This window comes from Flavisericum labens (assembly GCF_045446075.1).
GTDB classification, from domain to species: Bacteria; Bacteroidota; Bacteroidia; order Flavobacteriales; family Flavobacteriaceae; genus Flavisericum; species Flavisericum labens.
This window is the reverse complement of record NZ_JBJJBQ010000002.1, coordinates 173,015-288,357: the sequence shown is the minus strand read 5'-3', so window position 1 is coordinate 288,357 and position 115,343 is coordinate 173,015. Positions and strand designations below refer to the sequence as shown.

The following is a 115,343-nucleotide window of genomic DNA, read 5'->3' as shown; positions in this document are numbered from 1 at the left end:
ATGATCAATGTAGGGATATTTATGTGCGGGAGAAACTGTAAACTGCTGCAGGTTTCATAGTAATGCTTAGCACTTTTAAAACCATGAGCTTTTGCAGTATAAACTGTATCAAAATCCGTTAAGGTCTTGATGGATTTTAGATCTTTGGCAGATAGTAATTCTGAATATTTTTCTTGCTTTAATTTAAGTTTTTTAACCAAATGCTTTAAAAACCTATCATGATACAATCTGTTTTTAAAAGTGTGCAGTGCTTTGGCCGATCCTGCCAAATAACAAGGCACCGATACGACAACAGAAGCTTTAACTTGCTTGGGCACATCTTGCCGTTCACCTAAATATTTTAAAATAATATTGGCTCCTAGACTGATGCCTTTTAAATATATTTCGGAATAGTTTTTCGTATTTATGGCATGCTTTATAACGGCATCCAAATCTTCTGTGGCACCCGAATGGTAACTACTAAACTTTAGATTATCTTCACCGCTACAACCTCTGAAGTTAACACAAACGGCATCCACGCCATTTTCATTAAAAAGTTTTGCCGCCCCGGTCATATAAGGGCGTTGACCATTACCTTCTAAACCATGAAGAAGAATGATAAGTTTTGATGTCTTTTGGTCTGCAAAACTCCAGTCTAAATCCAGAAAATCGCCATCTTTCAAAGTGATACGCTCACGCTGTTGTTCAATAGAAATACGTCTAACCAATCCGGAATACACCGTTGAAATAAATCCATTTTTAAATAAGAAGAGTGGTTTATAGGCACTTTCAATTACAGGCATAATCAATCAACTTTTAAGGAGGTGAATTGAAACGTTTTTCCGCAGAACAATCCTTTATCACTCAATTTCAACGAAGGAATAACCAGCAATGCCATAAACGACAAAGTCATGTATGGCGCGTTCAAAGTACTGCCCAACTGCTTGGCCATTTTATCCAATTCAGCATAGGCTTTTGCTACTGTTTTTCCATCTTTATCACTCATAATTCCAGCAACGGGAAGCGCAAGAATCTTTTCTTCTGAACTGGACACGGCACAAATACCGCCTTTATTTTTAATGATTAAATTGACCGCTTTGCATATGGCTTCATCAGAAACGCCAACAGCAATAATATTATGTGAATCGTGAGCCACCGATGAGGCGATTGCGCCTTCTTTTAATCCGAAATTCTTAATAAACGCCAAAGCGGGATTTTTTTCTTGATACCGGTTTACCACGGTCATTTTCAAAATATCGGTATCGGTATTCGATACCCAATTACCATTTTCCTTCTTGGGCTTAGCCATAATTTCATTGGTAACTAATTGCCCTTCCAAAGCTTCAATGACACGTATATTTTCGTTTGAAGCTTCCACTATAAAATCTGAAGCCTCTTTCTTTTTACAGTTGAATTGGTTGGGCGTTTTTATGCCTACAGAATCAATCAAAACTTTACCATTATCAAAAATCAATTCACCATTAATAAAAGTTTGAAGCGTTTTAAATTGCGTTAAATCTTCAACAACAATACAATCAGCAGAATCACCAACCCGCAACAAACCGACATCTAAACCATAATGTTTTACAGGATTTATGCATGCCATTTGAAGCGCCTTAAAAACATCAAGACCTTTTGCCACAGCTCGAAAACAAAGTTGGTTGATATGACCAATCATCAAATCATCGGGGTGTTTGTCATCACTACAGAACATCATATTTTCAAAATGCTTGGACGCTAAACCAATCAGTGCCTCAAAGTTTTTAGCAGCACTTCCTTCGCGAATTAGAATTTTCATGCCTTTCTGAAGTTTCTCTAAAGCTTCTGCTTCTGTAAAACACTCATGATCGGTTGAAATTCCTGCTGCAATGTATTTGGTAATATCATCACCGGTAATTCCTGGCACATGGCCATCAATAGGTTTATTGAAATTCTTGGCCCAAGTTATCTTTTGCACCACTTCGTTATCATCGAACAGAACGCCCGGATAATTCATCATTTCCGCCAAATATTTAATATCGGGGTTTTGCAACAATGCCTTTATGTCATCTGAATTTATGTTAGCTCCAGCCGACTCAAAAGTGGTCGCAGGAACACACGAAGGCGCACCAAAATTAAACTTAAAAGGTACTTGTTTACCGTTTTCAATCATAAACTTAACACCCTCAACTCCCAAAACATTGGCTATTTCATGTGGATCAGAAACGGTTGCCACTGTACCATGTTTTACCGCTTCTCGGGCAAATTCGCTTGGTACCAACATCGAACTTTCTATATGGATGTGGGCATCAACAAAACCAGGTAAAATATAGTGCGCGAAGTCGTGTTCTTTCTCAATTATCGAGCTTATTTTTCCTTCTTTAAAGGTTACTTCGCCTTTAAAAATTCTTTGGTTATGTATATCGACTATGTTGCCTTTTAGTTTCAAATTTAAATGGATTAAAAGTGGATTCCTGCCTAAGCAGTAATAATCAATTATTTCAATTCAATTTTCAGAATGCTTTTTGTGTTTTTTGAGACTTTAAATCGGTCGTCTACCCTGTGGCTTACCACCCAAACAATATCATCTTCAGAACAAAGGAGCCAAGCATTTTCCTTATCGAGCAGTGAAAATTTCTCATCCTTAAAATATTTACTGAGTTTTTTCTTTTTACCGTTCATACCTATTGGATAAAACACATCGCCATCTTGTCTTTTCCGCATTATTAAAGGAAACTTAAGCTTGTCTCTATCTACAAAAACAACATGAGTTTCTTTATTGTAAATGGCATCGGCTTCCTTAAAAAACAATTTCCCCATTGGAGTTGAAACTTGTTCATCTCCTTCGGAAATTAAAATATCATTTTCAATTATCTTTTGGTTCCTGCTCAACAACAAGTATTCACGGTCTTTGATTAACCTATAATTGCTTGACAATAATTGCTTACCAGGTTGCGCATTTAAAAGGTTCGCAACGTCATCCCACTCGGTAAAACCGTAATTTTTGAAAATCTCGAAAAGATAGGCTTTCGGGTGTTCGAGCTTCTTAAATTCTGAAATTTTAAAACGTGTTTCATTTTCATTAATCTTTTCAGCAGATTTACATAGAAACGCCTCAATACTCTCATTAATAATAACCGAAGAATCCTTTAGGTTATTTAAAGTGGTTTGAAAACTTTGCAACAAACTCGGATTAATTTCTTTTAAAACAGGTACTACTTCATGCCGCAATTTATTCCGCAAATACTTAACTGATTTGTTACTGCTATCATCTCGCCATGTAATCTTATGTGTTTTAGCATAGTTTTCAATGTCATCACTAGAAAACGGTAACAACGGACGCGCAAATTTCCCATTCACTTCTGGAATCCCTGTTAAACCTTCAAGCCCAGTACCTCGTGTAAAATTGATTAAAAAAGTTTCCAAATTATCATCAGCGTGATGGGCCGTTAAAATATAATTGAATTTCAACTGTTGGGCCAATTCTTCAAACCAATCGTAACGCAAGTCGCGAGCCGCCATTTGTATGGAACGTTTATGGGTTTGGGCATAAGCTTTCGTATCAAAACGCTGCACAAAAACTTCCAAGTTTAAATCTTCGGCCAGTTCTTCAACAAAATTTTCATCGGTATCACTTTCCTTTCCACGCAAGCTAAAATTGCAATGTGCCACTGCTATATTTAAATTCAATTTATAGCATAAATGGGTTAAAACAACGCTGTCTATTCCGCCGGAAACAGCAATAAGCAACCGCGATTCTTTTAAAAAAGGCATACGGTTATTAATATGCGATTGAAGTTGATTTAACATGATTTCAAAGATACAACTTTGGACATTTAAAAGTACCGATACTTAACATTTCGATTGACAAAAGTCAATTTATGCATTATTAAATTTTGTAACTTTAGGATATTAACTTTAATACATGTGGTTATGAGCTCAATGAAAGAATTAAACAATAAGGCAACCCAAGAAGCCTTCAACAATAAAGTAGTGTCTATCACCCAACATTTGCAGGCTTATGTAAAACATAGGCTTTATATTGCGCAATCCACTGGCATTATTCCAAAAAACATGTATTCCTCAAACGACTTCATTGACGAAGCTATTGCCAAATATTATGAAAGCGGATACAATATTGAAGCCGATACAGCCGAAATAAAATTGAAACTTTTTAAGCTGGTTGACACCGATTTGGATGAGTTGTTTAAAAAAGAAGCTTTCCACAAAAACACCATGAGCACCCATGCTATTTTAACTGACGAATTAAATGCATTAGAAGAAAAATATACGGTTGATGAGGATTTTGATTTTATAATGAACGATGAACTCAACGATATTTCATATAAACAAGAAAGCAAGCAAAAACATTTGTTCTTATACGATGACGATAACGCCTCGGTTGTTGATGCCTTTGAAATAAAAAACCTGGCTTCAACGCACAACAAAAAACTTTTAGGAAAGTTTTACACATGGCTGCCACTGGGCGTTTCTGACATTGTCGATTTATCGGTTTTTGGCCGATTAACTCATGACGAGATTGCTAAAATTAAAAACATTGAAGCCAAACGTGTTGAACGTGTTTTGAGTATTGCTGTAAAATCTTTTAAGAATTATCTAACCTAATTTAACAAGACTCTTGACTGACTTGACCTGATACTAGCTTTCAGTTCTCCAAAACGGTACGCATGGCTTTAGCCTTTACTAAACATTCTTCATATTCTTTTAGCGGATTGCTCTTAGAGGTTATAGCACCGCCAACGGAGTACGAGACATATTTTTTGGTTTGATTGTAAAGAATAGAGCGAATAACAACATTAAAATCAAAATCACCTTTGGGAGAAAAATAGCCAATAGCTCCTGAATACAGTCCGCGTTTAGATTCCTCAAGACTTTCCGCTATGTTCATGGCCGAAATTTTGGGAGCTCCCGTCATACTTCCCATTGGAAACGTATTTTTTATAATATCAACTGGGTTTGTACTGCTTTCAACTTGTGAAACCACGGTTGATATCATTTGATGCACCTGCTCAAAGGTGTAAATTGCACATAATTCTTCAACCTCAACACTACCCTTAACAGCCGTTTTTGATAAATCATTCCGAACCAAATCGACAATCATAATATTTTCGCTACGCTCTTTTTCATCTTTTGAAAGGTCTAGCTTTAATTTTTGGTCTTCCGCGTCATTATCAGATCGTTTTGCGGTACCTTTTATGGGTTGCGAAATAACCGTACTACCTTCTTTTTTTAAATATCGCTCGGGTGAAGCACACAGGACATATTTATCTTTAAGCTTTAAAAATGCCGCAAAAGGCGGCTTTGAAATATCATTTAGTTTTTGATAGGTTTCAAAAGGATTTATCTGAGTGTTTTCTGCATAAAACTCTTGGCAAAAATTAGTTTCATAAATATCGCCGCGTTGAATATGACCTAATATGGTATTGACTTTATCAAAATAATCATCTTTGTGGATTCGTAATTTAATTTTAATTGGGTTGCCCACTTTACCGCGAACTCGTCCACTATGACCTATAGCTATTAAATCTTCCTGCAATTCATCATCTACAAAACTTAAATATTGAATTTCAACAGTATCTCCTTTAAACAAAAAAAGTTTTTTGGGCTGAAAGAAAAACAAATCAGGAAACTTTAGTCCATCAAAGTTATCAGATTTTAAATCTTCAATATCATTTTTTAAATCGTAGGTGAGGTAACCAAAAACCCAATCGTTAACATAGCCTTGAAACTCTTTTAACTTTTCGAAAGCACTGTGGTAATCGGTCTGAATACTTGTAAATGCATCAACTGCTAAAATAGCATCGTAACTGGAGTGATCGTGCTTATAATTATTTGAATCCAGCCAAACCACGTCATCAAACTGCTGACTCCAAATCAATGCTTTTTTCTTAAAAAGTTCCGTGTTTTTCGGTTTATGGGTGTGTTTTTGTCTCAATAGCCAAATTTATGGCGTAAAGTTAGAAAGAATACCCTAAAAATTGCAAGTTTTGTATCTTTAGATTAAATAAAGCACGTATGTTCATTTTAAAAAACGACTTACTGAAAATTGGCGTTAAAAAAACGGGAGCCGAATTATGCCAAATCACTTCTATAAAACATGGCACCGAGTTTATGTGGGATGCCAACCCAGACGTATGGGGCAGTTATGCACCCAACCTTTTTCCTATTATTGGAGCCCTAAAGGACAATACCTATATTTTTGAAGGTGAGGAATACAGCTTACCTAAGCATGGTTTGATTAGAAACAACACGGATATTGTTATACATAAACTAACTGACAATAATTTGACGTTTAAGTTGAATTACAACGAAAAATCACTTAAAATTTATCCGTTTAAATTTACTTTTTACATTTCGTACACGCTAAAGGGTAACTCTATTGAAGTAAGTCTTACGGTAAAAAATAAAGATTCAAAAGACCTATATTTTTCAGTTGGTGGCCACCCTGCCTTTAAATGCCCCGTTTATGAAAATGAAGAATACAACGATTATTGGCTGGAATTCGAGCAGACGGAAAATTCAAAAACGCATTGTATCAATATGAAAAACGGGCTAATTTCTTCAAAAACAAAGCCTATTTTCAATAACAGGAGTATTTTACCTTTAACACACGATTTATTTAACGAAGACGCCCTTATTTTCAAAGATTTAAAATCGGAAAAAACAACATTAAAAAGTAAAAACCATGGTGAAATTTTATCGGTTTTGTATAGCGACTTCCCTTATTTGGGTATTTGGGCCAAACCAAATGGCGATTATGTTTGTATAGAACCTTGGCTGGGCATTGCTGATAGCGAAGATACCAACCAAGACTTTAAAAACAAGGAAGGTATCCTCCATATTAATTCGAAAAAATACTTTACGGTGAGCTACACTATTGAAATACATAACAGCCATTTAGTATAAGCCCATTTTTAAGTGTAACTTTGCCAGCTAAAATAGTACTGCCGTGACTTTTAACGACCTCAACTTAAACACACCTTTATACAACGCCTTAGACGATTTAGGCTTTACAACGCCAACCCCGGTGCAAGCCGAGGCTTTTAATGTTGTCGCCTCTGGAAGGGATGTTGTGGGTATTGCGCAAACAGGTACGGGGAAAACCTATGCCTATATGCTCCCCATTCTGAGGAATTTAAAATTTTCTAAACAAGACAACCCGCGTATTTTGGTTTTGGTACCAACGCGCGAATTAGTCGTTCAAGTGGTCGAGGAAATTGAAAAACTCTCAAAATACATAAACAATCGGGTTTTAGGGGTTTATGGCGGTACCAACATCAATACACAAAAACAAGCAGTTGCGCAAGGTTTGGACATTATTGTAGCAACACCGGGCCGATTGTACGATTTGGCCGTTAGCCGTGCCTTGCTGTTAAAATCCATTCAAAAATTAGTGATTGATGAAGTAGATGTGATGCTCGATTTGGGTTTTCGACACCAGCTTATCAATATTTTTGATATTCTTCCGCCTAGGCGTCAAAACATAATGTTTTCGGCAACCATGACCCAAGATGTGGATTTACTGATCAATGATTTTTTTAGAAACCCAGAACGCGTGTCTATAGCCGTTTCAGGGACGCCCTTGGAAAACATAGAACAATCACGCTATAATGTTCCTAATTTTTATACTAAAGTAAATTTACTGGTTGATTTGCTCAACGATACCGAAAGCTTTAATAAAGTATTGATTTTTGTGGCTTATAAGCGTATGGCCGATCGCCTATTCGAAAAGTTGGATGAACATTTTAAAGAAGAACTCTGCGTTATCCACTCCAATAAAACACAAAACTATCGTTTACGAAGCATCGAGCAATTTAGAAATGGTGAAAATCGCATTTTGGTCGCCACTGATGTCATGGCTCGTGGTTTAGACATTGATAATGTTTCACATGTTATAAATTTTGACACCCCCGAATACCCTGAAAACTACATGCATCGAATAGGAAGAACAGGGCGTGCTGAGCGAAAAGGAATTGCCATAACGTTTTCAACCGAGAAAGAACAGGAGCACCTCGAAAATATTGAAGCTTTGATGAATATGAAGATTCCTGTTTTGGATATGCGTGAAAGTGTCGAAGTATCAACAGAACTTATCCCCGAGGAACGCCCACAAATAAGAGAACGCAACAACCCCACCAAACAACGAGACGAAGATGTCCCTGGACCAGCATTTCACGAAAAGAAAGTCAAAAACCAAAAGGAAAATTTGGGCGGTTCTTACCGAAGGGAAATAGCGAAAAAGTACAAAAAGCCTAAAACTCGCGGTGATAAAAATTATAATAAGCGGAATAAGAAGAAATAGTTAATAATTTTCATTTAAAGTTTTGAGTTGTTCTTTTTACTATTTCGTTTCCCATCTCATTAAATTTTAAGGTGGATTCCTACCTGCGCAGGAATGACAGCATTTCTCAAAAAAGGTTCGTAAAAAAGGTATAAATAAAGAGCTATTTACAATCGAAAAGCGAATTTAGTTAATATTATTTTCAGGGGGTTTGTCATTCCTGCGCAGGCAGGAATCCAATACTCAACTATCTAAATACCTCCAATCTGAAGATAAGTCTTCCCAATTACTATTTTCTTTTTCTATTAAATTTATTTTCCATTGCCGCTTCCATTTCTTCATATTCTTCTCCCGTTTAATGGCATCATTAACATATTGGAAAGTTTCAAAATAAACCAACCTGTTTAAACCATACGGTTTTGTAAATCCATCAACAAGCTTATTCTTATGCTCGAACACTCTGCGCTCTAAATCATTTGTAACACAAATGTATAATGTACAGTTTCTTATGTTGGTTATTATGTAGAGATAATATTGATGGATGGTTTTGTACATGCACTTTTTGCAGAATTTGTGGATTTCTGCATGCGCAGAGATGACAGGCTACTCCTCATCCATTTCCATTATCAAATTGGCAATTAAGGCTGTCCACCCCGTTTGATGTGAGGCTCCTAACCCTTTTCCATTATCGCCATCAAAAAATTCGTAGAAAAGATGTAAATCTTTAAAATTTTCATCTTTCGTAAATTTATAATCTGGGTCATCAGAATGATACTGAAATTTTCCATCGGAATTTGCTTCAAAAAGCTTTATTAATCTTTTGGTCAACTCGTTTGCAATTTGATTAAGGTTCAGTTTATTGCCAGACCCTGTTGGAAATTCGTATTGATACGTTGGTCCATAAAATTTATAGTACTTTCTCAAGGATTGAATAATCATGTAATTCAAAGGCATCCAAATAGGACCTCGCCAATTGGAATTCCCACCAAACATATTGGAGCGGCTTTCACCTGCTTCATATTGAATTTGATGATGCCCGTGGTGCTGAAATACAAACGGGTGCTTTTCGTGGTATTTTGAAAGTGACCTAATACCATAATCAGAAAGAAACTCATCCTCATCTAACAAACGTTTCAACAAGTGCTCCAACCTAAACCCGCGCATAATTGAAAAAAGGTAATTTCCTTCTTCGTTGGTATCATCCAAATTTGAAATCAAAGACGCTAAATCGGGGCGGGTTCTTATGATTTCGTTGGCTCTAATTCTAAATTCTTTGAGTTCCTCAAAAAGATCTTTATGCATAATTTCCACAGCAAACATGGGAATAACACCAACCAAGGAACGTACTTTTAAACGGTCGGTTGCGCCAGTTGCCATTTCAACCACATCATAATAAAAGTTATCTTCATCATCCCAAAGCGAAAGGTCTTTTTTACCAATATGGTGCATGGCCCATGCAATATTTAAAAAGTGCCTAAAGAACTTAGCTGCCGCCTCTTCATAAATTTTATTGGTTTTTGAGAGCTCTAAGGACATACGTAACATATTCAATGTAAACATGGCCATCCAACTTGTAGCGTCAGACTGTTGCATCCTAGTTATACCTGGTGGCATGTGGTTACGGTCGAAAACACCAATATTATCCAAGCCTAAAAAGCCTCCTTCGAAAAGGTCGGTGCCACTTTTATCTTTTTGATTGACCCACCATGTGAAATTTAGCAACAATTTCTGAAAGGCCGTTTCTAAAAATTTGATATCGCCTTTTCCTCTGTACGCTTTATCCTTATCGTAAACATGCCATACCGCCCACGAATGCACGGGCGGGTTTACATCGCTAAAATTCCATTCGTATGCCGGAATTTGCCCATTAGGATGCATATAATTTTCCTTAAGCACGAGCAACAATTGTTCTTTGGCAAAATAGGGATCTACCTCTACAAACGAAGCCATATGGAAAGCTAAATCCCAAGCCGCATACCAAGGATACTCCCATTTGTCGGGCATAGATATGATATGTCTATTTGTAAGGTGCTGCCAATTGTAATTCCGCATATTAGAGCGATTTGGTTTCGCCTCTCCTGGACCTCCAAACAGCCATTTAAATATATCGTTATAATAAAACTGTTTGGTCCACAACAAACCAGCAAATGCGCTTTTTGCTATTGCACGGTGGTTAGCTGGCAAATCATGTTTTAAGGTTTCATTGTAAAACTCGTTACATTCCTGTATTCTTTGATTGAATACAGCCTCAAACTGGCCCCAAGGGTCTTTCTGTTTACTTTTACTTAGCCTTACTCTTATACTTTTTTCTTCGCCAGCTGCTAAGCTTAATTTATGCCAAATTGCCACTTTCGAACCATTCTTTTCTGGGTTTACGGTAGGCTTACCATTAACTACGTGCTCATTAATGCCATCCTTTACATAAGGAACATCATTTGGTATATTATAAATTCGCTTATTATTGGTTTCGTTCTCACAGAACAACTGTTTCCCGCCGTCATGATAAAAATAGTACCTACCGTTTCTCGTGCTTCTTGAAAATACCGTAGAATCAGACAACGATTTTATTCTAGGACGTGTATGGCGTTTATTGTGTTTCCAGAAATTACGAAACCAAAGATGGGGAAGCACATGAATATCGGCCGCTTTTGAGCCCCTGTTCACAACCGTTACTTTCATTAAAATATCATCAACACCAGCCTTGGCATATTCTATAAAACAATCAAAATAGGCATTGTTTTTAAAACATCCGGTATCTAAAAGTTCGTATTCTGGTTCTAATCTGCTTCGTTGATTGCCCCCAACTAAATCCCCATAAGGGAATTCACTTTGTGGATATTTATATAGAAATTTACAATAGGAGTGGGTTGGTGAAGATACTTGATGAAAATACAACTCTTTCACATCTTCGCCATGATTCCCTTGGTTATTGGTCAAACCAAAGAGCCTTTCTTTTAAAATAGCATCCTTACCATTCCAAAATGCTGGAGCCAAACACAAAATTTCGCGCGTATCACAAAACCCCGCAATACCTTCTTCTCCCCATCGATAGGCATTACTTCTAGCTTTTTCATGATCTATAAACTCCCATGATTCGCCATGTTCACTATAATCTTCACGCACAGTTCCCCATTGTCTGTCTGCCAAATAGGGCCCCCACTTTTTCCAATGTTTGTATGCGTCAGATATTGCTAAGCGTTCAACTTCAGGTCCCTTTTGAATCATTCTATATCAATTAAATGTTTTTAAATTAAGTCTTGGAAAGCTAATCCATCAAAACAAAATTGTTAATAGTTCCAAACTAATTGGCCGATTTGATTTGCTGTTCTGAATAAAAATAATACTTTTTTTTACACCTATATAATCGCGAAAAAAGTATTATACAATTGTGGCTATAATAAATGTTATTTTAAAATTTCACAACAAAAGTATAATAAAAATGAGGATGTGATACTTGAATAACCATTATGAACAATATTGATTACAAATACTCTTTTCGCAGAATTCCTTAGAATTAAATATACTTGCGCAATTTAATCCGCAATAGCCTGGTTCACCAAAACCCTAAACTTTCCAGCGGTATCATCTGATCGAGTTCTTTGGGTTTGTTTCATTAAAATACCTACTAAATTTTCCTTAGGGTCTGCAAAATATTGTGTATTAAAATAGCCTCCCCATTCAAAAGTACCTTTGCTCCCGCTACCCCCTAAATCATGTCTTTTTTTGTCCACCAAACCAAAAGCCAACCCGTGAACTGCTTCAATTTTTTCTGAAATATACGGAATTTGATTAGTCAAAATAGTTTCAACGGTTATTCTGCTTAAAAGCCTGGTTCCATTGAATTCTCCTTTGTTTAAATACATATTTAAAAATTTGGCATAATCGGCAGCCGTGCTTGTTAGACCAGCACCACCTGAAAAGAATCGCTTTGCTCCTTTTTTTGGATAATCGGTATCATAAAAGGTTACTGGAAACTTTACCCATTGACCATTTTCTAAGGTTTGGACAGTTACCAATCTATTATATTTAGATTCTGGTAAATAAAACTGTGTATCTTTCATTCCCAAAGGTTCAAATATTCTAGTTTTAAAGAATTCATCCAAAGTCATTCCTGAGATAATTTCAACAAAATAGCCCAAAACATCAATACTCTCACTATAGGTAAATCCTTCTCCCGGGTTATGATGGAGTGGTAATTTTGCTAAAATCTTAACGCTTTCTTCAATCGTAATATCTTTTGTTGTGAATAAATCAGTTACACCTGCTTTTGCATATATTTTTATGAACCGTGAATCGCTATCTATTTGCCCGTAACCTAAACCTGAAGTATGCGTAAGTAGATTTCTAATGGTAATTGGTTTATTAGCTGGTTTTGCTGTAAACGACGAGTCTCCTTCGTTAAATGATTCTAAAACTTGGGGATTTTTAAAATCTGGAATGTATTTTGAAATAGGGTCGTCCAAATCAAATTTACCTTCTTCCCATAGCATCATAACGGCTGTAGATGTAATGGCCTTGGTTTGGGAGGCGATACGGAAAATGGCACCTTCTTCCAAGGCCTTTTCCGAGGCATTATCGGCCATACCAAAAGCTTTATGGTACACTATTTTTCCATGTCTAGATATTAATGCCAAAGCACCTGGGATTTTATTGGCCTTGATGGACTGTGACAACATTGAATCTAAAAGAGTCAGACGTTCTGAAGACATGCCCACACTGCCTGGAGATACTTCAGCTAATATTCCGGTTTGAATTGTCGTGGTATGTTTTAAGCAAGACGTTATGGTAAAAGAAATTAGAACAATAAAAAGAAGTTTTTTCATGGGTTTAGCTGGTTTGGTGAATTAAATTCTTGCTAATTTAAGTTTTTAACCTCAATTAAGATCTGTAGTTAAAAAAAACCCTTTCCAAATGAATGGAAAGGGGTGATAACATGTAGAGAGCGTTGTTCGGCATACAGAAAAATAACCAACCAAATTTTAACCCTAACTTAAAGTTAATCCTGCAAGCTTACTTGACTCTCTACAATATCTTTTATTGGAACTATTAATTTTCCTTGTTTTGTTTTTAAAGTTACAGAGACATGGTTAATAGAACTAACCTCTCCTTTTATGCCACCAAACTCGATTTTTTGCCCTATCTCGTAGGTTTTCCTCGCGTAAAATGTTTTAAGCAAATCGGTCACTACTTTTTGGGCACCTAAACCAAACGCCAACGCAAAGGCCAACAAAAGAGATCCTAAAACCAACGTAATATTACTGGTAATTATTGCAGTATCGACTCCAGCCTGGTTTAACGCGGTTATAGAAATAAAAAGCAATAATAAAAAGAAAACTATTTGACTTATTAGTTTTGAACCTGACAAATCCATCGATTCAAAAAACGACTTAATTGCTTTTTTGATGAAATTAGCCAATAATAAACCAATGGTAAAAACGATAAGTGCCGAAAACAATTTAGGTAAATAGCCAAGGAAGTTTTTGATTTCTTCTGAAACCATAGTTAGGTGCAAAATATCTGTAACCATAACAAGTATGAGGATATACATAACCCACTTAACAAACGTGGTTATAATTTTTATGATATCGAAATTAAGTTTTTTACCATCAAGAATTTCAATTTCGTTTATCTTATCATCTAGTTTATCGGCTTTTGCAAATTTTAAAGCTTTTCTAACAATACCCACAATTAGCTTGGTAATTAACCAACCTATGACTACAACAGCTAGGGCTCCCAATAAATTTGGAATTACTTTGGCGACTTCTTCGGTCATAGCTGACAACGAAGCCATAATGCCTTCATTCCAATCAGATATTTTATCCATAATAGATTATTTTGTTAGGGTTATTATTTTCTTTTCTTAATAGTTTGCTCAACGATTTTCGCAGGGTCAACAGAGAATAGTTTAGTCAAATCCATAAGCAATTTTGCCGTAGCAATATCGCTCATAACCTTTGATTTCAGTTCTTCTGGAACCTCCTTCAGGGGCTGATTTATTTGTTTAAACGGATTTTCCATTAGTTAAACTTCTCGTTATATACATTTACCAACTTATCTTTAGCGCGCTTTATTCTCATTTTAACGGCGCTTTCTCCAATATCTAAAACACTTTCAATTTCCTTTATGGTAAGAAAATCTTGATATTTTAGCAATAGTATCATTTTCTCCTCAGGAGAAATTAGCTCCAATGCCTCTTTTAGCCTATCTACTCTCATATCTAAAAACTCTTCGTCATTGTCGTCGTCTTCCGATAGGTTCTCGATATCTTTATAATCGACCGATTGTTTTTCAAATCTTTTAGCCGTATTTCTAGTTACGTAATTTACGCAATGGTTATATGTAAAAGCATACAACCAAGTTGAAAACTTTGATTTACCCTTAAAACTAGCCAATTTAACAAAGAGTTTTAAAAATACATCTTGTGTTAAATCTTTAGCTTCATCTGCATCTTTTGCAAAACCATAACATTTATTATACACCAAATTGGCGTATCTATCATACAAAATTTCGAATAGCAATGTGTTATTGGTTTTAACAATTGCTTCTACCAATTCTTCGTCTGATAAATCATTAATGTTGCTTAGGGTATTCAAGTTTAGCTAATTGCTATTTAGTTGCTATTAGATATTAAGACACATATTTTTTAATGGGTCACAAAAAATTGGCATAAAAATAGAATTATTAAATATTGTAGGGTCTTTAGCTATTACGCATTTACTACTCAGAAAAGGCTGTAATTTAGACTGGGAATAACCTATACACCTATTCATCTGAAAGCAAAGTGATTAAAAAAATAACCTAAAAACCTCTTCTATGAAATTAAGAGATATAGACTGCTATACTGCCTTCAAAAAAAATTGAAAAAGAAGCAAAAAAAAAAGCGAACTTCTTGTCGTTCGCTTTTTCTGAAATACTATGTAATTTGAAGGAATACCATTCTAGATATGCAAAGCCCTATCATCAGTAGCGGCCAATGCAGCTTCTTTTATCGCTTCCGTAAATGTAGGATGTGCATGAGACATACGTGATATATCTTCTGCAGAGGCACGATACTCCATCGCCACTACAGCTTCAGCAATCATATCGGCAGCTCGGGCACCAACCATGTGAACACCTAAAATTTCATCGGTGTTTTTATCGGCTAAAACTTTCACAAATCCATCAATATCCATACTGGCTCTTGCTCTTCCTAAGGCACGCATAGGAAATTGACCCAATTTATAATCTACTCCAGCTTCTTTTAATTGCTCTTCCGTTTTACCAACTGCAGCCACTTCTGGCCAAGTGTAAACCACTCCAGGTATTAAATTATAATCGATGTGTGGTTTTTGCCCAGCTAAAGTTTCGGCTACAAAAACGCCTTCTTCTTCAGCTTTATGTGCCAACATCGCTCCTTTAACTACATCACCAATCGCGTAAATATTTGAAGCAGTGGTTTGCAGGTGGTCATTCACTTCTATTTGTCCCCTGTCGTTAATTTTAACGCCAGCTGCGTCTGCGTTCAATCCGTCGGTGTATGGACGACGCCCAACAGAAACCAAACAGTAATCTCCTTTAAACTCAACCTCTTCGCCTTTTTTATTGTCTGCTTTTACAATAACGGCATCGCCTTTTCTCTCAACAGACTTCACTTTATGCGACGTATTGATTTTAAACTTCTGTTTCTTTAAAACTTTATTCAACTCTTTTGACAGACCACTGTCCATGGTAGGAATAATGCGATCCATGTACTCAACCACAGAAACTTCTGCTCCTAAACGTTTATAAACTTGCCCAAGCTCTAAACCTATAACGCCTCCTCCAATAATAATTAAGTGCTCGGGGATTTCCTTAAGTTTTAAAGCTTCGGTTGATGTGATGATGCGCTCTTTATCAATCTCAATAAAAGGCAAACTTGAAGGTTTACTACCTGTAGCAATAATTGAATTCTTAGCCTCAATTTCGGTGTTTTCATCACATTCAATTTTAATATGCGTGGCATCTTTAAAGCTTCCCAAGCCTTGGTAAACATCAATTTTATTTTTTTTCATTAAAAAATCGATACCTCCTGTTGTTTGGTCTACAACGGCCTGCTTACGGGCAATCATTTTCTCTAAATTCACTTTAACATCACCCGGAATTTCAATGCCGTGCTCTTCAAAATGCTTTACCGCATCTTCATAATGGTGAGAAGAATCTAGAAGCGCTTTACTCGGAATACACCCTACATTTAAGCAAGTACCTCCCAAAGTTGAATATTTTTCTATTATGGCAGTTTTCATGCCTAACTGCGCGCAACGAATGGCCGCAACGTATCCTCCAGGACCAGAGCCGATTACGGCTACATCATATGAGTTCATATTTTTAATTTGAAATTCATTAATTTTTAAGACAGAATCAAAAATACGAATGTTTTATTGTAAGGCAATAAAAAAGCCATGTTAATAGATTGAAATATCAATTTTCAAGAAAAAGCATAATAATTTTCCCTAAATCGTAAATATAGATTAAAATTTTAACAGGTTTTCTATATTAAACCCATTTATAATGTAATCGATTATCCTTCTGTATTTATAAGGTTTTTTTTAAGTTAAAAAACTTAATTTTCAACACCCCTATTTTTTTCGTATCTTAATAATTCACTAATAAAACCTTAAATTATGGATGAACATATTTATAAAAAAATCGAAATTGTAGGCACTTCAGCTAAATCTAGCGATGATGCGATTGAGAACGCTGTTAAAAAAGCTTCAACATCAATACAAAACTTAAGATGGTTTGAAGTTATGGACACACGTGGCAACATAAAAGATGGCCGTGTTGATATGTGGCAAGTTACGGTAAAATTAGGCTTTACAATGAAAAATTAATGGCTCGCTCTATAAATTTCTCTAATGAAATTATGTAGTTTTGTGCGTCATGCAGAAAAACATCAACATACAGAACAAAAAAGCGCGGTTTCAATATGAAATATTGGATAAATATACTGCTGGTATTGTTCTATCAGGAACTGAAATCAAATCGATAAGAAGCAGTAAGGCTTCTATTGCTGAAAGTTTTTGTGAGTTTAACGATAATGGCGAACTTTTTGTTGTAAACATGACCATTGAAGAATATAAATATGGTACGCATTACAACCACATGCCTAAAGCTGTACGCAAACTACTGTTAAACAAAAAAGAATTAAAAAAACTGTATAAGGAAGTTCAAAATACTGGGCTTACCATTATTCCTTTGCGCTTGTTCATTAACGAAAATGGCTTGGCCAAATTAGTGATAGCCTTAGCAAAAGGTAAAAAACTTTACGATAAGCGCGATACCATTAAAGATAGAGACAACAAGCGTAATCTAGACCGAATCAAAAAGGCCTACCGTTAAACCTATTTCAGTATACAAGACCTTCTTAAAAAATACCAAATAAAAATGAAAAAATTATTAGCCCTACTCTTAATAGGATTTATTTCTTTATCATTTCATGCCCAAGACAAAGATAAAACAGAACAAAAAGAAGAAAAAGAAATTGACACCACGGCAGTACTTACACTAGACAAAACCATTAATACGCTTTATTCAACCATTTCTGGGGAAAAGGAAGAAAAAAGAAATTGGAAACTGTTTCATTATCTATTTAAACCCGATGCCAAGTTAATAGTGGCCTACCTTGACGAAGACTTTTTCTATCAAACAAGATACATGTCACCTAAAGAATATGTAAAAACTTCGGGGAAATGGTTGGTTGAGCACGGATTTATAGAAAAAGAAATTCACCGTAAAGTAGAGCATTTTGGAAACATGGTGCAAGTTTTCAGCACTTACGAATCTTATCATTCCAAGGAAGACGAAAAGCCATTTATGCGTGGCATCAACAGTATCCAATTGTTTTATGATGGTACGCGATGGTGGATTGTTAATGTATTCTGGTCGCAAGAAAATGACGAAAACCCAATTCCCAAAAAATACCTGCCCTAATAATTAAATTATGGGCAAACAACTTCCAGAAATAACGCCTGAGCTTGAGGAATTCATAAGCAAACAGCACCTCTTTTTTGTTGCTACAGCTGTAGCAGATGGCCGCGTGAATGTTTCTCCAAAGGGATACGACACACTTCGAGTACTAAGTCCGAACAAACTGGTTTGGTTAAATCTTACCGGAAGCGGCAATGAAACGGCAGCCCATCTTTTAAAAAACGATAGAATGACGATTATGTTCTGCGCTTTTGAAGGGAAACCACTTATTTTAAGGTTATACGGCCATGCTAAAATTTATCATGAAAACGATCTCCAATTCCAAAAACACATTGGCTTATTTGAAGAAAACACAGGCTTTCGGCAAATCATTGAAATGGAAATAAACCTGGTACAAACCTCCTGCGGGTATTCCGTACCGTTTATGGATTACAAAAAGGAACGCGACCAATTAAACGCTTGGAGCCGAAAACAAGGTAAGGAGAAAATAAAAACCTATCAGCAAGAAAAAAAACACAAAGAGTATTGACGGTTTTGAAACTAACATATTAAAACGATGAAAAAATATTCTTTTGTATTCATATCCTATATTTTCATTTATCAGTCCTGCGGAAAAAGTGTTGATAAGAACATGATTGAAGAATGGAAAAAAGAGGTTATCCAAACCGAACTCGAGTTTTGTAACATGTCTAAAGAAAAAGGAATGCGTATTGCGTTTTTAAATTTTGTAGCGAACGAAGGTGTTTTACTTAGAAACAACGAACTCATCAAAGGAAAAGACAGTATTAAAGTTTTTATGAAAAACAGTACCTCAAAAGGTTTATCATGGAAACCAGATTTTGTAGACGTTTCAGCTTCTGGAGATTTAGCTTACACCTATGGCAAATACACTTTTGAATACCAAGACTCTTTGGGAAACACAAAAACCAGTGACGGCATTTTCCATACCGTTTGGAAAAGGCAACCGGACAATTCATGGAAATTCGTTTGGGATTAACAACTAATTCTTATCCTCCAAAAGCGGTACAAACCGAAAAGCACCAAACTCTTCTTTATCAAATTCTTTAGGGCCTTTTCGGGTAAACATGGTCATTTCCTGCACATCATTACCAACGGGTATGACTAAACGCCCTCCTATTTTCAACTGCCCTAACAAAGGTTTGGGTACAAAAGGTGCTCCAGCAGTTACCAAAATACCATCAAAAGGAGCCTCTTCCTCCAAACCTGCATAACCATCTCCAAAAACCAGTTTTTTAGCACGATAACCCAACTTAGGGAGAAATTTACTTGTTTTCTTAAATAATTCGTTTTGGCGCTCAATACTGTAAACTTTGGCTCCCATTTCACATAAAACTGCCGTTTGATAGCCACTACCTGTACCTATTTCAAGAATTTTGTCCCCTTTTTTAATTTGCAAAAGTTCCGTCTGAAAAGCCACGGTATAGGGTTGAGATATCGTTTGGTCTGCAGCAATAGGAAACGCTTTATCTACATAAGCATAATGCAAAAAGCCAGAATCCATAAACAAATGTCTAGGGATATTGTTAATGGCATTTAAAACGGCCTCATCCCTAATACCTTTGTTTCTTAAACCATTAACAAGTTGTTGTCTTAATCCTTTATGCTTAAATGTGTCTTTCAATTTTGATTTAGTTTAGTTGGCTAAAATTACTCAAACATTTTAAAGCCTAAAAACAATTTATTCAGATTTTATTTTTAAGCTTATCTGGATTAAAAATTAGGGCGAATTCCTTAAATTGACGTTTTAATTATCTTATTTTTGTTGAAAACGTAAAAATTATGCTAAAAGCAGGTGTTCTTGGTGCAGGCCACTTAGGAAAAATTCATTTAAGACTTCTTAAACAATCTGAAAAATATGAGCTGATTGGCTTTTATGACGCCGATGAAACCCACGGAAAAAAAATTGAAGAAGAATTTGGGTATAAGTTTTTCAACTCTGTTGATACGCTTATTGATGCCGTTGATATGGTAGATATTGTAACACCAACTTTATCGCATTACGATTGTGCCAAACAAGCTATTGCGAAAGGGAAACATATTTTTATTGAAAAACCTATTACCAATACTGTTGAAGAAGCCGAACACATCAGACAATTACTAGCGCAGAACAACCTTCGTGGGCAAGTTGGACATGTAGAACGATTTAACCCCGCTTATCTTGCTGTAAAAGAAGACATCAAGTCACCCATGTTTATCGAAACCCACCGACTGGCAGAATTTAATCCGAGAGGTACTGATGTACCCGTGGTTTTAGATTTGATGATTCATGATATTGATATTATTTTAAGTATTGTGAAATCGAAGGTGAAGCACATTTCTGCAAGCGGTGTGGCGGTTATTAGTGACACGCCAGATATAGCTAATGCCCGTTTAGAATTCGAAAATGGTTGTGTGGCCAACTTAACGGCGAGTCGTATTTCATTGAAAAAAATGCGTAAAGCACGGTTTTTTCAAAAAGACGCTTACATATCGGTTGATTTTCTAACTAAAAAATGTGAGGTGGTTAAAATGAAGGACGCCCCGGAAACCCCTGGAGATTTTGATATGATTCTTCAAAACGCTGAAGGTGTGAAAAAACAGATTTATTTTGATAATCCGTCTATTCCGGAAAACAACTCTATTTTAGATGAATTAGAGTCGTTTGCTGAAGCGATAAACAACAATAGGGCTCCAGAGGTTACCCTGCACGATGGTACCGAAGCATTGCGTGTAGCCAACCAAATTATTGATTGCTTTTAAGTGATTTTTGTCATCGACATGGCATAACCGTCTTTTAAAATTAATATTGAATTTCAACTTAGCAAAACTATGTTTCGTTGCTATTTCAAAATATAAAACACATGAAAAACATTGCAGTTATTGGCGCAGGCACCATGGGCAATGGTATTGCACATACTTTTGCTCAAAGTGGTTTTAAAGTTAACCTTATTGATATTAATGAAGCTTCCCTGGAACGTAGCATAAAAACCATTTCTAAAAATTTGGATAGAATGGTGGCCAAAGAAAAAATATCAGAAGCTGACAAAACAGAAACTTTAGCCAATATTTCCACATTTACTGAGATTGGAAACGGGGTAAAAAACGCCGATTTAGTTGTTGAAGCGGCAACCGAAAACTTAGATTTAAAGCTGAAGATTTTCACAGAGCTAGACGAAATTTGTTCAGGCGAAACCATTTTAGCCACCAACACGTCTTCCATTTCCATAACTCAAATTGCGGCGGTAACCTCAAAACCCGAGCGTGTTATAGGTATGCATTTTATGAACCCTGTGCCCATTATGCAATTGGTTGAAATTATTCGCGGTTACAACACAACTGATGAGATTACAAAAAGCATCATGGAGCTTTCCAAAACCCTTAACAAAACACCTGTTGAAGTTAACGACTACCCCGGTTTTGTAGCCAACAGAATTTTAATGCCCATGCTCAACGAATCGATAGAAACACTGTATAATGGCGTTGCCGGAGTTGATGAAATAGACACCGTAATGAAATTGGGCATGGCCCACCCCATGGGACCACTGCAGTTGGCCGATTTCATTGGTCTGGACGTATGCCTTTCTATTTTAAATGTGATGTACAATGGTTTTAAAAACCCAAAATACGCACCATGTCCCTTATTAGTTAACATGGTTAACGCCGGTAAATTAGGCGTAAAATCTGGTGAAGGTTTTTATGATTATTCCAATAGTAAAAAAGCTGAAAAAGTAGCAAAGCAATTTTTAAAGTAATGGTTAGCACTAAAAATTACAGCTTAACAAAAAAAACATACACCAAAATCATAATTGGTAAAAGGTTTAAAAAATCTTGGTGGCTTTATGCTTTAATGATTTTAATGAGCATGTTTTATATCCCTAATTTTGGCAAAGATAGTTTTAGCACTTTTTTTACTCTATTTGCATTTATATATCCTATTATAGTCATTGTTTTTTTATGGTTTTGGGCAAATTCTAAAGGACATAACCCTATTTTTTCAGAAATCAAATTATCCTTTGATGATAGTTTTATATATTTTGAAGATAATGATAATGAAACAAAATTAAACCCAAAGACAATTCAAAATATCGTTTCAAACCCTAAGTATTGGCTCCTTTATATTTCAAAAGGTAGATTCATATATATCCCAAAAAAACATTTTTTACTCAGAAGAAGACTACAACATGTTTTCCAAATTGCTAAATTAAAACATTTTTGATGGCAAAAATTCTTCCATTCAAAGCAGTAAGACCTACTCGCGACAAAGTCAGTTTAGTTGCATCGCGCTCTTACCAGAGCTATAATCAATCTGAATTGGAAGCTCGTTTAGACCACAATCCTTTCTCATTTTTACACATTATAAACCCAGGCTACAAATACAGTAAAGATATCCAAGGTAAGGACCGATATAATTTGGTTAAAAACAGATATTTAGAGTTTAAGGAAGACGGCATATTCATTCAAGACCAAAACCCTAGTTACTACATTTATAAAATAGTTAACCGCGATAAAGTATCGTTCTCGGGAATAATTGCCGCCGCCAGTACCACGGACTATAAAAATGATATTATAAAAAAACACGAAGCGACCATTGAATATCGCGAAAACCTGTTTAAAGGTTATTTAAAAACAGTTGGTTTTAACGCAGAGCCCGTGTTACTAACCTATGCTGACAATCAGGCCATTTCAAATATTATTTCCGAAGCACAGAAACAGCGGGCCGAATACGAGTTCACTACCACCTACAGAGACACCCATTACCTTTGGAAACTGGACAACAAAGACCAGATTAAAGTTATTGAACAAGAATTCAATAACATGAAAACCATCTATATTGCAGATGGGCACCATCGTTCGGCATCGTCAGTTTTACTTGCCGAAGAATTAAAATCTGAGAATAGCAATCACACGAGAAACGAACCATATAACTTTTTCATGAGTTTTTTAATTCCGGAGTCCGAATTAAGAATACATGAATTCAATCGACTGGTAAAAGACCTAAACAGTCTCTCAAAAGAATCGTTTTTAATAAAACTTGATACGGTTTTCCGGATTGAAAACAGGGGGACAGATTTATATAAGCCAAATAACAAACATCACTTTAGTATGTATTTAGATGGTGAATTTTACTCGTTATATCTCAGGAAAGACCTTTGTAAATTTAAAACCGCCTTAGATGTACTAGACACCCAAATACTTTACAAAACAATTTTAGAACCCATTTTAGGCATTAAAGATTTACGAAGCGACACCAGAATAGGATATTCACACGGGCAAAACGATTTAGTTACCATAAAAACCAAAATCGATAGTGGAGAATATGCGGTCGGTTTTGGTCTGGTTCCTATCACTGTAGACGAACTAAAGGCCATTGCCAACTCAGGGCTAACCATGCCGCCAAAAAGCACCTTTATCGAACCTAAATTAAGAAGCGGAGTAACTATTTATGAATTTTGACACGCCATGTCATCCTGAACTTGATTTAGGATCTCATCATGCAACATGTAAAAATAATGACTATACAAGAAAACCTCAAAAAAATAAAGTCAGAATTACCAAAACACGTCACGCTAGTTGCAGTTTCTAAAACCAAACCGGTAACAGATATTATGGAAGCCTACGATTCAGGGCATCGTGTTTTTGGAGAAAATAAAATCCAAGAAATGGTTGAAAAGTATGAGGTCATGCCCAAAGATATTGAGTGGCACATGATTGGACACGTTCAACGTAACAAAGTCAAATATATGGCACCATTCGTTTCATTGATTCACGGTGTCGATAATTTTAAATTACTCAAAGAAATAAACAAACAAGCGAAAAAAAGCGAACGCATTATTGATTGCTTACTTCAGATAAAAATTGCCGAAGAAGATTCTAAATTTGGTATGAGCGTAAGCGAAGCTTTGAAGATTTTAAAATCGGATGCCTTTTCGGAATTAAAAAACATTAGAGTAACTGGTGTCATGGGGATGGCAACCTTTACAGACGACAAAGTCCAAATTGAACAGGAATTCAGGTTTTTAGACTCTAAATTCAAACAATTAAAAACAATTGAAGCCAAAAACTGCAACCTAAAAACCATCTCAATGGGTATGAGCAATGACTACAGACTGGCCATTGATTGCGGTAGTACCATGGTTAGGATTGGAAGTAGTATATTTGGCCGTAGGAATTAATAGTTAAAAGTGAACAGTAAACAGTAAACAGATAAAGGTGATTAGTTAATAATTTATGAAGGAATCTATATTGAAAAATAAAAGTTATGATATTGCACTTTTAATTGTAAACACCTATAAAATAATGGCATCCGAAAAAAGAGAGTTCACTTTATCTAGGCAACTTCTTAAAAGCGGTACATCTATCGGTGCCAACATTAGAGAGTCTGAATTTGTGCAATCCGAAAAAGATTTTACTAGCAAAATGAGTATAGCCCTAAAGGAAGCGAATGAAACCGAATATTGACTTTCATTACTTAAAGACACCAATTACATTGAAATAAACTCTTTTACCAAATTAATAAATTATAACAAAGAACTTATTAAAATGTTAGTGGCAACGATAAACACAATGAAATCTAAAATCAATAACTATTAACTTTTAGTTTTTAATTTTAAACTTAATATTTGTACGCAATACTCGACATAGAAACCACTGGCGGAAAGTATAATGAAGAAGGCATTACAGAAATAGCCATTTATAAATTTGATGGTCATGAAGTTGTCGATCAATTTATCAGCCTTATAAACCCCGAACGTGATATACAGCCATTTGTAGTTAATCTTACAGGTATAAACAGTAACATGCTGCGGCATGCCCCAAAATTTTACGAAGTGGCCAAACGCATTGTAGAAATTACCCAAGACTGTATTTTAGTGGCTCATAATGCACAATTTGATTATCGAATTTTACGAACAGAGTTCCGGCGGCTTGGTTTTGAATATGAGAGAAAATCACTTTGTACGGTTGAATTATCTAAAAATTTAATTCCAGAACAACCCTCATACAGTTTGGGCAAGTTGGTCCGCTCATTAGGTATTCCAGTTACCGACCGCCACCGCGCTTCCGGCGATGCCATTGCTACAGTAAAACTATTTAAAATTTTACTTGACAAAGATACCTGTAAAGACATTGTAAAGCAATCCGTTAAATCAAAACAAAAACATCAATTAGAGCCCAAGCATTTAGATATTATTGATGAGCTTCCATCAACCACGGGAGTATATTACATTCATAAATCTGATGGAGAAATCATTTACATTGGAAAAAGTAAAAACATTAAAAAACGAATCAACCAACACTTTACTGGCACCAATGCTAAGTCAAAAAAAATTCAAGCACAAGTCAGCGCCGTAACCTACGAATCTACTGGCAGCGAATTGGTTGCACTATTAAAAGAAAGTGAAGAAATAAAAAAGAATAAGCCCATATATAACAGAGCCCTAAGGCGGTCAATTTTCACGCATGCTTTATATAGCTTCGTGGACGAAAACAATTATATAAACTTGAAGATAGATATTGCCGACGGACGCAAAAAACCCATTACCACATTCAGTAACAGACAGAGCGGAAAGAGTTTTATCACCAAAGCGGCAGAAGATTATAAGCTCTGCCAAAAATTAACCGGTTTATATAAAACCCAGACCAGTTGCTTTAACTACGACATTAAAGCATGCGAGGGCGCCTGCATTCAAGAAGAACCTGCAGAATCTTATAATAACAGAGTAAAACAGCTCATCGAAAAAAATAGTTATTCCAATAAAAACATGGTGATTATTGACCGCGGAAGGGCCATTGAGGAGCGCAGTGCCATGCTCATAAAAAACGGTGTTTTTCAAGGCATTGGTTACTTTAACCTAAACTACCAAATAAACAATATAGATGTATTGGAATCCATCATTACCCCGATGCAGAACAATAGAGATGTACAACACATCATTCAAAGTTATTTAAGAAAAAACAAACGCTTAAAAATCATATTACTAGACTAAACATGAACAAAGTTATTTTCACCGCCCTGCTTACCATCTTCTCGTTATTTTCATTTTCGCAATCTTCTGAAACAAATCCTGTTTTTAGGGTTTCCCTCAAGGACTTAAAAATGAACGCTTACCCAAAAGACTCCACGGCCAATGCATTGGTTTTATATGAATTTGGGAGTAGCCATGTCGATAGAAGTGATTACGATTTAAGAACAGAAGAAAAACACAAAATAAAAATTTTCAATAAAGATGGATTTGACCATGCAACAGTGACCATTTATTTATACAAAACTGACGGCAATCATTACGAAGAAGTAAAAAACATTGTAGGTACAACATACAACTTGGAAGGCGACAAAGTCACGAAAACCAAGCTCGATGAAAACAACGTATACAGGGAAAAGTACGACGAAAACATTACTATGGTAAAATTCACTATGCCCAATATAAAAGAAGGTTCGGTTTTTACATATAGCTATAAAATAAGATCGCCCTACATGCGCAAATACCATGGTTGGGAATTTCAAGCCGACATTCCAAAACTATACAGCGAATATAGAACCAGCACGCCTGCGAATTGGGTTTACAATGTAAAGCTTGTTGGAGGTAAAAAGTTAACAACCCATAAATCTAGTATTAAAAAAAATTGCCTTGAAGCCGGCGGTGGAAGTGCCGACTGTGCCGAGTTTGTTTATGCTATGAAAGATATTCCAGCTTTTATAGATGAAGATTACATGACCACGAGATTAAACTATTTGGCCAGAATTGAATACGAGCTTGAAACTTTTCAATCTATGGATGGCAGGGTGCATCACTACACGAAAACCTGGAAAGATGTTGATAAAGAAATAAGAAAAGAAAAAGATATAGGAAAACAACTAAAAAAGTCCGTCGATATAGAACAGTTACTTCCTGAAGAAATAATAATTCAAAATAACCAACTAACAAAAGCCAAAGCCATTTACAAACATGTACAAGAGCATTATACATGGAACGGCGATTTTAAAATCTTCAAGGATGTTTCGGTAAAAGACTTAATAAAAAACAAAACGGGCAATGTATCGTCTGTTAACATTTTGCTCAACAATTTATTGAGGGAAAGCGGGGTTAAATGTAATCCTGTATTACTTTCAACCAGAGGAAACGGTTTTGCAACAAAACTATACCCAGTAATAACCGATTTTAATTACCTTGTTGTGCAAGCTTCAATTAACGGCAAATTATACTTACTTGATGCCACCAACAGTTATTTAAGTTTTGGAGAACTGCCCTTTAGATGTTTAAACCAATATGGACGTTTATTAGACTTGGATAATGGGAGTAAATGGATTGATATTGCGCCCAAAAAACCATCAAGCGTTTTATACAAAGCCGATGTTAGCATCGATGCAGAACAAAATGTTTCTGGAAACATTAGTGCTAAATATTCTGGATATCATGCCTTAAGCACAAAAAAGAAGTATTTTTCAAATAAACAAACCTATATCAAGAACTTAGAAAACAATGCACCATTCATTGAAATTTCAGATTACGAAGCATTATCAAAAGAAAAGGATAGTCCTACTTTTTTAGAAAAGTATGATGTAAAATACAATCTAGACCCCACTGGTGAAACCATTTACATAAACCCCATTATAACCAAGTTTTTTGATTCCAATCCGTTTAAACTTCAGGAAAGAACATACCCCATAGATTTTGGTTATCCAGATACCTATATTTACATGTTCAATTTAAAATTTGATGACAATTATTCCGTTGCTGAAATACCCAAAGACTTTATTTTAGGACTACCAAACAATACTGGCCATCTTAGTTTGTCGTCAAAGCAATTTGGCAATTCGGTCAATTTGATGCTGAAGTTTAGTTTTAAAGAGGCCACTTACCCCCCCGAATATTATCCGTATTTAAAAGAATTTATGGCTAAAATTATCGATGCCCAAAACAACTCGCTCATTTTATTGAAAACAAATAGCTAATCTTTTACTATTTTTGGTGTTATGAACAAACATCAAAGAAACAACTGGAGAGATAAACTTCATGAAGTGATTTATGAGGCAGATACTCCCTCAGGGAAACTTTTTGACGTTGTATTGTTTGTTGTTATTATTGCCAGTATTCTATTGGTTATGCTGGAAAGCGTGAATAGTATTGATGCAAAATACCACCGTTTTTTAAACATTTCAGAATGGGTCATCACTATTTTGTTCAGCATAGAATATATTGCCCGAATTATTACCGTAAAAAAACCGTTTAAATATATTTTTAGTTTTTATGGTATCATCGATTTTTTATCAACCATTCCAAAATACATATCGCTTATTTTTGGCGGAATACATGCTCTGGCTGCCTTACGTGCCCTGCGTTTATTAAGGGTGTTCAGGATTTTAAAACTTGCACGATACTTGGGAGCATCACAACTTTTAATGAATGCCATAAAAGCCAGTAAGGCTAAAATATCGGTGTTTTTATTTGCGGTATTAATTGTTGCCATCATTCTAGGAACCATTATGTATTTGGTAGAGGGTGAAGAAAATGGTTTTACCAATATACCCAAAAGCGTATATTGGTGTATTGTAACACTAACCACGGTAGGCTTTGGAGATATCGCACCACAAACCCCCTTGGGACAATTTATTGCCTCAATGGTTATGATACTAGGTTATGGCATTATTGCCGTACCAACTGGAATTGTTTCTGCCGAATATACCAGCCAAAGCAAACAAAAACAACCAGAACCAACTCCTAATATACACTTAAACTCACAATCCTGTTCCCATTGTTTGGCCGAAGAACACCGCGATGATGCCACATACTGCCGTAAATGTGGAAAGGAACTTTAAAGAACAGTTATTACTTAAAAACGACTTTTACTATTAACTACGACGAAAAATACCTTATTTCCATTATTGGCCCAACAGCCATAGGTAAAACGGCTTTGAGTATAAAATTGGCGCAACATTTCAATACAGAAATTATCTCGGCCGATTCGCGCCAGTTCTATAAAGAAATGCATATTGGCACAGCTGCCCCAACATCAGATGAACTTAATGCGGCCAAACACCACTTTATTCATCATAAATCCATTCACGACAACTATAATGTTGGTACTTTTGAAAAGGACGCTCTAAATTGCTTAAAAACACTATTTAAAGAACATAATATAGTTATTATGGTTGGCGGCTCTGGATTGTACGTCGATGCGGTAACAAAAGGCCTAGACCATTTCCCTGAAGTAGATGACAGTATCCGCGAAGCATTAAATGCAGATTTAAAAAACAAAGGCCTCCCCTATTTACAGGAAAAACTAAAAACATTAGACCATATAGCAAACAATACGATTGCTATTGACAACCCTCACCGTGTTATCCGGGCATTAGAAGTTTGTATAGGCTCTGGGCAGCCCTATTCCTCTTTTTTGAATAAAGGCAAAGAACATCGAGATTTTAAAACCCTTAGTATTGGGCTTTCCGCCGAAAGGCCAATAATTTATAACCGCATTGAAAAACGGGTAGATATCATGATGGAACAGGGCTTGCTGGAAGAAGCCAAAGCACTTTTTGAATACAAGGATATGAACGCATTGAACACGGTGGGCTACAAAGAACTGTTTAAATATTTTGAAGGTGAATGGACTTTAGATTTTGCCATATCGGAAATCAAGAAAAACACGCGACGGTTTGCAAAACGACAACTCACCTGGTTTAGAAAGCAAGAAGGTACTCTATGGTTTGATTATTTGAATGATGCGACTGATATTATTGAGACTATAAACGAAAAAATTTCAGCTGACTAAAAAAGACAATAGGTAATTTTATTGCATAACCACATTACTGTATTTAGCATTTACAACAATACTTTTTCCGCTAGACAAACTGCCCGAAGAAAAGTTTGAAGTATGGTCCTTAGTTTTCTTTTTGGGGTGTGAAAACTGCGAGTGCGTCCCTTTATATTGCACATTACAATCTACTTTTGGCAACATTATTATGGCGTTGCTGTTTTGAAGAATCACATTTAAATTGGTAAAACTGTCTCCAATCTCAGTAATAGACAAATCGCCAATATTGCCATCTATTACGGCACTTCCGGAAAGATTTTCCAAATCAACATCAGATGATATAGCGTTTAAAACTAAATGTTTCACATTTTTCAAGTTGGCCTCTTTTACATAGTTCAAATTAAGTTCTCCTAAATTCCAATTAGTAATGTAAACAGGCGAATATGAAGCATTGATGGAAGTTAAACTCCCATCGATGCTTTGTGCTCTAAACTTTGTATGAGATAAGGTGGCATCTAGGTTATCAACATTGGATGCAAATTCTATTTCGCCATGCCTCGCGTTAACCTTTAGCTTTGCCTTTTTAGGGATTTTTATTTTAATGGTCTTTTTAACTTCTACACCTGGTTTACTATCCATAATCTCAATTATTCTTTTCTCACGTTCCTTGGCAAGTTTAGCCCGTTCCTTTGTACGTTCTTTATGGGATTCAATCCGCTCCTTATGGGCTTCAATCCTTTCCTTTTGAGCTTCAGCCATTCGCTCGGCATGTTCGGTATGTCTTTCGACTTGAGCTTCCATGCGCTCTGCATGCCGTTCCATTTGTTTGGCATAACGTTCGCCCCATTCAGCCATTTTTTCAGCAAACCCTTCGTGATCCCATTGTTTTTCAAACTGCTCCGCCCAGGCTTCCATTTGTTTACCGTATTTCTCGCCCCATTCTTTTCCGAACTTTTCACCCCAAGCCTCCATCTTTTCTTCAAAATCCTTTCCGAATTTAGATTCAAACTTTTCGGTATATTCTTTTAAATACTTTTCGCCATCTTTTTTATAGGCTTCATAATCAAAGTTAAAACTATGAATTCCTTCCGGCAACTCTGGTAACTCCGGAAGTTCGGGTATTTCAGGAATCTCAGGGACTTCGACATTTACTTCAAAATCCATTTCGGGCATTTCTGCCAACTCATACTTTAATTCCTTTAAAATCACTCTCACATCGTCATCTCCACTAGTTCGAACCACCCAATTTCGTGAACCAGTTCCAGATGCGTTTATTGAAACCTCACTTTGTGTAGCATCTACATCTACCTTCCATAATTTTAGAGCATTTTGAAGTTCTTCATCGCTCAATTTTTCACCTTGAATATAGGCTTCAATTTCCACCGTATCTTTGTTCCAAGTATCGAAGACAATGTTGCAATTGCTTGTATTTAAATCTATAACCACATCTTTATCCACTTTTATGGATTGTAAGACTTTAGTCAATTTATTTTGCGCCATGATGCTTCCTACAACGAAAAAGCATATGGCAAAAACGTTTATATTTATAATCTTACTGTTCATTTTTTGATTTTTTAGATTGATTGTACTACTTCATCACTATTTGAAGTCTTTAATGTTTTTATTTGTTCTCGAAGGCGATACAATAGATTTAAACGAAATTTCAAATTATCAATTAACGCATTAACGGTTAACTCACTCGGTCCAGACTCGGTTAATTCTAGCGAAAGACGTTTGTACTCTTTATCCAACTCATCTAATTGGGCCAAATAACCATCAAAGAGTTCTTTGGTTTCTGGTGTGTATTCGATTTTAGATAACTCCAAATTGATACTGGCCAAATAGTAATCTTCTACTTTTTTTAGCCCAGGTGAAATATCGCCCAAAGATTTTGTTTCCAATGTTTTCGTTTTTACTATTTCCTCTACCCCATTTGAAACCGGTTCAAAAAATTTAAAAGCCCCAAAACTCAGTCCTAAAAGCACCACAACACTAGCCGCTATTTGCAACCAACCAAACCGCTTCTTTTTGTTAACGGGTAATGCCTTGTCCAACTTTTTCAAAAAGCGCTCTTGATGGTTTTTGGGCATTTTTTCACCTGATAGGGTATCATTTTCAAACAATTCTCTAATATTTTGTGCCATCTTTTTTAAGTGTTAAAAGGGTTTGTAATTTTGTTTTACCTCTTGATAATTGGGTTCGCGATGTCACTTGCGAAATCCCCAAAATACTGGAAATCTCTTGATGGTCGTAGCCTTCAATTAAATACAGCATTACTACATAGCGATATTTATCGGGTAGCTCTTCTATGGCTCGTTTCACATCGTTTAAAGTCATTGTATCTTCTACCAACCATTTGTCGTTTTTAGGTGTATCGACCACTTTTAAGTGCACCTCTTCCAGTTCAACCAATTGGTGTTTCCTGGATTTTAAAACATCTATACACCTATTAACCACAATACGTTTTAACCAAGCCCCAAAAGTAACCTCTGCCTTGTACTGGTGCAATTTCGTAAAAGCCTTAATAAATGCTTCTTGCACCACATCTTCGGCATCGGCAGCATCTTTGAAAAACCTTTTAGCAACAATATACATCCCATCGCAGTACTGGTTGTATAACTGCAATTGTGCTTTTCGGTTGTTCTGTTTACATTGTTCTATAATGTCAACTTGAAACATGCTTGTTTTACTTCTGGTTTCGGTTAGTTCACTTTAAAGACGATAAAAAAAATAAGGTGTTGCAAAAAATTCAATTTTTTTTTTTTTTGAGGCGATATAACAAAGCTAAATAAATGTACGTTTGCATTTTATAGTTATACCTTTTAAATTATATTTGCTTGCATAAATTGCTCTATATGAACTCCTTTTTAAAACGCCTATTAATACTACTTTCTATTATAGCCTCGGGTCTGTTTTTGTATTCTATCTTTGTTGAAAACATTTTCGAAAAACGACTGAGCCCTAAGGACACCGTAGAATTTAAATTAAACGATTTAAAAATGAAGGTGTTTTATAACCGTCCATATAAAAAAGACAGGGATATTTTTGGTGGTTTGGTACCCTACAATCAAGTTTGGCGGACAGGAGCTAATGAGGCGACCACGTTCGAGACCAACCAGCCTTTAAAAATTAATGGTTTACTGTTAGATGCTGGGAAATACACGCTATGGACAGTGCCAAAAGATTCTACATGGACAGTTATGTTTAACTCCAAAGAATATTCATGGGGTGTAAATGCCGAGATGAAACCGATGTGGGACCCGAACTACGATGTATTGAATATTGAAGTGCCCGTTCAGCAGTTAGAAAATACCGTAGAGCAGTTCACTATTGCTTTTGACAATTCCACCGATAATCTGTCGTTGACCATGGCTTGGGACGATGTTAAAATTGCGGTACCTCTTAAATAAAAAGTTGGTAGTATTTAGCTAACAGTCGCAGTTTACATTTTTCAATAAAAATAAATTTGTAATTTAGAAGAACATTCGTGAATTCGTGGCAAAACAAAAAAAATTGGCTTTAGAAGAAAAAAAAGGTGTTTCTAGTTCAGAAAGCGCAAATTCACCTTCAATAAAATCCATTAAAGACAAACGCAAAATTGAGTTAAATGCCGCTACGCTAGTTGAAAACATTTTAAAACAAGACATCACCGCATTAAGCAGAGCCATTACCCTTATTGAAAGTAAAAATCCAAAACATGCTCAACAGGCAAAAAGCATTATACAGGATTGTTTACCTCATGCGAACAAATCTATCCGTATTGGCATTACTGGGGTGCCCGGCGTAGGGAAAAGCACATTTATTGAAGCTTTAGGACAACACCTAACCGATTATGGTAAACGCGTTGCCGTTTTAGCCATTGACCCTAGCAGCACCATTACCAAAGGAAGTATTTTAGGCGATAAAACCAGAATGGAGAACTTAGCCAAAAGCGAAAACGCTTTTATACGCCCTTCAGCATCTGGTGAATCTTTGGGCGGTGTAGCTCGAAAAACGCGAGAAACTATTGTTTTATGTGAAGCCGCAGGTTTTGATGTGATAATAGTGGAAACCGTTGGCGTGGGGCAAAGCGAAACCACCGTTCACAGCATGGTAGACTTCTTTTTGCTTTTAAAACTGGCTGGTGCGGGTGATGAGTTGCAGGGCATTAAACGCGGAATTATAGAAATGGCCGATGCCATAATCATCAATAAAGCCGATGGCGACAACCTTAAACCCGCTAAGCTAGCGGAAACTGAATTTAAACGCGCTCTACACCTATACCCCGAAAAGGCTTCAAAATGGCCACCCAAGGTTTCTCGATGTAGCGCAATTAACAACGAAGGCATTGACCAAATTTGGAAAATGATCTTAGATTATGCTGAAACCACAACTTCAAATGGTTATTTCGAAGAAAAAAGAAATAAACAAAATGAATATTGGCTCGTTCAAACTATTGAAGAAGAGTTGAAATCCCAGTTTTTCGAAAATCCAAAAATCAAAAAGGAATTAAAAACCCAATTGGAACTTTTAGCTGCAAACAAAACTACACCTTTTGCTGCTGCCGATTATCTCTTAAATTTAAGCCTCAACCAACCTTCTTAAAAGGTATTTTGTCAATTTATAAAACATAAAGCCTGAAATAGCCCCAAAAGCCATTCCGCAAATAATATCCAACGGATAATGCACTCCAACATAAATTCTGCTATAGGCAACCGTTGCACTCCAAAAGAGTAAAATAAAAATCAGACTTTTGAAATACGGCCGCAACAATAAACCTGCAAAAACGGCCACAGCCATAGAGTTTGAAGAATGCCCCGAAAAGAACCCAAATTTACCGCACCGAACGGCAATGAACCGAAGTTGTTCAAAAATATCGGTATTTCCGCAAGGTCTAGGCCGAGAAAATCCGCGTTTAAAAACATTGGTGATTTGGTCGGTAAACGTAATCATTAAAGCGACGACCACAACAAAAACGAGCAAAGATTTCAAACCGTATTTTTTATAAAGAAAAAACAACAATACAGCATAAAGAGGAATGAACGTTAGCTTGTTGGTTACGGTTAACCAAAAACCATCCCAACTAGGTGTTCCTAAGTTGTTTAAAAATAAAAAAAGTTCTGTATCATATTGTATTAGCGTGTCAATCATTTTTGAAGTTATTTTGGCTTTTTTTGAAACAAATTTAGAAATCAAATGACCTCTAATTATTCATCATATTTAGCTACCTCAGCATCATAAAATTCTGTAGCCTGCTTAATGGCATTTTCTGTTTCAGTCTCTAATTCCTTTTGGTCTTCGGCATCAAAGTCTTCAAACCACTCCACTTCATCATTTTCAAGATTAATTATAAACCTAGGGAATTCTGTGTGGATTACAAAAATAGCGTTTGGATAATCGGTATTATCACCTAAAATAAACTTTGGAAGTGTCATGTTTTGAAATTATTTATTCGACAAAATTAGCCTTTTAGTTAGAAAATGGAACCGAATATATAACAAAATTGCTGCCACGGTCAAACCAGCTAAAAGTCCGAGCCAAATACCAAAACTGCCATAAGCATTCGCTTTTCCTAAAAACCAAGATATGGGAAACCCCACCACCCAATAGGAAACAAAAACCAAGACCATCGGTATTTTAACATCCTGAAGTCCACGCAACGCACCCAAAACCAACACTTGAATACTATCGCTTATTTGAAATACGGCCGAAATAAGCAAAAGTTTACCTGCTATTTGCATCACCTCTCTATTATCTGTAGCATTTTCAACATCGTTATAATCTAAATACAATTTGGGCAATTGGGCATGAAATACAAAAAAGAAAATAGCGAAAACTAAAGCAAAAATAATTCCAAGGAAAAATATGGAATGTGCTATTCTCCGTAATTCTAAATACTTTTTTAATCCCTTTTGGTTTCCTACACGGACCATAGCCGCAACACTTAAACCAGTGGCTACCATAAACGTCATAGAACTTAAGTTTAACGCAATTTGATTGGCCGCTTGCGGATTTTTACCCAACAAACCGCTAAGCCAAATGGCCGCAGTAAAAATAGCGACTTCAAAAAACATTTGCATAGCACTGGGTGTACCCAGATTAATGATTTTTTTAAGCATCAATTTATCTAAAACCCAAAATTTAACTTGGGTTACATAGTTTTTTGATTTTTCTTTTTTTGCCAACAAAAACCAAAGATGCCCAACCATGACCAAGCGAGATATAAGTGTTCCGTATGCAGCGCCCACAATACCCAATTCTGGCATACCCAACTTTCCAAAAATGAAAATATAATTTAAAACCACATTGATAATATTGGCTAAAATAGTGGCATACATAGGGTATTTTGTCATAGACAAACCATCACTAAACTGCTTAAAAGCTTGAAAAATAATTAATGGAATTAACGAAATGGCCACAAGATCAAGATATGGGATAGCTAACTCAACTACCTCCAAGGGTTGTTGCATTAAGTACATTAGAGGTTTAGCGAAATAAACCAACAAAAACATCATGATACCCAAAATGGTACATAAAAATAGTCCATGTTTAAAAGAGGACTTTCCGGAAGCAAAATTTTGCCCAGCATCGGCTTCAGCAATTAGCGGTGTAATAGCGGTGGAAAATCCAATGCCCAATGACATAGCAACGAACATAAAACTGTTTCCTAAAGATACGGCAGCCAGTTCTGCAGTACCCAGTTGCCCTACCATAATATTATCAACAAAACTAACAAAAGTATGCCCCAACATACCGAGCATAACTGGTGCAGCCAATCGCCAATTGTAACTAAATTCTTTCGTGTATTTCGCTAATTGCATTTGGCAAAAGTAAATGATAAGCTTGGCTTTTTACACCATTTGCGCAACTCTTTTCGAAGATAGAATTATTAACAAATGTTAATAATTCTACAAATTAACTTAAAAACCCCATGGTTTTTTCGTATCTTTAACATATTCTCCCAAAGAACTAGTGAGCATATTTCGAGACAGTTAAGTTTAGTTATTAGGGATTCAAAAACTTAAGGTTTCAAGATTTTAGGGAGGAAAGCAATTTTCTCCCTTTTTTATATAAATCCATTTAAAAATTAGAAACGATAGTTTTGGCCTTTTCAAATTCTTGAATAATATTTTTTACAATTTCTGCCGCTGGTTTAATATCGTGAATGGCTCCAGAAATTTGTCCTATTTCGAGCTCCCCTTCTTTTAGGTCCCCTTCAAACATACCTTTTTTTGCTCTACCTCTGCCCAACAAATCTTTTAACTGCTCAACCGATGGCGATCTTCTATAGAGTTCCTGAACGTCTTGGTAGAATTTATTCTTAATCAACCTTACCGGAGCCAATTCCTTTAAAGTTAATTGGGTGTCGCCTTCTTTGGCATCAACAACCGCTTGTTTAAAATTAATGTGGGCCGAACTTTCTTCACTGGCCGCAAAGCGACTACCGATTTGCACACCATCTGCCCCCAGCACCATCGTAGCTAACATAGCTGCACCCGTTGCAATGCCACCTGCTGCTATTAACGGAATACTTATTTTTTCTTTTACCATAGGCATTAAGGTTAATGTTGTTGTTTCATCCCTTCCGTTATGCCCACCAGCCTCAAACCCTTCTGCAACAATGGCATCTACACCAGCTTCCTGGGCCTTGAGAGCGAACTTTACACTACTGACCACATGAACAACAATAATACCTCGTTCTTGCAACCATGCCGTCCAAGTTTTAGGGTTTCCCGCAGAGGTAAAAACAATTTTAACACCCTCTTCAACAATGATATCCATGATTTTTTCAATATTTGGATATAACATAGGCACGTTTACACCAAAAGGTTTATCAGTAGCTTTTTTACATTTTTGAATATGCTCGCGAAGAACTTCAGGATACATACTTCCGGCTCCTATAAGACCTAAAATTCCTGAATTACTTGATGCTGATGCCAAACGCCAGCCACTGTTCCATACCATACCAGCTTGAACAATGGGATATTTAATATTAAAAAGTTTTGTAATTCTATTTGCCATTATTGTTTTACCAATTTAAACGTTTTTGAAACTGCGTTATAAGTTAATTTGGCGATATAAATACCTGTGGGTAAAAATTCCATATTGATAGATTTTGATTGACTAAAGACTGAATCATAACCATTGATAGCCTTACCTAAAACATCATACAATTGAAATCTTACAAGACTTTGATTTGATTCTATTTTAAGATTTAACCTCTCTTCTACGGGGTTAGGATACCAAATAATTTTAGATTGGTTTGAAATATTTGTATTGATCGACAAACCTAGGTTTAAAGCCTCTTGAAAGTTGGGAATACCAAAACCCAAAAAATAATCGGGAGTATCGTATTGTGAAGCAGATTCTCTGATTAATTGCATAATTTCAGCATTTGTTTTTTCAGGTAACGCTTGCCAAAGACAAACAACCCCTCCAGCCAAAATTGGAGAACTAAACGATGTTCCGTTGGCTGTTGCCACGGTGTTATTATTAGTGATTATATAACTTGCTTGGCCTTGAGCTACAACATCGGGTTTTTGTGTAGGTTGAATGGTACTTCCTACCGAACTAAATGTCACATACTCTCCATTAGCATTAACCGCTCCCACAGAAAGCACATTGGGTGAATCAGCAGGGACATTAACACCGCTGAGCCCTTCATTTCCAGCAGAGTTTACCAGCAGTAATCCTTTTTCAAAAGCTATATTGGCTCCTTTAGTTATAAATGTTGTATAACCGTCGTATTCTGAAACTGAATAATTATAGTTTGGGTTGTCGTAAAAAGCGCCATACCCCAGAGAGGTGTTTATCACATCTATACCTAGGCTATCAGCCCGCTCGGCAGCTTCTACCCAATAACTTTCCTCTACCGGGTTTTCGTTTAACCCATCTTCTGTTGTAAAGAGATAATACTTTGCATCCGGAGCAGTTCCAACATATTCATCTTGAATATACCCGGCCATACAGCTCAAAACATTTGTACCATGCGATCCAATGGCATTGATGAAAACATCCTCGCTTCTGTTTACAAAATCATATGTTCCTAAAAGGTTTCCTGCTTCCCTTAGTCTTTGAAACGCACCCATAATGTTTACGTTTGAAAAACCACCGTCTAATACAGCAACCGTCATTCCTTCACCTGTATAATTCAAGACATGTAAAGCATTAACATTAATCATCTCTATCTGGTTTGCTGTATTTCCATAATTGAAGTCAGTTAACTGTTCCTTAAATTTAGACTCATGCTTTTTTGTCTTGTTGATATTTCCCCTATTGTTTAAACTTTTATCGGCAAAATCAATAGAACTAACAAAATTCAAAACTATAAGCGCTTCTATATCTGATTGGCTGCCTCGAACATGAGTAGCGTTAAACCATTTTGATTTTGCCAAAACGGTAATACCCGTTTGAGTTTTTAATTGAGTAATGTAAGATTCATTTACAGGAACATCTCGTTCGTCAATATTGATGCCGTGTGCATTTTTCCTATCGATGGCTTTTTGTGTAAGTATAGAAATGGGGGTTGAAATTGAAGCCGCTACATTTTCTTTGTCTGTAAAATAGACCCACGCATCTTGTTGTGCAAAGAGATGACCACCAATTAAAGCCAAACTCAGAACAAAAAAAAACATTTTCATATAGCAATGATTTTAGCCAAGTTACGAAATTACTCCAGAACCTATTAGCTCATCATCATTATACCAAGCAACAAATTGCCCTTCCGTTATTGCCGATTGAAAATTTTGAAACTCCACATATAAACCACTATCAACGCAGTGTAAGATTGCTTTTTCTAATGGCTGACGATAACGTATTCTAGCCATGACCTGCATTGTTTCGCCTGCCTTTAAAGCTAAATCTTCACGAACCCAATGCAATTCATCATCATCAATAAATAGGGCTCTTTTTAATAAACCTGGGTGTTCTTTGCCTTGCCCCGTGTAAATAACATTTTCTTTAACGTCGGTTTCAATCACAAATAAGGGTTCAACAGTACCTCCTACTGCTAGACCCTTTCGTTGGCCTTTAGTAAAATAATGCGCACCTTGGTGTTTGCCAACCACTTTTCCGTCATCTAAAGTGTAATCAATTTTTCGAGATAAGTATTTTAATTTTTCTTCTTCTGAAGTGAACTGCGTTTCAATATTATTGAAAATTTCTTGTTCTCTTGGGACTTCAACAATAACACCTTCTTTGGGCTTTAGTTGCTGCTGAAGAAAATCGGGTAACCTCACCTTACCTATAAAACAAAGCCCTTGCGAATCTTTCTTTTCCGCAGTAACCAAATCTAGTTTTGAAGCAATTTCGCGCACTTCGGGTTTGGTAAGCTCTCCAATAGGAAACAACGATTTAGCCAATTGCTCCTGAAATAGTTGGCATAAAAAATAGGATTGGTCCTTATTTCCATCAATACCTGCCAACAACTGGTAAATTTCCTTTCCATCTTTTTCTATTGTTCCTTTTCTACAATAATGGCCGGTTGCCACATAATCGGCGCCCAGTTCTAAAGCAATCTTCATAAAAACGTCGAACTTAATTTCCCGGTTACATAGCACATCAGGATTTGGAGTCCTTCCCTTTTCATATTCATCAAACATGTAATCCACAATACGCTCTTTATATTGCTCACTTAAGTCGACTGTTTGAAAAGGAATTCCCAATTTTTCAGAAACCAGCATAGCATCATTACTGTCATCTAACCACGGACATTCATTAGATATGGTTACCGAATCGTCATGCCAATTTTTCATAAACAGACCAATAACTTCATACCCTTGCTCCTTTAAGAGATAAGCAGCTACGCTAGAATCAACACCTCCGGAAAGTCCAATTACAACCCTTTTCATTTTAAAATTTTAATGCGCAAAGATACACATAAATCCCTTATTTCACAGATGATGAAATCAAATGACTTATAGCATAAATTAAATTTTGTTTAACTATATTGAAATTTAATTGAACAATTTTTAGTTTTTTGTTTAATTATTTTATACTTTTGTTTAACAAAACAATAAAATTATATGTTATGAACACCCTAAAAACATTTCAAAAATTTACGATTTTCCTTTTTATCACAAGCCTTTTGGTTTCCTGTAGTAATGACGATGACAATAATGGTCCTAAAGGACCAACTTTAAATATTGTTGAAACCGCCCAAGCAACAGGCGATTTGAGTATCCTTGTTGATGCAGTAATTCAAGCTGGTTTGGCAGATGCACTTTCGGCCTCTGGAGACAAGACCGTATTAGCTCCAACGAATAAAGCATTTACCGATTTTTTAGCCAACAAAGGCTTTAATGACCTGTCTGAAGTACCTAATGATGTTTTAACCCAAATCTTGCTTAATCATGTAATTGCAGATGCAAACATTAGTTCTTCTGCGCTAATTGGTAATACCGGATACGCAAATACTTTAGCTAACGGCCCCACTGGAACAAATTTGAGTCTTTATTATGACGGAACATCAGGAGTTATATTTAATGGATACGCTTCTGTTGAATTGCCGGATATTGAGACCACCAATGGAATTGTACATGTGGTAGACAAGGTAATTGATTTACCTACTATTGCGACATTTGCAACATCAAATCCAGCCTTGTCAACTTTGGTAGATGCTTTGGCCTATGCTGACACAGGTTCGCCAACAGTTCCTTATATCAATACCGTTTCAGATGGTACAGCTGGCCCCTTTACAGTATTTGCTCCAACCAATGATGCTTTTGTATCTGTGCTGCCAGAATTGGGTGTAAGCGCATTAACAGAGGTAGAAACTGCGGCTGTTGATGCCGTTCTATTATATCATATTGTTAATGCCAATGTTCAATCAACTCAACTAACGAGTGGTTCAGTTACTACCCTAGGTGGAGATATCACTGCTGACGCAACAGAATTCACATTGACGGATGCCAATGGAAGAACAAGTAAGATAGTAACATCTTTAGTGGACATACAAGCAGTAAATGGCGTAGTTCACGTTATTGATAAAGTCATTTTACTTCCTCTTGAATAAGATAATAAATTTTAGTTTGGTTTGTTGAATTTAGGCAGTTTACTCTCAAAAATTGCCTATGAAAAAGAAAGACTCCTTAAGCAATTAGGGAGTCTTTTGATTTGTACTGGGTCTAAAAGTTTTCTTGTTTTACTAATTTACCGTTTTCATAATATTTCCAGACACCGTGTTTTTTATCCCTTTTATAGCTGCCTTCACACACCAATTCTCCCTTTCCATTAAAAAATTCGGCTTTGCCATGCAATTCATCATTTTCGTAAACATAGGATTTTACGATAATATTATTTTCCGAATACCAAACAGACTCACCATGCAGTTCGCCATCAACGTAAGTTTGTTTTTCGGCGATTTGCTCATTTGGATAATAAACAAAACGCTCTTCATTCAATTGGCCTTGATTGTTATAATTTTCTAAAGCCAAAAGGTTATCGTTGTGTTTTTGATAATATTTCCAAGTACCTATATATGTTTTTCCATCCATTTGCCCTTCGCTTACCAATTTACCTTTTGATGTAAAAAACTTGACCTCGGCTATATTATTATTAGCATTAAATTGTTTAGTTGCAGATAAGACCGCTTTGTTCCTATAATTTTTATAGAATTTGAAAAGTCCTATTTCTTTTCCGTGCAAAAATTCACCTTCGTACCTTAAAACATCGGTATTCTCATGTTTTTTTTGCCATTTGCCATGTCGTTTTCCGTTGGTGTCAAATTGATTGAATTTTTGTGCAAAAACAGCACTAGTAAAAGCAAAAAAAAGAAAGAAGCATTTTATTATTTTCATATTAATACCTTTTGATTACTAACGTTCATTTTTTTAATTTCTTATAATAAAAAAGCTGCCAAACAATTGTTGCGGCAGCTTTCATAAATTTATATGATGTTAACCTAAAAACTAGTTTAGGTTAACAAATTATTTACGCTTGTTTTGTATTTGTTTTTGCTTTTCGGCCTGTTCCATCATATCGGCCATTTTTTTCTGAAAACGACTCTGCTTTTTGGGCTTTTTCTTTTTCTCTTGAATTTGTGCGTGAATTTTATCCTCGTCAAGAATATAGTTTTTAATGACCAAGATAATTCCAATACTAATCAAGTTAGAAATAAAGTAATACAAACTCAAACCAGAAGCATAGTTGTTAAAGAAAAACAACATCATAATTGGTGAAAAGTACATCATGTACTTCATCATTTTAGCCATATCAGGCATACCTTCCTGCTGCGGTTGCGCTTGCATATTTTGCCCTGTTGTTAAGCGCATGTAAAAGAATATAGCTATCGATGCCAATATGGGGAACAAACTAACGTGATTGCCATAAAATGGAATACTGAACGGCAAATTGGCTATTACATCGTAAGACGATAAATCGTCTGCCCAAAGGAAGCTTTTTTGTCTTAAATCGAACGCCGATGGGAAAAACTGAAAGAGCGCATAGAACACCGGCAACTGAATTAAAGCCGGCAAACATCCCGCCATGGGGCTAGCTCCTGCTTTAGTTTGCAAGGCCATGGTTTCTTGTTGCGCTTTCATTTTATTGTCTTTGTATTTATTACGAATTTCGTCTAATTCGGGCTTTAAAATTTTCATTTTAGCCTGAGACAAAAACTGCTTGTATTGAACAAAAGACAACATGATTTTCACTAAAATGGTCATCACCACAATAGCAATACCGTAAGGCATATAAGCACCTAAAAAGGCAAACAACGGCATGAATACATAACGGTTTATCCAACCGAAAATACCCCATCCAAAGGGTACGATTTCATCTAAGTTTCTGTCGTATGCGTTTAAAACCTTAAAATCACTTGGCCCATAGTACCAATCCATACTTTGACTTATCTCACCGCCTTGTAATTCTAATGGGATTTTTGATGCAAACATCTTGGTGTAAACCGTATCAATCGCTTCATCTTCTACCAAATTATTAGCCGTTAATTCAGCCTTTTTAAATGGTGTGTCGGTTAAAAGTACCGATGTAAAGAAATGTTGTTTATAGCCAATCCAAGATACTTGTTCAATATTTTCTTCCGCATCACGGGCACCCGTGTAATCATCCTTACCACCTTCGTAATCGTAATGGATATCGGTATACCTGTTTTCATATGAAATACTTTTCGCGTGACGATAACCTTTTAATTTCCAATCTAGGTTGATATCTTGCGAACTGTTTATAACATCGTTCAAACCTTGAGAACGAACCGTAAAGCCCATCATATAATCACCATCTTTAACTTCGTAGCGATACTCAAGAAACTTGGTTTCAGAAACTTTTAGTTTCATGGAGACCACTGTTACGTCTCCGTTTTTGGCTACCGATGGGACAAACGGCAAATCTCTGGTATTTAAAATTCTGCTGTCGGTTGTTCCAAAATTGATGTTCAAAGACGCATTATCATCTTTAACTAAATAAATGGGAAGTGAATCGTAATCAACAAATTGTTTCAGTTTTACTTCAGAAAGATATCCGCCTTTATTATTGAATTTTAAGGCCAATAAATCACTTTCAACTACGGTTTCGCCTTCAGACGATTGCATGGCCGAATAAGCAAATGCACCTAACTTGTTCTTCAATTTTACTTGCTGAAGCGAGTCTACCTCTTCCCCTACCACAAAATCATCTGCTGTAGTTATTAAAGTTTCCTCCTGTTTCTTAGTCTCTTGTTCAGCCTCAACTTGTTCTTGCTTAGCTTTTTCTTGAGCTTCCAACTCTTCTGGAGTGGGTTGGTTTTGCCAAAGCATATAGGCTAAAATTCCAAAAATCAGGATAAAACCTATAATCGAATTAATGTCTAACTTTTTTTCTTCCATATTTTAAATTTAGACCTGATAGGTTACAGTAACCTATCAGGTCTTTTAATCGTTAAGTTAAATCAAAAAACTAACCACTTATTTGTTTTGTGCCATAGTGGCACTCTTTTTTTTCTTATGGCTAAGGGCAGCCTTTACAAATGCTACGAATAACGGATGCGGATTGGCCACTGTACTTTTATATTCCGGGTGGTATTGCACGCCCACAAACCATGGGTGATCTAGCAACTCAACAATCTCTACAAGTCCAGTATCTGGATTTAAACCTGTTGCTTTCATTCCAGCAGCTTCAAACTGTTCTTTGTAGTCTCCGTTAAACTCGTAACGGTGTCTGTGTCTTTCGGCAATACTTTCAGCTTTGTAAATATCACGTACTTTACTGCCCATTTTTAAATCGCAAGCCCAAGCACCCAAGCGCATAGTACCGCCTTTATCTATAACCGTTTTTTGATCTTCCATTAAGGCTATTACTGGGTTTTCGGTTTGCGTATTCATTTCTGTTGAATCGGCATTCTTAAGTTCCAAAACGTTTCTGGCAAACTCAATAACTGCCATTTGCATTCCCAAACATATACCTAAAAATGGCACGTTATTTTCGCGAACGTACCTTACGGCATCAATTTTACCTTCAATACCTCGCTCACCAAAGCCTGGCGCTACCAAAACTCCATCTAAATGGCCAAGCATAAGTCCTGCATTATCGTTGTTTATATATTCAGAATGAACAGATTCTACGTTAACTTTTACTTCGTTTTCTGCACCTGCATGAATAAAAGCCTCCAATATGGACTTATAGGAATCTTGCAGCTCTACATATTTTCCAATTAGGCCGATTGTAATTTCGGTTTTCGGATTTTTATGACGTTCTAAAAACTGGTTCCACTGATCTATATCTGGTTTTGAACTATCTAAATTTAGTTGCCTTAACACCACTTTGTCGAGTCCCTGTTCAAGCATTAAATTAGGCACATCGTAAATGGTTGAAGCATCTATGGATTGTATTACGGCGTCTTCCTTAACGTTACAGAACAATGCTAGCTTCCTACGCAAATCTGACGGCAAATCATGCTCTGTTCTACAAACCAAAATATCGGCCTGAACACCGCTTTCCATAAGGGTTTTCACACTATGCTGAGTTGGTTTTGTTTTTAATTCGCCTGCAGCAGCAAGGTATGGCACCAATGTTAAATGAATTACAATACCGTTATTTTCACCCAAATCCCAACGCAATTGCCTAACGGCTTCTATGTATGGTAAAGACTCTATATCCCCAACAGTCCCACCAATTTCAGTGATAACAATATCATAATTACCTGATTTCCCAAGTATCTGGATACGCTCTTTTATTTCATCGGTAATATGCGGAACAACTTGAACCGTTTTACCTAAAAACTCACCGCGGCGTTCCTTTTGTATAACGCTTTGGTAAATTCGTCCAGTAGTTACATTATTGGCTTGGCTGGTAGGTCTGTTTAAAAAACGCTCGTAATGACCCAAATCTAAATCGGTTTCTGCTCCGTCTTCTGTTACGTAACACTCCCCATGTTCGTAAGGATTTAGTGTTCCTGGATCAACATTAATATAAGGATCTAATTTTTGAATAGTAACCCGATAACCTTGAGCCTGTAACAATTTAGCCAGAGATGCTGCTATAATACCTTTACCGAGTGATGAAGTAACCCCGCCGGTTACAAATATGTATTTTGTAGTAGTTGTCATGTTGCGCTTATAAACGCAGGCAAATTTACAAAATTAAAATAGTTAATGGGGAATAGTTTTTTAGATATTTAAAGAGGAGTTGTTAACAACTGTCAAATTGTTTTTCCACTAACTTTTAAGCATATCAAACTATTTATTTTATGAATATTAAATGAATAAAAAAGCAAGCTAAAAATTAGCTTGCTTTTTTGTGGGGAGAGCAGGATTCGAACCTGCGAAGTTAAAAAACAACAGATTTACAGTCTGTCCTCGTTGGCCGCTTGAGTATCTCCCCAAAACCGAGGGCAAATATATTATTGTTTATTTATACTGCAAACAAAAAAGATACTATTTTTATAAAAATTTCATCCATTTTAATGTGGTTTGATTTTTGTATTTTTCAATTCTAAATGAAATATTTATTTTTTCTTTTTTTTGTTATATCCACTTCAGCTTTTTCTCAAGAAACCGTTGAAGCAACCTTGATACAATCAACCAAAATAGAAGTTGACACCTTAGTTTCAGTTGATAATTTTGGAACCGTTTATTTTACGAAGAACGATGTGTTTTACAAAAAAGACACATCCAAAAGCATATCTTACAATAATTTGCAGTTAGGCAGCTTATATTCTGCCAACACATTCAACCCTTTAAAAATAAATCTGTTTTACAAAGATTTTAATACCCTTGTAATTCTCGATAATAGGCTGGCCGAAATTTTTAAGATAGATTTTAACCTGCTAACACCTTACAAAAATGTAACGCACGTCTCTACCGGTTTTGACAATACCATTTGGATTTTTAACCAGGACCAACAAAAATTAGAACTGTTTGATTACAAAACACGAACTACTCGTGCACAAACAGCACCCGTGAAAAATATGGTCTTAGACCTTAAAAGTAATTACAATTATTGCTGGTTACTTACAAAAAACCACCTATATATTTACAATTACTTTGGTGCTTTGGTAAGTAAAATTGAAAATTTAGGTTATACCGCTATTCAAATATTTAATAAAAACTGTTTCTTAAAAAAAGGCAACTCTCTTTATTACTTAAAAGAAAACACCAAAATACCGAAGGAAATAAAAATACCAAATTTATTGATACATGGGTTTTCAGTAACCAATGAAACCTTGTATATTTACGACAACAAAAACCTTCATGAATTGCAATTAAAAATCAATTGAAACTATGCATATTGCTGTTGCCGGAAATATAGGCGCCGGAAAAACCACTCTAACCAAATTGCTTGCAAAACATTATAAATGGGAAGCACAGCTTGAAGATGTTGTAGACAACCCTTACTTGGATGACTTTTATAACCAAATGGCACGTTGGAGTTTTAATTTACAGGTTTACTTTTTAAACAGCAGATTTAGACAAGTTTTACAAATTAGACAAAGTGGTAAAGATATTATTCAAGATCGTACTATCTATGAAGATGCACATATTTTTGCACCTAATTTACATGCCATGGGTCTGATGACTAATCGTGATTTTGAAAATTACAAAACACTTTTCGATTTAATGCAATCATTGGTACAGGGGCCAGACGTTTTAATTTATTTACGAAGCTCTATTCCTAATTTAGTATCACAAATACACAAACGTGGACGCGATTACGAAAATTCGATTAGCATTGATTATTTAAGTCGTTTAAATGAACGGTACGAAGCTTGGATTCACGGCTACGATAAAGGTAAACTACTTATTATTGATGTTGATAAATTAAATTTTGTTGACAATCCAGAACATTTAGGAAGTGTCATCAACACGATTGATGCCGAAATTAACGGTCTGTTTTAAGTTTGAATAAAGCCATTTTTTTTGGCATGCTCTATAGCTTGGTTGGTACTTTCAACCAAAAGCATAGGAGCTATTTTAAAGTTTTTGAAAAGTTCTTTAACCTGTTTCATTTTGGTTTTATGATTCACCTCTCTAAGATAAATAGCTAAAATATTTTGAGGATAATCTTCTGCAATTTCCAAATAAATATAGGGGTCATGCTCTCCGCTATCTCCAATTAAAATAAAACGTAAATCTGGATAGGTTTTTAAAATATTAAGGATTTCCTTTTGTTTTTGCGGTTTCTCTCCTCTTGCTTTATTTGAAAATGGCTTCGGAAAACTTCTCAGTATAATTGGACCTTTCGGAAATTGGTTCTTTTTTAAAAAATATTCCAGATACAGATAAAGATTCCATGGGCTATGGCTAACATAAAATATAGGGTTGGCTTCCTTACCGGTTTTTCCACGGTGAAGCAATTTATAAAACTCTGGCGTGCCCTCTAAGGCCAAGCGCCTGCCCGCTGATGTTAAAAAGGTATTGATAATAACTCGCCATTTCAAAATTGAAACCAAACCAGTGTGCAAAATGGTGTCGTCAATATCGCTAATGACTCCAAAAGATGCATTTTTCGAAGGAATGAGCATTTCGCCAGGAAAACGGTTATCTGATTGAATAGTTCGGTTTAGTTTTTCAGATTTATACGAAAACTCAAGGTTCACCCAGCCTTCCTCATTTACAAAGCCTAATAAATCCTCAATTTTTTTATCAAACAAAAAATACCCCCTTCGGTCTGTTTCGATTAAAAATTGTTCATTATTACTGAGCTTTACAATAAGTTTAGTGTTTTTTATTTCGTCTGTTTCAAAGCGTTTCCAAACATTAAACAACAACTTAAATGCTCCTTTTTGTTCTAAATCTATACTTTCGTCTTCGAGTGCTCTTCCTCTTAAATAGAGTCTATTTATAGTCCCGTATGTTTGGAATGCAATAATTTGCAATGAATCTCTCTTGAACATGTTTTATTTTTAGAAATGCTATAGCACAACTTTCTTACGGCTATCAATTTAAGCAATAATACCAGAAGAATCAATTATCAATAGCCTACTTCATAGTAAAGATGACAACCATAAACACACCATAACCTAAAACCAAAAAGAATCCTTTAAGCCTACTTATCTGAAATCTTTTAGGTAATAACATAAGCGGAATGAGTACTGCTGCAAACCCGAGCATCCATATTAAATCGTTGGTTAGTATTTGTGGTTCGGTTACTGGTATAGATTTCACCAACGAAGTCAGTCCTAAAACAGAACCAATATTAAAAATATTAGAGCCTATTAAATTCCCCAAAGAGATAGCTTTTTCTTGCTTTGCCGCAGCAATTACTGAAGCGGCCAATTCGGGAACGCTAGTGCCTATTGCAATTAACGATACTCCAATTACGGCCTCACTTACACCAATAGAGCGTGCTATTTCTTTAGCCCCTTCAACGAGCCACTCACTACCAAAATAAAGCGCAAGTGCCCCAATTAACAACCAAAGAATAATTTTAAAATTTGAGACAATGGCCAGGGTATCATCAACTTCTTCTGGAACGGCATCCTTTTTAGAGATTTTAATGAGAACAAACAAAAAGACTAATAAACCAATAAATAAAACAGCTCCTTCAATAGCAGAAAGCACCTTATCATTCCAGAGAAAATAGTACAATAAAATTGAAAACACCATCATTACCGGCCAATTGAGCCTGTAAAAAGACCTATCAACAGAAATAGTTCCAACCATGGCGGTAACACCTAGAACCAAACCTATATTGGCGATATTAGACCCCACAACATTGTTAATAGCTATTGCAGGTGAACCCAATAATGCCGCTTGAAGACTAACCAGCAACTCGGGAGCTGAGGTAGCAAAAGAGACCACGGTCATTCCAATGACCATCTTAGATATATTAAACTTAAATGACAAGGCAACGGAAGAACGCACCAAGAACTCGCCCCCTATAACCAACAAGATAAATCCAAGAATAACCAAAAGTATACTCATACCGAACATTTTTTGCGAATATAATTGAAAGTTGAAAGCTAATATGGTTTGGGTTATGATTTTTTTAATTTACCACATAACAAATCAAAAGCTGCACTTTTGATTTTTTCTTAATGAAAAAGATAAAACCATCAAAAATTAACGATTTTGAAATAAAATCGCCCTTGGTTTTAAAAAACCGAATCAAAATCACTCTACAATTATTACAATTTATAACATATAATTGATTTATATGTTTCATATTAAAACTTAGATAAAGGAAGTCACAATCTTATTGAAATAAATTTCATTTTTACACTTACAAATTAGCATTCAAATTCATCGATTTTAATAAAAACGCTTGGTACTCATATTGGTAAAAATATATATTGAAAAACACGGGCAAAAGCGCCCTTTTTTACTAACCTTTTAAAACCTAAAATTATGATTACTCTTGCAAAAATTCTTATTGGAATATTACTCTTCATCATTTCAATGATTTAACCGAAACACTGTAAAACTTAGTCTAGAATAAGTTTTACTATTTTTGCAACAGTTAGCATCATTTAAATTAGTCCTACAAACAATTTACAATGACAACTTAAATGCCGTATTATATTTAAACTTGAAATGAAAAAAGCATTTTTTAAAATTTTAGCCAAAGCCAACAAAGCGATTTTACCAAGCTATTCTAAGCGACAATTAGATTTGTCTGAAGCGAGTAAACTACAGATGGCCATAATTGGATGGCGGTGGCATGTAACAAAAAATGCTCTAGATTAGTTATATCTAGCAACTAGCAATTCAAAAATAGAATATTTCTCATGTTCTGTTTCCCTTTCCCATTTTTGGTTGAAAAGGAAACGCTGAGGATTTTATACCTATAGTACCCAACTGAGATATCGGTACTCTTTTATTTAGAACTTTCTCCCATCTGGTTACCATAACGGTGGTAGTTTATTGAAATACTTTGTTCATTTAAATAATTAAGAAGTTCAAACCTACCATTTGGCATTGGTGTTCTATCAAAAATATTAATGTGCTTTTTATGAAGTGATACTCTGAACGTATCGTCAATTTCGTTTGTTAAACATCTTACAGTGGTTTCAAAATTAATATCTGGCACCAATTCGTCCCATGAACTAATCTTATGGACATCTTCAAATTCCAAACTAACCCCTGAGATAGAATACACCTCAACATCCAGTTTAAGCACCTTGCAAGCCGTGAGCACCATATCAAAGTGTTCCTGGGTAGTGTCTTGTCCAACTAACAAAAATACTTTATCCGACTTCAGGTATCGGCATGTGTTGTGCTGGCCTCTAATATGTGCATAATCAATTTCTTTATTAAAATGCGATAAAAAATGGAGCAAATAATTATTTTCTAACTCATCCATATTCACCGGTTTTGATGATAACAAATTCATGAACTGACGCACATAGTTAACACCTCCGGCCTTCATGCCAAAACCATAGCATGAGGCTTTCATGCCTCCAAATGGCTGACGCATTACAATAGCCCCTGTTGTACCTCTATTAGCATACAAATTACCGGCTATCACTTTGTTTTTCCAATAACGTACCTCCTCTCTAGCCAACGATTCAATACCACTTGTTAATCCATATTCCACGCCATTCACTTTATCTATTGCATCTTGCAGTCCATTGGCTTTCATCACAAAAAGTATAGGCCCAAAAAGCTCATTTTTATAACCATAATCTTCGGTTGTAATACCCCACTTTATTCCTGGTTTTAAGAGGTATTCCCCTTCTAACTCTGGTTTTAGAAGCCAATCTTTATCATCAGTATTTTCAATAACGTGTTTGATTCGTTCGTTAACCGGGACAGCCAACGGGCCAACCACTGTATGAAAATCCCATGGATCACCATAGATTCTACTTTCTGCAGCATCTTTCAATAACTCCTTAAAATGATTATCATTAAACACTTCCTCTTCTAATATAAGTAACGAAGTTGCTGAACATTTTTGCCCTGTATTACCAAAAGCCGATTGTACCACATTTTTGATGGCTTGATCACGGTCTGATAATGCCGTAACAATCGTTGAATTTTTACCTCCTGTTTCTGCATAGAGATTTAATTGCGGATTACGATTCAATAAAAATTGAGCCGTTGCTGTACCTCCAGTTAAAATAACTGCATCAAAGACATTGCCTTCGGCTAAAAAGGCATCGAGATTTGATTCTTCAGTAGGCAAAAAAGCAAAAGCACTTTTAGGCACTCCGGCATCCCACAAACATTTACTAATAAGGTAAGCACATGCTGCCGCATTTTGTGAAGGTTTTAAAATCACCCTTTTACCTGCACATAAAGAAGCCAAAACCCCACCTATTGGAATGGCTATTGGAAAATTCCAAGGCGATAAAACCAGGTTCACACCCGAGCATTCATAATCTACGTCTTCAGCTTCAATATCTAACAAGTTTTGGGTATAAAAATTGGCAAAATCAATGGCTTCAGATACCTCTACATCAACTTCTGCAGCCGTTTTACCTAACTCTTCAATAGCTACCGCAATAAGGTCGCCACGACGCTCTTCCATAATAACTGCAGCTTTCCTTAATAGTTTGACTTTTTTCGGTGTAGGAAGTTCGTGCCATTCCGAATTGCCTTCAACAAATTCTTTATAGTCACTTTCTGTGGCTAGTTCATACTGCCATGGTAATTCGCCTTTCCAGTTTTCTTGCTTTACAACATCTCTTTTCCCCTCAGGTTTATTGCTCACTACTGGTATCACATCGCCAACAACATCCGTTGGGTTCTCCCAACGCTTCTTGACTTCTGCTATCCAAATTCGGTTATCTTCACGAGTCCAATCTGTATCTGGAACATTTTTAAATTTCTTTTGAATCTTAACTTTTTGAGCAGAACGATTCTGGTTACGATTTGGTGTAATTTTCACAACATCCATTTTACCCAAAGAATCGAGAAAATGTTGCTGTAACTCTTCCCACTTATCGGAATCCACATCTAGATTAAACCCTTCACGTAAGAAGTTTCCTTTTTGCGTTCCTTCATCTAATCGGCGCACCAAATAAGCAATGGCATTATTATAGTCACTTTCCTTTACAATAGGTGTATAAAGCAGCACATTCATACCTTTTCTAACAATTTCCATTACGGTACCTTGTGCTACACCTTCCAACATTTCAAAATCAACATAATTTGAAATATCTTGAGCTTCAACAAGTTTTAGGGCGAATGCTAAATCAAAAATATTATGGGAGGCCACCCCTACGTTAAGGCTTTTAACCTTCTCAGAATCTAAAAGCTGAAGAAGCACCCTCTTATAATTGGCATCTGTTTCTAATTTAGTATTGTAAGTAGCTAATGGCCAATCTTTCATCGAAGCTTCTGTCATCTCCATTTCCAGATTAGCTCCTTTTACTATGCGAACTTTAACTGGCGCACCTCCATTTTTAACTCGTTTTATAGCCCATTCCTGAAGCTCGAAAACTTCATTAAACGCATCGGGCAAATAGGCTTGGATAACAATTCCGGCTCGTAAGGATTTAAATTCTTCCTGTTCTAATGCTTTTTTAAACGTTGCCAATGTAATGGACAGGTCGCGGTATTCTTCCATATCCATATTTACGAACTTCTGGATACCCGTTTCCTTTTCTATACGAAGCACCTCACGGTAAATTATAGAAAGTTTTTCTACCAAAATATCCACCACTTTATCGTGAGCAATCGATTCGATTTGAGAATAAATGGTTGATGCTTTAATAGAGATGTAGTCCACCTCCTTTTGATTTAACAACCTGCAATACTCCTCTATTCTTTTTTCCGCCTCTTTTTCACCAATTAATGCCTCACCAATAAGGTTTACATTTAATTGAATATTTTGTTTTTTACGCTTTTGGTAGTGTTCTTTATATTTCTTATCGCCAACAAAATAAACTACTGGGCTGGTAACATCTTGTATTTCTTTTAGCATTAATGGCACACTAACAGAGGGTAATTTATAACCTATTATATTGAACAATCTTACTAGCGCTTTTTCTTGGGTATTAAATAATTTTTTATGCGCATCGGTACTTTTAAAAAGGCGGTGTACGTAGGTTGATATTCTAGAATAATTTTTACTTCTGAATGCCACATCCATTAAACGAATTAAAAATATCTTTCCTTTAGGCGATTTTATAATGGGGCCAATACGTTTTCCGAATGGATTTGGCGGAGACTTCCTTCTTGGTTTTTGGAGTCCCACGGCTATATTTAGCACTTTATCTATTTGCTTAGTAGATAATTTAAATGACATATATTGTTGTGTTTTTTTCGATTAATTTCAGATTCTAAAAACTACTTCAACCTTCATTACAAACCATATTTTTCAGGTTAAAATATTTTCGCCAAATGTAGCGATAGCTATTCGGAATTCATAGTATTTTTAAATTATATTAACAATTATTGAACAGATTAACCAAATTCCCTAATTTCTTTCAAAACACAGTCAGTATTTAGCTTGATTTTTTTGTTATTTAGAGTGTTTGATACTGCCTTCGGTAAGCCATTTTAACGGTCGTAATTTATGTTTCCCATAAATCATGTTAATGTCGGTCACAGATGAAAACAAAAAAAACCCTAACACGAAATGTGCTAGGGTTTTATTGTGACCACGCCAGGATTCAAACCTGGAACCTCTTGAGCCGTAATCAAGTGCGCTATTCAGTTGCGCCACGTGGCCTTTTTAAGTGGGTGCAAATATACATTTTTTCTTAGAATAGAAACAAATCTTATTTAATTTAATTTTATAAAAAAATATGATAATTTTAGGCTTCTATTAAAATGCAGTTTATCAGTAGATATGTAACTATTGTTACGGGCTTTATATCAGTAAAGGTTAATTTTAAGCCCTGTTTTTCGTCATAAAACAAGAACCGATAAATACCGTTAATTATGACCAAGTTTTCAGAAATAATAAATCAAGACCAACCTGTTTTAGTCGATTTTTTTGCAGAATGGTGCGGCCCATGCAAAATGATGTCCCCTATTCTAAAAGAAGTTAAAGATGATTTGGGCAACCGAATAGCTATTATTAAAATTGATGTGGACAAAAACCAAACATTAGCTTCGAAATACAAAGTTCGGGGAGTGCCGACTTTAATGTTATTCAAGCAAGGGAAAATGGTTTGGAGGCAATCTGGTGTTGTTCAAAAGGATGAAATCATCGGCTTATTAAACAATTCGCGTTAATGGACTTATCTGAATCGTTTTGGGATAACCGCTATAAAAATGGTAATATAGGCTGGGATTTGGGTGGGGTATCCCCCCACTAAAATCCTATTTTGACCAATTGGATAATAAGAATCTGCAAATATTAATTCCAGGCGGCGGAAATTCATATGAAGCAGAATATCTTCACTCTAAAGGCTTTAAAAATACTTATGTGGTCGACATATCTCAAATGGCCTTGTCTAACTTAAAAAATCGAGCCAACAACTTTCCTGAAGAACACCTCATTCACAAAGATTTTTTCACATTAGACATACGTTTTGATATAATTATTGAACAAACATTCTTTTGCGCCATACATCCACAACTAAGACCTGAATACGCTAAAAAGGCGCAAGAGCTACTCTTTCCTAACGGCAAAATGATTGGCTTACTTTTTAATGTACCCCTTAACCAAGACCAACCACCCTTTGGAGGAAACAAGGCTGAATACAAAACCTACTTTGGACCTTATTTTAACATTCAAATTATGGAAGAGGCTTATAACTCTCATAACTCCAGAACTGGAATAGAACTATTTTTTAAAATGTCTAGAAAGTCTTAATTTTCTCTAACTACGCTTCTTCCTTAGCTTTAGTAAATCATTTTCTTAGATAAAGTATTCCGAAAAGGTTCCTGATTAGGGTAACCTTTGTTACAGACACATCAAGAGTTCGAACTTACTTTTGCATCAACAAAAAGAACTATTGATGCGAAAAATAATTCCAATCCTGCCCATAATACTTTTGTTCTGGAGCATGCTTTTGCCCGCACAGCAATCCATTTCAATATCCAAAACAGAGGTTCTGTCAAGAGTTTCAGAAAAGAATACCTCAATTAAAATTTCTGAAGAAGAATTTAACCAAGCTAAGGCAGATTACAGACAGACCAATGCCATCTTCTTGCCTAATATTACGGCTAGTCACACCGGTATTTCTACAACTAATCCATTAATGGCGTTTGGATCAAAATTAAATCAGGAAATTTTAACGCAAGCCGATTTTAATCCAGCTTTGTTAAACGACCCAGATCAAATTAAAAACTTTGCTACCAAATTTGAAATACAGCAACCTTTAATTAATGTAGACGGTATTTTTCAGCGTAAAGCAGCTAAATCGAAAATGGAAGCCATGTCTTTAAAAACACAGCGTACCGAAGATTATTTAACATTTGAAGTCGATAAAGCCTATATGCAATTACAATTAGCTTACAAAGCGGTTGATGTGCTGGAAAAGGCATTAGAAGCGGCTAACGCAAATAAAAAACTTGCCGACAACAGTTTTGAGCAAGGCTACTTACAACGAGCCGATGTGTTAAATGTTGAAGTACGTGTAACCGAAGTTAAAAACCAGTTACAACAAGCTAAAAGTAATGTACAAAACGCATCTAATTACTTGTCATTTTTAATGAATGACAAAGTATTTGTAGTCTATAAACCAAGTGATAACTTATCCGTTTTAGTTCGTACTATGGAAGTTAAAACCTTATCGGAAAATCGTAGCGATATTAAAGCTATGCAATTGGCAAGTAATGCTTATGAGGCAATGAGTAAAGCCGATAAAATGGCATTTTTACCACGTTTAAATGCATTTGGAAGCTATGAAATGTACGACGATAAAATCTTTCAAGCTGACGCTAATGGATACATTGTTGGAGCGCAATTAAGTTGGGATATTTTTAAAGGCTCTAAACGTTTCGGACAAGCACAAAAAAGTAAAGCTGAATTTGAAAAATCTAAACTAGAATACAACCAATATGTATCAAAAAGTAAGCTTGAACTCAACAAAGCAAAACGCATGTTAATCGATGCCGAAAACAAACTGAATCTTTCAAAATTAGCTTTAGACCAATCGGAAGAATCCTTAAGAATTCGTACCAATCGTTTTAAAGAAGGTTTAGAAAAAACATCCGATTTATTAATGGCAGAAACGCAATTCGCACAAAAACAATTAGAACATTACCAAACCATTTTTGAATACAATTACGCTTTAGCATACGTCAATTTTTTAACTCATGAATAGAATGCAGTTAGCAGCATGCAGTCGGAGTACTCATTAAATGAAACAAAAACATAAAATCAATACAATGAAAAGACTATATACCACATTAACACTTGCAGTCGCTTTTTTAATAGCTAGTTGCGGTAGTGAAGATAAAAAAGCAGTTACCGATAATTCGCCTGTTATCCCTGTAAAGGTTTCAAAAGTTACCGATAATAACCACAATCCATTTTTATCGGTAAGCGGAAAAATACAAGCCAAAAACAGTGCTAATCTTAGTACCAGAACAATGGGTTACGTAAACAGCGTCCCTGTTAATGTTGGAGACAAAGTCAACAAAGGACAATTGCTTGTGGCTATTAATAATGTCGATTTACAAGCCAAACGCGCACAAGTCAATGCCAATATCACCAAAGCTGCAGCAGCATATAATAATGCGAAAAAAGATTACGAGCGCTTCCAAGCCTTATTTGCCCAAAACAGTGCTTCCCAAAAAGAGGTGGATGATATGACGGCAAACTATGAGATGGCTAAAGCTGGTCTTGAAGCTGCAAAACAAATGAAAACCGAAATTAATGCACAGTTTGCATATACCAATATCACAGCACCCTTTAGCGGTGTAATTACAAGTAAAACAGTAAAAAATGGCGATATGGCAAATCCTGGTCAACCTTTAATTTCTATAGAAGCACCAGGTGATTTTGAAGTGACGGCCATGGTACCAGAAACCGAGATTTCAGGAATAAAAAAAGACGCAAAAGTCAGTGTAAACGTAAAATCTATTAACCAAACTATTTCTGGAAAAATTACAGAAGTGAGTACATCAGCAGCACAAACTGGTGGGCAATATTTAGTAAAAATAGCACTAGATAAAACCGATGCTAATATTTTATCAGGAATGTTCACAACAGTACAATTCCCTATAGAAAGAAAAGCTGAAACATCTTTGATTATAGTGCCAAAAGATGCTATTGTAACTAACGGACAATTAAGCGGAATCTTCACTGTAAGCCAAAGCAACACAGCCATTTTACGTTGGTTGCGATTAGGAAGAACTTTTGGAAATCAAGTAGAGGTATTATCCGGTTTAAATGCTAATGAAAGCTATATCGTTTCAGCGAAAGGAAAATTATTTAATGGAGTGAAGATAAGCCTTTAGTGATGGTATTCAGCAGGTTGAATACATCTATAGGTTTTAGTGCCAATCCTGTTAGGTTTAAAAAAACCTAACAGGTAAAAGTAAAAAAATATTAACTAAAAAATAACCCGTATTAATTCTCCCCTTTGGGGAGTTTGAGGGGCCGATTATGAAAGAAGGTTTAGCAGGAAAAATAGCCAAAGTCTTTATGACATCGAAGCTTACAGTGCTTTTAATGATAGTCTTTATGGTTATTGGTGTATACAGTTCATTTTTGATTCCGCGTGAAGAAGAGCCACAAATTGATGTGCCTATGGCAGATATTTTTGTAGGTTATCCTGGCGCAAGTCCAACCGAAGTCGAATCTAGAGTCATCAAACCTTTAGAGCAATTAATTTCGAATATTAAAGGTGTAGAATATGTGTATTCTACCTCTATGAAAGAGCAAGGCATGGTCATCGTTCAGTTTTATGTTGGCGAAGATATCGAGCGTTCTTTTGTAAAATTATACAACGAGATCAATAAGCACATGGACCAAATGCCGGAAGGCGTGACGTTTCCGTTGGTAAAAACACGGGCTATTGATGATGTACCCATGTTAGGTTTAACCTTGTGGAGTGAGAATTATGACGACTTCCAATTAGGGCAAATGGCTCTAGAATTAGAAGCCGAAATTAAAAAGATAAACGACGTAGCTATTACCCATAAAATTGGTGGCAGGGAACGTCAAGTGCGGATTGTTCTAGATAAAGATAAATTAGCCGCTTCAGGATTAGACTTTTTATCGGTTTCTGAAATGATAAAAGCAAACAACGCGCAGTTAAATTCAGGAACGTTCGATAAAAATGACACCGAATTCGTTGTAAACACTGGTAAGTTTTTAGAATCGGCAACCGATGTTGAAAATCTAGTCGTTGGTGTGCAACAAAACCAACCTATTTATTTAAAACAAGTTTCAAAAATTATTGATGGACCAGAAGTACCACAAAACTATGTGAGCTTAGGATTTGGTCAAGCTAGCGAAAAAGCAAGCAATTTCAAATCAGAATATCCAGCAGTTACCATTTCGGTGGCAAAACGAAAAGGTGCCGATGCTATGAAAATAGCCGATGTGATTATCGATAAAGTAGAACATTTACGTCAAAACCTAATTCCAGACGATGTACATGTAGAAATCACAAGAAACTATGGTGAAACGGCATCACACAAGGTTTCAGAATTATTATTACACCTTATTGGCTCTATCATTGCAGTAACATTTGTCGTGATGCTAGCCATGGGTTGGCGTGGTGGATTGGTGGTGTTTTTATCGGTTCCCATCACCTTTGCCTTAACCCTGTTAAGCTACTACATGTTAGACTATACACTTAATCGTATTACACTTTTTGCTTTAGTATTTGTAACAGGTATTGTGGTAGACGATTCCATTATTATTGCCGAAAATATGCATAGGCATTTTAAAATGAAACGTTTGCCTTTTAAACAAGCCGCTTTATATGCCATTAACGAAGTAGGTAACCCAACTATTTTAGCCACTTTTACGGTAATCGCCTCGGTATTGCCTATGGCATTTGTATCTGGTTTAATGGGGCCATATATGGCACCAATGCCGATAGGAGCTTCTATTGCCATGATTTTATCATTGTTCGTCGCATTGACTATTACACCCTATTTAGGTTATATTTTCTTAAGAGAAAAAGATAAAAAAGGGACCGAAGAAAAACCCGAAAAACCATTAGAAGAAACTTCTATATACAAGTTTTACGAAAAATTTGAACGCCCATTAATTGAAAGCTCAGCAAAACGTTGGTTGTTTTTAGGAGGAACATTCATCTTACTAATGGGAACGATGGTCATGTTTTTCACCAATTCTGTTGTCGTTAAAATGCTACCTTTTGATAACAAAAACGAGTTTCAAGTGGTTATTGATATGCCAGAGGGCACAACTTTAGAGCGTACAGCATTGGTGGCTAAAGAGGTTTCGCAATACTTATCAACGCGACCTGAAGTGGTTAATTATCAAAATTATATTGGTACGTCGGCGCCAATTACCTTTAATGGTTTAGTGCGTCATTACGATTTACGTGGCGGAAGCAATATGGCAGACATACAGGTCAATTTGGTGGATAAGGGAGAGCGCAGTGCTCAAAGTCATAACATAGCTAAATTATTGCGTCCAGACATTCAGAAAATTGCTTCAAAATATAATGCCAATGTGAAGTTAGTTGAAGTCCCACCAGGACCACCGGTATTATCGACATTAGTGGCAGAAGTTTACGGCCCAGATTACGACAAGCAAATGGAAATTGCCAACAAAGTACAAAACATCCTAAAAAACACTGACGATGTTGTAGATGTCGACTGGATGGTAGAAGCCAATCAAACGGAATTTCAATTCACCATAGATAAAGAAAAAGCTATGTTGTATGGTGTAGCTCCAAAACAAATTGTCTATACCATGAATATGGCCTTATCCAACAGACCATTAACTGTGTTGTATGATGAAGACGCCGTAAACCAAATAGGCTTGGTATTGGCTTTAGATGAAAAGGAAAAATCAACCATTCAAGATATTTCACAACTAAAAGTGAAATCGCAACAAGGTAATTTGGTTCCCATCGCAGATTTAGTATCAATTTCTGAAACCACAATCGCAAAAAACATTTACAGAAAGAATCAAAAACGTGTGGTTTACGTGATGGCAGATATGGCTGGCGAATTAGAAAGTCCAGCATACGCCATATTAGGTATGGAAGAGAAATTAAAAGAAATTTCGTTACCACAAGGCTATCAAATAAACGAAATATATTTAGGGCAACCAGAATTTGAAGATGATTATACCGTAAAATGGGATGGCGAATGGCAAATTACGCTGGAGGTATTTAGAGATTTAGGAATTGCCTTTTTAGGAGCCATTATCTTAATTTACATCTTAATTGTAGGTTGGTTTCAAAACTTTAAAGCACCAGTGGTGATGATGGTGGCCATACCATTATCAATGATAGGTATCATTTTAGGCCACTGGTTAATGGGTGCTTTTTTTACGGCAACCTCGTTTATTGGCATGATTGCGTTGGCAGGGATTATGGTGCGTAATTCGGTATTGTTAATCGACTTTATCAACCTGCGGTTAAACGAAGGCGTGCCGCTAAAGCAAGCAGCAATAGAAGCTGGCGCAGTAAGAACAACACCCATTTTACTCACTGCAGGGACCGTAGTAATAGGTGCGTTCGTAATCTTATTTGACCCCATTTTTCAAGGATTAGCCATATCGTTAATGGGCGGAACCATTGTGTCTACCTTCTTGACCTTATTGGTTGTACCACTAGTGTACTACATGATTGAGAAAAAGAATTATAAATAATGAGATTCTGAAACAAGTTCAGAATGACAAATAAAAAAATAATATGAAATTAGTATTAGTCACCGCAGTAGAGGAGTTTCATAAAGATATCATTAAGCTTTTCAAAAAAGCTGGGATAGAAAATTTTAGTGAATCTGAAATTGACGGCTATAAAAACAACCAAGCCCTAATTATGTCATCGAATTGGTTTGGAGCAGAAAATGCAGGAAACGAATCTGTTATGTTCTTTTCATTTACCGAGGAAAAATATATCGATGAGCTTTTCAAGCATATCATAGCGTTCAATGCCAACCTTGAAACCAACAACCCCATCAAGGCAGTGGTTGTTCCTGTTGAAAAATCAATATAATCAAAAAATTTAGGCAACATGTTAAACACTTATTTCAGAGTTATCGTAGGCTCCATGGTACTATTAAGTATCATTCTCACGATTTATGTAAACCAAAATTGGATGTGGTTTACCGTTTTTATTGGCATCAATTTAATTCAGTCTGCATTTACAAAATGGTGCTTATTAGAAACCATCTTGTTAAAACTGGGGGTTAAAAAATAAAATTCCCAGTTTTAAGCCCAACCAAGTTGCCCAAGCCCATACAAATTCCATTTTAAATTGCTATTTTTGGGCATGACCACAGACTTACTACAGGAAAAATTCGACCATATTTTTGATGCGGATCTTATTTCGGAAATTTCCGAAAAAGGCGTATTTAAAACATTCAAGCAAAACGAAATTATTATAGACATTAATCAACCTCTAAAATTTATTCCCCTACTCTTATCGGGTGATATTAAAATTTTAAGGGAAGACGATAATGGCAATGAACTCCTAATTTATTTCCTTGAGGCGGGCGAAACCTGTGCCATGTCCTTAACATGTTGTTTAGGCACTACAAAAAGTAAAATTAGGGCGGTGGCAGAAAAAGATTCTAGCCTAGTTCTAATTCCTGTTGAAAACATGCAAATATGGTTTCATAATAATGCCAGTTGGCGCGAATTCATTTTACAAAGTTACCAAATACGTTTTGATGAAATGCTTGATGCGATAGACAACCTTGCTTTTATGAAAATGGATGAGCGTTTGTACAAATACCTAAAAAACAAGGCCATGCTGCACAGCTCCAAAACTATTAACATCAAGCACCAAGACATCGCCGAAGACCTACACACATCGCGTGTGGTCATTTCCAGGCTCTTAAAACAGTTGGAAAACGAGAAGAAAATAAAACTAAGTCGCAATAAAATTGAAATAATCTAGGTAGCAACAATTTGGGCGCTACAACAGGGGTCGGGCTTTCACTACTCGCTGCGTCCTGCGTTGGCGAGCTTAAACAAACCGCTCAATCCCTAGCGCAACTAGCCCAGTGGCAACTGCAATTGTCTATCTTAAGTAACAATTGTTACATAGCTCAAAAAGCAACAAAATAACTTTACACATAACAATAATTCTATGGAATCTATTTTAAACCCTTGGCCGTGGTATTTTTCAGGCCCTTTAATAACATCGGTCATGGCCATTTTGCTCTATTTAGGAAAAACATTTGGCATGTCGTCAAATTTAAAAACCATGTGCACGATTGCAGGTGCAGGAAAATTTAATGATTTTTTCAAATTTAACTGGAAAGAACAATCTTGGAACCTGGTCGTTGTCCTTGGTGCCATTATTGGTGGCTTCATAGCTGTTAATTATTTATCTAATGATAGTGTAACCGACTTAAATCCAAAAACCATTGCAGAACTTCAACAAATGGGGTTTCAAAATTCAGGAGCTAGTTTGGTGCCTGATGAAATTTTCAGCTTTAAAAATCTAAAAGGGTTTTCCATTTTAATCATTGGAGGCCTATTGGTAGGTTTTGGTACCCGTTACGCCGATGGTTGTACATCTGGTCATGCCATTACTGGTTTAAGCAGTTTTCAAAAACCTTCGTTAATAGCAGTCATTGGCTTTTTTGTTGGCGGTTTAGTTATGGCCAATTTTCTTTTACCCTTAATATTTTAGTCTTATGAAATTTATAAAATTCTTATTGATTGGTATTTTTTTCGGAATTGTCTTGGTTAAATCTGAGGCCGTTTCATGGTATCGTATTTACGAAATGTTCAGGTTTCAGTCGTTCCATATGTACGGTATTATAGGCACCGCCATTGCCACGGGTATTCTATTTTTACAAATTTCTAAAAAAGGCTATATAAAGAGTATTACGGGTTCAGAAATTTTAGTTCCCAAAAAAGGAAAGGGCTTTACACGCTACATTCTTGGAGGTACTATTTTTGGTTTAGGTTGGGCACTTATTGGCACTTGCCCCGGCCCCATGTACATTCTATTGGGCACGGGTGTTTATGCCATGCTTATCGTAATTGGCGCAGCCATTTTAGGAACTTTTCTTTACGGTATATTAAAAAACAAACTGCCGCACTAAATGGATATTATCCAAATTTCAGGATATATTGGTGCATTATTAATTGGCCTAGTTTTAGGCCTCATTGGAGGTGGCGGTTCCATATTAACCGTTCCTGTCATGGTTTATATTTTAGGCCTAAACCCCATAGTTGCAACCGCCTATTCCCTATTTGTTGTAGGAACCTCATCGGTGGTTGGAACGCTTCAAAAATACCGAAAAGGTCTAGTCGACTTTAAAACAGGGCTTGCCTTTTCGTTCCCCTCATTCCTTGCAGTGTATTTAACTAGACGCTATTTGGTTCCTGCCATTCCAGATATTCTATTTTCTATCGGCAAAAATACGCTTACCAAAGATGTAGCCATCATGACTTTCTTCGCCATTATCATGTTGCTGGCGTCCGTTTCAATGATAAAAAAAGGAAATGATAAAGCATTACTCTCAGCAAAACAGCCATATTACAAAACTTTCATTCAAGGTCTTATAATTGGCACCATAACTGGTTTAATAGGAGCTGGTGGTGGCTTTCTTTATGTTCCTGCCTTGGTCCTTTGGGCTAAAATCCCCATGAAGAAAGCTGTAGGCACGTCACTAATCATCATTAGCATCAATTCGCTAATTGGATTCATGGGCGATGTTCAAACCTTGGATATAGATTGGTTATTTTTATTATCGTTTTCCTCAATAGCCATTTTTGGAATTCTTATTGGAGTATTCCTATCAAAATACTTTAGCGGTGAAAAACTAAAAAAAGGCTTTGGGATTTTTATATCAATCATGGCCATATACATCATTTACAAAGAGTTAAACTGAATCAAAAATGTAATAATAGTTACAAACTATTTTTCATGAATTGAATAAATTTGGTTAAATTATACCTATTCAAAAAAAGTTAAAACACAATATGAAAATTGAACAAATATACACGGGTTGTTTAGCGCAAGGGGCTTACTACATAGAATCTAATGGTGAAGTGGCCATTATAGACCCTTTAAGAGAGACCCAGCAGTATGTTGACAAAGCCAAAAAAGAAAACGGAAAAATTAAATATATTTTTGAAACCCATTTCCACGCCGATTTTGTTTCAGGTCATATCGATTTAGCGGAAAAAACAGGTGCGACCATAGTTTACGGCCCTGGTGCTGAAACCAATTATGACATCTATACCGCCAAAGACAACGAAGAGTTTAAGCTAGGAAACATAACTATAAAAGTATTACATACACCGGGCCACACTCTAGAATCGGTTACCTATCTACTATTGGACGAAAATGGTAAGGAGCACGCTATATTCTCTGGAGACACCCTATTTCTAGGTGATGTTGGCCGTCCTGATTTGGCCATAAAATCTGATTTAACAAAAGAAGATTTGGCTGAAATGCTGTATGATTCGTTGCGTAAAAAAATAATGACATTGCCTGACGACGTTATTGTTTATCCAGCGCACGGTGCGGGCTCAGCCTGTGGCAAAAACCTGAGCAAAGAAACAGTAGGTGTTTTGGGTGAACAGAAAAAAACAAACTACGCCTTGAGGGCCGATATGACGAAAGAAGAGTTTGTCAAGGAAGTTTTAACGGGCATAACGCCCCCACCCCAATATTTTGCAAAAAATGCGATGATGAACAAGATGGGATATGATGATTTTGAAGCTGTATTAAAAAAAGGAGATACCCCGTTATCACCCAAAGAATTTGAAATCATCGCCAATCAACAAGGAGCCTTGCTGCTTGATGTTCGGAAAGAAGAAGAATTTGCAAAAGCACACATTCCGAATTCAATATTTATAGGATTACATGGCTCATTTGCCCCTTGGGTTGGAGCGCTAATTACCAATTTAAAACAACCTATTTTGTTAGTCGTACCTAAAGGCAAAGAAAAAGAAGCCGTTACTCGTCTATCTCGTGTGGGCTATGACAACACACTTGGGTATTTAAAAGGAGGAATTGAAGCTTGGAAAGCGGCTGGAAAAGATATCGAAACCATCACTTCTATTTCCATCGACCAGTTTTCCAGTGATTTTAAGAATAAAGCCATTAAAGTTTTAGATGTTAGAAAAGACGGCGAATATAAATCAGAACATTTAAAAGGCGACCAAGTACAACATTTTGCTCTCGATTATATTAATGAGAACATGAGTTCCATTGATAAAAATAACACCTATTACCTGCATTGTGCCGGTGGATATCGCTCGTTAATTGCAGCGTCAATTTTAAAGGCACGAGGATTTGATAAGCTAGTTGATATTGCCGGTGGTTTTGGAGCCATAAAAAACAGTGACTTACCAACTACAGATTATGTTTGCCCAACAACATTATAAAACCAATTAAAATCAATAAGACATGAAAAAAAACATGGGAAGTTTAGACAAAGGAATTCGTGTAATAGCAGCTATTGCTATTGCCTTACTGTATTATTTTAACGTTATTTCTGGCACAATGGCTTACATATTAATGGCATTGGCTATTATCTTTTTAATCACAAGCTTTGTTAGTTTTTGTCCGCTATATGCTCCTTTAGGAATAAATACGTGTAAAACTAAAAAATGAAAACAACACTAGAAATACAAAACCTAAAATGTGGTGGTTGCGCAAAAACTATAGCGGAAGGACTGACTCACCTAAAAGGAGTTAACGATATTGTTGTAAACGTTGAAAATAGTAGTGTGACGTTTTCTTCTAAGGATGGAATGTCAAAATTACCTGAAGTAAAAACATTATTATTAAAACTGGGATATCCTGTTAAAGTTGATAAAAATGTGCTCACTACAAAAGCGAAATCTTTTGTAAGCTGTGCTGTTGGAAAAATAAGCACTTAAACAATTTCCGCACTCAGTCCAGCTTCGAGAAGAATTGAGCAACGGGGCTTTAAGTCATCGAAAAGTCCTGTTTTTACTGTACACTTTCCTTTGTAGTGTACAATTAAAGAACACTGTTCTGCTTGTTCTGGCGTGTGGTCGCATGCATATATCAGTGTTTCAATAACGTGTTCAAAAGTATTTACATCATCATTAAACAACACGATTTCGTTCTGTGTTAGAACATCTTCTTCCAATAATAATTCCTCTGATATTTTTTCTTTGGAACTCATAATACTCGTTTTTTTGGTAATTTTCTACTACTAATTTAAAAATTTTAAAGAAACCCAATTATTTCTTTCCAGCTTTTCCTCAAATTTTAACATATTTTTTTCACATTCTTCTTGAATAATAGGGATATCATCCTCATAGAAACCACTTAAAAACAACTGTCCCCCTTTATTTAAGCAAGATGCGTAAACCGTCATATCCTGTAACAAAATATTGCGATTTATATTGGCAATAATTATATCGTAGTTCTTGTTTTTTAAAACGGAAGCATCGCCCTCAATAACCGTAATATGGTCACAATTATTACGTTCAACGTTTTCTAAACTATTTAAATAGCACCAATTATCATAATCTACAGCATCAATGGGTTTTGCACCTTTCATCTCCGCAAGGATGGCCAATACACCAGTACCACAGCCCATATCCAACACCGATTTATCTTTAAAATCGTATTTTAAAATATGCTGAATCATCATATGTGTAGTTTCATGGTGCCCAGTACCAAAACTCATTTTTGGTTCTATGATGATGTCGAATTCGGTAGTTGTCTTATTATGAAACGGCGCACGAACGGTAACCAAACCATCTACTTCAATGGGGTTAAAATTTTTCTCCCATTCTTCGTTCCAGTTGGTTTGTTCTATTTCTTCATGGGAATAGCTTATTTCAAATTCATCCGAATTCAATATTTGTATATCATCTAAAATATTAGCACTCCAATCCTCTTTTTGAATATATGCGGTAACACCGTGTTCAGTTTCAACAAAACTTTCAAAACCAGCGTAACCTAACTCTGCGATTAGAATTTCTACGGCTGGTTGTAATGGGGTTACTTTAAAATAACATCCAATATAATTAGTATTTGACATAACTTAATTTTGAAAGCACAAAGATATACCTAAATAATAAAGCAACTATTTTTCGATAGTAATTTTAGTCCTTTGTAATTTTTTATTGTTTGAAAAAAGGTATTCCTTGATTTCTAAAAAACCAGGGAATACCTTTCATTATAAAATTTGGTTTGTTCAGTTTATGGATAAACTGTTTTTCCTAAATAAAATAATTTCTTAAAATGAACTATCCTCGAGGCTGAGCCATAATGGTATTTCGCTCGTTTCATTTTGTCCTTAGGGTCAAAAACCAAAATTATGTTATTTAGATTCCCATTTTCACGGGAATGACAATTTCAACGAAAACCCCGACGCAGAGCACCGAGGAATTATTTTCGATTAAAATGCATTTACTATAGCAAAAAAGTCTTCTGCATTTAATGAAGCTCCACCTATTAGTCCTCCATCTACATCAGGCTTAGAAAAAATTTCTTCAGCATTAGCAGGCTTAACACTTCCTCCATAAAGAATAGAAACAGAGTCAGCTACATCACTACCATATTTATCTGCCAATGTTTTTCTAATAAAGGCATGCATATCTTGGGCTTGTTCTGGGCTCGCCGTTTCTCCTGTGCCAATGGCCCAAACAGGTTCATACGCCAAAATAATACTACGGAAAGCAGCAGAATCTAAGTGAAACAATGCATTTTTTATTTGATCTCCTACTACTTTTTCTTGGTTTTCTGATTTTCTATCGGCTAATTCTTCACCGAAACAAAAAATAACATCCATACCTTTGCCTAAGGCGGCATCTACTTTCTTTGCTAATATTTCGTCTGTTTCATCGAAATACTCACGGCGCTCACTGTGTCCTAAAATAACGGTATTAACACCTATACTTTTTAACATACTCCCACTTATTTCTCCGGTGTAAGCACCACTTTCAGCAAAATGCATGTTTTGTGCAATCACTTCTATTTTAAAATTCTTCAAACTGTTATAAGCCTGCCACAAGTTGGTTGCGGTTGGAGCAATCATTACCTCAGCATTTGATGTTTGCTTTTGTTCCTTTAAGCTTGTGATTAGCGTTTCTGTTTGCGCTAAATCGTTATTCATTTTCCAGTTTCCCGCTACTATTTGTTTTCTCATTGCCTTTATAACCTTCTTAAAGAAGGAATTTTTATTTTGGTTATTAATTTAAGTATTCTTTTATTCTTTCATCATCAGCTGTAACAGCTTTAAACAGTTTTATATTACCAATTCCATCAACTATCATATACCGAGGTATCCAGTCAATATCAGTAAATTCAGCGAAAGCACTATCGTCAGCCGATGGTATGAAATAGTGTTCGCCCTCAACATCATATTTTTCTATGCCTTTTTTCCATGATTTTTGGCCTCTATCCAAGGATAAAAACAGATAAACTACATCTTTATATTCATTCTGAAGAGCTTTTACTTTGGGCATGTTTTTAATACAATCGCCGCACCAAGACGCCCAAATATCAATAAAGATAGTTTTTCCTTTGTGGCTTCCTAATACACTTTTTAGCGACTTTGAACCCCCATATAAAGTCACGAATGTGTCATTAAGAGCCTCCTCAGAAAGTTGGGTGGGAGTTTGGGTATTACAGCTTAAGAAAGTAACGAATAACAAACCACACATTATCTTTTTCATTTTCAAAATTTCTTTTATTGTCGCATTAAGGCAAACACCTCTAATTTAATTTCACTTTAGGATCTAACCAAACGTAAATAACGTCCACAAAAATATTGATTATTATAAACAATACCGCGATAATTAACACCGAACCCATTATCACTGGTAAATCTAATGTATTTAAGGCATTTACAATTTCTTTTCCCAATCCGTTCCAGCCAAAAATATACTCTACAAAAACAGCACCAGCCAACATAGAAGCAAACCAACCCGAAATAGCCGTAACCACGGGATTCAATGCATTTTTAACGGCATGTTTTTTTATAATTTGAAACTCACTAAGGCCTTTGGCTCTTGCCGTTCTGATATAATCTTGGTTAAAAACTTCCAACAACGAATTGCGCATCAACTGAATCACCACAGCCAACGGACGAATGCCTAAAACCACGGCAGGCAAAATCAAATTTTTCCATCTTATGTGCATGGCCTCGCCAAAATCATCCAATTCATAAAGGCTGCCTGTCATTTCCAAATTGGTGTATTCGTGTAGAATATAACCGAAAAACCACGCGAACAATATGGAACTGAAAAACGACGGCACACTCATACCCAAAGTACTTAAAACCTGTATGGCCTTGTCCAACCATTTATCTTTATATAGCGCTGAAACGATTCCCATAAAAACACCAAGCAACATAGCAATTGTGATGGCCGAAATTGCCAGAACAAAAGTATTTGGTAACGTTTCAGCTAGTACTTGACTAACGCGCTTCCCTTGTTTGGCAAAGGATTCCCGTAAATACGGGAATTTTAAAACCGTTGTTGTTTTTCCTATGGTAAATAATTTAGCAGCTTTATACTTTCCTCTTTTTAAGTACGTATAATCTACTGGCGTTTTAGAATGAAATGAAATGGGCGACAAATCGTTTAAATAATACAAATACTGGATGCCAACAGGTTTATCGAAACCATATTTTTGCTTTACTACTGCTAGTTGATCGCTATCTTCATTTTGCCCCATCATCATTTGCGCGGGGTCGCCCGGCAACACACTAAACAAAAAGAAGATAACTGTTACCACCCCAAACAACGTGAGTAAAGCGTAGAATATTTTATTTAGGAAATAAGATATCAGATTAATTCTGTTTTAAAATGATTTTTACAAATGCAGTGTAATTGGTTTTATTCGTAATATTAATTGAATCCAAAAGATTGCCTTCAACTCGTTCTTTCAAAACAAAGACTTCTTCAATATCTTCGTTTGATATTGAGTCCAATGCCTGTTTTGATGATACTTTATCATTTATTAAATACAATGTACCATCATCTTTAACCGGCTCTTGTTTTCTCTCAACTTTTGGAAGTTCAAGTTCCTCAATATCATTCCAATGTACTTTTTGTTTTACGGTTCCAGCATCTAATTCCAAAACCCCTGGGTTGGAACGCACCACCGTTTTTAAAGCTTTTTCGTCACACAAATACCAGTCGAAATTAAGATTATAAGTTTGGTTAATGTATTTTTTAGCATCTTCTCCAGAAGCCGTTAATCCAATAATTTCATAACCATTTTTTAAGGCTTTATCCTGTAAAGATTTTAATTTTAATACCCCGTCTTGTTCTATCTTTTCTAAACTGTATGATATAACAATTATTAAATTTTCTTCGGTTAAAAAATATTCGGTTAAATCTTCATCATTACTTTCTATCGAAAAATCTACCACAGGAGGCGTATAACCTTCTTCAATCACTTTGGTTTCAACACCAACAAACTTTCCGTCAACAGATGGATATGAGCCATCAGTAACCATAATTTTTTCTTCACCGTTTACATTAAACTTCCACGTGTACTCTATTACCGGTTTTGGTGCATCATCGGGAACGGCCATTCCTTCCTGTATATTGTTTCCAATTTTATAGGCCCGAAAATCTATTTCTGGTAGGTGCATAAGTACATGATAGCCGTACCACAAACTCAAAATAAACCCTAGCAACGCTAAAATGGTGGTTTGTAACTTACCAAAAACGGGGTTTATATATTTTACTCCAAAGAACAAAATGAGTATCAAAATAAGCAAGATCACATCTTTAGTAAAACTTTCCCACGGGGTAAGTTTTAGGGCATCGCCAAAGCAACCACAATCTCTTACTTTATCGAAATATGCCGAATAAAATGTTAGAAATGTAAAAAAGACAATCATAGCCAATAAGCTCCAAACCGTAAATTTAGGTTTGTAACCAATAATTAAAAACACACCCAATACGACTTCAAAAACCACGACTAAAACCGAAATAATAAGGGCATAAGGTTCTAAAAATGGCAGATTCAAAACATCTGCGCTAAAATATTCCTGTAACTTGTATGAAAACCCTAGAGGGTCGTTCAGTTTTATAAATCCCGAAATGATGAACAAGATTCCTACAAATATTCGAGATATACTTACTACTACTTTCATTATTTTTATTCTTTTAGATGAATTAAGGCAAACACGGCATAATTAATCATATCTTGGTAATTAGCATCAACACCTTCGCTCACCTGGGTTTTGCCTTCATTATTTTCAATAGATTTTACACGCAAAAGCTTTTGCAAAATTAAATCGGTTAAACTGCTAACTCGCATATCCCGCCATGCCTCACCATAATCGTGGTTTTTGTCTTCCATTAACTTTTTTGTAATGGCTACTTTTTCAGTGTATAAATTCACTGCTTCTTTGGTGGTCATATCAGGTTGTTCAACTACCCCTTTATCCAATTGGATCAAGGCCATAATACAATAGTTAATAATACCAATAAACTCGCTAACTTCACCTTCATCTACTTTTCTAACGTTATTTTCCTGAAGGCTTCTAATACGTTGCGCTTTAATAAAAATCTGATCGGTCAAGGATGGTAATCTTAGTATGCGCCAAGCACTGCCGTAATCACTCATTTTTTTCTCAAATAAACTTTTGCTGATATCTATTACAGCATCATATTGTTTTGAAGTATCTTGCATCTATAAAATGAATTTTGCGTAAATTTCGCATAAATTATTAGAATGTTCAAGGTTTCAGGTTTAAAGTTTTAAATGGAACGAAATGAAAGAAAATGACCTAAATGACTATTAACTGCAAAGGACGGCTTATAGACCTATCTGACCCTAAAGTAATGGGGGTTTTAAACATAACTCCAGATTCGTTTTACGACGGAGGCAAACACAAAAACGAAAACGACATCTTAAAGCATGTGGAACGCATGCTTGGCGAAGGCGCTACTTTTATTGATGTGGGTGCTTACAGCTCACGCCCCAATGCTGACCATGTGGATGAAAAAACCGAACTGAAACGTTTACTTCCTATTATTGACGTCATTTTGAAGGAATTTCCAGAGGCACTGCTTTCTATCGATACGTTTAGAAGTGAGGTTGCCCAAAAGTGCGTAGAAGCAGGAACGGCGATGATTAATGATATTTCTGCTGGCAAACTAGACGATAACATGTTACCCGCCATAGCTCATTTGAAAGTACCTTACATTATGATGCATATGCGTGGTACACCACAAACCATGCAGCAACAAATCGATTACAACAATTTAACCAAAGACATTCTTTCTTATTTCTCCGAAAGAATAGCAGCAGCTAAAGCTTTAGGAATAATTGATGTTATTGTTGACCCCGGATTTGGGTTTGCAAAAACCACAGCACAAAATTTTGAACTATTGAATAAACTCGAACTATTCGAAATAGCCGAAAAACCTGTTTTAGTGGGCGTTTCCAGAAAATCAATGATTTACAAAACGCTAGAAACCTCTGCGAAAGAAGCTTTAAATGGCACATCGGTTTTAAATACAGTTGCTTTGCAAAAAGGCGCCTCTATTTTAAGGGTTCATGATGTTAAGGAAGCTGTGGAATGTATAAAATTAGTTAAATCATTAAGTTATTGATTTTAAATATGAAACCTATACTTTTATTTATCCTTTGTTTCTCAGTTATTTCCTGCGGAAAGGAAAAAGTGATACAGTTACCAGAAATAGAACATTCTGAAATTACTGAAATAAACGACGTTTCGGCAGCCTATTTGTTTTATGACGAAACACAGCCTGATAGTGTTGAACTCAATAGAAAAAACCTGATAAGCACCACCAATTGGCTGGTAAACATCGATAAGCGATTAACGCTTAAACAGGTCATCCCGCACATTCAATTTTTACAAGAAAAAAAGAAAAACTCGAGCCATAAAAACAAAAACGCCAAGAACTACTTTACCTGTAACGATATTAGTCTAAAAAACTTAGGCTTTATTGAGTTTACGGATGTGGTTTACCGAAACGAAATTGCAAGCAATTATTTTTCAAAAACATCCAACATACCACAAAAACAAATGTTTGGTGTAGTCATTCATTCTATAAACGACATTGAAATAACTGATTATAACCAAAAACTAATAACAAAAACATCAAACTTAACTCATCTACTTCCAGACCTTAACACCATATTTATAAATAAGCAAAAAGAGTTTGAAATCTTTTTAAATTTCAATCAAAACTTAGCCTTTCAAGATTATATCGCCATTAAATCGAAACTTTCAGAAAGTGAATTACAAAATGTTTCAATTGCCAAAGACGAATTCATTTATAATTAACCTTAAATTACTAAATTTACCAAAACCCATTGCCCTTGGAAATTTTTAAAGACATTCTTGATCTTTCAGTTGTTGATATTATTGATGTCATTCTAGTCGCTCTTCTACTCTATTATGTTTACAAATTGGTAAAGGGCACAGTAGCCATCAATATTTTTATTGGTATTATTATTATTTATTTGGTTTGGAAACTTACCGAATTCTTAAACATGGAATTACTTAGCGGTATTTTTGGTGGTTTTATGAAAGTGGGGATTATTGCCTTAATTGTTGTTTTTCAGCCCGAAATACGAAAGTTTTTACTTATGGTTGGATCTACCAACTTCAACCGACGGAAAAAATTTATGCAACAGTTTAAGTTCTTAAAAACTGATAATGACAGTGAAACTGATGTTGATGCTATTATTTCAGCTTGCAATAAAATGAGCATGTCTAAAACTGGGGCACTTATTGTTTTTGAACGTAATAACAATTTAGATTTTCTATCGGAATCGGGTGATGAAATGAATATAAAAGTCACCCAGCCCATAATTGAAAGTATCTTTTTTAAAAATAGTCCGTTACACGACGGTGCCATAATAATAAGTGACAATATTGTTAAGGCCACACGTGTTATCTTACCTGTTAACAACGAAAAACATATTCCTCAACGCTTTGGGTTGCGCCACAGGGCTGCCATTGGAATCACTGAAAAAACAGATGCCCTAGCCTTGGCTGTTAGTGAAGAAACTGGGCATATTTCATATTTCATAGATGGTGAGTTTGTTGTTTTTGAAGACACTTCAGAACTCAGCGCTATGATTAAAAAGGATTTAGGTTAAGTAAGTAACTTAAACAACTTCCTCTTGTAAAAATTGTACTTCATAAAGAGTTTTGTAATACCCACCATCCTTTTTAAGAAGTTCAACATGTGTACCTTGTTCAACTATTTCTCCTGCATCCATTACAATAATGTTATCGGCCTTTTTAATAGTGGCCAAACGATGTGCAATGACTATTGAGGTTCTACCTTTTGTAATTTTATCGGTGGCATTTTGGATAAGTTGTTCTGAATATGAATCTACCGAAGATGTCGCCTCATCGAGTACTAAGATACTTGGATTGGTAACATAAGCCCTTAAAAACGAAATAAGTTGACGCTGGCCAGAAGATAACATGGCGCCACGTTCTTTTACGTTATAGTGATAACCATTTGGCAAACTCATTATAAAATCGTGAATACCAATATCTTTTGCTGCTTGATAAACCTGCTCATCTGTAATTTCAGGATGGTCGAGCGTAATATTGCTCATTATCGTATCAGCAAACAGAAAAACATCTTGTAAAACAACAGCTATTTGAGCTCTCAAAGAAGCCAATTTCACATCTTCTATATTGATATCATCAATCGATATAATACCGCTTTTTATTTCGTAAAACCGACTCAAAAGATTAATTATAGTTGACTTTCCAGCACCGGTTGCACCAACAATAGCCACCGTATCACCTACTTTTACATCAAAAGAAATGCCCTTTAAAACATCTTCGTCTTCAACATAGTTAAAATATACATTATCAAACTTTATTTCACCTTTAAATGAATCGGTTTCAATAGTACCGTGATCATCTATTTGTGAAGTAGTATCCAATACCTTAAAAACTCGAGTTGCAGCTACCATGCCCATTTGTAGCGTATTGAATTTATCTGCTATTTGACGCAGTGGCCTAAACAACATTGGTATGAACATAATAAAAGCCACCAAATCGCCTTGCGAAACGTTGGTTCCATCAAAAACGACATTCAAACCGCCATACCAAGCTACTAAACCTATGGTTACCGACGATGCTAAATCGGCAATCGGAAAAAATATCGAATTGTACCATACGGTTTTTAACCAGCCCTTTTTGTGGCGTTCGTTAATTGCCTTAAACTTTTCGTATTCCACATCTTCCCGAGTAAACAACTGCAAGATTTTCATACCCGTTAAGCGCTCTTGAACAAAGGAGTTTAAGTTGGAAACTTCTGTTCTTACCTCTTCAAAAGCTCTTTTCATATATTTTTGAAATACCCGGGTAGCGTATAGCAAAATGGGCAGCATTACAAAAACAATAAGGCTCAATTTCAAATTAATATACAACATAACCACAAAGACCACGGTCATGGTCAACAAATCCCGTACAATCATAAACAAACCCTGTCCAAAAATATCTGCTATACGTTCCATGTCAGTTACGGCACGCGTAATTAGCACCCCTACTGATGAAGTATCGTAATATTTCATTTTGAATTTCAGCAAATGGTCGAATAGTTTTACGCGAACATCCATCACCAAATTTTGTCCCAACCACGAAGCATAATAGATAAATAATAGCTGAAATATAGTTTGGAAAACCAATACCCCTAACATCAACAAAATGAAAAACAAAAAGCCCTTTTCTTCTTTGCTCGTAATACTTTCGTCTATCGCACCCTTGGTTATATATGGTGTTGCCGAACTAAATATTGCCAATAAAACCACCAAAACCACCAAGCCCAAAAACACCTTTTTATACGGTTTGATATATTCAAAAAGACGCTTAAACAACTTAAAATCGAAGATATTTTCTTTTGGTTTACTCATTTATAGCCTAATATCCTCCGGATATTCAATTTTTGTTAAATACAAGGCATGTGCCGGCACAGAAAACCCAGCCTCGCCCCTATTTTTCGATTGGATGATTTGGTGCAAATCGTCAACTTCAATTTTACCCATACCAATATTAACCAAGGTTCCTACAATGGCCCGCACCATATTTCGTAAAAACCGATTGGCCTTTACAACAAAATGCAGCTCGCCTTCCTTGAAAAACCATTGGGCCTGAACCACATCACAATAATACGTCTTTACATCGGTTTTACTTTTTGAAAAACATTGGAAATCTTTATACTGCAATAAGATTTTCGACGCCTCATTCATTTTATAAACATCTAAAGGCTGCTTTACGTAATAGGCCGAATCAAAATTAAAAACATTTTTGCTTAACGCAATTCGGTACAAATATGTTCTACTCAACGCATCAAACCGCGAATGGGCTTCGGGTTTTACTTTGAATAGATTACGAATAGCAATATCTTTAGGCAGAAACGAATTGAGCTTATACATCAAATCGGTTTCGTTAACAGGTAAATCAGTATCAAAATGCGCAAACATTTGGCTAGCATGTACTCCGGCATCAGTACGCCCTGCACCCTGTATAGCCGTGTTTTCTCCTAAAATAGTGGACAGCCCCTTTTCAATTACTTCCTGAACAGATACCGCATTTGGTTGGTTTTGCCAACCGTGGTATGCTGTTCCGTTATAAGAAAGTTCTAAAAAATACCTCAATGTGTTTTAATACTTTTGTAAACAGCAAAGATAATCACATTTACGATTTTAGCTGGACCATTAACATTTTTATAATGACAAAAATCCTACTGCTTTCAGATACGCACAGTTATATTGATAACGACATTTTAAAATACGTTAAACAAGCCGATGAAGTTTGGCACGTTGGTGACATTGGAAATTTAGAGGTTACCGATGCCATAAAAGCGCTTAAACCATTAAAGGCCGTTTATGGCAACATTGACGATGCTAAAATTAGAGGTGAATTCCCAGAGCACAACCGTTTTATGTGTGAAGATGTGGATGTTTGGATGACCCATATTGGTGGTTACCCGCCTAAATATAACAGTCGCGTTTTTCAAGGCATAAAGGAAAATCCGCCAAAATTATTTATCTGTGGGCATTCGCATATTTTAAAGGTCATGCCGGATAAAAAACTAAAACTGATTCATATGAACCCTGGAGCTGTTGGCAAACACGGGTTCCATAAAGTACGTACCATGCTGCGATTTACCATTGACGGAAAAAAAATAGATAATTTAGAAGTTATTGAGTTTGATAAACGGTATTGAATAGTCCTTTCTAAATCCATCCCAAAGGGAAGCACTTACAATTACTACTATTTATTTTATTTACTCGAGTTCAATTAAAAACACTGATTTTCAAATAGTTTACCAAATATTAAAGCAAAAGAATTGTTATTCCGAACGTTATTGAAATCAAAATATATTTTGATTAAAAATACCTAAGCGTAGCTTAACAAGGAGGAATCTCATTATAATGGGATTTTTCATCGTTCGTTCCTCACTCTATCGAAATGACAACGTTCTAAAATTGAGATGTTTGCATCTAATTTAGATTTAGCAGTTTGAATAATAATCGAACTCAGGTAATTTGATTTTTACGTAATGTTTTAAGTTTGAGGGCCTCCCTCCTTGGGAGGTATTAAGGGATGCCTATAAAAAAACCCAAAGCTTTCACTTTGGGTTTCTTTCGCACTAATACTACTAAGATGTTAGGTTTAACGCAATCGATCAACAGATTTTACGAGATCTTCATCCTTCTTGATGGCCTTATTGGCTAATGCCAATAACACGATAGAAACAATGGGGAGAAGCATCCCAATACCTTTCTCTGAAACCGCCGTTTCTCCAGATAGATTTAGCGATCGGTACACGAAAAATCCTAGTAAAAAAAAGTTTAATATGATATTAAGGCGCCCCAAAATAAACTGAGACTTCCTGTTTTTATACCTAAATATAGAGACTAAAGAAAAAAAGGCCGATGTTAAAAACGCTGCAAACACATAACTGTTATCGTTCGCAAATATTTTAACGCCTTCTGCTGTTTGCCAAAGATTAAACACGTAAATCAACCCTCCGGAAACTCCGGCGGCAAGTAAAAGATAAACGGTTTGGATTCGTTGCAGCATGCTTTTTTCAAAACTAGACCGCAAAAATAAAAGAATTACCGTAAAAAAATAAAATAAAGTTGTATAATTGCAGTATTAATTCTCAACGGCCGCATAAACACGCGGTTATATCTTCAGAATAAAAACATTTTTTTCGGAATACATCTTAACTGGTATTCAATATTATAAAGATTCAATAAAACAATAATGTTTGAAATTTCACAACTAAAAGCAAAAAAACTCACTGATTTACAGGAGATTGCAAAAAAACTGAACGTACCTAAGTACCGTTCATTAAAAAAATTAGATCTGGTTTACCAAATATTAGATCAACAGGCGGCTGACCCGAGTGCTGTAAAAGAAGTTGTAGCTCCAACTACCGAAGCCGAGACAAAAGACAGCAACAAACCAACAAAAAAACCTAGACCACGTGCGCAGCAACAAAATGCACCAAAGAATGTTAGCAAAACGTCTAGTGAGCAAAATACCAATACCCCCAAAGTCGATTCTGGGGATACCAAGCAAAATACAAACAACCAAAAGCCAGATAACAGTTCTAAGCAAAAAAACCAGAACGATAATCAGCAAAAGTTGAACAAACGGAATAACAACAATAAAAATCAAAACAAAAACCCAAAAAACAGTAATGTTGATAAAGGCAACAAGGATAACAGAAACCGTTATCGTGAGCCCGATTTTGAATTTGATGCCATTATAGAAAGTGAAGGTGTATTAGACATCATGCAGGATGGCTATGGTTTTTTACGTTCGTCGGATTACAATTACCTATCTTCTCCGGATGATATTTATGTATCGCAATCGCAGATTAGGTTATTTGGACTAAAAACAGGAGATACTGTTTTGGGTCATGTTCGTCCGCCAAAAGAAGGTGAAAAATATTTTCCTTTAATTAAGGTTAGTAAAATTAACGGACAAAAACCTAATGTAGTGAGAGACCGCGTCTCTTTCGAACATTTAACACCACTGTTTCCTCAAGAAAAATTCAATATTGCCGAAAGACAAAGCACCATTTCTACAAGAATAATGGATTTGTTTTCACCTATTGGAAAAGGACAACGTGGTATGATTGTTTCGCAACCAAAAACGGGAAAAACCATGTTGCTTAAAGACGTGGCTAATGCGATTGCGGCTAACCACCCTGAGGTTTATCAAATGATTTTGTTAATTGATGAGCGCCCTGAGGAGGTAACCGATATGCAACGCCATGTGCGTGGTGAGGTAATTGCTTCTACTTTTGATAAAGAAGCACACGAACATGTAAGAATTGCTAATATCGTACTTGAAAAAGCAAAACGATTGGTTGAGTGCGGTCACGATGTGGTTATACTATTAGATTCCATTACACGTTTGGCCCGCGCTTACAATACTGTGCAACCAGCATCAGGTAAAATTTTAAGCGGTGGTGTAGATGCCAATGCCTTGCACAAACCAAAACGATTCTTTGGCGCAGCCCGTAACATTGAAAATGGTGGTTCATTGACTATAATAGCTACTGCTCTTACAGAAACAGGCTCAAAAATGGATGAAGTTATTTTTGAAGAATTTAAAGGAACAGGTAACATGGAACTTCAATTGGATAGAAAAATATCTAACCGTAGAATTTTCCCTGCTATTGATTTAACATCTTCAAGCACGCGTCGCGATGATTTATTGTTAGATGAAAATACTATACAACGCATGTGGATTATGCGTAAATACTTAGCTGATATGAACCCAATTGAAGCCATGGAGTTTATAAACGGCCGAGTTAAACAGACCAAGAACAACGAAGAGTTTTTGATTTCAATGAATGGATAGAAAAGAACTCAATAATTTCTGATAAAACTAAAGCCTTAAAAAAAAAAATTTAGGGCTTTTTTTTGTCAATCGATATATTAATCGTAATATTGCAATATACAAATTAAAGAAATGGGTTTAGCCAAAACAGAAATATTTACAGACAAGCAAAATGAAATAGCGCTTTTTGCTAAAGTGTTTGGCCACCCGGCCAGAGTAGCAATTTTACAGCATTTATTTAAACTGAACGCTTGTGTTTGTGGCGATTTGGTAAACGAAATAGGATTGGCTCAACCCACTATTTCGCAACACTTAAAAGAACTAAAACACCTAGGTTTAATAAAAGGAAATGTTGAAGGCACCAGCGTTTGCTATTGCATCAACATAGAAAATTGGATCAAAATGAAAAATGTAATGTTCCAGTTTTTAAACCAAGATATGACAAATCAACATTGTTGCTAAAAAATTTTCAGCAATTAATCGCACAATAACGATAAAACAACATAAAAATGAAACTTTCAGAAGTAAAAAACAAACTAAAGCAATTAAATCAAATTGCTTTTCAATTGCCAAACGGACAACTCGTTCCCAGCCACTTTCATGTTACAGAAGTTGGTAAAGTCACAAAATATTTTATTGATTGCGGCGGAACCGTTCGTAATGAAGAGGTCGTAAACTTTCAACTTTGGAATGCCAACGATTACAACCATAGGTTACATCCAGAAAAACTATTAAAAATCATTGAGCTTTCTGAAAAAACTTTAGGAATTGAGGACTTAGAAATTGAAGTGGAATATCAAGCTGAAACCATTAGGAAATTTGGATTGGGTTTTAACGGAGAAAATTTCTTGCTAACCACAAAACAAACCGATTGTTTGGCCAAGGACAATTGTGGAATTCCAGAAGAAAAACCAAAGGTAAAACTATCAGACCTAAATAGCCAACCATGCTGTGAACCGGGAGGAAATTGCTGCTAAAAAATAAAACAGAATGACCAACACACAAACCAATCTATTTGCCGAAATAGAACAGACCATAAAAAGCTTAAACCCTGAAACTATTTCAGATGACCGAAAGAAAACCCTAAAACCTTTAATAGATTTTGTTCAAACTAAAGTTTCCAATGGGCAAGACATTCGGTTAAATTTTATATGTACCCATAACTCACGCAGAAGTCATTTATCGCAAGTTTGGGCGCAAACCATGGCTTTTTATTTCAACATTAAACAAGTGTTTTGCTATTCGGGAGGTACAGAGGCCACGGCATTGTTTCCCATGGCTGCTAAAACCCTAAAGCATTCTGGTTTTTTAGTAAAAACAATTTCAGAAGGCGACAATCCGGTTTATAGCATTAAACACTCCAATAACGCGCACCCTGTTATTGGCTTTTCAAAAACATTCGATGATGAATTTAATCCAAAATTGGGCTTTGCTGCTATCATGACCTGCAATTCTGCTAACGAATCTTGTCCTATTGTTCCTGGTGCTGAAAATCGCATTCCAATAACTTTTGAAGACCCCAAGGCCTTTGACAGCACACCGCAACAAGCCGAAAAATACAAGGAACGCAGTTTACAAATTGCAACCGAATTGTTTTACGTTTTTTCCAAAATTCAATCTTAAAATGGCACAAAACAAGAAACTTGGGTTTCTAGACAGAAACCTCACCCTATGGATTTTTATGGCCATGGCCTTTGGTGTGGGAATTGGGTACCTATTCCCCCGTTTTCCAAACTTTATAAACGCCATGAGCAGTGGCTCAACAAATGTTCCCATTGCCATCGGTTTGATTCTTATGATGTATCCACCATTAGCAAAAGTTAACTATGCATTGCTTCCCAAGGTTTTTAAAAACACCAAAATTCTTTCTATTTCATTGGTTTTAAACTGGATTATAGGTCCCGTTTTAATGTTCATACTTGCCATTACATTTTTGCACGATTACCCAGAGTATATGGTCGGACTTATTTTAATTGGCCTAGCCCGATGTATCGCCATGGTATTGGTTTGGAATGACCTTGCCGAAGGAAGTAGCGAATATGGCGCTGGTTTAGTGGCTTTAAATAGTATTTTTCAGGTTTTTGCCTATAGCTTTTATGCTTGGATATTCATTACTATACTACCACCCTATTTTGGATTTGAAGGTGCCATTGTTGACATTTCAATTGCCACCATTGCAGAAAGTGTTGCCATTTACTTAGGCATTCCGTTTATTATGGGAATTTTAAGTCGGTGGATTTTAGTAAAATTAAAAGGTGAAACCTGGTACGCACAAACCTTTATTCCTGCAATTTCCCCTATGACATTGGTTGCGCTGTTATTTACTATAATCATTATGTTTTCGTTAAAAGGCGAGTTAATTGTAGAAATACCCATGGATGTTCTTATAATCGCTGTCCCCCTGTTGGTTTATTTCAGTTTAATGTTCATTATTGGGTTTTTCGTTACAAAATCCTTAGGTGCGGAATACGACAAAACAGCATCTGTTGCTTTCACGGCTGCAGGAAACAATTTTGAATTGGCCATTGCGGTAGCCATTGCCGTTTTTGGACTCAACTCCGGGCAAGCATTTGCTGGAGTTATTGGTCCGCTGGTCGAAGTTCCAGCTTTAATACTTTTAGTGCGGGTATCCTTTTGGTTAAGAAAAAAATATTACGGAAAAACCAAAACCTTTAACAGAGCATAATCTATAATTAGAAAAAAAACAGCTCATTCATATAAAGGTGAGATGTTCTGTAACTTAATTAAATTCTAGCGCTAAAATAAAAATAGAATCAATCTAAATTACTTAATAAATCTGTAATATATTGTGGCGCCCTAATTGGTTTATTCGTTTTCATTTCAATAAAAGCCAATACCGTATTTGCAGTGGTTAAAATTTCACCAGCTTCGTTAGTGATTTCATAATCGAATTCTATCTTAACAGAAGGCTTCTTTTTGACTTGAGTTTTTACATTAATTACATCATCATAACCTGCTGATTTTTTATAGTTTATACTCAAAGAAATCACAGGTAACATGATACCACTTTCTTCCATAGATTTATATGAAATTCCATGTTTCCTCAACCACTCAATTCTTCCCATTTCCAGATATAATGCGTAGTTACCATGATAAACTATGCCCATTTGGTCGGTTTCACCATACCTCACTCTAATTTGTATTTCGTCGAATTTCATAAGTTTGTTTGGATATTTTTTTGTAGTTTCGGCAACAGGTTAAACATGCGGAAAAATTTCTAAAAATTCAATACTCTTTGATTTTTTTTTTAAGAATTTTGTTCACATATTTGTCACCCCTTAATGGGGAAGGGGGAAATGAAAAGTTATTTTTCATTCATTATCTAGCTAACTAAAAAATCTGTATATTAAAAAATGAGTGTAACTGCGCAATCGGTTTGGAATAATTGTCTTGAATTTATAAAGGATAACATCCAACCGCAAGCATACAAAACTTGGTTTGAGCCCATTGTAGCAGCTAAGCTTACAGATAATTCACTGAGCATTCAAGTACCTAGTAAGTTTTTTTATGAATGGCTTGAAGAACACTACGTTAAAATCCTTAAAGTAGCCCTTACAAAAGAACTGGGCGAAACTGCCAAATTGGTTTACATTATAAAAATGGAAAACACTTATGGCAACAAACAACCTTTTACAGAAAAAATTCCAAGCTCGAACAGAAGTGCTGTAAAATCGCAGGATGTTGATATTCCTTTTAATAATAAAAATCCTGAATTACGCAATCCGTTTGTTATTCCTGGTATTAGAAATGTAAAAATTGAATCTCAGCTCAACCCAAATTACAGTTTTGAAAACTTTTTGGAGGGCGACTCAAACAGATTGGCTCGCAGTGCTGGTTTAGCTGTTGCTGCGAAGCCAGGAGGCACCTCATTCAACCCACTTCTTATTTTTGGTGGTGTTGGTTTAGGAAAAACCCATCTGGCTCATGCCATTGGAGTAGACATAAAAGATAAATATCCAGAAAAGACGGTTTTATATATTTCTGCTGAAAAGTTTACGCAACAATATATTGATGCCGTAAAAAAGAACAATAGAAATGATTTTATTCATTTTTATCAAATCATTGATGTATTAATTATTGATGATGTACAATTCCTTTCTGGTAAAACCGGAACTCAAGACGTGTTCTTTCATATTTTCAATCACTTGCACCAAAATGGCAAGCAAGTTGTTTTAACGAGCGATAAAGCACCTGTTGATATGCAGGACATAGAGCAACGTTTATTGTCTAGATTCAAATGGGGACTGTCTGCCGAATTGCAAAATCCCGATTTTGAAACCCGTGTTTCTATCTTAAGAAATAAACTTTACCGCGATGGTGTTGAAATGCCAGAGGAAATTATTGAGTATGTAGCCAAAAACATTAAAAGCAATGTAAGAGAACTTGAAGGTGCCATTATATCTCTAATTGCGCAATCGTCTTTCAACAAGAAAGAAATCACTTTAGATTTGGCTCGCATTATTGTAGAGAAATTTGTTAAAAACACCAAGCGAGAAGTATCGATAGACTACATTCAAAAAGTGGTATCAGACTATTTTCAAATGGATGTGGATACGCTTCAGTCAAAAACCAGAAAACGCCATATTGTACAAGCTCGTCAATTGGCTATGTTTTTTGCAAAAAAGCTTACCAAGGCATCTCTTGCAAGTATTGGCTCTCAAATTGGAAAAAGAGACCATGCCACGGTATTACACGCCTGTAAAACAGTAGACAATCTATCTTCAACCGACAAGCAATTTAGAAAGTACGTAGAAGACATCACAAAAAAACTTTCAGTTTAAATTTCAATTGAAATGACTAAAATTCTAATGGTTTGCCTTGGAAACATTTGTCGTTCTCCTCTGGCCGAAGGCATTTTAAAATCTAAGTTATCCTCAGAATCATTTACAGTCGATTCTGCTGGCACAGCAGCCTACCATATTGGAAGCACACCCGACCAACGCTCGGTTGCCGTTGCCAGGAAATACGGTTTGGATATTTCAAATTTAAGAGGAAGACAGTTTGAAGTTTCTGATTTTGACCGATTCGATCTGATTTATGTGATGGACCGTTCCAATTTTCAAAATGTTTTAAAATTGGCTCGAAACGACAAGGATATTGCAAAAGTAAATATGATTTTAAACGAAGTTCACCCCAATAAAAACTACGACGTTCCAGACCCTTATTACGGCGGCGACCAAGGTTTCGAGAATGTTTACAGTATGCTTGATGAAGCCTGTGATATTATCGCCAACAAGGCAACCTAATTACCTCGTGGTAATCAGCATCTTATTTATTAACTTTACGTAAAAAGATGCTTTATGAAAAATCTATCTACCACTCTAGTATTTTGCACACTTTGCTTCATAGGATTATCGCAAACGGTGCAACTTGAAACTTTTGCCTCAGGGTTTAGCAACCCTGTCGAAATTGCACATGCCAACGATGAAAGACTGTTTGTTGTTGAAAAATCAGGAATAATTAAAATACTAAATCCTGACGGCAGTATTAACGCTACGCCGTTTCTAAACATTTCAAATCTGGTAGGTTCTGGCGGCGAACGCGGACTTCTAGGGCTAGCCTTTGCGCCAGACTACAGCGCCTCTGGCAGGTTTTATGTAAATTATACTGACAACACAAGCACTAATGAACCCAATACCATCATTGCTCGATATACAGTGAGCGAAAACCCGAACATAGCAAACATTAACGGAGAAACTTTATTGACTTACAAACAACCTTATGGCAATCACAATGGTGGTAAATTAGCATTTGGAAGTGACGGATTCCTTTATATAGGTGTTGGTGACGGAGGTAGTGGTGGTGACCCGCAGAACCGAGCACAAAACACGTCAAGTATTTTTGGTAAATTATTGCGTATAGACGTTGGCGGAACCACTTATACTATACCCTCAGAAAATCCGTTTTCAAATTCGGCCAACGGTCCTGAAGACCCTAGGCCCGAAATTTATGCCATTGGCTTGCGTAATCCATGGAAATTTTCGTTTGATAGGACAACTTCTGATTTATGGATAGCCGATGTAGGTCAAAACGAATACGAAGAAATCAACAAGGTAACAGGTTATGGAACTCCTGGTGACAACTATGGATGGCGATGCTATGAAGGCAATCACGTTTTTAATACCAGTGCCAATTGTCCATCTGGAGGATTGGGCGCTACGGTGACTCCAGTTGCCGAATACGCACATGTTGGAAGTGGCTGTTCCGGCTCAATAACCGGTGGCTATGTTTACCGCGGCAACAACTACCCTAATTTTATCGGAAAATACTTTTTTGCAGATTATTGTAAACGAGACATTGGTATTTTAACAAACAATGCCGAAAACTGGTCGTTAGCTTTTCAAACACCGAATATCACTCAAGGGTGGACTACTTTTGGCGAAGATTCAACTGGAGAGCTTTATATTGCTGGAGGTTCCAGTATTTATAAAATAACCGATGCTAATTTAAATATTTCGACCGCCAGGGAAACCAAATTTAGTATCTACCCCAACCCATCAACTCATTATGTTACGATTAATTTATCCAATATTTACGAAAACGCCTTATTGGTATCACTTTACAACATTAAGGAGCAAAGCATAAAGAGCATGGTCCCAAATGATAAAATCATTAATTTGCCCGTTGAAAAATACAGCAAAGGCGTATATTTCATTCAAGTTAATCTAAATGATTCCACAAAAATTGTAAAAAAGCTTATCATAAATTAAATGACAAACCACAAAGGCAAACTTTACCTCATTCCAACCACCTTGGGAGACAACAACCCTTTAGAGGTGCTTCCTGCTACTGTAAAACAAATTATTGAAAATACAGAAACTTTTATTGTTGAAAATGAAAAAACAGCACGGCGTTTTATAAAACGGATATGTCCAGAAAAATCGCAGCCCTCGCTTAATATTTTTCTTTTGAACAAATTTACAGACGCAGCCGATTTGCCGCGTTTTTTAGAACCTTGTTTGAACGGCATTAATGTCGGACTACTGTCGGAAGCTGGATGTCCAGGTGTTGCCGACCCAGGCGCTGATATTGTAAAAATAGCACATACTAAAAACTTAAAAGTAGTGCCTTTGGTTGGGCCTTCATCAATTTTAATGGCTATCATGAGTTCTGGTCTGAACGGGCAGAGTTTTACCTTTAACGGCTACCTGCCTATTGATAAAGGCGAACGTAAGAAAGAAATAAAACGATTAGAGCGTCTGTCATTCGAGCAAAACCAATCGCAAATATTTATAGAAACGCCATATAGGAATAACAAAATGCTTGAAGACCTAACAAGCGTTCTAGAATGCAACACCTATATATGTGTAGCTTGCGACATTACATTACCAACGGAATATATTAAAACACTTACAGCCAATCTATGGAAAAAAAATAAGGTAGACCTTCATAAAAGACCTACCATATTTATAATACATAAACTTTAATATAACCTAAATCGCTTAGCTAAAGTGCTCTTGCTTTTCTATTTGCTTTAACAAATGAAGTATCGTAACCAGAAAAACGTTTCATATAATAATAAACCGTGGTTCCATATCCATCAGCAAAATTATCTAAGCCATAACTTCTTAAATATTTTTTCACACTACCTGGACCGGCTAAATGAGCTGCAGCCAAAATACCAGACTCAGTAACGATGGTACCATTAATTCGTTTTCCAACAAAATTCTTAATATCTCGTCTTAAAATCCATTTATTACGGGCTGTATTAGCCAAAAAGGCTTTTTCCTGTAATCTTGGGTTCTTTAAGAACTTAGCAGGATTATTTATTCCTATAAGCTTTAAAGTTGAAGCTCCAAATTGATATTTACCTAGATAACCATAAGTATTAACAGAGTTGTAGTTACCTCCAGATTCTTTGAAAGCAAGAGCTTCCTTAAAACCAACAAAGGACTTCCCTAAATAAGGAGCGTACGTTTCTTCTGAGCCTTGATTGACATTAAAAGCCAAAAGCTCATTAATTCCATAGCTATCATTGTTAACGGTGTAGTTTAAATCTAAGCCTTTAGTAGAATACTTGCCCAAATTTATGGTTTCCTCATTTTGAAACATGAAACCAAACAGCACTAATGTTGTAAGCGTTAGGGTTAAATAACCTGTAGTTTGCTTTACCATAGTTTTAAATTTTTTCAGCAAATTTTAATGTAAAATATGCCTTGAAATTTGAGCGTGCAAAATTATAATAAAAATCAATAACTTCAAAATTAATCGATTAAGTACTGTTTTTAAATGAAGAATAGATGAAATACAGGCCCTTTTTTGCTAATTTCAAGAGCAGGAAATGGTATTTTTATCATATTAAAAACATCGAAAATAGTCATCAATAACTTCGAATTCGTCTTAATCTTATTCAAATTTACATCAAAACTTAAGTAAAACTGTCTATACCTGTCAATATTTGTTAACACCTGATTGTCAATATCTTTCGAGCCGTAAAGCATCCCGTCAGCCCCGTATCCCACCGCTATATTTAGCCATTTTGGAATATTACTATTTTTAAAAAATGAATGCAAATTAAAACTCAACCAATAAGTTTGCCCGTTATAATCCTTTAAAACCTGCTCTAAAAACGATTTTCCCAGTTTATCTGGGTTATGTTGTGCGAATTTTGTTTCATGGAAAGAGTACTTAACGGCAATTCGTTGTTCATTCCACAGCAATTCTTGTCCAATATACAGTCCTGTTCCTGCTCCATTTGCCAAAACATCGCCCCAAGAAAAACCCCATTCTTTAGAATAACCATCCAACACCTCAACGGCGGTTAAAAACGTAAAACCCAAAGTAGCTCCGTAAATCAATTGGTCTTTTTTTTGAACACCACTCCAGTTTAGCAATTGTGCGCCATGCCTTCCCAACTGATAAGATGTAAACATATGGCCCAACTTATCCATTTGCAACCACTGATCGTTATCATTAACCACATGAAACCTAGAACGATCATAATCGGCATACCAAAGTTGGTCCAAGCCAACAATTGTTAAAGCCGACAAAGATGCCTCAGTTACTATTATCGTATTTCTTCTGGAAATGTTTAGGCTATCACTTGGTGTAAAAAACCTATTAAATTTAGACTGCGCCAAGGAAACAAAAGGTAACAAAACAAATAGCGCCATATGCTTTACCACCCGACAATTCACTACCTATTAATCCCTTGAGACGACAAATACCGCTGATATGCCCGAGCATTAACATTATGTTGAGATAGGGTTTTGGCGAACTTATGAAACCCCAAACGGTTGGAGTCGGCAGCAAAATATAAATACTTATGCTTTTCGTAGTTGAGCACCGCATTAATCGCCGAAATATCAGGCATGGCGATAAGCCCTGGAGGCAAGCCTAGATTTTTATAAGTATTATAAGGAGAATCTATTTCTTTATGCACATTTAAAACACGCTTTATTATGGTGTTTTTGTACTTTGGAAGCTGATATGCAGCGAATTTTAAAGTAGGGTCGGCCTGCAATGGCATACCTATTCTAAGCCGATTCATATATACACCAGCTATTCTAGGCTGCTCACTGGCTTGTTTAGACTCTTCGTGTACAATAGAGGCCAATGCAATTACTTGGTTTGGGGATAAACCAATTTCTTCTGCTTTTTTTCTTTTACTTTCACTCCAAAAGCGGTTGTATTCTTTCAACATCCGGTTTCTAAAAGCTGCTGCCGATGTATTCCAGAAGAACTCATAGCTGTTAGGTAAATACATACCCAACGCGGTAGCTTCATTAAAATGATTTTCAGCTAAAAATTCAGGGTTTTTCATTGAATTCAATACCGATAAACTATCAGCTTCTATTTGAGATGACACCCTTCCTGCTAACTTCTCGAGAGATTCTTGGTTGTTGAACGATAATTTTATTGGCAAGTTTATACTTCTTATAGAGTTAATGATATCATTATTACTCATACCCTTTTTAATCTCAAAACGGCCAGCCTTTATGTTTGATGTATATTTTTTTCGTTCAGCTAAGGCATCAAAAGAATCCATATCATCCAACAAGGGTTCTAACTGACTTCTAACTTCTTGATAAGATGCATTAGTTGGTACAAAAATATAGGCCACCTCATTGTTAAAAGCTGTATTAGGCCTAAGCATGGCGTTATAAACAAAATGGGCAAAAAAAGCGGCAGCCACTAGCCCTAAAATCACAATAGCAATAAGTATTTTTTTAATGTACATTTAACTCTTGTTTATAAGCTGAAACAGATACTCGTTTTTAAAGGCCCCATTAATAACATTCCAGTCTTCTTTAATTCCCACTTCCTTAAATCCTTGACTTGTAAAAAGCTTTTTACTAACATCGTTCCCTTCTGAAATATTACAATATAACTGATGTAAGCCTAAATGAACAAAACTATAATTAACAACTAATTTAAGCGCTTCTTTACCAAAACCTTTAGAGCGGTCGTTAGGCGACTTTACCAAAATACCAACCCCTGCCCTTTTATTTTTAAAGTCGAAATCGAATAAATCTATCAAGCCAACGGTCTCCTTATTATAATTTGAAATAACCAACCTTAATTGTTTTACTTCATAGATATCCTTATGCGCATGATCCAAATATTGTTTAATTAAAAATCTTGAATATGGGGTCTGGGTATTACTTATTTCCCAGACAGCTTCATCGTTTTCAACTTCGTGCACAAACTCAAGATCTTCAGGTTCCAGTGCCCGTAAAAAGATGTTTTCGCCTTTTAAGGTTATCATATTGTTCCTTTAAATACAAATGTTGCCGGGCCAATTAACCAAACATTGCTGTAGGTACCATTTTCAACATTAAAACGCACTTGCAACTTACCGCCTTCAACGTTAAGATTAATTAAGTTTTTTTCGGTTTCCCCAATATAATGCATGGCAATGGCAACGGCCGTTACCCCCGTTCCACAAGATAGCGTTTCGCCTTCTACGCCACGTTCGTAGGTTCTTACCCTATAGGTGTCATCAAATATTTTCTTGACAAAATTAACGTTAGTGCCTTCTTGGTTGTAAGGCGCTCCATACCTAATTTTGGCCCCGACACTTTTAATATCGAAATTTTCAATACCGCTCTCAAACTGTACATGATGTGGTGATCCGGTATTTAAAAACACATGGTTTTTTATTTTTTCAATAGTATCAACGTCCTGCATTTGCAGGTTTACAATACCGTTTTCTATAGTCGCATGATGCAGTCCGTCAATGGCTTCAAAAGTGCAATCGTTTTCAATAACCCCCAACTGTTTGGCAAATGCCACTAAACAGCGCCCACCATTTCCACACATGGTACTCTCATTTCCATCAGCATTATAGTAAACCATTTTAAAATCATATTTATCATGGTTTTCCAATAAAATAAGTCCATCTGCACCAATGCCAAAACGTCGGTCGCACAATAAATTTATGCGTTTGGTATCATTTTTGTCGAATATTTGTTGACGATTATCAATCATCACAAAATCGTTTCCTGTTCCTTGATATTTGTAAAAAGTCTGTTGCATATTGAAGCACAAAGATATAAATATTATAGCGTTTTATTGAGTGTTAAATCACCGTTAAATATGAAGTTAAAAATCGTTAAAAGCGGAAGGCTAATTCAATAAATAATTAATTTTAATCGTTAAATATTTATTCATTCAACAAGAAACAATAAAAATGATTAGAGACATGGTCTCGAAAAAATTAAAAAGTTAAATTTTAAATTATGAAAAAAATTTTAGCATTAGTATTAGTTTCGGCCCTGGGCGGTATTTTTACTTTAGGAGCCTACAAAATTTTCATTGAAGAAAAACAACCGGTTTTGGTTGCTAGTCAAGCTGAAAACCCAACGTTTTTACCAACAAATAATATTAGTAAAATTAATAATATTTTAGAGGCTCCCGATTTTACCATTGCGGCCGAAAACACGGTAAATGCAGTTGTACACGTGAAAAATGTGACTCTCAGTACTGGAAAATTCACATTACAAGATTTGTTTTCCGGCAGGCAACCCCAACAGCGTGCCCAATTGGGTACTGGATCAGGTGTAATAATTAATGCCGACGGCTATATTATAACGAATAATCACGTGATAAAGAATGCTCACGAGCTTTCGGTAACACTTAATAATAACAAAACCTTTACCGCAGAATTGATTGGCGCCGATGCCAAAACAGATATCGCTCTTTTAAAGATTGATGCCGACGAAGAACTGCCTTTTGTAACTTTCGCTGATTCTGATAATGCAAAAATTGGCGAATGGGTGTTAGCTGTTGGTAATCCTTTTAATTTAACCTCGACGGTAACAGCGGGTATTATTAGCGCCAAATCGAGAGATTTAACAGGAACGAGTGCACAGTCCTTTATACAAACCGATGCTGCAGTTAACCCTGGGAATTCTGGTGGCGCCTTGGTAAACACCAACGGTGAATTGGTTGGTATCAACACGGCAATAACTTCGCAAACAGGGTCTTACATTGGCTATTCATTTGCCGTGCCCAGTAATATTGCCAGAAAGGTTATTGAAGACATTATGGAATATGGCAATGTACAAAATGGAATTTTGGGCATACAAGGTGGCGCCCTAAACAGTGCCGCTGCTGAAAAAATAGGGGTAGAAGATACAGAGGGTGTTTATATTGATAGTGTAGTAGAAGATTCCGGAGCCGACAAAGCTGGGTTAAAAAAAGGTGATATCATTAAGGAAATTGATAATATTAAAGTCTCGAAATTTTCAGATTTAACAGGACATTTAAGCGCTAAGCGCCCTAATGACGTTGTTGAATTAAAGCTATCTAGAGACGGCCACATAAAAACTGTTCCTGTAACACTAGCTAAGCGCCAAACTTATAACATGCCGTTAGTAGGATTAGTAAAAGATGCCAAAACTGCAGACTTGAAAAAATTCAAGGCTCCCAACGGTGTTAAAATTTTAGAATTGGATGAACGCTATGAAGAATACTGGAGACGAAACGGTATTACTGAGGGCTGCATTGTTACGGCCATAAATGATGAAAAAGTTAATTCTATTGAAGATGTTCAAAGGGTTTTTAGAAAAAGCACTTCGGAGGCTGTTAGAATAGAACTTATCAATTCCAACGGTGAAAAAGAACGATACAATTTTAGATAATTTTATTTCATGATTTACTTATAGCCCTTCAAAAATGGTATTTTGAAGGGTTATTTTTTTGCAGTTTCTCGGTAAAATTGCGGTGGAATAACAAAACTTAATTAAAAGGTGTCAATACCATCTTGAAAAAATATGCTTTGGAAGGCGATTTAGTTGAACAAATAAAATACGAGCTTAACGATAAGTTAGTTTCAACTGATATTGTTGGCTGTTCAGCACCCTCAATTTATGATAGTAAAGCAACCATTGTTCGCAAAGATGGCGAATATATTATTCTCTATATTTGGCACGATAAAGAATATGGCTATAGCCATCAAGTTATTAGGCTGACAAAATATATTTCTAAAGTTAAACGTTACACATATTATTAAAAACGAACATCTAAAATAAAATTTGAACCGTATATAAAAAAAGCCTCATTAAATGGGGCTTTTTAAATGATTTATAATCATATAATAAACAATATTTTATAAATTCGCAACCAAATACAACCATTAAAACCAAACCAGAAATGAATCCTATCAAATCAATATTTTTTATAGTATTTACATGCCTGCTTTCCTTAACTTCTTTTGCTCAGGAAGAAGATGAAATTTCGTTGAACAATGGTACAATTGACAACCAATTTGAGTATATTCTTAGAAAATCGGGTAATTTTAAAGGTACCAATGGGCAATCTTACGAAGCTGTAAAGCTCAGCACGTTTCTAACATTAAGATCGCACACCATCGATACTCTTAAAACCCTTAAAAATACCTTAGCGGAAAGGCAAACCACCTTAACCAACCAAACCAAGGAAATATCAGAACTTAAAACAAACCTAGCCAATACACAACAAAACCTTGATAAAACCAATAGCGAAAAAGACAGCATGGCACTCTTCGGCATGCAAATGAGCAAAGGTGGCTATAATGCGCTTATGTGGACTATTATTGCTGGTTTATTGGCCTTGCTTATTTTCTTTATTTACAAGTTTAAAAACAGCAACGACATTACACGGGAGGCTAAAAAGTCATTGGCTGAAATCGAGGAGGAATTTGACGAACACCGCCGTATCGCCTTAGAACGTGAGCAAAAAGTGAGACGCCAACTTCAAGATGAAATTAATAAGCAGAAGAAGATATAATAACGCTTCGAAAACTGTCAAAATTTCATTTAAAACCTCCTTTTTATTTTGGAACATATTTTGTTATATCCATAAAATCAATTTTTAAAGTTTAATTTTAAATTTTAGATTATGGAAAAAGAACCCACTGAAGTCCATCTAATTGGAAAAGAAGGCGATGACTACCTCATTCAGTTTCCCAATTTAAAAGTACCGGTTAAAGTGAATAACAACCTGTACATTAAAATGAAACATAGCAGAGACTACGTGTTTTCCAATTCTGGAAACGTACAATACAAAACTCATTCTGCTTAATCCAAAAATTGATTTATTAATAAAAGGTTGAATTTGTTTTAAACGAATTCAACCTTTTTGTTTTAATTTTATTGTTATCATCTATACTCAATAAGCTATGGCCTTAAAACATTTGAATCAAATAACGGCTCCGTTTAGCCAAACCGAAAAAATGCCCGTATTATTTTTAGGCCACGGCTCTCCAATGAATGCCATTGAAGAAAATGAATTTGTCGCTTCATTCAAAAAACTGGGCAAAGAACTGCAACGCCCAAATGCCATACTGTGTATTTCGGCCCACTGGGAAACCAAAGGCACTTTTGTAACCGCCATGCAGAACCCAAAAACCATACACGATTTTGGAGGTTTTCCACAAGCTTTATTCAATGTGCAATATCCGGCTCCTGGAAGTCCAGAGCTGGCCAAGGAAACGCAGCGCATCATAACATCTACCCATATTGGTTTAGACGACAAATGGGGATTGGACCATGGTGCATGGAGTGTTATTAAACACCTATACCCCAATGCCGATATCCCGGTCATTCAAATGAGTATTGATTATTCTAAACCACCAAAATACCATTATGAACTAGGCAAGCAATTAAATAGCTTGCGACAAAAAGGCGTGTTAATTATTGGAAGCGGAAACATGGTTCACAACTTAAGCATGGTGGCTTGGAACAAATTAAATGACACCTATGCTTTTGATTGGGCCACCGAAGCCAATGAAAAAATGAAACAGTATATTTTGGACGACAACCACGATAACCTTATCAATTTTAAATCGCAAGGCAAGGCATTCGATTTGGCTATTCCAACCCCAGAACATTATTTACCACTGATTTACACCTTAGCCTTAAAAGAAAATAATGAATCTATAAGCATATTTAACGACAAACCTGTTGGTGGTTCACTAACTATGACCTCTGTTAAAATAGCCTAACTATTATTACTACTTGATTTTGTAAAAATTTTCAACTACCTTCGTTTACTTGTGCTGAACTTGTTTCAGTAACTCGGATATAAAACATTAAAACGTTTTCATATCCTTAAGTTAAACGACCCTTACTTCAAAATTTACAATTTCAGTAATAAGTTAGGGTCTGGACAATTTTGTTTATAAAAATGAAAATCAGTTTTACTGCAAACACCAGAGTAGTCGCCTTGACGACCTTGTAAATCCTTTATTATCTGAAAGTGCAGATGCGGCGGATAGTCGCCGTTAACATCAGTATCGCCTAAAGTACCGATAGCATCACCATGTTTAACAGATTCACCTATTTTTAAATTGATAATGGATTCTAAGCTTAAATGTCCATAAAGCGTATAAAACTCCAAAGCTTCAATTTGGTGCTTTAAAATAATAGTTGGCCCGTAATCACCAAGGCTGGCGTTGTTTTTAAAGCTATGTACCTTTCCTTCTAAAGGTGAATAAACCCGTGTTTCGGCTTCACACCAAAAATCAATACCCAAATGGATATCTCTAGCTTCTGAATTACCGGAGTTAAAATAGGTACTGCGTTTATAGATGTTTCTTGTTTCCAAATAACCGCCATAAGCCACCGTAGCTTGACGTGCTTGGAGATATTGATTTATGAACGCACTGAATTTCGAGGTGGAAGTCACATTAATTGAATGCCGAGACAGATTGGCTTCCGACAAATCAATGGGTATGTATTCCTCTTTTGGAATAGATGGATTTAATAAGTTTAGCGGTTTATCACTAATACCATTTAGAAATTCTGAAAACTCATTGGGTTGCATACTTTCAAAAGTAGCAAACTAACTTATAACTTCGGCATAAAGGTCAAAATCTTCAGCTTCAACAACTTTTACTCTGGTAAATTCGCCTGTTTTCAAATAGGTTTTAGAGGCGTCAATCAAGACCTCATTATCCACATCGGGCGAGTCGAATTCTGTTCGACCAACAAAATAGTTTCCTTCTTTTCTGTCGATAACTACTTTGAATTCCTGCCCTATTTTTTGTTGATTAAGTTCCCATGAAATTTGCGACTGTACTTCCATGATTTGGTTGGCTCTGTCTATTTTAACGTCCTCTGGCACATCATCTTCTAAATTATAGGCATGCGTGTTTTCCTCATGGCTATAGGCAAAACAGCCCAATCGCTCGAAACGCATCTCTTTTACCCATTGTTTTAATTCTTGGAAATGTTCTTCGGTCTCACCAGGGTAACCTACAATAAGCGTCGTTCTGATAGTCATGTTTGGAACGGCCGACCTGAAATCCTTGAGGAGTTTTGTAGTTTTTTCTTTGGTAGTACCGCGGCGCATACTTTTTAAAATATCATCAGAAATATGCTGCAACGGAATATCAATATAATTGCAAACTTTAGGCTCACGATCCATAACCTCCAAAACATCCATAGGAAATCCCGTTGGGAACGCGTAATGCAAACGAATCCATTCTACGCCTTCCACTTTTACCAAGGCTTCCAATAGTTCTGCTAGGTTTCGCTTTTTATACAAATCCAACCCATAATAGGTTAAATCTTGAGCAATAAGAATCAACTCTTTTACCCCTTTAGCGGCCAACTTTTCGGCCTCAACCACAATATCTTCTATGGGGGTGCTTCGGTGTTTGCCTCGCATGATGGGAATCGCACAAAAACTGCATGGCCTGTCGCAACCTTCAGCTATTTTTAAATAGGCATAATTTTTAGGTGTGGTAGTTAATCGCTCACCAATAAGTTCATGTCTGTAATCGGCACCCAAAACTTTTAACAAACCAGGCAATTCGGTAGTACCAAAATATTCATCAACATTTGGAATTTCCCTTACCAAATCTGGCTTATAACGCTCACTTAAACAACCCGTTACAAAAACTTTATCAACGTCGCCTTCTTCTTTTTTCTGAACGTACTCCAAAATGGTATTTACGCTTTCCTCTTTGGCATTATTTATAAATCCGCAGGTGTTGATCACAACAATATTCCCCTCTTCTTCATGCACCACATCTTTACCGCTAGCCTTTAATTGTCCCATTAAAACCTCGCTGTCGTAAACATTTTTACTACAGCCTAGCGTGACTACATTAATCTTGTTTTTCTTTAAGGATTTAGTACGCATAAGTTTTACTGAATGAGGGCGCAAAGATACATAATACTAGTGGATTTTATACCAGAAAACTAACAGTAAGATATTTGCTCTGTTTAGCTACGGGACTCAAAAGGGACAACAATACCTTTTTCAAGATAATTTTTAAGTCCGTTTAAAAGCAAAGCCCAGCAAAATGAAGAATGTTTGAAATGCTGATTAACTTCTGGCCAATCTTTATGGCTAAAATTAACCATAGTGCCATTTTTAGCTTCCTCTAAATCGAAACCAAAAGTTGTAGGAGTCCAATCGGCGTCAGCCTTGGTCATTTTTAAGTGAAATGATTTGTTGGGAACCACTTTTGAAACTTTACAGAACCAGTTGTATTTATCTGTAAAATTAAGGTTGTACTCTGCGTCTAATTCGGGAATGCCCGAAGACTTTAAACTCCACCAATTATCCAGGTGCTTAGGCTGGGAAACGGCATCAAACACTTCTTTTGGAGAAGCTTGAATTATGAAATTATGGTAGATGTTGTGACTCATTAAACTCAAAGTTATCATATAAAAATAATTAATTACATTTATTACTTAAACCAAATCCATGAAATATTTCTATTGCTGCGTCTTTCTTTGCTCTTACTTTGCTTGTTTTTCTCAAAACCACCAATTAATAGACACTACTGATTACGACAAACGCAAACTTTTAATTTCTAAAATAGAAGGTGAAAATGAAATTTTCACCAAAGAAATAAAATCGTCTTACAAAGGAAAACTCAGAAAAGAGGTGTTAAGTTTTTATGAAGAATCGCAGAATAGATTTTTAGAACTCATAAAAAACAAAAAGTTCTTATTCCAAGAACGTTTTGAAAATTACTCCGACAGTTTATTTAGTACGCTAGCACAAAACAACCCAATTGTAAAAGAAAAAAAAATAAGCCTTTTTTTAGCCAAAACCCCTTCTCCAAATGCCTTTAGCATTGGCAATGGGTCAATTATTCTAAACGTTGGTTTGTTTTCTTTTCTAGACAATGAACAACAATTATTATCCATTATGGCCCATGAAGCTGCCCATGAAGTTTTGCAGCATACCAAAAGAAGCATTGAAAGTAAAGCCAAATTGAATATTTCTGTATTAGCCAAAAACTCTGGTTTATATAGGTCTATAAAAGCCGAAAAATTCAATAGAGGCTCTCGGTCTTTCGACATGTTAAAAAATCTTTTATATGAAGATGGAGAAAAGCAACGAAAAAATGAGGTTGAAGCAGACTCTTTAGGGTATTTACTTTACAAAAATACAGGCGCTTCAAAAACAGAGTATATAAATGCATTATTAAAACTTAAAAAATATGATTCTGTTCCTGCAATTGTACTAGACTCTGCGACATATAAAAAAGTGTTTGATTTACCGGAACAGCCGTTTAAAAAAGCATGGACTGAACGCGAAGATTTTGGAGTTTACAATTACGATAATTATAAAGAAAAAATAGACTTGGATTCTATACAAGACCATCCTGAAGTTCAACAGCGAATCGACAAACTACAATCTACTTTTCCAGAATTAAACGACAGCAATATACATATAACCGTAAATAATACATTTAAAGACTTAAAACGCATTGCGAATTTGGCTTATGCCGAAAATCTATTTTATTTGAATGAATATGGCCTAAGCACCTATTTGATTTTAAAACACTTAGAAGACAATTACGACGACCCTTATTTCCAAAAATGGCTAAGCATTAATTTCAATGCTATTTATGATGCCAAAAAGAAATATCAATTAAACAGGTATGTAGACAGAATTGCACCTGCCGAACAAAGTCAGAGTTACCAACGATTTTTAAACTTTATCTGGAATTTAAACTTAAATGAAATTAAAATAATTGCCACCTATTATGGGGGTGTTACTGGTTTAAATTAAGGCGTTCCAGTCTGATTTTGTCGAAATCAGAATTTTTGTTAAACTCCCTAAGCAAAACATAACCTTCTTTTGCAATGTAGGGATGAATAAAAAAGTCGTCGGACGACATTGGTATTCTTTCATGCTTAATTTTACCATTTACGTATGAAACTATCCCCAAAACCCAATTTTTCTCTTTTGTTTCGGAATCTTTTTGATAGTCTTTATAAAAGAAAACAGCATCATTTTCATTGTTAAGGTATTGGGCGAACAACAAATCTGAATTGGAAAATTTCGTCATTCCCTTTTCTATTGTATTGGCTTCAACAAGGTTAAAATCCTTATCAAAAGACAATAATACAAAGTCTTCTGTTTTAAAATGAGCGCCCCATAAAATATTTTGGGCTGTTTTAAATTTCTCAGATAAGACGGCTATGCGTTCATCATTAAAAACAAAATATGAATGAACAAACAACTTATAACCAGCTTCCATTTTACCTTTATCATTCATTTCAATAAACTTACTGGCATCTTCCCATAGAAAGTGTTTTTTAAAAATCTCCTTTCCTTCTTTGTCCAATACGATTTTAAACAAACCCACAGCACCATTAGTGTTATACCCAGTGGGTCTATAGAGACTAATTTTGCCTGTTAAAATCGTTCTATCATCAATTTTTTTTATGGTATAACCATAGCTGAATTCCGAGCTATCGTCCTCCAACCTATATTCAAAATTCTTTTGACCTGTTTTGGAATCTATTTGTAAAACTTCAACCGAATTTTCCCTAAATGCCGCTTTAGTATAATCGAAATACATTACGTAATCCTCAAAAGACATTAAACTATACTTTGCATTTTCACCATTTTCACCAAAACTGTAATCCCATAATTTTTCGTGGTTCAAATTATAAAATTGAATGGATGTTGGGTTTTCCTTTCCTTTCTTTTTCTGCGCCTCAACTACCACGTAACCATTATTTGTACCTATAGGAACATTAAAAAAAGCTTTTTTTCGTTCTGTCTTCTTTAGAGAATTAGCATCTCTAAAACCTTCTTGAAGGGCAAAATTATCAAAATAAAAAGGTGCTAATATGTTATTATTATCAAGTTGTAATAACCTCGTTGATGTGAACAAAATTGTTCCACTGAGATTAGCATAACGCTTGGTAATCATTAAATTACCGTTTATTTTCTCTGGACTATAATACCGTGAAAATATCCCTTTGTAATACGAATCTATAAACTCACCATTAGCAACTTTATTCAGGTTTTTGTCTAAAATTACATATTCATACTTTTCTTCATTTTCACTTATCTTGTCTAATTTGTAAAGCGAAAAATAGCCATAAACATCTCTATTTTGCTCATAAATTGGCGAGAACATCTGCATCGTCCCAGAAGCAAGACTTGTTAAATTCGATATTTGTGCTTCGGCTAAAACAACAAAGCAGAGCATAAAAATTGAAACCGCTTTTTTCATAATCTTAAAAAGAATTGGGGATTTTATTTAAAAAAAGAATCTACAAATTCAAACTTATTGAACACTTGTAAATCTTCAATGCCCTCTCCTACTCCAATATATTTAACAGGAATTTGAAACTGGTCTGAGATACCAATAACAACACCTCCTTTGGCTGTTCCATCTAATTTTGTAACTGCCAATGAGGTCACCTCCGTTGCTGCAGTAAACTGTTTGGCTTGCTCAAAAGCATTTTGTCCGGTAGAACCATCTAGCACCAACAATACATCGTGCGGTGCATCACCAACCACTTTTTGCATAACGCGCTTAACTTTTGTTAGCTCGTTCATTAAATTGACTTTATTATGCAAGCGTCCTGCCGTATCAATAATAACTACATCGGCGTCTTGCGTAACTCCAGATTGTAACGCATCAAATGCCACTGATGCTGGGTCACTACCCATATTTTGTCGTACCATGGGCACATCTACTCTATCTGCCCAAATTTGAAGCTGATCTATAGCAGCTGCCCTAAAGGTATCAGCAGCTCCTAAAACCACCTTTAAGCCTTTCTTTTTATATTGATATGCTAATTTACCAATGGTAGTCGTTTTACCAACACCATTAACACCAACAACCATAAGCACGTACGGTGTTTTTTTACCATCTTCTAATTTTGGTAAATCGGGTATGGTAAATTCTGTTTCTTCTCCAGAATTGGTCTCACTTAATAAAGCTGCTATTTCTTCGCGAAGAATTTGATTTAATTCATCCGTACCCAAATATTTATCCTTTGAAACACGCTCTTCAATACGTTCGATAACCTTTAAAGTGGTGTTAACCCCAACATCGCTAGTTACCAAAACTTCCTCAAGATTATCTAAGACCTCATCATCTACCTTAGATTTTCCAGCTACAGCCTTACTCAGCTTGCCCAAAAAACTGGTTTTAGACTTTTCTAACCCTTTATCGAGGGTTTCTTTCTTTTCTGAGGAAAATATTTTTTTAAAAAAACTCATTTTGCTTCTTGGTTGATTACTTAGTTTTAACCGTCAATTTTCTTACCATTGAATCACTTTCTGAAAATCTGTCAGTTAAGCTTCAAATATAAAATAAAAAAAGCCGCTTTCTAAATGAAAGCAGCTTATAATATCTTGGAGAAGCAAAATTTAATTTTTGCTTAAAAAGTCGTTTACTTGTTCTGGACTCATTATAGATTCAACAAACATGTAAGCTCCTGTTTTTGGAGACTTTACCATTTTTATTGCTTTTGTTAATCTTTTAGATCCTGTTTGTAATGATGCTACTGATTTTTTTGCCATGACCTATAGGTATTTGGTGGGTTTTATTAAAACCACTAATTATTTAATTTCTTTATGAACTGTCATACGTTTAAGAATAGGATTGAATTTTTTAATCTCCATTCTATCTGGCGTATTCTTTTTGTTTTTGGTAGTAATGTACCTTGAAGTTCCTGGTTGTCCAGACTCCTTGTGCTCTGTACACTCTAATATTACTTGTACTCTGTTGCCTTTCTTTGCCATGTCTTATACTTATTAAATACAGCTATTATTTTAAAAATCCTTTTGATTTTGCTTCTTTAATTGCTGCAGAAATACCTATTTTATTAATAGTTTTTAAAGCAGATGTCGAAACCTTTAAAGTTATCCATTTATCTTCTTCTGGAATGTAGAAACGTTTCTTCACTAAGTTCGCGTTAAATTTGCGTTTAGTTCTGTTTAATGCATGAGACACGTTGTTTCCAACCATAGCCTTCTTTCCTGTAAGTTCACAAACTCTTGACATTCTATATAACTTTAAATTCGTTGTTGCTTAAAATCGAGGTGCAAATATACAAATTCTTTATATTATGCCAACCTAAATTTTATCAATTTTTAAAAATTTCTTTTAGAAGCATTTCAAGGGCCTTATTTACCGCTTTATTTATGACTTTTAAGCGTAAATTACCGAAGTTAAATTTTTGAGAATACACCTTGTTTTTTGTAGCTATAGCAATGAATACCGAACCAACTTCGGCATCTGAATCGCCTTTTGTTGGCCCAGCGTTACCTGTTGTTGCTATAGCATAGTCAGATTGAAAAAGTTCCAAAGCTTTTTTGGCCATAGATTCTACAACTTGAGCACTTACCACCGAATATTCGTCTATTAGTGTTTTTGGAACCTGTAAAATATTAATTTTTGATTGGGTAGCATAGGTTACTACACCACCTTTAAAAAATGCCGATGCCCCTGAGTTGACTGTAAAACGTTCAGCAACGGCTCCACCGGTACAACTTTCGGCTATAGATAATGTTTTGCCTAACTTGGTGAGCTGCTTAGCGATTACGATTTCAACCGAGCCTTCATCATCCTCAAAACCCGCAAACTCGTCCTTGATATAAGGAATAACTTTATCAATCTGGTCCTGGACTTCTTTTTTTAACTCGATTTCATTGAAACCTCTTGTTGATAACCGCAAACGCATTTGTCCCAAATTGGGCAGGTATGCCAATTTTATATGTTTAGGCAAAGCATTTTCCCATGGTTCTATTCTTTCGGCCAAAGAACTCTCTCCAAGACCATAAACCATAAGTGTTCTGTGTAAAATATAGGGGCAATGGTATTTTTCCTTTAAGCGTGAAATGACTTCATTATGAATCAACGCTTCCATTTCATAAGGTACACCCGGAAGCGAAATAAATACCTTTTCTCCCTTTTCTATCCACATGCCTGGCGCTGTGCCCAACCTATTCATCAGTGGTTTCGATTTTGATGGTATTAAGGCCTGATCTTTGTTGACTTGGAGTAATTTGGTCCTGACATGTTGCTGCCAAATCGTTTCTATGTTCTGAAGAACGGCTTCACTCTGTACAAGTGTGTCGTTAAAATACTCAGCAATTGTTTTTTTGGTTATATCATCCTTTGTTGGTCCCAATCCACCGGTAAGAATGATGATATCTACTCTATTTTCAGCTTCGCTTAAAGTTTTTAAGATATGTTCTTTATCATCTTGAATAGAAGTAATCTGATGAACGGACACCCCAATTTTGTTGAGCTGTTTTGCAATAAATGCAGAGTTGGTGTCAATTACCTGACCGATAAGAAGTTCGTCGCCGATGGTGATGATTTCGGCTAGCATAGTTACAATTTAAAATCAGACTTAATTTCGGCTAAAGCTTTGTCAACAGCAGAAAGTACAATTTCCAACTCTTTCGTGATATCCATATCACGCTTTTCAAATTTGCCCCAATCTTGCACTTCAATTAACGTATCAAGTACACCAAGTTCAAACAAATCAATGGTTGGTTTCATTTTGTGGGCAGCTTGGTAAGCATTATGATAATCCTCCTCTGCCACAGCTTTTTTCAATCGGTCCGCATCCTCAGAAACTTCTTCCAAAAATGTTTCAGCCAATGTTTTGACAAAATCCTCATCGTTATCAGCTAATTCTCTTACCCTATGAAGTTTATAATTTAATTCCATTTACTTAATTCTTATTGAAAACATTTCTTCGTTTTCTATAAATCCATTTAATTTATCGTTTGCCTCCACTTTACCAACACCAGCAGGTGTTCCTGTAAATATAATATCTCCTATCTTTAAAGTGAAATATTTCGAAACATATTCTATTAATTCATCAATTTTCCAAAGCATGTGACTAGTATTTCCGTTTTGTACAATTTTATCGTTCTTTTTTAGCGAAAATGCTAACTGGTTTAAATCTGCTAACTCATTTTTATGCATCCATCTACCTATCACGGCAGCTCCGTCAAACGACTTAGCTTTTTCCCAAGGTAGTCCTTTTTCTTTTAATTGACTTTGCAGATCACGTGCCGTAAAATCAATACCCAAACCAATTTCGTTGTAATATTTATGAGCAAATTTTTTATCGATATACTTACCCACTCTATTGATTTTTACCAAAACCTCAACCTCGTAATGTACCTCGTTTGAAAAATCCGGAATAAAAAAGGGCTGTTTTTTAAGTAAAATCGCCGTGTCTGGTTTTAAAAACAGGACAGGTTCTTCAGGTTTTTCGTTTTCAAGTTCTTTTATGTGCTCGGTATAGTTTCTACCTATGCATATTAATTTCATATTATATTTTTTCTCGCAAAGTTGCAAAAACACAAAGCTATAAAATCTATTTTAATTTGGGCGTTCCTCTCGCGATAGCTATCGGGAGGTCGGGCTTTTCGTTACAAGTTCTTGCTCCGTGCCTCCGCTGCGTGCTTTTCACTGAAATCCCTAACGCGGGTCAGTCCGCAGCGTTCAGTATTCAGCCTTGAGTAAACGGGTTCTCCGTAAACATAACAACTTCGTTCTTCCGCCTTCTAGCTTAAAACTCTTTACCTACCCCAACTTATTATTAAAATTTCTCAACTTGATAGCCGTTAACACCTTTTTTGTGTAAAGCGGAAAGTCGGCATTTAGCAACCAACCAAAGTATCCAGGCTCTTTCTCTAGTATTTCGGTCACTAATTTCCCTTTATGCTTTCCAAAAGAAAAACACTCTTCACCATTTTTGTTAAAAGCAATGAAACCGGCAAAATCGGCAAACTTTTTTCGTGAGCTAAACTCGGCCAAAAATTTGGTATTGTTTTCCAGTTCATCGTATTTTTCCAACTGTGCCTTAAGCACTTCAAAAGTTGCATTGGTATCGGCCTCGGCACTATGGGCACCATCTAAATTTTTATCACAATAAAACTTATAGGCTGCGCTCAAGGTGCGCTGTTCCATTTTATGGAAAATAGTCTGAACATCGATAGCTAATCGGTTTTTCATGTCAAAATCGATATCTGCTCTCAGCATTTCTTCTGCCAACAACGGAATATCAAACCGGTTGGAATTAAACCCGCCCAAATCGGAATCCTTTATCATATTATAGACTTCTTTGGCCAATTCTTTAAAGGTTGGCTCATTAGCTACTTTTTCGTCTGTAATACCATGTATGGCAGTAACCTCTTTTGGAATTGGCATTTCTGGATTGACCAACCACGTTTTGCTTTCTTCTGTTCCGTTGGGAAAAACTTTAAGAACCGAAATTTCTACAATACGGTCTTTGGTAATATTAACACCGGTTGTTTCTAAATCGAAAAAACAGATGGGTTTGGTGAGGTTTAATTGCATTTTTAAAATTTTCTCTATTGTATATAAAAAACCCAACCCTTGGTGTCTGGATTCTTCTGGCCTTTAAAAGCCATTTAAATTTCTCTATTAGTATCCCAAGCTTCTAAATAGTCTTTAACGGCCTTCACAAATAAGCCGCCAAGCGCTCCATTTACCACACGGTGGTCGTAAGAATGCGACAAGAACATTTTATAGCGAATACCAACAAAATCGCCTTCAGGTGTTTCTATTACCGCAGGTACTTTTCTAATGGCTCCTAAAGCCAATATTCCAACTTGTGGCTGGTTGATTATTGGTGTCCCCATAATGCTCCCAAACGAACCAACGTTAGTAACCGTATAAGTTCCACCTTGAATTTCATCTGGCTTTAATTGGTTAAGTCGGGCACGGTTGGCCAAATCGTTAACTTGTTTGGTCATGCCCACCAAGTTTAGCTGATCAGCGTTTTTTATAACGGGTACGATTAAATTGCCATCTGGTAGAGCAGCCGCCATACCGATATTGATATTTTTCTTTTTAATTACCGAATCACCCTGAACAGAAATATTCAGCATCGGGTAGTCGCGCAAAGCTTTCGCAACAACCTCCATAAAAATGGGCGTAAATGTTAGGTTTTCGCCTTCACGATTAAAAAATGCATCTTTTACTTTTTTCCGCCAGTTCCAGATTTTGGTAACATCAGCTTCAATAAAACTCTGAACGTGCGCCGAGGTTTGAACCGATTCAATCATATGGTTCGCTACCAATTTCCCCATTCGCGTCATTTCAATAATTTCATCTTCCCCACTAGAAACAACAGGAGGCGCTAATTGTTTTGGCTTTTCTGAAACTACTTTCTTAACCTCTGGTGTTTGCTTTGGCTGGGCTTTGGTAGTTTGACTTTGTTGGATTTGATTTCCTCCTTTATTTTCAATGTAAGATAGAATATCATTTTTAGTAACACGACCATCCTTACCAGTCCCATTTATACCATCCAGTTCCTGTTGTGAAACACCTTCTTGTCTTGCTATATTTTTTACTAATGGTGAATAAAATCTTTCACTACTGGAAATTGCCGGCGCAACCGTTTCCTTAGCTTTTGTTATGGTTTGGGTAAGCTGTTCAGCAACTTCCTCTTCTTCAACTTCATTTTCATTGTTTTCTGACGAAACTGAATCGTCTTCACCATCAGTTTCAATTATGGCCAAGGTTTCTCCAACTTGAACCACATCATCTACATTAAAAAACTTTTCAATCAAAACGCCATCAACCTCACTAGGCACCTCACTATCAACCTTGTCTGTTGCTATTTCCAAAATAGGGTCATCCATTTCAATAGCGTCACCAACATCTTTAAGCCAGGATGTTATGGTTGCTTCCGCAACACTTTCTCCCATTTTTGGTAATTTCAGTTCAAATTTTGCCATATCTACAACGTAATAGCTTTTTTGTTTAATTTATTTTTCAAAATTACTAAAAAACTATGTTTCTTTTAAATTATCATCAATAAAACTAATCCAACTCAATAACTTCACCACGGCTGTAACCATCATCACTTCCAACCATAAAATTTGAATCGTTAGGCAGGATTTTATAAGTAAGTGATTTATTATTCAAGAAATTATTCTCCATGGTTTTAATAATTTCTTTATATGCTAAGTGGTTTGCATCAAAAATAACTTCTGTGCCATTTTTGAAATCAAACCCAAGTGTCTTTAAACTAGGCAGAATAGGTAAGTTTTCTTCTATTCTGTTATCCATTTTGTCAGAAACAAAAGCATAAACATTTACATTTTTTTCTTTTTCTGATTTTACTTTCCTGAAAAAATAAGCCATTTTAATCCCTAGCCACACGAACAAGTCAAATAAAATATTCCTCTTAAAATGCTTGGAATAAAATATTTGCATGGCGCCGAAAAATCTTTTGGCATACCATTTATCCTTCAGCGTACTTTCACCTTTAAAATGAATAGCGCTTAATTCGCCGAAGTAGTAATTGTCATAACCCAATTTTAAAATTCTATACGACAAATCAATATCTTCACCGTACATGAAATAATCTTCGTCAAAACCGCGTACTTCGTTATAAACATCGCGCTTTAAAAACATAAAAGCGCCCACTAAAACATCTACTTTCCCAACTTCATTCTCTTTCAAGTGATTAGCATAATACTCAGCCGAATTGCCCAATATTTTTTTTACCGCTATCTTTAAGTAAGGAATATTACGCTTACTTTCCGGTAAAAACACCCCACCACCATTAATGAGCTTACAGCCTACTAAGCCCATTTTTGATTTGGACTCTACAAACTCCAACAATCTTTCAAATGTATCTTCCGCCACCATAGTATCTGGATTCAAAACACATAGATACTCTCCTATGGCTTGGGCTACGCCAACATTATTTCCTTTTGAAAACCCTAAATTCTCCTTGTTTTCAATGAGATTAACCTCTGGAAAAAACGCTTTTACCATTTGGCAACTGTCGTCTACAGAATTATTATCCACTACAATAATTTCAGCTTCAATATTTGAAATAGCTGAACTGACACTTCTCAAGCACAACTCAAGAAAATGGCGAACATTATAGTTTAAAATGACAATTGAAAGTTTCAAAAAGAAAGTTTTAAAAGAGGTTTAGATTAAATTTAGTTTTCTTAGTTATTAAATTGGTTTATTTTGTCATGATTTCAATGATGCCTCAAAAGGCACACGATTAACAATACTTCTTCCCAAGGTTATTTCATCAGCATATTCCAACTCATCGCCTACCGAAATCCCTCTTGCAATAGTTGTTGTAAACACATCACATCCTTGGATTTGCTTGTAAATATAAAAGTTAGTGGTATCGCCTTCCATGGTTGAACTCAGAGCAAAAATAAGCTCCTTAATTCCCCCAGACTTTACCTTGTTTACTAAAGGTTCAATATTTAAATCGTGCGGACCAATACCGTCCATGGGCGAAATCTTTCCACCCAATACATGATAAATCCCCTTAAAAGAACTAGTGTTTTCAATAGCCATAACATCTCGTATGTCTTCAACCACGCAAATGATTTCTTTATTACGGTTAGGGTTAGCGCATATTTCGCACAACTCTACATCACTAATATTATAGCACGACTTACAAAACTTTATATTCTGGCGCATGGTTTTTAAGGCATCGGCCAAAGCCGTGGTTTGTTCCTTGGGCTGCCTTAACATATGCAATACCAAACGTAAAGCCGTTCGTTTACCTATACCAGGCAATTGCGACATTTCGTTAACGGCACGTTCTAAAAGTTTTGAAGAAAATTCCATGATCGCGAATTTAACACTTTTTGACGCAAATTCAATAGATAAAAGGATTTCTTGACCCTATGTTCACCGAGTAAAATCATGGCATTATTAGTGGTAATTAAGTAACCTGTTAAGTGCGTAAATTAAAATTCTTTTATCTGATTTCCGTTTTCGCGGAAAAACAATTTCAACCGAAACCCGAGGCTTGGCGTCGGGAGATTCTTTTCAATTAAATAGCTTTGAAGGCTTAACATATTTTGTATTTTGGCTGATTAAATATAAGATTTTATGTCGGCCACTCAAATACTTTTGCTCATTGCTGCCTATTTCGCAGTTTTAATTTTGATATCCTATTTTACTGGAAAGGAAGACAGTAACGATGCTTTTTTTAAAGCCAACAAATCTGCACCTTGGTATCTGGTCGCCTTCGGAATGATAGGCGCATCACTATCTGGAGTTACCTTTATCTCTGTTCCGGGTGCCGTTGAAACCAAACAATTTGGCTATTTGCAAGTGGTTTTTGGGTATTTTTTCGGGTATTTGGTTATCGCCTACGTGCTGCTACCTATCTACTACAAGCTTAATTTAACCTCAATTTATACCTATTTAAAAGACCGTTTTGGCAATGTAAGCTACAAAACGGGATCCGTTGCTTTTTTAATTTCTAGAATCGTTGGCGCTTCATTTAGACTTTTTTTGGTAGCAAAAGTTCTGCAGCTTTTAATATTCGACCAATATGGCATTCCGTTTACGGTTACCGTGATTATAACCATACTTTTAATTTGGCTATATACATTTAAAGGTGGTATAAAAACTATCATTTTTACCGATACACTACAAACGCTTTTTATGTTGATTTCAGTAGTAGTTACCATCATATTTCTTGCCAATGCATTGGACTTGAACAGTATTTCTGAAATTTACCATAACGTGAAACAAGACAGCATGAGTAAAGTGTTTTTCTTGGGAGACGTTAATGATGCCCAATATTTTGTAAAAAGTTTTCTTGCCGGTATGTTTATTACCATTACCATGACAGGGCTGGATCAAGATATGATGCAAAAAAACCTAACCTGCAAAAACCTAAAGGAAGCTCAAAAAAACATGGTGTCGTTTAGTGTAGTTTTGATTTTTGTAAATATTCTTTTTCTCGTTTTAGGACTGTTATTAACACAGTATGCTAATCAACATGGCATTACTGCCAAGAAAGACGATTTGTTCCCTACTATTGCCATGCTACCTGAAATTGGCATTATGACTTCGGCTTTTTTTCTATTAGGTCTGATTGCGGCTGCTTATTCGAGCGCAGATTCAGCATTAACGTCTTTAACCACTTCTTTTTGTATTGATATCATTGAACTGGATAAAAAACCTAAGGAAATTCGGAAAAAAATCAGAAAGCGAACCCACGTTTTTATTAGCATCTTATTGGTTATAGTCATCATTCTTTTTGATGCTATTTTTAAAGATGTATCGGTTATTTGGGAATTATTCAAGGCAGCCGGTTACACTTATGGACCCCTATTAGGATTATTCGCTTTTGGAATTTTCACCAAACAACAGCTAAAAGACAAATACGTTTGGATAATTGCCATTGTTGCACCAATACTTTCTTATTTGATAAATGAATATTCGGTTGATTTATTAAACGGTTACCAAATAGGTTTTGAAATCCTCATTATCAATGGCCTGCTAACATTTCTGGGGCTAATATTGATTCGTAGAAAGCAGCACTAAAGTACAAGCTGCTTCAAAAGGAATATTGTTTTCTTTCAAAATTTTATAAAGTTCAGGGTTTTCAGTTCCTGGATTAAAAATGACACGCTTGGGTTTTAGCGAAACTATATATACGTAGTAATCACGCTGTCTTTTCGGATTTAAATATAGCGTAACGGTATGAATTTCTTCATAAGCAACTGGTTCCGTATCAATTCTCACACCAGATACTTCTCCTTTCCTTTGCCCTATTGCCACGACTTCAACTTGATTTGCCAGCAATCGCTGAATGGCATAATTAGAATATCTATTTGGTTTTAATGAGGCACCCAATACCAAGGTTTTATAACTCATATGTTAAAATGTTGTTAATTGCTTCTAAATATAGTAACAAGAATTAAAACTCTGCGTCTACTTTATAATCATCAATCAAAAAATCAATCAAATCACATGAAAAGAGTTATCTTTTTGTGCCTGTTATTATTATCAATCTCAGTTAAGGCACACACCAAAATCCCCGATCCTGAAAATGCAAAAACAGGTTCCGTTTCAGGAACTGTCTTAGACGCCATTTTAAAACAACCCTTACCATACGTAAACGTTATTATAAAAAATTCTTCGGGAAAAACCATTACCGGCGGCATTACTTCTGAAGATGGTAAATTTCTAATAGAAAAAATTGAAGAAGGTAATCTGGTAGTGAGTATTCAATATATAGGCTACAAAACCATAAATAAAAATATCACCATAGGAAAAGGCAATTACAAGACAGAATTAGGTCAAATTTTTCTTGAAGAAGAAGCTGAAGGTTTAGACGAAGTTACCGTTATTGCCGAAACCTCAACCATTCAACAAAAAGTAGATAGAAAAGTCATTACTATTGGCAAAGATTTAGCCGCCACAGGGAGCGCATCAGAGCTCATGATTGGCATTCCGTCCGTTAGTGTTGATGCACAATCGGGAGATATAAGCTTACGCGGAAACCAAAATGTTAGGGTTATGGTTGACGGAAAACTTTCTAATATTCCTACGGCACAACTGCTAAAACAAATTCCGTCAACAGCCATAAAATCTATTGAGCTTATAACCAACCCTTCGGCAAAATATAACCCTGAAGGCATGAGTGGTATCATCAATATTGTTCTGCACAAAAACACGATGCAGGGCTTTAATGGCGATTTCAGTATTGGGCTAACGCACGAAATTGAAGCTAAATTTAATAGTGCTCTGAACATGAATTACAGAAATGGAAAATTCAATTTTTACGGCAGCTACAGCAACAACATAGCAAAAAACAGAAACCGCGGATTAATAAGGCGACCTGAAAACAACTCTGAGCAAATGTTTAAATTTTTAGAAAAAAGGAACTCTCATTTGTTTAAGGTAGGTATGGATTTTTATTTGGATGAGAAAAACACATTCTCAGTTTTCACTACACAAAATCCTTCAGTAAATAGTACAACTGGCGAAACGGATGCTGTTTTTTATAATGATACATCATTTAACCAAAGCCAGCTTTTTTTATCAGAAAGCGACAACAGCTCATCACAATACAATTTTGACTACAAACGCGATTTTTCCAAAGACGGCCACAACATTGAATTGGAGGTTGATTATAACGACTTTGACGATAACAGGCCAGCAGATTTCATTTTCCTTTTAGGTTCTAATAAAAACTACAAAGATTTCAATGATACCAAAAGAAAAAGCACTACCATAAATCTAGATTATGTAAATCCCCTTACAGATACTTCAAAATTAGAATTAGGACTACAAACACGTTTGTTCAATTCTGATATTGCGTATGCATCAACTGGAGAGTCTTTTAATAGCCAAGGCGTATTAAGACTTACTCCTAGCACAAATTTTGATTATACTCGTTATATTTACTCCATTTACGCCACGTTCAGAAAAGAAATTGGAAAATGGTCGTACCAAGTTGGTGCCCGTGCTGAAAATGTAAATGAAGACGCTGTGGCGCTTTCCTCTGAAGCAGAAAGCACTGAAACTTTTAAAAATAATTATATTCAAGTTTATCCATCTGCCTTTATAACCTACTCCCCTTCTGAAAAGAATTCATACCAGTTAAGTTATAGCCGACGGGTGGACCGCCCAGGAATTGGGCAAGTTAACCCGATAAAAGAATGGAGCACACCCCTAGTGTCGTCGTATGGAAACATTAACCTAAGACCACAGTTTACTAATTCTATTGAAACCAATTACACTCGCACTTTGAATAACAGAAAAGGCACGGTAACTGCCGGCATTTTTTATAGAAGAATTAGCGACGATATTAACAGAGCCTTGTTTATTGACCGTACCGATGTTAATTCAGGGCGTGTTATCTTAACACACGATAATTTTGATGACGTTTCTGCATACGGTTTTGAACTTTCTTCAAACTATCGACCAACAAAATGGTGGAACATTAATTCCAGTTTCGACTTATACTCCCAAGTAAATAAAGGTATTGCTGAAAACCTTACTGCTCCCATTGAAACCGCTACAGTTAATGATATAGAAACCAAAGTAGATGAAGTTGATAACGTAGCTTGGAATTTTAGGATGTACAATAATTTCAGTTTTAGCAAAAGCATTTCGTTAACTGCATTTGGCTTTTATCAAGGAAAAAATAAAGGTTTACAATTTGAAAGAAAGCCCATGTATTTTGTAAACTTAGGCGCCCGTATTGGGTTTGATAAAGGCAAAGGCACATTGAGTTTTAATTACAATGATATTTTCGACACCATGGAATTTGCTTTTAACGGTTCAAAACCATTTGTGCAAGTTGGAGCTTTTAACTGGGAAAGCAATACTTGGAATGTTGGATTATCATATAGATTTGGAGGTGGTAAGTTTAGAGCAAAATCCCGTAAACAAAGAGATGACAACGTAGAATCTGGCGGTGGCGGATTTCTATAGGGTATAAACGTAAGAAAACGTTATTACGAGAAATTTAATTTCGAAGTAATCCCACAATCAATAAGTCGAATTTTAAAGATTCCTTCACTTCAAAATAAATCAACAAAAATTCACAGCTTACACAATAAAAACCAATTACTTACGTTAACAACGCATACAATCTAGCCAAAAAACGAATAATAATTATTTAGAGTTAGTCATCTACACATTTTTCAAATTCGTATTCAAAGATTAGTATAATAAAGCTCGA

Annotated in this window: 117 protein-coding genes, 2 tRNA genes and 1 pseudogene (1 of these 120 cut by a window edge); 59 read left to right on the top strand and 61 right to left on the bottom strand. The window is 35.8% G+C overall.

What is annotated here, in order from left to right; translation table 11 throughout:
• The 3 genes in view from ACIEHO_RS04940 to tilS are tightly spaced (at most 47 nt apart) and all read right to left on the bottom strand, a layout consistent with a single transcriptional unit that may run on beyond the window.
• Nucleotides 1–782, bottom strand: partial view of a YheT family hydrolase gene (locus ACIEHO_RS04940; RefSeq protein ID WP_406969260.1) — the 5' portion only. It extends 175 nt beyond the left edge of the window; only the first 782 of its 957 coding nucleotides appear in the window; its start codon is at nucleotides 780–782; the stop codon falls past the left edge of the window.
• Nucleotides 783–784: 2 nt separating this feature from the next.
• Nucleotides 785–2,407, bottom strand: a complete 1,623-nt coding sequence (gene ade / locus ACIEHO_RS04935) for an adenine deaminase (RefSeq protein WP_406969258.1) — start codon at nucleotides 2,405–2,407, stop codon at nucleotides 785–787.
• Nucleotides 2,408–2,454: 47 nt separating this feature from the next.
• A complete protein-coding gene (gene tilS, locus ACIEHO_RS04930; RefSeq protein WP_406969256.1) occupies nucleotides 2,455–3,768 on the bottom strand; it encodes a tRNA lysidine(34) synthetase TilS in 1,314 nt (437 codons plus the stop codon).
• 123 nt (nucleotides 3,769–3,891) lie between these two features.
• Between tilS and ACIEHO_RS04925 the strand changes: the two genes are divergently transcribed.
• Nucleotides 3,892–4,584, top strand: a complete 693-nt coding sequence (locus ACIEHO_RS04925) for a hypothetical protein (protein WP_406969254.1) — start codon at nucleotides 3,892–3,894, stop codon at nucleotides 4,582–4,584.
• A 40-nt stretch (nucleotides 4,585–4,624) separates the two neighbouring features.
• Here the strand turns inward: ACIEHO_RS04925 and ACIEHO_RS04920 are convergent, their stop codons facing one another.
• Nucleotides 4,625–5,914, bottom strand: coding sequence for an anthranilate synthase component I family protein (locus ACIEHO_RS04920; protein ID WP_406969252.1), 1,290 nt, complete (start codon nucleotides 5,912–5,914; stop codon nucleotides 4,625–4,627).
• 80 nt (nucleotides 5,915–5,994) lie between these two features.
• Between ACIEHO_RS04920 and ACIEHO_RS04915 the strand changes: the two genes are divergently transcribed.
• Both ACIEHO_RS04915 and ACIEHO_RS04910 read left to right on the top strand, forming a co-directional pair.
• Nucleotides 5,995–6,885: an aldose 1-epimerase family protein gene (locus tag ACIEHO_RS04915; RefSeq protein ID WP_406969250.1), complete on the top strand. Its 891-nt coding sequence runs from the start codon at nucleotides 5,995–5,997 to the stop codon at nucleotides 6,883–6,885.
• A 43-nt stretch (nucleotides 6,886–6,928) separates the two neighbouring features.
• On the top strand, nucleotides 6,929–8,281 hold the full coding sequence (locus tag ACIEHO_RS04910; protein WP_406969248.1) for a DEAD/DEAH box helicase: 1,353 nt from the start codon (nucleotides 6,929–6,931) through the stop codon (nucleotides 8,279–8,281).
• 222 nt (nucleotides 8,282–8,503) lie between these two features.
• On the opposite strand, the gene ACIEHO_RS04905 is transcribed toward ACIEHO_RS04910, so the two are convergent.
• The 7 genes from ACIEHO_RS04905 to lpdA form a co-directional block, all read right to left on the bottom strand.
• On the bottom strand, nucleotides 8,504–8,815 hold the full coding sequence (locus ACIEHO_RS04905; protein WP_406969246.1) for a GIY-YIG nuclease family protein: 312 nt from the start codon (nucleotides 8,813–8,815) through the stop codon (nucleotides 8,504–8,506).
• Nucleotides 8,816–8,863: 48 nt separating this feature from the next.
• A complete protein-coding gene (locus ACIEHO_RS04900) occupies nucleotides 8,864–11,485 on the bottom strand; it encodes an MGH1-like glycoside hydrolase domain-containing protein (protein ID WP_406969244.1) in 2,622 nt (873 codons plus the stop codon).
• Nucleotides 11,486–11,793: 308 nt separating this feature from the next.
• Entirely contained in the window at nucleotides 11,794–13,083 is a 1,290-nt protein-coding gene (locus ACIEHO_RS04895; RefSeq protein WP_406969242.1) for a serine hydrolase domain-containing protein, read from the bottom strand.
• Nucleotides 13,084–13,256: 173 nt separating this feature from the next.
• Nucleotides 13,257–14,084, bottom strand: a complete 828-nt coding sequence (locus ACIEHO_RS04890; protein WP_406969240.1) for a mechanosensitive ion channel family protein — start codon at nucleotides 14,082–14,084, stop codon at nucleotides 13,257–13,259.
• A gap of 23 nt (nucleotides 14,085–14,107) precedes the next feature.
• Complete coding sequence (locus ACIEHO_RS04885) at nucleotides 14,108–14,278, bottom strand: hypothetical protein (RefSeq protein WP_406969238.1); 171 nt, start codon at nucleotides 14,276–14,278, stop codon at nucleotides 14,108–14,110.
• Nucleotides 14,278–14,853 carry an RNA polymerase sigma factor gene (locus ACIEHO_RS04880; RefSeq protein WP_406969236.1) on the bottom strand — a complete coding sequence of 192 codons (576 nt, stop codon included), beginning with the start codon at nucleotides 14,851–14,853 and terminating at the stop codon, nucleotides 14,278–14,280. The genes ACIEHO_RS04885 and ACIEHO_RS04880 overlap by 1 nt, the downstream gene beginning before the upstream one ends.
• Before the next feature lie 345 nt (nucleotides 14,854–15,198).
• Nucleotides 15,199–16,599 carry a dihydrolipoyl dehydrogenase gene (gene lpdA, locus ACIEHO_RS04875; protein ID WP_406969234.1) on the bottom strand — a complete coding sequence of 467 codons (1,401 nt, stop codon included), beginning with the start codon at nucleotides 16,597–16,599 and terminating at the stop codon, nucleotides 15,199–15,201.
• 300 nt (nucleotides 16,600–16,899) lie between these two features.
• Here lpdA and ACIEHO_RS04870 point away from each other — a divergent pair, with 300 nt between their 5' ends.
• Genes ACIEHO_RS04870 through ACIEHO_RS04850 form a run of 5 tightly spaced genes read left to right on the top strand, consistent with a single transcriptional unit; the run spans nucleotide 16,900 to nucleotide 19,202 of the window.
• Nucleotides 16,900–17,109: a dodecin gene (locus ACIEHO_RS04870; protein ID WP_406969232.1), complete on the top strand. Its 210-nt coding sequence runs from the start codon at nucleotides 16,900–16,902 to the stop codon at nucleotides 17,107–17,109.
• A gap of 49 nt (nucleotides 17,110–17,158) precedes the next feature.
• Nucleotides 17,159–17,617 carry an SsrA-binding protein SmpB gene (gene smpB, locus ACIEHO_RS04865; protein WP_406969230.1) on the top strand — a complete coding sequence of 153 codons (459 nt, stop codon included), beginning with the start codon at nucleotides 17,159–17,161 and terminating at the stop codon, nucleotides 17,615–17,617.
• 45 nt (nucleotides 17,618–17,662) lie between these two features.
• Complete coding sequence (locus ACIEHO_RS04860) at nucleotides 17,663–18,208, top strand: hypothetical protein (protein WP_406969229.1); 546 nt, start codon at nucleotides 17,663–17,665, stop codon at nucleotides 18,206–18,208.
• A 10-nt stretch (nucleotides 18,209–18,218) separates the two neighbouring features.
• Complete coding sequence (locus ACIEHO_RS04855; RefSeq protein WP_406969227.1) at nucleotides 18,219–18,734, top strand: pyridoxamine 5'-phosphate oxidase family protein; 516 nt, start codon at nucleotides 18,219–18,221, stop codon at nucleotides 18,732–18,734.
• A 27-nt stretch (nucleotides 18,735–18,761) separates the two neighbouring features.
• Complete coding sequence (locus ACIEHO_RS04850; RefSeq protein ID WP_406969225.1) at nucleotides 18,762–19,202, top strand: YybH family protein; 441 nt, start codon at nucleotides 18,762–18,764, stop codon at nucleotides 19,200–19,202.
• Between the two features lie 3 nt (nucleotides 19,203–19,205).
• Here ACIEHO_RS04850 and ACIEHO_RS04845 read toward each other — a convergent pair whose 3' ends face one another.
• Nucleotides 19,206–19,847 carry a protein-L-isoaspartate(D-aspartate) O-methyltransferase gene (locus ACIEHO_RS04845; RefSeq protein ID WP_406969223.1) on the bottom strand — a complete coding sequence of 214 codons (642 nt, stop codon included), beginning with the start codon at nucleotides 19,845–19,847 and terminating at the stop codon, nucleotides 19,206–19,208.
• 158 nt (nucleotides 19,848–20,005) lie between these two features.
• Here ACIEHO_RS04845 and ACIEHO_RS04840 point away from each other — a divergent pair, with 158 nt between their 5' ends.
• From ACIEHO_RS04840 to miaA, 10 genes are all read left to right on the top strand, one after another.
• The gene (locus ACIEHO_RS04840; RefSeq protein ID WP_406969221.1) at nucleotides 20,006–20,965 is read left to right on the top strand and encodes a Gfo/Idh/MocA family protein; all 960 of its coding nucleotides are present in this window, start codon (nucleotides 20,006–20,008) and stop codon (nucleotides 20,963–20,965) included.
• Between the two features lie 101 nt (nucleotides 20,966–21,066).
• The gene (locus ACIEHO_RS04835) at nucleotides 21,067–21,957 is read left to right on the top strand and encodes a 3-hydroxyacyl-CoA dehydrogenase family protein (RefSeq protein ID WP_406969219.1); all 891 of its coding nucleotides are present in this window, start codon (nucleotides 21,067–21,069) and stop codon (nucleotides 21,955–21,957) included.
• Complete coding sequence (locus ACIEHO_RS04830) at nucleotides 21,957–22,421, top strand: YcxB family protein (RefSeq protein ID WP_406969217.1); 465 nt, start codon at nucleotides 21,957–21,959, stop codon at nucleotides 22,419–22,421. Before ACIEHO_RS04835 ends, ACIEHO_RS04830 begins: the two co-directional genes overlap by 1 nt.
• Nucleotides 22,421–23,659, top strand: a complete 1,239-nt coding sequence (locus ACIEHO_RS04825) for a DUF1015 domain-containing protein (RefSeq protein ID WP_406969215.1) — start codon at nucleotides 22,421–22,423, stop codon at nucleotides 23,657–23,659. Before ACIEHO_RS04830 ends, ACIEHO_RS04825 begins: the two co-directional genes overlap by 1 nt.
• Nucleotides 23,660–23,715: 56 nt before the next feature.
• Nucleotides 23,716–24,378 carry a YggS family pyridoxal phosphate-dependent enzyme gene (locus ACIEHO_RS04820; protein ID WP_406969213.1) on the top strand — a complete coding sequence of 221 codons (663 nt, stop codon included), beginning with the start codon at nucleotides 23,716–23,718 and terminating at the stop codon, nucleotides 24,376–24,378.
• Nucleotides 24,379–24,433: 55 nt separating this feature from the next.
• On the top strand, nucleotides 24,434–24,664 hold the full coding sequence (locus ACIEHO_RS04815) for a four helix bundle protein (protein WP_406969211.1): 231 nt from the start codon (nucleotides 24,434–24,436) through the stop codon (nucleotides 24,662–24,664).
• A gap of 161 nt (nucleotides 24,665–24,825) precedes the next feature.
• Nucleotides 24,826–26,190 carry an exonuclease domain-containing protein gene (locus tag ACIEHO_RS04810; protein WP_406969209.1) on the top strand — a complete coding sequence of 455 codons (1,365 nt, stop codon included), beginning with the start codon at nucleotides 24,826–24,828 and terminating at the stop codon, nucleotides 26,188–26,190.
• Nucleotides 26,191–26,192: 2 nt separating this feature from the next.
• A complete protein-coding gene (locus ACIEHO_RS04805) occupies nucleotides 26,193–28,157 on the top strand; it encodes a hypothetical protein (protein WP_406969207.1) in 1,965 nt (654 codons plus the stop codon).
• Between the two features lie 21 nt (nucleotides 28,158–28,178).
• The gene (locus ACIEHO_RS04800) at nucleotides 28,179–29,021 is read left to right on the top strand and encodes an ion transporter (protein WP_406969205.1); all 843 of its coding nucleotides are present in this window, start codon (nucleotides 28,179–28,181) and stop codon (nucleotides 29,019–29,021) included.
• Nucleotides 29,003–29,974 carry a tRNA (adenosine(37)-N6)-dimethylallyltransferase MiaA gene (gene miaA, locus ACIEHO_RS04795; protein WP_406969203.1) on the top strand — a complete coding sequence of 324 codons (972 nt, stop codon included), beginning with the start codon at nucleotides 29,003–29,005 and terminating at the stop codon, nucleotides 29,972–29,974. Before ACIEHO_RS04800 ends, miaA begins: the two co-directional genes overlap by 19 nt.
• An 18-nt stretch (nucleotides 29,975–29,992) precedes the next feature.
• Here miaA and ACIEHO_RS04790 read toward each other — a convergent pair whose 3' ends face one another.
• The 3 genes from ACIEHO_RS04790 to ACIEHO_RS04780 are packed head-to-tail and all read right to left on the bottom strand — an operon-like array spanning nucleotide 29,993 to nucleotide 32,635.
• Complete coding sequence (locus ACIEHO_RS04790; RefSeq protein ID WP_406969201.1) at nucleotides 29,993–31,519, bottom strand: hypothetical protein; 1,527 nt, start codon at nucleotides 31,517–31,519, stop codon at nucleotides 29,993–29,995.
• A gap of 11 nt (nucleotides 31,520–31,530) precedes the next feature.
• On the bottom strand, nucleotides 31,531–32,100 hold the full coding sequence (locus ACIEHO_RS04785; RefSeq protein WP_406969199.1) for a hypothetical protein: 570 nt from the start codon (nucleotides 32,098–32,100) through the stop codon (nucleotides 31,531–31,533).
• Nucleotides 32,084–32,635 carry an RNA polymerase sigma factor gene (locus ACIEHO_RS04780; protein ID WP_406969197.1) on the bottom strand — a complete coding sequence of 184 codons (552 nt, stop codon included), beginning with the start codon at nucleotides 32,633–32,635 and terminating at the stop codon, nucleotides 32,084–32,086. Before ACIEHO_RS04780 ends, ACIEHO_RS04785 begins: the two co-directional genes overlap by 17 nt.
• A gap of 176 nt (nucleotides 32,636–32,811) precedes the next feature.
• Here ACIEHO_RS04780 and ACIEHO_RS04775 point away from each other — a divergent pair, with 176 nt between their 5' ends.
• Both ACIEHO_RS04775 and meaB read left to right on the top strand, forming a co-directional pair.
• Nucleotides 32,812–33,366, top strand: a complete 555-nt coding sequence (locus tag ACIEHO_RS04775; protein ID WP_406969195.1) for a DUF2911 domain-containing protein — start codon at nucleotides 32,812–32,814, stop codon at nucleotides 33,364–33,366.
• 103 nt (nucleotides 33,367–33,469) lie between these two features.
• Nucleotides 33,470–34,540, top strand: a complete 1,071-nt coding sequence (meaB, locus tag ACIEHO_RS04770; protein ID WP_406969193.1) for a methylmalonyl Co-A mutase-associated GTPase MeaB — start codon at nucleotides 33,470–33,472, stop codon at nucleotides 34,538–34,540.
• Here meaB and ACIEHO_RS04765 read toward each other — a convergent pair.
• From ACIEHO_RS04765 to mnmA, 6 genes are all read right to left on the bottom strand, one after another.
• Nucleotides 34,517–35,086, bottom strand: coding sequence for a phosphatase PAP2 family protein (locus tag ACIEHO_RS04765; protein WP_406969191.1), 570 nt, complete (start codon nucleotides 35,084–35,086; stop codon nucleotides 34,517–34,519). The two genes, meaB and ACIEHO_RS04765, sit on opposite strands and share 24 nt — an antisense overlap.
• 56 nt (nucleotides 35,087–35,142) lie before the next feature.
• Nucleotides 35,143–35,370, bottom strand: coding sequence for a hypothetical protein (locus ACIEHO_RS04760; RefSeq protein ID WP_406969189.1), 228 nt, complete (start codon nucleotides 35,368–35,370; stop codon nucleotides 35,143–35,145).
• Between the two features lie 9 nt (nucleotides 35,371–35,379).
• Nucleotides 35,380–36,756 (bottom strand): MATE family efflux transporter, encoded by a 1,377-nt coding sequence (locus ACIEHO_RS04755; protein WP_406969187.1) that lies wholly within the window; start codon nucleotides 36,754–36,756, stop codon nucleotides 35,380–35,382.
• Nucleotides 36,757–37,015: 259 nt separating this feature from the next.
• Nucleotides 37,016–37,957, bottom strand: a complete 942-nt coding sequence (locus tag ACIEHO_RS04750) for an NAD(P)H-dependent flavin oxidoreductase (protein WP_406969185.1) — start codon at nucleotides 37,955–37,957, stop codon at nucleotides 37,016–37,018.
• Complete coding sequence (locus ACIEHO_RS04745; protein ID WP_406969183.1) at nucleotides 37,957–39,576, bottom strand: S8 family serine peptidase; 1,620 nt, start codon at nucleotides 39,574–39,576, stop codon at nucleotides 37,957–37,959. The genes ACIEHO_RS04750 and ACIEHO_RS04745 overlap by 1 nt, the downstream gene beginning before the upstream one ends.
• A 21-nt stretch (nucleotides 39,577–39,597) precedes the next feature.
• Nucleotides 39,598–40,785 (bottom strand): tRNA 2-thiouridine(34) synthase MnmA, encoded by a 1,188-nt coding sequence (gene mnmA / locus ACIEHO_RS04740; RefSeq protein ID WP_406969181.1) that lies wholly within the window; start codon nucleotides 40,783–40,785, stop codon nucleotides 39,598–39,600.
• A 179-nt stretch (nucleotides 40,786–40,964) separates the two neighbouring features.
• Here mnmA and ACIEHO_RS04735 point away from each other — a divergent pair, with 179 nt between their 5' ends.
• A complete protein-coding gene (locus tag ACIEHO_RS04735) occupies nucleotides 40,965–41,948 on the top strand; it encodes a fasciclin domain-containing protein (protein ID WP_406969179.1) in 984 nt (327 codons plus the stop codon).
• A gap of 112 nt (nucleotides 41,949–42,060) precedes the next feature.
• On the opposite strand, the gene ACIEHO_RS04730 is transcribed toward ACIEHO_RS04735, so the two are convergent.
• The 4 genes from ACIEHO_RS04730 to ACIEHO_RS04715 all read right to left on the bottom strand — a co-directional run bounded on the left by ACIEHO_RS04730 (nucleotide 42,061) and on the right by ACIEHO_RS04715 (nucleotide 46,747).
• Nucleotides 42,061–42,732 (bottom strand): toxin-antitoxin system YwqK family antitoxin, encoded by a 672-nt coding sequence (locus tag ACIEHO_RS04730; protein ID WP_406969177.1) that lies wholly within the window; start codon nucleotides 42,730–42,732, stop codon nucleotides 42,061–42,063.
• Between the two features lie 129 nt (nucleotides 42,733–42,861).
• Nucleotides 42,862–44,754 (bottom strand): membrane protein insertase YidC, encoded by a 1,893-nt coding sequence (gene yidC, locus ACIEHO_RS04725; RefSeq protein WP_406969175.1) that lies wholly within the window; start codon nucleotides 44,752–44,754, stop codon nucleotides 42,862–42,864.
• A 78-nt stretch (nucleotides 44,755–44,832) separates the two neighbouring features.
• Nucleotides 44,833–46,473, bottom strand: a complete 1,641-nt coding sequence (locus ACIEHO_RS04720) for a CTP synthase (protein ID WP_406969173.1) — start codon at nucleotides 46,471–46,473, stop codon at nucleotides 44,833–44,835.
• Nucleotides 46,474–46,664: 191 nt separating this feature from the next.
• A tRNA-Tyr gene (locus ACIEHO_RS04715) sits at nucleotides 46,665–46,747 on the bottom strand.
• 115 nt (nucleotides 46,748–46,862) lie between these two features.
• On the opposite strand from ACIEHO_RS04715, the gene ACIEHO_RS04710 reads away from it, so the two are divergent.
• On the top strand, nucleotides 46,863–47,642 hold the full coding sequence (locus ACIEHO_RS04710; protein WP_406969171.1) for a C2 domain-containing protein: 780 nt from the start codon (nucleotides 46,863–46,865) through the stop codon (nucleotides 47,640–47,642).
• A gap of 4 nt (nucleotides 47,643–47,646) precedes the next feature.
• Entirely contained in the window at nucleotides 47,647–48,261 is a 615-nt protein-coding gene (locus tag ACIEHO_RS04705; RefSeq protein WP_406969169.1) for a deoxynucleoside kinase, read from the top strand.
• On the opposite strand, the gene ACIEHO_RS04700 is transcribed toward ACIEHO_RS04705, so the two are convergent.
• On the bottom strand, nucleotides 48,258–49,259 hold the full coding sequence (locus ACIEHO_RS04700; RefSeq protein WP_406969167.1) for an App1 family protein: 1,002 nt from the start codon (nucleotides 49,257–49,259) through the stop codon (nucleotides 48,258–48,260). The two genes, ACIEHO_RS04705 and ACIEHO_RS04700, sit on opposite strands and share 4 nt — an antisense overlap.
• Nucleotides 49,260–49,344: 85 nt before the next feature.
• On the bottom strand, nucleotides 49,345–50,289 hold the full coding sequence (locus tag ACIEHO_RS04695) for a calcium/sodium antiporter (protein ID WP_406969165.1): 945 nt from the start codon (nucleotides 50,287–50,289) through the stop codon (nucleotides 49,345–49,347).
• Between the two features lie 609 nt (nucleotides 50,290–50,898).
• On the opposite strand from ACIEHO_RS04695, the gene ACIEHO_RS04690 reads away from it, so the two are divergent.
• The gene (locus ACIEHO_RS04690; protein WP_406969163.1) at nucleotides 50,899–51,051 is read left to right on the top strand and encodes an SsrA-binding protein; all 153 of its coding nucleotides are present in this window, start codon (nucleotides 50,899–50,901) and stop codon (nucleotides 51,049–51,051) included.
• 130 nt (nucleotides 51,052–51,181) lie between these two features.
• Here the strand turns inward: ACIEHO_RS04690 and ACIEHO_RS04685 are convergent, their stop codons facing one another.
• Together ACIEHO_RS04685 and ACIEHO_RS04680 are read right to left on the bottom strand one after the other, a co-directional pair.
• A complete protein-coding gene (locus ACIEHO_RS04685) occupies nucleotides 51,182–54,556 on the bottom strand; it encodes a proline dehydrogenase family protein (protein ID WP_406969161.1) in 3,375 nt (1,124 codons plus the stop codon).
• Between the two features lie 352 nt (nucleotides 54,557–54,908).
• Nucleotides 54,909–54,982, bottom strand: a tRNA-Arg gene (locus tag ACIEHO_RS04680).
• 212 nt (nucleotides 54,983–55,194) lie between these two features.
• Here ACIEHO_RS04680 and trxA point away from each other — a divergent pair.
• The 14 genes from trxA to ACIEHO_RS04610 all read left to right on the top strand — a co-directional run bounded on the left by trxA (nucleotide 55,195) and on the right by ACIEHO_RS04610 (nucleotide 67,219).
• On the top strand, nucleotides 55,195–55,491 hold the full coding sequence (gene trxA, locus ACIEHO_RS04675; RefSeq protein WP_406969159.1) for a thioredoxin: 297 nt from the start codon (nucleotides 55,195–55,197) through the stop codon (nucleotides 55,489–55,491).
• A 100-nt stretch (nucleotides 55,492–55,591) separates the two neighbouring features.
• A complete protein-coding gene (locus tag ACIEHO_RS04670) occupies nucleotides 55,592–56,074 on the top strand; it encodes a methyltransferase domain-containing protein (protein WP_406969157.1) in 483 nt (160 codons plus the stop codon).
• A 145-nt stretch (nucleotides 56,075–56,219) separates the two neighbouring features.
• Nucleotides 56,220–57,530: a TolC family protein gene (locus ACIEHO_RS04665; protein WP_406969155.1), complete on the top strand. Its 1,311-nt coding sequence runs from the start codon at nucleotides 56,220–56,222 to the stop codon at nucleotides 57,528–57,530.
• 64 nt (nucleotides 57,531–57,594) lie between these two features.
• Nucleotides 57,595–58,668: an efflux RND transporter periplasmic adaptor subunit gene (locus ACIEHO_RS04660; RefSeq protein WP_406969153.1), complete on the top strand. Its 1,074-nt coding sequence runs from the start codon at nucleotides 57,595–57,597 to the stop codon at nucleotides 58,666–58,668.
• Between the two features lie 148 nt (nucleotides 58,669–58,816).
• Entirely contained in the window at nucleotides 58,817–62,011 is a 3,195-nt protein-coding gene (locus tag ACIEHO_RS04655) for an efflux RND transporter permease subunit (protein ID WP_406969151.1), read from the top strand.
• Between the two features lie 43 nt (nucleotides 62,012–62,054).
• Nucleotides 62,055–62,360, top strand: coding sequence for a hypothetical protein (locus ACIEHO_RS04650; protein WP_406969149.1), 306 nt, complete (start codon nucleotides 62,055–62,057; stop codon nucleotides 62,358–62,360).
• An 18-nt stretch (nucleotides 62,361–62,378) separates the two neighbouring features.
• Entirely contained in the window at nucleotides 62,379–62,564 is a 186-nt protein-coding gene (locus tag ACIEHO_RS04645) for a YgaP family membrane protein (protein WP_406969147.1), read from the top strand.
• Between the two features lie 72 nt (nucleotides 62,565–62,636).
• Nucleotides 62,637–63,266 (top strand): Crp/Fnr family transcriptional regulator, encoded by a 630-nt coding sequence (locus ACIEHO_RS04640; RefSeq protein ID WP_406969145.1) that lies wholly within the window; start codon nucleotides 62,637–62,639, stop codon nucleotides 63,264–63,266.
• 192 nt (nucleotides 63,267–63,458) lie between these two features.
• Nucleotides 63,459–64,007: a YeeE/YedE family protein gene (locus ACIEHO_RS04635; RefSeq protein WP_406969143.1), complete on the top strand. Its 549-nt coding sequence runs from the start codon at nucleotides 63,459–63,461 to the stop codon at nucleotides 64,005–64,007.
• 4 nt (nucleotides 64,008–64,011) lie between these two features.
• On the top strand, nucleotides 64,012–64,425 hold the full coding sequence (locus ACIEHO_RS04630; protein ID WP_406969141.1) for a DUF6691 family protein: 414 nt from the start codon (nucleotides 64,012–64,014) through the stop codon (nucleotides 64,423–64,425).
• The gene (locus ACIEHO_RS04625) at nucleotides 64,426–65,217 is read left to right on the top strand and encodes a sulfite exporter TauE/SafE family protein (RefSeq protein WP_406969139.1); all 792 of its coding nucleotides are present in this window, start codon (nucleotides 64,426–64,428) and stop codon (nucleotides 65,215–65,217) included.
• 91 nt (nucleotides 65,218–65,308) lie between these two features.
• The gene (locus ACIEHO_RS04620; RefSeq protein WP_406969137.1) at nucleotides 65,309–66,721 is read left to right on the top strand and encodes an MBL fold metallo-hydrolase; all 1,413 of its coding nucleotides are present in this window, start codon (nucleotides 65,309–65,311) and stop codon (nucleotides 66,719–66,721) included.
• Between the two features lie 22 nt (nucleotides 66,722–66,743).
• Entirely contained in the window at nucleotides 66,744–66,950 is a 207-nt protein-coding gene (locus tag ACIEHO_RS04615; protein WP_406969135.1) for a YgaP family membrane protein, read from the top strand.
• On the top strand, nucleotides 66,947–67,219 hold the full coding sequence (locus tag ACIEHO_RS04610; protein ID WP_406969133.1) for a heavy-metal-associated domain-containing protein: 273 nt from the start codon (nucleotides 66,947–66,949) through the stop codon (nucleotides 67,217–67,219). The genes ACIEHO_RS04615 and ACIEHO_RS04610 overlap by 4 nt, the downstream gene beginning before the upstream one ends.
• Here the strand turns inward: ACIEHO_RS04610 and ACIEHO_RS04605 are convergent.
• The 7 genes from ACIEHO_RS04605 to ACIEHO_RS04575 all read right to left on the bottom strand — a co-directional run bounded on the left by ACIEHO_RS04605 (nucleotide 67,216) and on the right by ACIEHO_RS04575 (nucleotide 72,974).
• Nucleotides 67,216–67,491, bottom strand: coding sequence for an ATP-dependent Clp protease adaptor ClpS (locus ACIEHO_RS04605; protein ID WP_406969131.1), 276 nt, complete (start codon nucleotides 67,489–67,491; stop codon nucleotides 67,216–67,218). The genes ACIEHO_RS04610 and ACIEHO_RS04605 overlap by 4 nt on opposite strands.
• Nucleotides 67,492–67,521: 30 nt before the next feature.
• Nucleotides 67,522–68,358: a 50S ribosomal protein L11 methyltransferase gene (prmA, locus tag ACIEHO_RS04600; protein ID WP_406969129.1), complete on the bottom strand. Its 837-nt coding sequence runs from the start codon at nucleotides 68,356–68,358 to the stop codon at nucleotides 67,522–67,524.
• 360 nt (nucleotides 68,359–68,718) lie between these two features.
• A complete protein-coding gene (gene tpiA, locus ACIEHO_RS04595) occupies nucleotides 68,719–69,468 on the bottom strand; it encodes a triose-phosphate isomerase (protein WP_406969127.1) in 750 nt (249 codons plus the stop codon).
• Between the two features lie 43 nt (nucleotides 69,469–69,511).
• Nucleotides 69,512–69,997, bottom strand: a complete 486-nt coding sequence (locus ACIEHO_RS04590; protein ID WP_406969125.1) for a TlpA family protein disulfide reductase — start codon at nucleotides 69,995–69,997, stop codon at nucleotides 69,512–69,514.
• Between the two features lie 40 nt (nucleotides 69,998–70,037).
• A complete protein-coding gene (locus ACIEHO_RS04585) occupies nucleotides 70,038–71,114 on the bottom strand; it encodes an ABC transporter permease (protein ID WP_406969843.1) in 1,077 nt (358 codons plus the stop codon).
• Between the two features lies 1 nt (nucleotide 71,115).
• A complete protein-coding gene (locus ACIEHO_RS04580) occupies nucleotides 71,116–72,432 on the bottom strand; it encodes a BT_3928 family protein (RefSeq protein WP_406969123.1) in 1,317 nt (438 codons plus the stop codon).
• A gap of 5 nt (nucleotides 72,433–72,437) precedes the next feature.
• Nucleotides 72,438–72,974: a DUF1599 domain-containing protein gene (locus ACIEHO_RS04575; protein WP_406969121.1), complete on the bottom strand. Its 537-nt coding sequence runs from the start codon at nucleotides 72,972–72,974 to the stop codon at nucleotides 72,438–72,440.
• 101 nt (nucleotides 72,975–73,075) lie between these two features.
• Here ACIEHO_RS04575 and folP point away from each other — a divergent pair, with 101 nt between their 5' ends.
• The 3 genes from folP to ACIEHO_RS04560 are packed head-to-tail and all read left to right on the top strand — an operon-like array spanning nucleotide 73,076 to nucleotide 75,419.
• Nucleotides 73,076–73,900 carry a dihydropteroate synthase gene (gene folP, locus ACIEHO_RS04570; RefSeq protein ID WP_406969119.1) on the top strand — a complete coding sequence of 275 codons (825 nt, stop codon included), beginning with the start codon at nucleotides 73,076–73,078 and terminating at the stop codon, nucleotides 73,898–73,900.
• 8 nt (nucleotides 73,901–73,908) lie between these two features.
• Nucleotides 73,909–74,598: a hypothetical protein gene (locus ACIEHO_RS04565; RefSeq protein ID WP_406969117.1), complete on the top strand. Its 690-nt coding sequence runs from the start codon at nucleotides 73,909–73,911 to the stop codon at nucleotides 74,596–74,598.
• A gap of 35 nt (nucleotides 74,599–74,633) precedes the next feature.
• Nucleotides 74,634–75,419, top strand: a complete 786-nt coding sequence (locus ACIEHO_RS04560; protein ID WP_406969115.1) for a diadenylate cyclase — start codon at nucleotides 74,634–74,636, stop codon at nucleotides 75,417–75,419.
• Between the two features lie 9 nt (nucleotides 75,420–75,428).
• On the opposite strand, the gene ACIEHO_RS04555 is transcribed toward ACIEHO_RS04560, so the two are convergent.
• Nucleotides 75,429–77,198 (bottom strand): ABC transporter ATP-binding protein, encoded by a 1,770-nt coding sequence (locus tag ACIEHO_RS04555; protein WP_406969113.1) that lies wholly within the window; start codon nucleotides 77,196–77,198, stop codon nucleotides 75,429–75,431.
• The gene (gene truA / locus ACIEHO_RS04550; RefSeq protein ID WP_406969111.1) at nucleotides 77,199–77,942 is read right to left on the bottom strand and encodes a tRNA pseudouridine(38-40) synthase TruA; all 744 of its coding nucleotides are present in this window, start codon (nucleotides 77,940–77,942) and stop codon (nucleotides 77,199–77,201) included. It abuts the gene before it with no gap.
• A gap of 74 nt (nucleotides 77,943–78,016) precedes the next feature.
• On the opposite strand from truA, the gene ACIEHO_RS04545 reads away from it, so the two are divergent.
• Entirely contained in the window at nucleotides 78,017–78,514 is a 498-nt protein-coding gene (locus ACIEHO_RS04545) for a metallophosphoesterase family protein (protein ID WP_406969109.1), read from the top strand.
• A 449-nt stretch (nucleotides 78,515–78,963) separates the two neighbouring features.
• Here the strand turns inward: ACIEHO_RS04545 and ACIEHO_RS04540 are convergent, their stop codons facing one another.
• Nucleotides 78,964–79,374, bottom strand: a complete 411-nt coding sequence (locus tag ACIEHO_RS04540; protein ID WP_406969107.1) for a DUF4293 domain-containing protein — start codon at nucleotides 79,372–79,374, stop codon at nucleotides 78,964–78,966.
• A gap of 186 nt (nucleotides 79,375–79,560) precedes the next feature.
• Here ACIEHO_RS04540 and rho point away from each other — a divergent pair, with 186 nt between their 5' ends.
• From rho to arsB, 5 genes are all read left to right on the top strand, one after another.
• Complete coding sequence (gene rho, locus ACIEHO_RS04535; RefSeq protein ID WP_406969105.1) at nucleotides 79,561–81,171, top strand: transcription termination factor Rho; 1,611 nt, start codon at nucleotides 79,561–79,563, stop codon at nucleotides 81,169–81,171.
• Between the two features lie 111 nt (nucleotides 81,172–81,282).
• On the top strand, nucleotides 81,283–81,612 hold the full coding sequence (locus tag ACIEHO_RS04530; protein ID WP_406969103.1) for an ArsR/SmtB family transcription factor: 330 nt from the start codon (nucleotides 81,283–81,285) through the stop codon (nucleotides 81,610–81,612).
• Nucleotides 81,613–81,659: 47 nt separating this feature from the next.
• Complete coding sequence (locus ACIEHO_RS04525) at nucleotides 81,660–82,127, top strand: DUF6428 family protein (protein ID WP_406969101.1); 468 nt, start codon at nucleotides 81,660–81,662, stop codon at nucleotides 82,125–82,127.
• 13 nt (nucleotides 82,128–82,140) lie between these two features.
• Nucleotides 82,141–82,773, top strand: coding sequence for a low molecular weight phosphatase family protein (locus tag ACIEHO_RS04520; RefSeq protein WP_406969099.1), 633 nt, complete (start codon nucleotides 82,141–82,143; stop codon nucleotides 82,771–82,773).
• A 1-nt stretch (nucleotide 82,774) separates the two neighbouring features.
• Nucleotides 82,775–83,836 (top strand): ACR3 family arsenite efflux transporter, encoded by a 1,062-nt coding sequence (gene arsB, locus ACIEHO_RS04515; RefSeq protein WP_406969097.1) that lies wholly within the window; start codon nucleotides 82,775–82,777, stop codon nucleotides 83,834–83,836.
• A gap of 88 nt (nucleotides 83,837–83,924) precedes the next feature.
• Here arsB and ACIEHO_RS04510 read toward each other — a convergent pair whose 3' ends face one another.
• On the bottom strand, nucleotides 83,925–84,329 hold the full coding sequence (locus ACIEHO_RS04510; protein ID WP_406969095.1) for an acyl-CoA thioesterase: 405 nt from the start codon (nucleotides 84,327–84,329) through the stop codon (nucleotides 83,925–83,927).
• A gap of 195 nt (nucleotides 84,330–84,524) precedes the next feature.
• Between ACIEHO_RS04510 and dnaA the strand changes: the two genes are divergently transcribed.
• Genes dnaA through ACIEHO_RS04490 form a run of 4 tightly spaced genes read left to right on the top strand, consistent with a single transcriptional unit; the run spans nucleotide 84,525 to nucleotide 88,598 of the window.
• Nucleotides 84,525–85,952: a chromosomal replication initiator protein DnaA gene (gene dnaA, locus ACIEHO_RS04505; RefSeq protein WP_406969093.1), complete on the top strand. Its 1,428-nt coding sequence runs from the start codon at nucleotides 84,525–84,527 to the stop codon at nucleotides 85,950–85,952.
• Nucleotides 85,953–85,964: 12 nt separating this feature from the next.
• Nucleotides 85,965–86,417, top strand: coding sequence for a low molecular weight protein-tyrosine-phosphatase (locus ACIEHO_RS04500; RefSeq protein WP_406969091.1), 453 nt, complete (start codon nucleotides 85,965–85,967; stop codon nucleotides 86,415–86,417).
• 54 nt (nucleotides 86,418–86,471) lie between these two features.
• On the top strand, nucleotides 86,472–87,881 hold the full coding sequence (locus tag ACIEHO_RS04495) for a PQQ-dependent sugar dehydrogenase (protein ID WP_406969089.1): 1,410 nt from the start codon (nucleotides 86,472–86,474) through the stop codon (nucleotides 87,879–87,881).
• Nucleotides 87,882–88,598, top strand: coding sequence for an SAM-dependent methyltransferase (locus tag ACIEHO_RS04490; protein ID WP_406969087.1), 717 nt, complete (start codon nucleotides 87,882–87,884; stop codon nucleotides 88,596–88,598).
• A 19-nt stretch (nucleotides 88,599–88,617) separates the two neighbouring features.
• On the opposite strand, the gene ACIEHO_RS04485 is transcribed toward ACIEHO_RS04490, so the two are convergent.
• From ACIEHO_RS04485 to dapF, 5 genes are all read right to left on the bottom strand, one after another.
• The gene (locus ACIEHO_RS04485) at nucleotides 88,618–89,286 is read right to left on the bottom strand and encodes a lysozyme family protein (RefSeq protein ID WP_406969085.1); all 669 of its coding nucleotides are present in this window, start codon (nucleotides 89,284–89,286) and stop codon (nucleotides 88,618–88,620) included.
• Nucleotides 89,287–89,396: 110 nt separating this feature from the next.
• Nucleotides 89,397–90,284 carry a DUF2279 domain-containing protein gene (locus ACIEHO_RS04480; RefSeq protein WP_406969083.1) on the bottom strand — a complete coding sequence of 296 codons (888 nt, stop codon included), beginning with the start codon at nucleotides 90,282–90,284 and terminating at the stop codon, nucleotides 89,397–89,399.
• Between the two features lie 23 nt (nucleotides 90,285–90,307).
• Entirely contained in the window at nucleotides 90,308–91,351 is a 1,044-nt protein-coding gene (gene mltG, locus ACIEHO_RS04475) for an endolytic transglycosylase MltG (RefSeq protein ID WP_406969081.1), read from the bottom strand.
• Nucleotides 91,352–91,879, bottom strand: coding sequence for a GNAT family N-acetyltransferase (locus ACIEHO_RS04470; protein WP_406969079.1), 528 nt, complete (start codon nucleotides 91,877–91,879; stop codon nucleotides 91,352–91,354).
• Nucleotides 91,876–92,649 carry a diaminopimelate epimerase gene (dapF, locus tag ACIEHO_RS04465; RefSeq protein ID WP_406969077.1) on the bottom strand — a complete coding sequence of 258 codons (774 nt, stop codon included), beginning with the start codon at nucleotides 92,647–92,649 and terminating at the stop codon, nucleotides 91,876–91,878. Before dapF ends, ACIEHO_RS04470 begins: the two co-directional genes overlap by 4 nt.
• A 203-nt stretch (nucleotides 92,650–92,852) precedes the next feature.
• Between dapF and ACIEHO_RS04460 the strand changes: the two genes are divergently transcribed.
• The 5 genes and pseudogenes from ACIEHO_RS04460 (at nucleotide 92,853) to ygiD (ending at nucleotide 96,598) form a co-directional block, all read left to right on the top strand.
• On the top strand, nucleotides 92,853–94,256 hold the full coding sequence (locus ACIEHO_RS04460; protein WP_406969075.1) for a trypsin-like peptidase domain-containing protein: 1,404 nt from the start codon (nucleotides 92,853–92,855) through the stop codon (nucleotides 94,254–94,256).
• A gap of 101 nt (nucleotides 94,257–94,357) precedes the next feature.
• Nucleotides 94,358–94,627, top strand: a pseudogene (locus ACIEHO_RS04455) (glyceraldehyde-3-phosphate dehydrogenase); the annotation flags it as partial.
• A 140-nt stretch (nucleotides 94,628–94,767) separates the two neighbouring features.
• Complete coding sequence (locus tag ACIEHO_RS04450) at nucleotides 94,768–95,382, top strand: tRNA (guanine-N1)-methyltransferase (RefSeq protein ID WP_406969073.1); 615 nt, start codon at nucleotides 94,768–94,770, stop codon at nucleotides 95,380–95,382.
• A 111-nt stretch (nucleotides 95,383–95,493) separates the two neighbouring features.
• The gene (locus ACIEHO_RS04445; protein ID WP_406969071.1) at nucleotides 95,494–95,676 is read left to right on the top strand and encodes a hypothetical protein; all 183 of its coding nucleotides are present in this window, start codon (nucleotides 95,494–95,496) and stop codon (nucleotides 95,674–95,676) included.
• Between the two features lie 97 nt (nucleotides 95,677–95,773).
• Nucleotides 95,774–96,598 carry a 4,5-DOPA-extradiol-dioxygenase gene (ygiD, locus tag ACIEHO_RS04440; RefSeq protein ID WP_406969069.1) on the top strand — a complete coding sequence of 275 codons (825 nt, stop codon included), beginning with the start codon at nucleotides 95,774–95,776 and terminating at the stop codon, nucleotides 96,596–96,598.
• Nucleotides 96,599–96,732: 134 nt separating this feature from the next.
• Here the strand turns inward: ygiD and ACIEHO_RS04435 are convergent, their stop codons facing one another.
• The 3 genes from ACIEHO_RS04435 to ACIEHO_RS04425 form a co-directional block, all read right to left on the bottom strand.
• Nucleotides 96,733–97,419, bottom strand: coding sequence for a peptidoglycan DD-metalloendopeptidase family protein (locus ACIEHO_RS04435; RefSeq protein WP_406969067.1), 687 nt, complete (start codon nucleotides 97,417–97,419; stop codon nucleotides 96,733–96,735).
• 18 nt (nucleotides 97,420–97,437) lie between these two features.
• Nucleotides 97,438–98,742, bottom strand: coding sequence for a 30S ribosomal protein S12 methylthiotransferase RimO (rimO, locus tag ACIEHO_RS04430; RefSeq protein ID WP_406969065.1), 1,305 nt, complete (start codon nucleotides 98,740–98,742; stop codon nucleotides 97,438–97,440).
• An 83-nt stretch (nucleotides 98,743–98,825) separates the two neighbouring features.
• Nucleotides 98,826–99,254 carry an SRPBCC family protein gene (locus tag ACIEHO_RS04425; RefSeq protein ID WP_406969063.1) on the bottom strand — a complete coding sequence of 143 codons (429 nt, stop codon included), beginning with the start codon at nucleotides 99,252–99,254 and terminating at the stop codon, nucleotides 98,826–98,828.
• Nucleotides 99,255–99,312: 58 nt separating this feature from the next.
• Between ACIEHO_RS04425 and ACIEHO_RS04420 the strand changes: the two genes are divergently transcribed.
• Nucleotides 99,313–100,632: a M48 family metalloprotease gene (locus ACIEHO_RS04420; RefSeq protein ID WP_406969061.1), complete on the top strand. Its 1,320-nt coding sequence runs from the start codon at nucleotides 99,313–99,315 to the stop codon at nucleotides 100,630–100,632.
• Here the strand turns inward: ACIEHO_RS04420 and ACIEHO_RS04415 are convergent.
• The 12 genes from ACIEHO_RS04415 to recR form a co-directional block, all read right to left on the bottom strand.
• Entirely contained in the window at nucleotides 100,616–102,091 is a 1,476-nt protein-coding gene (locus tag ACIEHO_RS04415) for a DUF6770 family protein (protein WP_406969059.1), read from the bottom strand. The two genes, ACIEHO_RS04420 and ACIEHO_RS04415, sit on opposite strands and share 17 nt — an antisense overlap.
• A 23-nt stretch (nucleotides 102,092–102,114) precedes the next feature.
• Nucleotides 102,115–103,089 (bottom strand): signal recognition particle-docking protein FtsY, encoded by a 975-nt coding sequence (ftsY, locus tag ACIEHO_RS04410; protein WP_406969057.1) that lies wholly within the window; start codon nucleotides 103,087–103,089, stop codon nucleotides 102,115–102,117.
• Between the two features lie 150 nt (nucleotides 103,090–103,239).
• Nucleotides 103,240–103,392, bottom strand: coding sequence for a DUF4295 domain-containing protein (locus tag ACIEHO_RS04405; protein WP_406969055.1), 153 nt, complete (start codon nucleotides 103,390–103,392; stop codon nucleotides 103,240–103,242).
• Nucleotides 103,393–103,431: 39 nt separating this feature from the next.
• Entirely contained in the window at nucleotides 103,432–103,614 is a 183-nt protein-coding gene (gene rpmG / locus ACIEHO_RS04400; RefSeq protein WP_072351243.1) for a 50S ribosomal protein L33, read from the bottom strand.
• Between the two features lie 25 nt (nucleotides 103,615–103,639).
• A complete protein-coding gene (gene rpmB, locus ACIEHO_RS04395) occupies nucleotides 103,640–103,876 on the bottom strand; it encodes a 50S ribosomal protein L28 (protein ID WP_406969053.1) in 237 nt (78 codons plus the stop codon).
• A gap of 82 nt (nucleotides 103,877–103,958) precedes the next feature.
• Nucleotides 103,959–105,209 carry a CinA family nicotinamide mononucleotide deamidase-related protein gene (locus ACIEHO_RS04390; protein ID WP_406969051.1) on the bottom strand — a complete coding sequence of 417 codons (1,251 nt, stop codon included), beginning with the start codon at nucleotides 105,207–105,209 and terminating at the stop codon, nucleotides 103,959–103,961.
• A 2-nt stretch (nucleotides 105,210–105,211) separates the two neighbouring features.
• The gene (locus tag ACIEHO_RS04385) at nucleotides 105,212–105,553 is read right to left on the bottom strand and encodes an Hpt domain-containing protein (protein WP_406969049.1); all 342 of its coding nucleotides are present in this window, start codon (nucleotides 105,551–105,553) and stop codon (nucleotides 105,212–105,214) included.
• Nucleotides 105,554–106,165: a fumarylacetoacetate hydrolase family protein gene (locus ACIEHO_RS04380; RefSeq protein ID WP_406969047.1), complete on the bottom strand. Its 612-nt coding sequence runs from the start codon at nucleotides 106,163–106,165 to the stop codon at nucleotides 105,554–105,556.
• Between the two features lie 255 nt (nucleotides 106,166–106,420).
• Nucleotides 106,421–107,197: an exonuclease domain-containing protein gene (locus ACIEHO_RS04375; protein ID WP_406969045.1), complete on the bottom strand. Its 777-nt coding sequence runs from the start codon at nucleotides 107,195–107,197 to the stop codon at nucleotides 106,421–106,423.
• A gap of 74 nt (nucleotides 107,198–107,271) precedes the next feature.
• Complete coding sequence (locus tag ACIEHO_RS04370; protein WP_406969043.1) at nucleotides 107,272–108,603, bottom strand: dihydrolipoamide acetyltransferase family protein; 1,332 nt, start codon at nucleotides 108,601–108,603, stop codon at nucleotides 107,272–107,274.
• 85 nt (nucleotides 108,604–108,688) lie between these two features.
• Entirely contained in the window at nucleotides 108,689–109,792 is a 1,104-nt protein-coding gene (locus ACIEHO_RS04365) for a glycosyltransferase family 2 protein (protein ID WP_406969041.1), read from the bottom strand.
• Between the two features lie 66 nt (nucleotides 109,793–109,858).
• Nucleotides 109,859–110,476: a recombination mediator RecR gene (gene recR / locus ACIEHO_RS04360; RefSeq protein WP_406969039.1), complete on the bottom strand. Its 618-nt coding sequence runs from the start codon at nucleotides 110,474–110,476 to the stop codon at nucleotides 109,859–109,861.
• 267 nt (nucleotides 110,477–110,743) lie between these two features.
• Here recR and ACIEHO_RS04355 point away from each other — a divergent pair, with 267 nt between their 5' ends.
• Nucleotides 110,744–112,192 carry a sodium:solute symporter gene (locus ACIEHO_RS04355; protein ID WP_406969037.1) on the top strand — a complete coding sequence of 483 codons (1,449 nt, stop codon included), beginning with the start codon at nucleotides 110,744–110,746 and terminating at the stop codon, nucleotides 112,190–112,192.
• On the opposite strand, the gene ACIEHO_RS04350 is transcribed toward ACIEHO_RS04355, so the two are convergent.
• Nucleotides 112,163–112,525: a CoA-binding protein gene (locus ACIEHO_RS04350; protein WP_406969035.1), complete on the bottom strand. Its 363-nt coding sequence runs from the start codon at nucleotides 112,523–112,525 to the stop codon at nucleotides 112,163–112,165. The genes ACIEHO_RS04355 and ACIEHO_RS04350 overlap by 30 nt on opposite strands.
• 96 nt (nucleotides 112,526–112,621) lie before the next feature.
• Between ACIEHO_RS04350 and ACIEHO_RS04345 the strand changes: the two genes are divergently transcribed.
• Nucleotides 112,622–115,093, top strand: coding sequence for a TonB-dependent receptor domain-containing protein (locus ACIEHO_RS04345; RefSeq protein ID WP_406969033.1), 2,472 nt, complete (start codon nucleotides 112,622–112,624; stop codon nucleotides 115,091–115,093).
• Nucleotides 115,094–115,343: the final 250 nt, after the last annotated feature.

Coding starts and splice junctions, on each gene's coding strand:
- ACIEHO_RS04660 (WP_406969153.1), top strand. CDS start 57,595: ATGAAAAGACTATATACCACATTAACACTTGCAGTCGCTTTTTTAATA.
- ACIEHO_RS04380 (WP_406969047.1), bottom strand. CDS start 106,165: ATGAAATTAATATGCATAGGTAGAAACTATACCGAGCACATAAAAGAA.
- ACIEHO_RS04685 (WP_406969161.1), bottom strand. CDS start 54,556: ATGTCATTTAAATTATCTACTAAGCAAATAGATAAAGTGCTAAATATA.
- ACIEHO_RS04495 (WP_406969089.1), top strand. CDS start 86,472: ATGAAAAATCTATCTACCACTCTAGTATTTTGCACACTTTGCTTCATA.
- dapF (WP_406969077.1), bottom strand. CDS start 92,649: ATGCAACAGACTTTTTACAAATATCAAGGAACAGGAAACGATTTTGTG.
- ACIEHO_RS04450 (WP_406969073.1), top strand. CDS start 94,768: ATGAATCCTATCAAATCAATATTTTTTATAGTATTTACATGCCTGCTT.
- ACIEHO_RS04710 (WP_406969171.1), top strand. CDS start 46,863: ATGAAATATTTATTTTTTCTTTTTTTTGTTATATCCACTTCAGCTTTT.
- ACIEHO_RS04470 (WP_406969079.1), bottom strand. CDS start 91,879: ATGATAACCTTAAAAGGCGAAAACATCTTTTTACGGGCACTGGAACCT.
- ACIEHO_RS04390 (WP_406969051.1), bottom strand. CDS start 105,209: ATGCTAGCCGAAATCATCACCATCGGCGACGAACTTCTTATCGGTCAG.
- ACIEHO_RS04565 (WP_406969117.1), top strand. CDS start 73,909: ATGAAACCTATACTTTTATTTATCCTTTGTTTCTCAGTTATTTCCTGC.
- ACIEHO_RS04425 (WP_406969063.1), bottom strand. CDS start 99,254: ATGAGTCACAACATCTACCATAATTTCATAATTCAAGCTTCTCCAAAA.
- ACIEHO_RS04485 (WP_406969085.1), bottom strand. CDS start 89,286: ATGGTAAAGCAAACTACAGGTTATTTAACCCTAACGCTTACAACATTA.
- prmA (WP_406969129.1), bottom strand. CDS start 68,358: ATGTCAAATACTAATTATATTGGATGTTATTTTAAAGTAACCCCATTA.
- ACIEHO_RS04490 (WP_406969087.1), top strand. CDS start 87,882: ATGACAAACCACAAAGGCAAACTTTACCTCATTCCAACCACCTTGGGA.
- ACIEHO_RS04580 (WP_406969123.1), bottom strand. CDS start 72,432: ATGAAAGTAGTAGTAAGTATATCTCGAATATTTGTAGGAATCTTGTTC.
- ACIEHO_RS04805 (WP_406969207.1), top strand. CDS start 26,193: ATGAACAAAGTTATTTTCACCGCCCTGCTTACCATCTTCTCGTTATTT.
- ACIEHO_RS04555 (WP_406969113.1), bottom strand. CDS start 77,198: ATGAGTAAACCAAAAGAAAATATCTTCGATTTTAAGTTGTTTAAGCGT.
- ACIEHO_RS04915 (WP_406969250.1), top strand. CDS start 5,995: ATGTTCATTTTAAAAAACGACTTACTGAAAATTGGCGTTAAAAAAACG.
- lpdA (WP_406969234.1), bottom strand. CDS start 16,599: ATGAACTCATATGATGTAGCCGTAATCGGCTCTGGTCCTGGAGGATAC.
- rho (WP_406969105.1), top strand. CDS start 79,561: ATGTTTGAAATTTCACAACTAAAAGCAAAAAAACTCACTGATTTACAG.
- ACIEHO_RS04540 (WP_406969107.1), bottom strand. CDS start 79,374: ATGCTGCAACGAATCCAAACCGTTTATCTTTTACTTGCCGCCGGAGTT.
- ACIEHO_RS04545 (WP_406969109.1), top strand. CDS start 78,017: ATGACAAAAATCCTACTGCTTTCAGATACGCACAGTTATATTGATAAC.
- ACIEHO_RS04885 (WP_406969238.1), bottom strand. CDS start 14,278: ATGGAAAATCCGTTTAAACAAATAAATCAGCCCCTGAAGGAGGTTCCA.
- ACIEHO_RS04385 (WP_406969049.1), bottom strand. CDS start 105,553: ATGGAATTAAATTATAAACTTCATAGGGTAAGAGAATTAGCTGATAAC.
- ACIEHO_RS04635 (WP_406969143.1), top strand. CDS start 63,459: ATGGAATCTATTTTAAACCCTTGGCCGTGGTATTTTTCAGGCCCTTTA.
- ACIEHO_RS04860 (WP_406969229.1), top strand. CDS start 17,663: ATGAAAAAATTATTAGCCCTACTCTTAATAGGATTTATTTCTTTATCA.
- mnmA (WP_406969181.1), bottom strand. CDS start 40,785: ATGAAAAGGGTTGTAATTGGACTTTCCGGAGGTGTTGATTCTAGCGTA.
- ACIEHO_RS04625 (WP_406969139.1), top strand. CDS start 64,426: ATGGATATTATCCAAATTTCAGGATATATTGGTGCATTATTAATTGGC.
- dnaA (WP_406969093.1), top strand. CDS start 84,525: ATGAGTGTAACTGCGCAATCGGTTTGGAATAATTGTCTTGAATTTATA.
- ACIEHO_RS04620 (WP_406969137.1), top strand. CDS start 65,309: ATGAAAATTGAACAAATATACACGGGTTGTTTAGCGCAAGGGGCTTAC.
- ACIEHO_RS04835 (WP_406969219.1), top strand. CDS start 21,067: ATGAAAAACATTGCAGTTATTGGCGCAGGCACCATGGGCAATGGTATT.
- ACIEHO_RS04785 (WP_406969199.1), bottom strand. CDS start 32,100: ATGGCACAAAATATTAGAGAATTGTTTGAAAATGATACCCTATCAGGT.
- smpB (WP_406969230.1), top strand. CDS start 17,159: ATGCAGAAAAACATCAACATACAGAACAAAAAAGCGCGGTTTCAATAT.
- ACIEHO_RS04630 (WP_406969141.1), top strand. CDS start 64,012: ATGAAATTTATAAAATTCTTATTGATTGGTATTTTTTTCGGAATTGTC.
- ACIEHO_RS04510 (WP_406969095.1), bottom strand. CDS start 84,329: ATGAAATTCGACGAAATACAAATTAGAGTGAGGTATGGTGAAACCGAC.
- arsB (WP_406969097.1), top strand. CDS start 82,775: ATGGCACAAAACAAGAAACTTGGGTTTCTAGACAGAAACCTCACCCTA.
- ACIEHO_RS04750 (WP_406969185.1), bottom strand. CDS start 37,957: ATGGCAAATAGAATTACAAAACTTTTTAATATTAAATATCCCATTGTT.
- ACIEHO_RS04615 (WP_406969135.1), top strand. CDS start 66,744: ATGAAAAAAAACATGGGAAGTTTAGACAAAGGAATTCGTGTAATAGCA.
- ACIEHO_RS04775 (WP_406969195.1), top strand. CDS start 32,812: ATGAACTCCTTTTTAAAACGCCTATTAATACTACTTTCTATTATAGCC.
- ACIEHO_RS04460 (WP_406969075.1), top strand. CDS start 92,853: ATGAAAAAAATTTTAGCATTAGTATTAGTTTCGGCCCTGGGCGGTATT.
- ACIEHO_RS04345 (WP_406969033.1), top strand. CDS start 112,622: ATGAAAAGAGTTATCTTTTTGTGCCTGTTATTATTATCAATCTCAGTT.
- ACIEHO_RS04650 (WP_406969149.1), top strand. CDS start 62,055: ATGAAATTAGTATTAGTCACCGCAGTAGAGGAGTTTCATAAAGATATC.
- ACIEHO_RS04815 (WP_406969211.1), top strand. CDS start 24,434: ATGAAGGAATCTATATTGAAAAATAAAAGTTATGATATTGCACTTTTA.
- ftsY (WP_406969057.1), bottom strand. CDS start 103,089: ATGAGTTTTTTTAAAAAAATATTTTCCTCAGAAAAGAAAGAAACCCTC.
- ACIEHO_RS04415 (WP_406969059.1), bottom strand. CDS start 102,091: ATGAAAAAAGCGGTTTCAATTTTTATGCTCTGCTTTGTTGTTTTAGCC.
- ACIEHO_RS04745 (WP_406969183.1), bottom strand. CDS start 39,576: ATGAAAATGTTTTTTTTTGTTCTGAGTTTGGCTTTAATTGGTGGTCAT.
- recR (WP_406969039.1), bottom strand. CDS start 110,476: ATGGAATTTTCTTCAAAACTTTTAGAACGTGCCGTTAACGAAATGTCG.
- ACIEHO_RS04695 (WP_406969165.1), bottom strand. CDS start 50,289: ATGAGTATACTTTTGGTTATTCTTGGATTTATCTTGTTGGTTATAGGG.
- rimO (WP_406969065.1), bottom strand. CDS start 98,742: ATGCGTACTAAATCCTTAAAGAAAAACAAGATTAATGTAGTCACGCTA.
- ACIEHO_RS04825 (WP_406969215.1), top strand. CDS start 22,421: ATGGCAAAAATTCTTCCATTCAAAGCAGTAAGACCTACTCGCGACAAA.
- ACIEHO_RS04350 (WP_406969035.1), bottom strand. CDS start 112,525: ATGAGTTATAAAACCTTGGTATTGGGTGCCTCATTAAAACCAAATAGA.
- tilS (WP_406969256.1), bottom strand. CDS start 3,768: ATGTTAAATCAACTTCAATCGCATATTAATAACCGTATGCCTTTTTTA.
- ACIEHO_RS04590 (WP_406969125.1), bottom strand. CDS start 69,997: ATGAAAAAGATAATGTGTGGTTTGTTATTCGTTACTTTCTTAAGCTGT.
- ACIEHO_RS04900 (WP_406969244.1), bottom strand. CDS start 11,485: ATGATTCAAAAGGGACCTGAAGTTGAACGCTTAGCAATATCTGACGCA.
- ACIEHO_RS04445 (WP_406969071.1), top strand. CDS start 95,494: ATGGAAAAAGAACCCACTGAAGTCCATCTAATTGGAAAAGAAGGCGAT.
- ACIEHO_RS04840 (WP_406969221.1), top strand. CDS start 20,006: ATGCTAAAAGCAGGTGTTCTTGGTGCAGGCCACTTAGGAAAAATTCAT.
- ACIEHO_RS04605 (WP_406969131.1), bottom strand. CDS start 67,491: ATGAGTTCCAAAGAAAAAATATCAGAGGAATTATTATTGGAAGAAGAT.
- ACIEHO_RS04855 (WP_406969227.1), top strand. CDS start 18,219: ATGGGCAAACAACTTCCAGAAATAACGCCTGAGCTTGAGGAATTCATA.
- rpmB (WP_406969053.1), bottom strand. CDS start 103,876: ATGTCAAGAGTTTGTGAACTTACAGGAAAGAAGGCTATGGTTGGAAAC.
- ACIEHO_RS04655 (WP_406969151.1), top strand. CDS start 58,817: ATGAAAGAAGGTTTAGCAGGAAAAATAGCCAAAGTCTTTATGACATCG.
- yidC (WP_406969175.1), bottom strand. CDS start 44,754: ATGGAAGAAAAAAAGTTAGACATTAATTCGATTATAGGTTTTATCCTG.
- ACIEHO_RS04370 (WP_406969043.1), bottom strand. CDS start 108,603: ATGGCAAAATTTGAACTGAAATTACCAAAAATGGGAGAAAGTGTTGCG.
- ACIEHO_RS04705 (WP_406969169.1), top strand. CDS start 47,647: ATGCATATTGCTGTTGCCGGAAATATAGGCGCCGGAAAAACCACTCTA.
- ACIEHO_RS04830 (WP_406969217.1), top strand. CDS start 21,957: ATGGTTAGCACTAAAAATTACAGCTTAACAAAAAAAACATACACCAAA.
- ACIEHO_RS04720 (WP_406969173.1), bottom strand. CDS start 46,473: ATGACAACTACTACAAAATACATATTTGTAACCGGCGGGGTTACTTCA.
- ACIEHO_RS04760 (WP_406969189.1), bottom strand. CDS start 35,370: ATGACACTTCCAAAGTTTATTTTAGGTGATAATACCGATTATCCAAAC.
- ACIEHO_RS04765 (WP_406969191.1), bottom strand. CDS start 35,086: ATGATTGACACGCTAATACAATATGATACAGAACTTTTTTTATTTTTA.
- ACIEHO_RS04850 (WP_406969225.1), top strand. CDS start 18,762: ATGAAAAAATATTCTTTTGTATTCATATCCTATATTTTCATTTATCAG.
- ACIEHO_RS04575 (WP_406969121.1), bottom strand. CDS start 72,974: ATGCAAGATACTTCAAAACAATATGATGCTGTAATAGATATCAGCAAA.
- ACIEHO_RS04925 (WP_406969254.1), top strand. CDS start 3,892: ATGAGCTCAATGAAAGAATTAAACAATAAGGCAACCCAAGAAGCCTTC.
- ACIEHO_RS04640 (WP_406969145.1), top strand. CDS start 62,637: ATGACCACAGACTTACTACAGGAAAAATTCGACCATATTTTTGATGCG.
- ACIEHO_RS04610 (WP_406969133.1), top strand. CDS start 66,947: ATGAAAACAACACTAGAAATACAAAACCTAAAATGTGGTGGTTGCGCA.
- ygiD (WP_406969069.1), top strand. CDS start 95,774: ATGGCCTTAAAACATTTGAATCAAATAACGGCTCCGTTTAGCCAAACC.
- ACIEHO_RS04730 (WP_406969177.1), bottom strand. CDS start 42,732: ATGAAAATAATAAAATGCTTCTTTCTTTTTTTTGCTTTTACTAGTGCT.
- tpiA (WP_406969127.1), bottom strand. CDS start 69,468: ATGAGAAAACAAATAGTAGCGGGAAACTGGAAAATGAATAACGATTTA.
- ACIEHO_RS04645 (WP_406969147.1), top strand. CDS start 62,379: ATGTTAAACACTTATTTCAGAGTTATCGTAGGCTCCATGGTACTATTA.
- trxA (WP_406969159.1), top strand. CDS start 55,195: ATGACCAAGTTTTCAGAAATAATAAATCAAGACCAACCTGTTTTAGTC.
- ACIEHO_RS04520 (WP_406969099.1), top strand. CDS start 82,141: ATGACCAACACACAAACCAATCTATTTGCCGAAATAGAACAGACCATA.
- ACIEHO_RS04700 (WP_406969167.1), bottom strand. CDS start 49,259: ATGTTCAAGAGAGATTCATTGCAAATTATTGCATTCCAAACATACGGG.
- ACIEHO_RS04800 (WP_406969205.1), top strand. CDS start 28,179: ATGAACAAACATCAAAGAAACAACTGGAGAGATAAACTTCATGAAGTG.
- ACIEHO_RS04355 (WP_406969037.1), top strand. CDS start 110,744: ATGTCGGCCACTCAAATACTTTTGCTCATTGCTGCCTATTTCGCAGTT.
- ACIEHO_RS04895 (WP_406969242.1), bottom strand. CDS start 13,083: ATGAAAAAACTTCTTTTTATTGTTCTAATTTCTTTTACCATAACGTCT.
- ACIEHO_RS04420 (WP_406969061.1), top strand. CDS start 99,313: ATGAAATATTTCTATTGCTGCGTCTTTCTTTGCTCTTACTTTGCTTGT.
- mltG (WP_406969081.1), bottom strand. CDS start 91,351: ATGTACATTAAAAAAATACTTATTGCTATTGTGATTTTAGGGCTAGTG.
- ACIEHO_RS04735 (WP_406969179.1), top strand. CDS start 40,965: ATGAACACCCTAAAAACATTTCAAAAATTTACGATTTTCCTTTTTATC.
- ACIEHO_RS04870 (WP_406969232.1), top strand. CDS start 16,900: ATGGATGAACATATTTATAAAAAAATCGAAATTGTAGGCACTTCAGCT.
- ACIEHO_RS04480 (WP_406969083.1), bottom strand. CDS start 90,284: ATGGCGCTATTTGTTTTGTTACCTTTTGTTTCCTTGGCGCAGTCTAAA.
- ACIEHO_RS04405 (WP_406969055.1), bottom strand. CDS start 103,392: ATGGCAAAAAAATCAGTAGCATCATTACAAACAGGATCTAAAAGATTA.
- ACIEHO_RS04665 (WP_406969155.1), top strand. CDS start 56,220: ATGCGAAAAATAATTCCAATCCTGCCCATAATACTTTTGTTCTGGAGC.
- ACIEHO_RS04525 (WP_406969101.1), top strand. CDS start 81,660: ATGAAACTTTCAGAAGTAAAAAACAAACTAAAGCAATTAAATCAAATT.
- ACIEHO_RS04780 (WP_406969197.1), bottom strand. CDS start 32,635: ATGTTTCAAGTTGACATTATAGAACAATGTAAACAGAACAACCGAAAA.
- ACIEHO_RS04500 (WP_406969091.1), top strand. CDS start 85,965: ATGACTAAAATTCTAATGGTTTGCCTTGGAAACATTTGTCGTTCTCCT.
- ACIEHO_RS04790 (WP_406969201.1), bottom strand. CDS start 31,519: ATGAACAGTAAGATTATAAATATAAACGTTTTTGCCATATGCTTTTTC.
- ACIEHO_RS04690 (WP_406969163.1), top strand. CDS start 50,899: ATGAAAAAAGCATTTTTTAAAATTTTAGCCAAAGCCAACAAAGCGATT.
- rpmG (WP_072351243.1), bottom strand. CDS start 103,614: ATGGCAAAGAAAGGCAACAGAGTACAAGTAATATTAGAGTGTACAGAG.
- ACIEHO_RS04530 (WP_406969103.1), top strand. CDS start 81,283: ATGGGTTTAGCCAAAACAGAAATATTTACAGACAAGCAAAATGAAATA.
- ACIEHO_RS04905 (WP_406969246.1), bottom strand. CDS start 8,815: ATGTACAAAACCATCCATCAATATTATCTCTACATAATAACCAACATA.
- ACIEHO_RS04375 (WP_406969045.1), bottom strand. CDS start 107,197: ATGCAATTAAACCTCACCAAACCCATCTGTTTTTTCGATTTAGAAACA.
- ACIEHO_RS04890 (WP_406969240.1), bottom strand. CDS start 14,084: ATGGATAAAATATCTGATTGGAATGAAGGCATTATGGCTTCGTTGTCA.
- folP (WP_406969119.1), top strand. CDS start 73,076: ATGACTATTAACTGCAAAGGACGGCTTATAGACCTATCTGACCCTAAA.
- ACIEHO_RS04755 (WP_406969187.1), bottom strand. CDS start 36,756: ATGCAATTAGCGAAATACACGAAAGAATTTAGTTACAATTGGCGATTG.
- ACIEHO_RS04435 (WP_406969067.1), bottom strand. CDS start 97,419: ATGCAACCCAATGAGTTTTCAGAATTTCTAAATGGTATTAGTGATAAA.
- ACIEHO_RS04820 (WP_406969213.1), top strand. CDS start 23,716: ATGACTATACAAGAAAACCTCAAAAAAATAAAGTCAGAATTACCAAAA.
- miaA (WP_406969203.1), top strand. CDS start 29,003: ATGTGGAAAGGAACTTTAAAGAACAGTTATTACTTAAAAACGACTTTT.